Origin of the sequence: Acinetobacter sp. ANC 4910 (assembly GCF_004331035.1) — a bacterium.
GTDB lineage: Bacteria > Pseudomonadota > Gammaproteobacteria > Pseudomonadales > Moraxellaceae > Acinetobacter.
On record NZ_SJNT01000003.1, the window covers coordinates 1 to 115,343 of the forward strand.

113 protein-coding genes (1 of these 113 running past the window's edge) are annotated in these 115,343 nt (G+C 39.2%); 47 read left to right on the top strand and 66 right to left on the bottom strand.

All coding sequences use genetic code 11. The annotated features are described in order from the left end of the window. The 3 genes from E0H82_RS03220 to E0H82_RS03230 form a co-directional block, all read right to left on the bottom strand. A partial coding sequence (locus E0H82_RS03220; protein WP_265937186.1) for an amidase family protein occupies positions 1-536 on the bottom strand: 536 nt, incomplete at its 3' end. 340 nt (positions 537-876) lie between these two features. Further along, positions 877-2,058, bottom strand: a complete 1,182-nt coding sequence (locus E0H82_RS03225) for an OmpP1/FadL family transporter (RefSeq protein ID WP_131262980.1) — start codon at positions 2,056-2,058, stop codon at positions 877-879. Positions 2,059-2,174: 116 nt separating this feature from the next. Continuing rightward, a complete protein-coding gene (locus E0H82_RS03230) occupies positions 2,175-3,809 on the bottom strand; it encodes an arylsulfatase (RefSeq protein WP_213073953.1) in 1,635 nt (544 codons plus the stop codon). An 849-nt stretch (positions 3,810-4,658) separates the two neighbouring features. Between E0H82_RS03230 and E0H82_RS03235 the strand changes: the two genes are divergently transcribed. The 7 genes from E0H82_RS03235 to folE all read left to right on the top strand — a co-directional run bounded on the left by E0H82_RS03235 (position 4,659) and on the right by folE (position 9,873). Beyond that, complete coding sequence (locus E0H82_RS03235) at positions 4,659-5,243, top strand: NAD(P)H-dependent oxidoreductase (protein WP_131262982.1); 585 nt, start codon at positions 4,659-4,661, stop codon at positions 5,241-5,243. Between the two features lie 10 nt (positions 5,244-5,253). Further along, entirely contained in the window at positions 5,254-5,577 is a 324-nt protein-coding gene (locus E0H82_RS03240) for a putative quinol monooxygenase (protein ID WP_131262984.1), read from the top strand. A gap of 189 nt (positions 5,578-5,766) precedes the next feature. Further along, entirely contained in the window at positions 5,767-6,351 is a 585-nt protein-coding gene (locus tag E0H82_RS03245) for an anthranilate synthase component II (protein ID WP_131262986.1), read from the top strand. Beyond that, positions 6,352-7,398 (top strand): anthranilate phosphoribosyltransferase, encoded by a 1,047-nt coding sequence (gene trpD, locus E0H82_RS03250; RefSeq protein ID WP_131262988.1) that lies wholly within the window; start codon positions 6,352-6,354, stop codon positions 7,396-7,398. It abuts the gene before it with no gap. A 14-nt stretch (positions 7,399-7,412) separates the two neighbouring features. Beyond that, complete coding sequence (trpC, locus tag E0H82_RS03255) at positions 7,413-8,219, top strand: indole-3-glycerol phosphate synthase TrpC (RefSeq protein ID WP_131262990.1); 807 nt, start codon at positions 7,413-7,415, stop codon at positions 8,217-8,219. Positions 8,220-8,544: 325 nt separating this feature from the next. After that, entirely contained in the window at positions 8,545-9,231 is a 687-nt protein-coding gene (locus E0H82_RS03260) for a Smr/MutS family protein (RefSeq protein WP_131262992.1), read from the top strand. Positions 9,232-9,324: 93 nt separating this feature from the next. Continuing rightward, positions 9,325-9,873: a GTP cyclohydrolase I FolE gene (gene folE, locus E0H82_RS03265; RefSeq protein ID WP_171458256.1), complete on the top strand. Its 549-nt coding sequence runs from the start codon at positions 9,325-9,327 to the stop codon at positions 9,871-9,873. 56 nt (positions 9,874-9,929) lie between these two features. Here the strand turns inward: folE and arsH are convergent, their stop codons facing one another. From arsH to E0H82_RS03280, 3 genes are all read right to left on the bottom strand, one after another. Further along, positions 9,930-10,634 carry an arsenical resistance protein ArsH gene (gene arsH, locus E0H82_RS03270; RefSeq protein WP_131262996.1) on the bottom strand — a complete coding sequence of 235 codons (705 nt, stop codon included), beginning with the start codon at positions 10,632-10,634 and terminating at the stop codon, positions 9,930-9,932. Further along, complete coding sequence (gene arsB / locus E0H82_RS03275; RefSeq protein ID WP_131262998.1) at positions 10,631-11,680, bottom strand: ACR3 family arsenite efflux transporter; 1,050 nt, start codon at positions 11,678-11,680, stop codon at positions 10,631-10,633. The genes arsH and arsB overlap by 4 nt, the downstream gene beginning before the upstream one ends. A 201-nt stretch (positions 11,681-11,881) precedes the next feature. Further along, complete coding sequence (locus E0H82_RS03280; protein WP_131263000.1) at positions 11,882-12,205, bottom strand: ArsR/SmtB family transcription factor; 324 nt, start codon at positions 12,203-12,205, stop codon at positions 11,882-11,884. 90 nt (positions 12,206-12,295) lie between these two features. On the opposite strand from E0H82_RS03280, the gene arsC reads away from it, so the two are divergent. Then, on the top strand, positions 12,296-12,718 hold the full coding sequence (gene arsC, locus E0H82_RS03285; protein WP_131263002.1) for an arsenate reductase (glutaredoxin): 423 nt from the start codon (positions 12,296-12,298) through the stop codon (positions 12,716-12,718). Positions 12,719-12,771: 53 nt separating this feature from the next. Here arsC and E0H82_RS03290 read toward each other — a convergent pair whose 3' ends face one another. From E0H82_RS03290 to hemE, 4 genes are all read right to left on the bottom strand, one after another. Next, complete coding sequence (locus E0H82_RS03290) at positions 12,772-14,655, bottom strand: DUF4105 domain-containing protein (RefSeq protein WP_131263004.1); 1,884 nt, start codon at positions 14,653-14,655, stop codon at positions 12,772-12,774. Between the two features lie 62 nt (positions 14,656-14,717). Further along, entirely contained in the window at positions 14,718-15,188 is a 471-nt protein-coding gene (locus E0H82_RS03295; RefSeq protein WP_131263006.1) for a DUF3015 family protein, read from the bottom strand. Between the two features lie 133 nt (positions 15,189-15,321). Then, positions 15,322-16,134, bottom strand: a complete 813-nt coding sequence (locus E0H82_RS03300; protein WP_131263008.1) for a DUF817 family protein — start codon at positions 16,132-16,134, stop codon at positions 15,322-15,324. A gap of 21 nt (positions 16,135-16,155) precedes the next feature. Then, the gene (hemE, locus tag E0H82_RS03305; protein ID WP_131263010.1) at positions 16,156-17,226 is read right to left on the bottom strand and encodes a uroporphyrinogen decarboxylase; all 1,071 of its coding nucleotides are present in this window, start codon (positions 17,224-17,226) and stop codon (positions 16,156-16,158) included. Positions 17,227-17,428: 202 nt separating this feature from the next. Here hemE and E0H82_RS03310 point away from each other — a divergent pair, with 202 nt between their 5' ends. Together E0H82_RS03310 and E0H82_RS03315 are read left to right on the top strand one after the other, a co-directional pair. Then, positions 17,429-18,667: a L,D-transpeptidase family protein gene (locus tag E0H82_RS03310; RefSeq protein WP_131263012.1), complete on the top strand. Its 1,239-nt coding sequence runs from the start codon at positions 17,429-17,431 to the stop codon at positions 18,665-18,667. 173 nt (positions 18,668-18,840) lie between these two features. After that, positions 18,841-19,530 carry a pirin family protein gene (locus tag E0H82_RS03315; protein WP_131263013.1) on the top strand — a complete coding sequence of 230 codons (690 nt, stop codon included), beginning with the start codon at positions 18,841-18,843 and terminating at the stop codon, positions 19,528-19,530. A gap of 135 nt (positions 19,531-19,665) precedes the next feature. On the opposite strand, the gene E0H82_RS03320 is transcribed toward E0H82_RS03315, so the two are convergent. The 3 genes from E0H82_RS03320 to E0H82_RS03330 all read right to left on the bottom strand — a co-directional run bounded on the left by E0H82_RS03320 (position 19,666) and on the right by E0H82_RS03330 (position 23,345). Continuing rightward, a complete protein-coding gene (locus tag E0H82_RS03320; protein ID WP_131263015.1) occupies positions 19,666-21,108 on the bottom strand; it encodes a capsule assembly Wzi family protein in 1,443 nt (480 codons plus the stop codon). 141 nt (positions 21,109-21,249) lie between these two features. Next, on the bottom strand, positions 21,250-22,776 hold the full coding sequence (lysS, locus tag E0H82_RS03325) for a lysine--tRNA ligase (RefSeq protein ID WP_131263017.1): 1,527 nt from the start codon (positions 22,774-22,776) through the stop codon (positions 21,250-21,252). A gap of 128 nt (positions 22,777-22,904) precedes the next feature. Next, entirely contained in the window at positions 22,905-23,345 is a 441-nt protein-coding gene (locus E0H82_RS03330) for an SRPBCC domain-containing protein (RefSeq protein ID WP_131263019.1), read from the bottom strand. A 287-nt stretch (positions 23,346-23,632) separates the two neighbouring features. Here E0H82_RS03330 and E0H82_RS03335 point away from each other — a divergent pair, with 287 nt between their 5' ends. Continuing rightward, a complete protein-coding gene (locus E0H82_RS03335) occupies positions 23,633-24,151 on the top strand; it encodes a YqiA/YcfP family alpha/beta fold hydrolase (RefSeq protein ID WP_131263021.1) in 519 nt (172 codons plus the stop codon). A 57-nt stretch (positions 24,152-24,208) separates the two neighbouring features. Here E0H82_RS03335 and E0H82_RS03340 read toward each other — a convergent pair whose 3' ends face one another. Next, complete coding sequence (locus tag E0H82_RS03340) at positions 24,209-24,754, bottom strand: adenine phosphoribosyltransferase (RefSeq protein ID WP_131263023.1); 546 nt, start codon at positions 24,752-24,754, stop codon at positions 24,209-24,211. A gap of 482 nt (positions 24,755-25,236) precedes the next feature. Here E0H82_RS03340 and rubA point away from each other — a divergent pair, with 482 nt between their 5' ends. From rubA to pgaD, 7 genes are all read left to right on the top strand, one after another. Further along, the gene (rubA, locus tag E0H82_RS03345; protein WP_016166951.1) at positions 25,237-25,401 is read left to right on the top strand and encodes a rubredoxin RubA; all 165 of its coding nucleotides are present in this window, start codon (positions 25,237-25,239) and stop codon (positions 25,399-25,401) included. A gap of 59 nt (positions 25,402-25,460) precedes the next feature. Beyond that, entirely contained in the window at positions 25,461-26,639 is a 1,179-nt protein-coding gene (locus tag E0H82_RS03350; RefSeq protein WP_131263025.1) for an FAD-dependent oxidoreductase, read from the top strand. 60 nt (positions 26,640-26,699) lie between these two features. Continuing rightward, positions 26,700-27,638: an esterase EstB gene (estB, locus tag E0H82_RS03355; RefSeq protein ID WP_131263026.1), complete on the top strand. Its 939-nt coding sequence runs from the start codon at positions 26,700-26,702 to the stop codon at positions 27,636-27,638. A 13-nt stretch (positions 27,639-27,651) separates the two neighbouring features. Continuing rightward, positions 27,652-28,545 (top strand): LysR family transcriptional regulator OxyR, encoded by an 894-nt coding sequence (oxyR, locus tag E0H82_RS03360; RefSeq protein WP_116761840.1) that lies wholly within the window; start codon positions 27,652-27,654, stop codon positions 28,543-28,545. Positions 28,546-28,846: 301 nt separating this feature from the next. Then, complete coding sequence (pgaB, locus tag E0H82_RS03365; protein ID WP_131263028.1) at positions 28,847-30,841, top strand: poly-beta-1,6-N-acetyl-D-glucosamine N-deacetylase PgaB; 1,995 nt, start codon at positions 28,847-28,849, stop codon at positions 30,839-30,841. Positions 30,842-30,853: 12 nt separating this feature from the next. Then, positions 30,854-32,116, top strand: coding sequence for a poly-beta-1,6-N-acetyl-D-glucosamine synthase (pgaC, locus tag E0H82_RS03370; protein ID WP_131263030.1), 1,263 nt, complete (start codon positions 30,854-30,856; stop codon positions 32,114-32,116). Between the two features lie 27 nt (positions 32,117-32,143). Then, positions 32,144-32,566 carry a poly-beta-1,6-N-acetyl-D-glucosamine biosynthesis protein PgaD gene (pgaD, locus tag E0H82_RS03375; protein ID WP_131263032.1) on the top strand — a complete coding sequence of 141 codons (423 nt, stop codon included), beginning with the start codon at positions 32,144-32,146 and terminating at the stop codon, positions 32,564-32,566. Positions 32,567-32,918: 352 nt separating this feature from the next. Here pgaD and E0H82_RS03380 read toward each other — a convergent pair whose 3' ends face one another. After that, positions 32,919-34,541 carry an inorganic phosphate transporter gene (locus E0H82_RS03380; protein ID WP_131263034.1) on the bottom strand — a complete coding sequence of 541 codons (1,623 nt, stop codon included), beginning with the start codon at positions 34,539-34,541 and terminating at the stop codon, positions 32,919-32,921. Positions 34,542-34,981: 440 nt separating this feature from the next. On the opposite strand from E0H82_RS03380, the gene metH reads away from it, so the two are divergent. After that, positions 34,982-38,668, top strand: coding sequence for a methionine synthase (gene metH, locus E0H82_RS03385; protein ID WP_131263036.1), 3,687 nt, complete (start codon positions 34,982-34,984; stop codon positions 38,666-38,668). Positions 38,669-39,046: 378 nt separating this feature from the next. Then, positions 39,047-39,442, top strand: a complete 396-nt coding sequence (locus tag E0H82_RS03390) for a hypothetical protein (protein WP_131263038.1) — start codon at positions 39,047-39,049, stop codon at positions 39,440-39,442. Positions 39,443-39,528: 86 nt separating this feature from the next. On the opposite strand, the gene E0H82_RS03395 is transcribed toward E0H82_RS03390, so the two are convergent. Next, complete coding sequence (locus E0H82_RS03395; RefSeq protein ID WP_131263576.1) at positions 39,529-39,909, bottom strand: endonuclease domain-containing protein; 381 nt, start codon at positions 39,907-39,909, stop codon at positions 39,529-39,531. Positions 39,910-39,991: 82 nt separating this feature from the next. On the opposite strand from E0H82_RS03395, the gene E0H82_RS03400 reads away from it, so the two are divergent. Further along, positions 39,992-40,195: an amino acid transport protein gene (locus tag E0H82_RS03400; RefSeq protein ID WP_131263040.1), complete on the top strand. Its 204-nt coding sequence runs from the start codon at positions 39,992-39,994 to the stop codon at positions 40,193-40,195. 1 nt (position 40,196) lies between these two features. Here E0H82_RS03400 and E0H82_RS03405 read toward each other — a convergent pair whose 3' ends face one another. Both E0H82_RS03405 and E0H82_RS03410 read right to left on the bottom strand, forming a co-directional pair. Continuing rightward, on the bottom strand, positions 40,197-40,658 hold the full coding sequence (locus E0H82_RS03405) for a hypothetical protein (RefSeq protein WP_131263042.1): 462 nt from the start codon (positions 40,656-40,658) through the stop codon (positions 40,197-40,199). 138 nt (positions 40,659-40,796) lie between these two features. After that, positions 40,797-42,017, bottom strand: coding sequence for an MFS transporter (locus E0H82_RS03410; protein WP_131263044.1), 1,221 nt, complete (start codon positions 42,015-42,017; stop codon positions 40,797-40,799). Between the two features lie 102 nt (positions 42,018-42,119). Here E0H82_RS03410 and E0H82_RS03415 point away from each other — a divergent pair, with 102 nt between their 5' ends. Then, positions 42,120-42,902 (top strand): AraC family transcriptional regulator, encoded by a 783-nt coding sequence (locus E0H82_RS03415; RefSeq protein ID WP_131263578.1) that lies wholly within the window; start codon positions 42,120-42,122, stop codon positions 42,900-42,902. Between the two features lie 19 nt (positions 42,903-42,921). Here the strand turns inward: E0H82_RS03415 and def are convergent, their stop codons facing one another. The 5 genes from def to E0H82_RS03440 all read right to left on the bottom strand — a co-directional run bounded on the left by def (position 42,922) and on the right by E0H82_RS03440 (position 50,811). Further along, positions 42,922-43,407 carry a peptide deformylase gene (gene def, locus E0H82_RS03420; RefSeq protein WP_131263046.1) on the bottom strand — a complete coding sequence of 162 codons (486 nt, stop codon included), beginning with the start codon at positions 43,405-43,407 and terminating at the stop codon, positions 42,922-42,924. Between the two features lie 381 nt (positions 43,408-43,788). Then, entirely contained in the window at positions 43,789-45,318 is a 1,530-nt protein-coding gene (gene hutH, locus E0H82_RS03425) for a histidine ammonia-lyase (RefSeq protein ID WP_131263048.1), read from the bottom strand. A gap of 87 nt (positions 45,319-45,405) precedes the next feature. Next, entirely contained in the window at positions 45,406-47,082 is a 1,677-nt protein-coding gene (gene hutU / locus E0H82_RS03430) for a urocanate hydratase (protein ID WP_131263050.1), read from the bottom strand. A gap of 415 nt (positions 47,083-47,497) precedes the next feature. Further along, positions 47,498-48,253, bottom strand: coding sequence for a histidine utilization repressor (gene hutC / locus E0H82_RS03435; protein WP_131263052.1), 756 nt, complete (start codon positions 48,251-48,253; stop codon positions 47,498-47,500). Between the two features lie 350 nt (positions 48,254-48,603). After that, the gene (locus E0H82_RS03440; RefSeq protein WP_131263054.1) at positions 48,604-50,811 is read right to left on the bottom strand and encodes a TonB-dependent siderophore receptor; all 2,208 of its coding nucleotides are present in this window, start codon (positions 50,809-50,811) and stop codon (positions 48,604-48,606) included. A 507-nt stretch (positions 50,812-51,318) separates the two neighbouring features. On the opposite strand from E0H82_RS03440, the gene E0H82_RS16605 reads away from it, so the two are divergent. The 4 genes from E0H82_RS16605 to E0H82_RS03455 all read left to right on the top strand — a co-directional run bounded on the left by E0H82_RS16605 (position 51,319) and on the right by E0H82_RS03455 (position 53,215). After that, positions 51,319-51,513: a hypothetical protein gene (locus E0H82_RS16605; RefSeq protein ID WP_213073954.1), complete on the top strand. Its 195-nt coding sequence runs from the start codon at positions 51,319-51,321 to the stop codon at positions 51,511-51,513. Positions 51,514-51,530: 17 nt separating this feature from the next. Continuing rightward, positions 51,531-51,737 carry a DUF1398 family protein gene (locus E0H82_RS03445; protein WP_228258622.1) on the top strand — a complete coding sequence of 69 codons (207 nt, stop codon included), beginning with the start codon at positions 51,531-51,533 and terminating at the stop codon, positions 51,735-51,737. Between the two features lie 464 nt (positions 51,738-52,201). Continuing rightward, positions 52,202-52,801, top strand: coding sequence for a TetR/AcrR family transcriptional regulator (locus tag E0H82_RS03450; protein ID WP_131263056.1), 600 nt, complete (start codon positions 52,202-52,204; stop codon positions 52,799-52,801). Positions 52,802-52,912: 111 nt separating this feature from the next. Continuing rightward, positions 52,913-53,215 carry a monooxygenase gene (locus tag E0H82_RS03455; protein WP_131263058.1) on the top strand — a complete coding sequence of 101 codons (303 nt, stop codon included), beginning with the start codon at positions 52,913-52,915 and terminating at the stop codon, positions 53,213-53,215. Between the two features lie 20 nt (positions 53,216-53,235). Here the strand turns inward: E0H82_RS03455 and E0H82_RS03460 are convergent, their stop codons facing one another. Next, a complete protein-coding gene (locus E0H82_RS03460) occupies positions 53,236-53,478 on the bottom strand; it encodes a hypothetical protein (RefSeq protein WP_131263060.1) in 243 nt (80 codons plus the stop codon). A 302-nt stretch (positions 53,479-53,780) separates the two neighbouring features. Here E0H82_RS03460 and E0H82_RS03465 point away from each other — a divergent pair, with 302 nt between their 5' ends. Beyond that, complete coding sequence (locus tag E0H82_RS03465; protein WP_131263061.1) at positions 53,781-53,972, top strand: hypothetical protein; 192 nt, start codon at positions 53,781-53,783, stop codon at positions 53,970-53,972. On the opposite strand, the gene E0H82_RS03470 is transcribed toward E0H82_RS03465, so the two are convergent. Both E0H82_RS03470 and E0H82_RS03475 read right to left on the bottom strand, forming a co-directional pair. Further along, positions 53,956-54,588: a LysE family transporter gene (locus E0H82_RS03470; protein ID WP_131263063.1), complete on the bottom strand. Its 633-nt coding sequence runs from the start codon at positions 54,586-54,588 to the stop codon at positions 53,956-53,958. The two genes, E0H82_RS03465 and E0H82_RS03470, sit on opposite strands and share 17 nt — an antisense overlap. A gap of 141 nt (positions 54,589-54,729) precedes the next feature. Next, complete coding sequence (locus E0H82_RS03475) at positions 54,730-55,308, bottom strand: FxsA family protein (protein ID WP_131263065.1); 579 nt, start codon at positions 55,306-55,308, stop codon at positions 54,730-54,732. A 354-nt stretch (positions 55,309-55,662) separates the two neighbouring features. On the opposite strand from E0H82_RS03475, the gene E0H82_RS03480 reads away from it, so the two are divergent. Continuing rightward, positions 55,663-57,756: a TonB-dependent siderophore receptor gene (locus E0H82_RS03480; protein ID WP_131263067.1), complete on the top strand. Its 2,094-nt coding sequence runs from the start codon at positions 55,663-55,665 to the stop codon at positions 57,754-57,756. A gap of 238 nt (positions 57,757-57,994) precedes the next feature. Next, on the top strand, positions 57,995-58,540 hold the full coding sequence (ruvC, locus tag E0H82_RS03485) for a crossover junction endodeoxyribonuclease RuvC (RefSeq protein ID WP_116763599.1): 546 nt from the start codon (positions 57,995-57,997) through the stop codon (positions 58,538-58,540). Between the two features lie 13 nt (positions 58,541-58,553). On the opposite strand, the gene E0H82_RS03490 is transcribed toward ruvC, so the two are convergent. Further along, a complete protein-coding gene (locus E0H82_RS03490) occupies positions 58,554-58,832 on the bottom strand; it encodes an acylphosphatase (RefSeq protein WP_131263069.1) in 279 nt (92 codons plus the stop codon). 1 nt (position 58,833) lies between these two features. Continuing rightward, the gene (locus tag E0H82_RS03495) at positions 58,834-60,324 is read right to left on the bottom strand and encodes an NAD(P)H-hydrate dehydratase (RefSeq protein ID WP_131263071.1); all 1,491 of its coding nucleotides are present in this window, start codon (positions 60,322-60,324) and stop codon (positions 58,834-58,836) included. A gap of 21 nt (positions 60,325-60,345) precedes the next feature. On the opposite strand from E0H82_RS03495, the gene queG reads away from it, so the two are divergent. Together queG and bioB are read left to right on the top strand one after the other, a co-directional pair. Further along, positions 60,346-61,446 (top strand): tRNA epoxyqueuosine(34) reductase QueG, encoded by a 1,101-nt coding sequence (gene queG, locus E0H82_RS03500; RefSeq protein WP_131263073.1) that lies wholly within the window; start codon positions 60,346-60,348, stop codon positions 61,444-61,446. A gap of 298 nt (positions 61,447-61,744) precedes the next feature. Beyond that, on the top strand, positions 61,745-62,734 hold the full coding sequence (gene bioB / locus E0H82_RS03505) for a biotin synthase BioB (RefSeq protein ID WP_131263075.1): 990 nt from the start codon (positions 61,745-61,747) through the stop codon (positions 62,732-62,734). A gap of 105 nt (positions 62,735-62,839) precedes the next feature. Here bioB and E0H82_RS03510 read toward each other — a convergent pair whose 3' ends face one another. The 6 genes from E0H82_RS03510 to E0H82_RS03535 form a co-directional block, all read right to left on the bottom strand. Beyond that, complete coding sequence (locus tag E0H82_RS03510; RefSeq protein ID WP_131263077.1) at positions 62,840-63,064, bottom strand: hypothetical protein; 225 nt, start codon at positions 63,062-63,064, stop codon at positions 62,840-62,842. A gap of 451 nt (positions 63,065-63,515) precedes the next feature. Continuing rightward, positions 63,516-64,217 carry a VIT1/CCC1 transporter family protein gene (locus tag E0H82_RS03515; RefSeq protein ID WP_131263079.1) on the bottom strand — a complete coding sequence of 234 codons (702 nt, stop codon included), beginning with the start codon at positions 64,215-64,217 and terminating at the stop codon, positions 63,516-63,518. Positions 64,218-64,415: 198 nt separating this feature from the next. Further along, complete coding sequence (locus E0H82_RS03520; RefSeq protein WP_131263081.1) at positions 64,416-65,876, bottom strand: OmpA family protein; 1,461 nt, start codon at positions 65,874-65,876, stop codon at positions 64,416-64,418. 161 nt (positions 65,877-66,037) lie between these two features. After that, positions 66,038-67,273 (bottom strand): dihydroorotase, encoded by a 1,236-nt coding sequence (locus E0H82_RS03525; RefSeq protein ID WP_131263083.1) that lies wholly within the window; start codon positions 67,271-67,273, stop codon positions 66,038-66,040. A gap of 9 nt (positions 67,274-67,282) precedes the next feature. Next, complete coding sequence (locus E0H82_RS03530; RefSeq protein ID WP_131263084.1) at positions 67,283-68,299, bottom strand: aspartate carbamoyltransferase catalytic subunit; 1,017 nt, start codon at positions 68,297-68,299, stop codon at positions 67,283-67,285. A gap of 249 nt (positions 68,300-68,548) precedes the next feature. Next, positions 68,549-68,902, bottom strand: a complete 354-nt coding sequence (locus E0H82_RS03535) for a hypothetical protein (protein WP_416224488.1) — start codon at positions 68,900-68,902, stop codon at positions 68,549-68,551. Positions 68,903-69,155: 253 nt separating this feature from the next. Here E0H82_RS03535 and rlmKL point away from each other — a divergent pair, with 253 nt between their 5' ends. Further along, the gene (rlmKL, locus tag E0H82_RS03540) at positions 69,156-71,360 is read left to right on the top strand and encodes a bifunctional 23S rRNA (guanine(2069)-N(7))-methyltransferase RlmK/23S rRNA (guanine(2445)-N(2))-methyltransferase RlmL (RefSeq protein WP_116763620.1); all 2,205 of its coding nucleotides are present in this window, start codon (positions 69,156-69,158) and stop codon (positions 71,358-71,360) included. Positions 71,361-71,415: 55 nt separating this feature from the next. On the opposite strand, the gene E0H82_RS03545 is transcribed toward rlmKL, so the two are convergent. Then, positions 71,416-72,699 (bottom strand): dicarboxylate/amino acid:cation symporter, encoded by a 1,284-nt coding sequence (locus E0H82_RS03545; RefSeq protein WP_131263088.1) that lies wholly within the window; start codon positions 72,697-72,699, stop codon positions 71,416-71,418. A gap of 533 nt (positions 72,700-73,232) precedes the next feature. Between E0H82_RS03545 and E0H82_RS03550 the strand changes: the two genes are divergently transcribed. Both E0H82_RS03550 and E0H82_RS03555 read left to right on the top strand, forming a co-directional pair. After that, positions 73,233-74,135, top strand: coding sequence for a TauD/TfdA family dioxygenase (locus tag E0H82_RS03550; RefSeq protein ID WP_131263090.1), 903 nt, complete (start codon positions 73,233-73,235; stop codon positions 74,133-74,135). 11 nt (positions 74,136-74,146) lie between these two features. After that, complete coding sequence (locus E0H82_RS03555) at positions 74,147-75,052, top strand: AEC family transporter (RefSeq protein ID WP_131263093.1); 906 nt, start codon at positions 74,147-74,149, stop codon at positions 75,050-75,052. Positions 75,053-75,266: 214 nt separating this feature from the next. Here the strand turns inward: E0H82_RS03555 and E0H82_RS03560 are convergent, their stop codons facing one another. The 3 genes from E0H82_RS03560 to E0H82_RS03570 all read right to left on the bottom strand — a co-directional run bounded on the left by E0H82_RS03560 (position 75,267) and on the right by E0H82_RS03570 (position 80,064). Next, positions 75,267-76,556: a DUF945 family protein gene (locus tag E0H82_RS03560; RefSeq protein ID WP_131263095.1), complete on the bottom strand. Its 1,290-nt coding sequence runs from the start codon at positions 76,554-76,556 to the stop codon at positions 75,267-75,269. 210 nt (positions 76,557-76,766) lie between these two features. Then, entirely contained in the window at positions 76,767-79,346 is a 2,580-nt protein-coding gene (gene clpB, locus E0H82_RS03565) for an ATP-dependent chaperone ClpB (RefSeq protein ID WP_131263097.1), read from the bottom strand. Between the two features lie 295 nt (positions 79,347-79,641). Further along, positions 79,642-80,064, bottom strand: a complete 423-nt coding sequence (locus E0H82_RS03570) for an OsmC family protein (RefSeq protein WP_116763217.1) — start codon at positions 80,062-80,064, stop codon at positions 79,642-79,644. Positions 80,065-80,212: 148 nt separating this feature from the next. Here E0H82_RS03570 and crp point away from each other — a divergent pair, with 148 nt between their 5' ends. Together crp and E0H82_RS03580 are read left to right on the top strand one after the other, a co-directional pair. Next, complete coding sequence (crp, locus tag E0H82_RS03575; protein WP_116763219.1) at positions 80,213-80,920, top strand: cAMP-activated global transcriptional regulator CRP; 708 nt, start codon at positions 80,213-80,215, stop codon at positions 80,918-80,920. Between the two features lie 159 nt (positions 80,921-81,079). Further along, on the top strand, positions 81,080-82,129 hold the full coding sequence (locus tag E0H82_RS03580; protein WP_131263099.1) for an NADP(H)-dependent aldo-keto reductase: 1,050 nt from the start codon (positions 81,080-81,082) through the stop codon (positions 82,127-82,129). A gap of 184 nt (positions 82,130-82,313) precedes the next feature. Here the strand turns inward: E0H82_RS03580 and E0H82_RS03585 are convergent, their stop codons facing one another. The 5 genes from E0H82_RS03585 to E0H82_RS03605 form a co-directional block, all read right to left on the bottom strand. After that, positions 82,314-83,090 carry a M48 family metallopeptidase gene (locus E0H82_RS03585; protein WP_131263101.1) on the bottom strand — a complete coding sequence of 259 codons (777 nt, stop codon included), beginning with the start codon at positions 83,088-83,090 and terminating at the stop codon, positions 82,314-82,316. 112 nt (positions 83,091-83,202) lie between these two features. Beyond that, positions 83,203-83,511 (bottom strand): hypothetical protein, encoded by a 309-nt coding sequence (locus tag E0H82_RS03590; RefSeq protein WP_131263102.1) that lies wholly within the window; start codon positions 83,509-83,511, stop codon positions 83,203-83,205. A gap of 166 nt (positions 83,512-83,677) precedes the next feature. Beyond that, positions 83,678-84,997 carry an adenylosuccinate synthase gene (locus E0H82_RS03595; RefSeq protein WP_131263104.1) on the bottom strand — a complete coding sequence of 440 codons (1,320 nt, stop codon included), beginning with the start codon at positions 84,995-84,997 and terminating at the stop codon, positions 83,678-83,680. A 69-nt stretch (positions 84,998-85,066) separates the two neighbouring features. Next, a complete protein-coding gene (locus E0H82_RS03600; protein WP_131263106.1) occupies positions 85,067-86,233 on the bottom strand; it encodes an ATP phosphoribosyltransferase regulatory subunit in 1,167 nt (388 codons plus the stop codon). A gap of 213 nt (positions 86,234-86,446) precedes the next feature. After that, positions 86,447-86,899 (bottom strand): Lrp/AsnC family transcriptional regulator, encoded by a 453-nt coding sequence (locus E0H82_RS03605; protein ID WP_131263108.1) that lies wholly within the window; start codon positions 86,897-86,899, stop codon positions 86,447-86,449. 142 nt (positions 86,900-87,041) lie between these two features. Here E0H82_RS03605 and E0H82_RS03610 point away from each other — a divergent pair, with 142 nt between their 5' ends. Beyond that, a complete protein-coding gene (locus tag E0H82_RS03610) occupies positions 87,042-87,794 on the top strand; it encodes an AzlC family ABC transporter permease (RefSeq protein ID WP_131263110.1) in 753 nt (250 codons plus the stop codon). Then, positions 87,791-88,090: an AzlD family protein gene (locus tag E0H82_RS03615; protein ID WP_116763231.1), complete on the top strand. Its 300-nt coding sequence runs from the start codon at positions 87,791-87,793 to the stop codon at positions 88,088-88,090. The genes E0H82_RS03610 and E0H82_RS03615 overlap by 4 nt, the downstream gene beginning before the upstream one ends. Before the next feature lie 17 nt (positions 88,091-88,107). Here the strand turns inward: E0H82_RS03615 and E0H82_RS03620 are convergent, their stop codons facing one another. Continuing rightward, a complete protein-coding gene (locus E0H82_RS03620) occupies positions 88,108-88,419 on the bottom strand; it encodes a hypothetical protein (RefSeq protein WP_131263580.1) in 312 nt (103 codons plus the stop codon). Positions 88,420-88,680: 261 nt separating this feature from the next. Here E0H82_RS03620 and E0H82_RS03625 point away from each other — a divergent pair, with 261 nt between their 5' ends. Next, positions 88,681-89,199 carry a hypothetical protein gene (locus E0H82_RS03625; RefSeq protein WP_131263112.1) on the top strand — a complete coding sequence of 173 codons (519 nt, stop codon included), beginning with the start codon at positions 88,681-88,683 and terminating at the stop codon, positions 89,197-89,199. Between the two features lie 46 nt (positions 89,200-89,245). On the opposite strand, the gene E0H82_RS03630 is transcribed toward E0H82_RS03625, so the two are convergent. After that, positions 89,246-90,268, bottom strand: coding sequence for a type I glyceraldehyde-3-phosphate dehydrogenase (locus tag E0H82_RS03630; protein WP_131263114.1), 1,023 nt, complete (start codon positions 90,266-90,268; stop codon positions 89,246-89,248). 400 nt (positions 90,269-90,668) lie between these two features. On the opposite strand from E0H82_RS03630, the gene alaS reads away from it, so the two are divergent. The 3 genes from alaS (at position 90,669) to csrA (ending at position 95,206) form a co-directional block, all read left to right on the top strand. Further along, positions 90,669-93,362 (top strand): alanine--tRNA ligase, encoded by a 2,694-nt coding sequence (alaS, locus tag E0H82_RS03635; protein WP_171458253.1) that lies wholly within the window; start codon positions 90,669-90,671, stop codon positions 93,360-93,362. A gap of 65 nt (positions 93,363-93,427) precedes the next feature. Continuing rightward, the gene (locus tag E0H82_RS03640) at positions 93,428-94,708 is read left to right on the top strand and encodes an aspartate kinase (RefSeq protein WP_131263116.1); all 1,281 of its coding nucleotides are present in this window, start codon (positions 93,428-93,430) and stop codon (positions 94,706-94,708) included. Between the two features lie 243 nt (positions 94,709-94,951). Further along, positions 94,952-95,206: a carbon storage regulator CsrA gene (gene csrA / locus E0H82_RS03645; protein WP_116763239.1), complete on the top strand. Its 255-nt coding sequence runs from the start codon at positions 94,952-94,954 to the stop codon at positions 95,204-95,206. 55 nt (positions 95,207-95,261) lie between these two features. Here the strand turns inward: csrA and rnhB are convergent, their stop codons facing one another. The 3 genes from rnhB to E0H82_RS03660 all read right to left on the bottom strand — a co-directional run bounded on the left by rnhB (position 95,262) and on the right by E0H82_RS03660 (position 96,758). Then, complete coding sequence (gene rnhB, locus E0H82_RS03650) at positions 95,262-95,834, bottom strand: ribonuclease HII (RefSeq protein ID WP_131263118.1); 573 nt, start codon at positions 95,832-95,834, stop codon at positions 95,262-95,264. A 67-nt stretch (positions 95,835-95,901) separates the two neighbouring features. Continuing rightward, entirely contained in the window at positions 95,902-96,264 is a 363-nt protein-coding gene (locus E0H82_RS03655; protein WP_131263120.1) for a hypothetical protein, read from the bottom strand. Positions 96,265-96,392: 128 nt separating this feature from the next. Then, positions 96,393-96,758 (bottom strand): hypothetical protein, encoded by a 366-nt coding sequence (locus E0H82_RS03660; protein ID WP_131263122.1) that lies wholly within the window; start codon positions 96,756-96,758, stop codon positions 96,393-96,395. 231 nt (positions 96,759-96,989) lie between these two features. On the opposite strand from E0H82_RS03660, the gene E0H82_RS03665 reads away from it, so the two are divergent. Continuing rightward, complete coding sequence (locus tag E0H82_RS03665) at positions 96,990-97,544, top strand: cytochrome b (RefSeq protein WP_131263124.1); 555 nt, start codon at positions 96,990-96,992, stop codon at positions 97,542-97,544. Positions 97,545-97,608: 64 nt separating this feature from the next. On the opposite strand, the gene E0H82_RS03670 is transcribed toward E0H82_RS03665, so the two are convergent. Continuing rightward, the gene (locus E0H82_RS03670; protein ID WP_131263126.1) at positions 97,609-98,607 is read right to left on the bottom strand and encodes an adenosine deaminase; all 999 of its coding nucleotides are present in this window, start codon (positions 98,605-98,607) and stop codon (positions 97,609-97,611) included. Positions 98,608-98,671: 64 nt separating this feature from the next. Continuing rightward, complete coding sequence (locus E0H82_RS03675; RefSeq protein WP_131263128.1) at positions 98,672-99,994, bottom strand: NCS2 family permease; 1,323 nt, start codon at positions 99,992-99,994, stop codon at positions 98,672-98,674. Between the two features lie 1,293 nt (positions 99,995-101,287). On the opposite strand from E0H82_RS03675, the gene E0H82_RS03680 reads away from it, so the two are divergent. Then, a complete protein-coding gene (locus tag E0H82_RS03680; protein WP_131263130.1) occupies positions 101,288-101,998 on the top strand; it encodes a transglutaminase-like domain-containing protein in 711 nt (236 codons plus the stop codon). A 703-nt stretch (positions 101,999-102,701) separates the two neighbouring features. On the opposite strand, the gene E0H82_RS03685 is transcribed toward E0H82_RS03680, so the two are convergent. From E0H82_RS03685 to E0H82_RS03695, 3 genes are all read right to left on the bottom strand, one after another. Continuing rightward, positions 102,702-102,959, bottom strand: a complete 258-nt coding sequence (locus E0H82_RS03685) for a hypothetical protein (protein WP_131263132.1) — start codon at positions 102,957-102,959, stop codon at positions 102,702-102,704. 685 nt (positions 102,960-103,644) lie between these two features. After that, complete coding sequence (locus tag E0H82_RS03690) at positions 103,645-103,884, bottom strand: hypothetical protein (protein ID WP_228258618.1); 240 nt, start codon at positions 103,882-103,884, stop codon at positions 103,645-103,647. A 378-nt stretch (positions 103,885-104,262) separates the two neighbouring features. After that, positions 104,263-104,541 (bottom strand): holin, encoded by a 279-nt coding sequence (locus tag E0H82_RS03695; protein ID WP_131263136.1) that lies wholly within the window; start codon positions 104,539-104,541, stop codon positions 104,263-104,265. Between the two features lie 347 nt (positions 104,542-104,888). On the opposite strand from E0H82_RS03695, the gene E0H82_RS03700 reads away from it, so the two are divergent. Further along, entirely contained in the window at positions 104,889-105,986 is a 1,098-nt protein-coding gene (locus E0H82_RS03700) for a hypothetical protein (RefSeq protein WP_131263139.1), read from the top strand. Between the two features lie 284 nt (positions 105,987-106,270). Here the strand turns inward: E0H82_RS03700 and E0H82_RS03705 are convergent, their stop codons facing one another. Together E0H82_RS03705 and E0H82_RS03715 are read right to left on the bottom strand one after the other, a co-directional pair. Next, positions 106,271-106,609 carry a hypothetical protein gene (locus E0H82_RS03705; RefSeq protein WP_131263141.1) on the bottom strand — a complete coding sequence of 113 codons (339 nt, stop codon included), beginning with the start codon at positions 106,607-106,609 and terminating at the stop codon, positions 106,271-106,273. Positions 106,610-107,537: 928 nt separating this feature from the next. Next, a complete protein-coding gene (locus tag E0H82_RS03715) occupies positions 107,538-108,335 on the bottom strand; it encodes a Bro-N domain-containing protein (RefSeq protein WP_131263145.1) in 798 nt (265 codons plus the stop codon). A gap of 156 nt (positions 108,336-108,491) precedes the next feature. On the opposite strand from E0H82_RS03715, the gene E0H82_RS03720 reads away from it, so the two are divergent. Further along, the gene (locus E0H82_RS03720; protein ID WP_131263147.1) at positions 108,492-108,884 is read left to right on the top strand and encodes a hypothetical protein; all 393 of its coding nucleotides are present in this window, start codon (positions 108,492-108,494) and stop codon (positions 108,882-108,884) included. Between the two features lie 18 nt (positions 108,885-108,902). On the opposite strand, the gene E0H82_RS03725 is transcribed toward E0H82_RS03720, so the two are convergent. The 5 genes from E0H82_RS03725 to E0H82_RS03745 form a co-directional block, all read right to left on the bottom strand. Beyond that, positions 108,903-109,325, bottom strand: coding sequence for a hypothetical protein (locus E0H82_RS03725; RefSeq protein WP_131263149.1), 423 nt, complete (start codon positions 109,323-109,325; stop codon positions 108,903-108,905). 12 nt (positions 109,326-109,337) lie between these two features. After that, positions 109,338-109,988 (bottom strand): hypothetical protein, encoded by a 651-nt coding sequence (locus E0H82_RS03730; RefSeq protein ID WP_131263151.1) that lies wholly within the window; start codon positions 109,986-109,988, stop codon positions 109,338-109,340. A gap of 2 nt (positions 109,989-109,990) precedes the next feature. After that, positions 109,991-110,257, bottom strand: a complete 267-nt coding sequence (locus E0H82_RS03735) for a hypothetical protein (RefSeq protein WP_131263153.1) — start codon at positions 110,255-110,257, stop codon at positions 109,991-109,993. A gap of 117 nt (positions 110,258-110,374) precedes the next feature. Then, entirely contained in the window at positions 110,375-111,460 is a 1,086-nt protein-coding gene (locus E0H82_RS03740; protein WP_131263155.1) for an XRE family transcriptional regulator, read from the bottom strand. 20 nt (positions 111,461-111,480) lie between these two features. Then, positions 111,481-112,101: a hypothetical protein gene (locus tag E0H82_RS03745; protein WP_131263157.1), complete on the bottom strand. Its 621-nt coding sequence runs from the start codon at positions 112,099-112,101 to the stop codon at positions 111,481-111,483. Positions 112,102-112,301: 200 nt separating this feature from the next. On the opposite strand from E0H82_RS03745, the gene E0H82_RS03750 reads away from it, so the two are divergent. Beyond that, positions 112,302-112,523 carry a hypothetical protein gene (locus E0H82_RS03750; RefSeq protein ID WP_131263159.1) on the top strand — a complete coding sequence of 74 codons (222 nt, stop codon included), beginning with the start codon at positions 112,302-112,304 and terminating at the stop codon, positions 112,521-112,523. Positions 112,524-112,543: 20 nt separating this feature from the next. Here E0H82_RS03750 and E0H82_RS03755 read toward each other — a convergent pair whose 3' ends face one another. The 6 genes in view from E0H82_RS03755 to E0H82_RS03780 are tightly spaced (at most 53 nt apart) and all read right to left on the bottom strand, a layout consistent with a single transcriptional unit that may run on beyond the window. Further along, positions 112,544-112,828, bottom strand: a complete 285-nt coding sequence (locus E0H82_RS03755) for a HigA family addiction module antitoxin (protein WP_086209417.1) — start codon at positions 112,826-112,828, stop codon at positions 112,544-112,546. Between the two features lie 24 nt (positions 112,829-112,852). Further along, positions 112,853-113,134 carry a type II toxin-antitoxin system RelE/ParE family toxin gene (locus E0H82_RS03760; protein WP_044738568.1) on the bottom strand — a complete coding sequence of 94 codons (282 nt, stop codon included), beginning with the start codon at positions 113,132-113,134 and terminating at the stop codon, positions 112,853-112,855. Between the two features lie 53 nt (positions 113,135-113,187). Next, complete coding sequence (locus E0H82_RS03765) at positions 113,188-114,171, bottom strand: phage late control D family protein (protein ID WP_131263163.1); 984 nt, start codon at positions 114,169-114,171, stop codon at positions 113,188-113,190. Further along, positions 114,162-114,377, bottom strand: a complete 216-nt coding sequence (locus E0H82_RS03770) for a tail protein X (RefSeq protein ID WP_131263165.1) — start codon at positions 114,375-114,377, stop codon at positions 114,162-114,164. The genes E0H82_RS03765 and E0H82_RS03770 overlap by 10 nt, the downstream gene beginning before the upstream one ends. 2 nt (positions 114,378-114,379) lie before the next feature. Continuing rightward, the gene (locus E0H82_RS03775) at positions 114,380-114,838 is read right to left on the bottom strand and encodes a phage tail protein (RefSeq protein ID WP_131263167.1); all 459 of its coding nucleotides are present in this window, start codon (positions 114,836-114,838) and stop codon (positions 114,380-114,382) included. Beyond that, positions 114,838-115,343: the 3' portion of a phage tail tape measure protein gene (locus tag E0H82_RS03780; RefSeq protein ID WP_131263169.1), read on the bottom strand. Its footprint extends 2,386 nt past the window's final position; the window shows 506 of its 2,892 coding nt (coding positions 2,387-2,892); its start codon lies beyond the right edge, outside the window — the gene reads right to left on this strand; the stop codon is at positions 114,838-114,840. The genes E0H82_RS03775 and E0H82_RS03780 overlap by 1 nt, the downstream gene beginning before the upstream one ends.

Sequence of the window (115,343 nt, forward strand, 5' to 3'; positions counted from 1 at the left end):
CCTGCGGTATCTGTGCCTAATGAAAATGGTACCAAACCTCGTGCCACCACACTGGCAGAACCTGAACTTGAACCGCCACTGACATAGTCAGGGTTAAAACTATTTGGGACTGCACCAAATGGGGAGCGCGTACCAACCAAGCCTGTTGCAAATTGATCAAGATTGGTTTTGCCCACCACTATTGCACCTGCCTGTTTCAGCAATCGAATTGTTTCCGCATCTTCAGTGACAATATCTTTTAAAAGCATACAACCTGCTGTTGATGCAAAACCGACAACATCAATATTGTCTTTGACCGCAAATGGAATGCCATACAGGGGGAACTGTTCGAATAATGCTGTGCTTTCTGCACTATGTTTTTCTAATTCATCAATCTGTTGTTGCAGAATATTCGGCGTTGCTATTGAAATCCATGCTGTATCTTCTGTATCAAAAGCCTGAACCCAAGCGATTATATCCGTTAATTCAATTTGTTGTGTTTTGTAGGCATTTTGCCATTCTACGATGGTCCAGCCGAGAGATTGAAGTATGCTCACTTTTGCATCCTATCTTGTATACAAGTTAAGATTCATATAGCGAATTTTATGCCAATATTTATTTATTATTAAAAATCAATTAATTAATTAAATTAAAATGCTTATTTTGATTAAAATAGAGGACTAAAAATGCTGACATGCATTTTTTTAGTACAGTAAAATAGACAGATGCACTAAAAAAGTTGTTGTATTTTCAATTATGAAAAAAGAAATATAAAGTTCAAATAAAAGAGAATCAAAAGTCTTTTGGACGTGACTTTTCAAGACAATAAAATAAAAAATTCCCTTCCCCCATTTTCAGGGAGAAGGAAGGACCTAAACTGGTAAATGTTTTTATTACTTATTTAGATGCATAAGAAAGTTTCATCCCCACGATATAACCATTGTTGTCTTTAAAGTTACCAACGATACGACCATCCGATACTTCACCCTCTACATCACCAAACCACATGTAGCGACCGCCCAAACTAAATGCAACATTTTGATTGAAGTTATATTTAGCCGCTAAACCTACGCCCCAATACCCTTCAACAGGACCCAAGGTTGGTGCAGGTGCGCCTGCACCTGAATCCCATAAACCTGAAACAGACATTGCAAGTTTTGGCGATAACCGCTTACCAACACCCAGTTCAACAGCAGTTTGGTCGCCATGATAATTTAATAAAGGTAGACCTTTACCACCTGCTGCTCCAAGTTGAGCAGTCACCCCTTTTAACACTGGTGGATAGTAAGCAAAATCACCCCATGGTACCCAACGGACTTTGGCAAATAATGCGGTTGTCTGGTTCAAGCCAGTTTGTAGGTTTAAGTTCACAGACTCTGGCGTTGTAATGCTGCCTTTATTGCTATGTGAATAGTCAAATCCCACAAGGTCTGCCAAAGGCACATCTTCTTTAATCGTGGTTTTATGCTCGATTTCCGAACGATATGTTAATGATGCAAGAACCCCAAGCTCAGGCTTAGCATAGCTCATCCCTGCAACCCAACCGACTGCCATATCATCAAAACTATTGTTGTAACCACTAGAAGCTTGATACGTTAAACCACGTAAATGTACATCTACGTCCAGTTCTTGTAATGCTGGACCACCATAAAGCATAAAGTTTTTATTCAGGTTATAACCCAATAAAGTCGTGAGGTTTTTTGACTTTACCTCAACACGTGTATGGGCATCAGAAGCAGGTAAATTTGTTGCAATAAAATTATTCTCGCCTTCAAATTTTACTTTCGCACCATAAGGTTCATCATAAATGACAGCTAAACGTAAACTTGGGCTTAAGTCTGTTTTTACTGCATACCCCATTGTCTGAAAGTCTTCAGCAAAATCTGAAACATGATTACCACTCGCATCTGTACCTTGTACGTCAGGAGAAATGTGGGCATAACTCATTTCTGCATACGTCCCAGATTCAAACAGTGCGTCAATTTGCTGTGGTGAACGCTCTAAACCAGCAGCAAAAGTTTGACCCGCAAATACTGATAGTATTGCAACGCTCAGGTACTTTTTTTTATTGAATTTCATCTCTATTCCTTTAGTTAATTTAAACAAGTGAATGTGTTTCGATCCTATAAAGACATTCACTTATTAAAGATTAAATAGTTCACTACTTAATCTTGGTCGTTTGCCCAGATGAGCAATTAAGGTACGTTTAATCCAATATCTTTTACTGGATATTTTTTAAAGGTACTCATGTGATAACGCACCAGATTCAAGGCACGTGGATAGCCCCATTCAAAACCATGATGGCTTGGAATTTGTTCTTTCGGATCGATATACAAGTTGTAAGCCCATGGCGCTGGGTTAGCAGTAGACAGTACTGTGCTATCAATGTTTTTACGCGGTGACGTAGTTTCCATGACTCTGAAATGCACCTTAAATTCATTCCAACGCAATGCAGCAAACTGATTGCCTGAATAGAAAAACGATGTCTCACGGTTCGACTCACCATCATCTGCAAGCAAGAAACTGGTTTGGTCAATACCATCGTAATAACGGTCTTTTGGAATTTGATTGCTTTGTCCGCCTAGTGCAACGGATGTATTAAATAAGTCAAGAATGTCAAAAATACCGTCACTGACACGCCCTCCTTTAATCATTCCTGGCCAATATGCAATACCAGGTACACGAATTCCCCCTTCCCATGTGGTGCCTTTACCACCTTTCCAAGGTTGGAAACCTGAATCTGGCCACACATCTTCATTTGCACCATTATCCGACGTGAAGAACACCAAGGTATTTTCTAACTGCCCTGTATCTTTAAGGGTTTTCATCAGACGACCAACAATGTCATCGACTTCAACTACCCCATCTTTATAGGGATATTTTGCTGGGCTTTTTCCGGCATAACCCGGTGCTGGGTAGTTGTCATTATGTACTCGTGAAAATGAATGTACGAGATAGAACGGTTCGTTCTTTTTCCCTGCATGACGGATAAAACCATCTGAGTAGTCTGCAAATTTTTGGTCCATTTTGCTAATGTCATCAATGGTTTTAATCGACTGTTCTACTTTTAATGGTCCACCTTTTACACCACTGGTAATTTCAGGGGGTTGAATTGAACGCATCGCTTGCAAACGCTCAGGATCATTTACCAAGTTTGGATATAAACGTTCATCCGTCATTTCACTTATGTTAGACACTACTTGTAAAAAGCCAAAATATTCGTCATAGCCATTTTGGTGTGGATAAGCACCGTCAATTTCACCGAGATGCCATTTACCAATCATGCCCGTATGATAGCCTGCTTTTTGTAGTAATCCCGCAGCAGTCACCTCGCCATCCCATGGATTTCCTTTCAGCTTTTCACCCGTTAAGATTGGTCGAACCAAGCCTGTACGGGTTGGAAGACGACCTGTCATCATCGCAGCACGTGAAGGCGTACTCAGAGGCTGTGCGTAGAAAGAGGTAAAACGTAGTCCTTCTCGAGCCAATTTGTCTATGTTTGGTGTTGGTGCACCAACAGTTTCACCGCCGCCATTCGCGCCGATATCCCCCCAGCCCAAATCATCGACAATAAAAATCAAAATGTTAGGATTGCGTCCCGTTTTTTGTTTATACGCATCGAGTTTTTTCTGGGCAGCTGCATTTTGCGTTGGATGAATAATTGCAGGTTCCATATTGTCAGAAGTAATGACAGCCTTTAAAAATGGGTCATCTGCAACTGTTTTGCCTTTTTGGTAAGTTTGCTGGGGGGCAGCATGTGTTGTAGTGAGAACCGCAGATAATACCGTTGTCCCAATCGACAAACACAGCTTTGACTTCTTGATACCCATGATATCTTCCTTAACTTTTTTTAAGGTGTAATTATCCTTTCCGACTTACATCAGAATTTTTATACTCGTCTAAATGATTGATTTATTTCATGACTTACCATTTCGGTATTTTCATGAATACATCTTGGTCTTTTACTATTTAGCTATAAAACTTTTAAACTCAGCACACAGATCATTTAATTACTCTACGCACTGCTTGTTTTAACCATAAAATGGAATTGATATTACTCATTTGACTGTACCAGCCTCAATTGTGGTGAAGCTGGAATATTTTCCACAGAAATTCTATCTTTATAATTAACCATCATGGTTCTAAATCCTTTTTAACAACATGCTCTTACTGTCCTGCAAGAGTGGATATCTTTGTTATTTTCGAATTCAATACAGACTATTTTCATTCGATTTCACATCGATACTTCCAAATAAGTTAAATGCTTTTAAGGAGTCCATAGTCTTCCCTTCTTATGGTTACCTCAAAAACATTACTTACAGCTCCCTCTCATTACTGAGAATCTGTTTGCTCTCGCAGATTAACAGCCTTCTAGCATGGAAAAACCATTCAAAAGAATGGTTACTGAATGGTTTTGTTCGTGAGAAGTTTAAAAACAGACTTTATAGATCACAGCAGATACTTCTTTTTTATTCATAACGCGAATTATTCGAATTAAAATCATTTAAAGACTTTTTGCTCTACCGTTTTATAAGCAACCATAAATTTTCAATATCTAACTAAGCTCGCACCAATTCTTGATTTTTAGTCAATAATATTTTGCATATTCATCGATTTTTCATACCCAATAACTTACCTATACTCTGGCCCTATTAGGAACATATAGTCTGGGTAATTCAATGAAAAACATCCTCATTGTGAATGGTGCCAAACAATTCGCGCATTCAAATGGTGAACTTAACGATACATTAACCGATTTTGCCAATGCCCATTTAAGCCAATTGGGATGTCACGTTCGAATCACAAGAACAGACGCTGAATATGACATTCAGCAAGAAATTGAAAACTATGTTTGGGCAGATGTGATTATTTATCAAATGCCGGGTTGGTGGATGGGCGCACCATGGACCATGAAAAAATATATCGATGATGTATTTACCATAGGACATGGCACTTTATACGCCAATGATGGTCGTTCTCGGAGTGATGCCAGCAAAAAATATGGCTCGGGTGGGTTAATTCACGACAAAAAATATATGCTCTCTCTGACTTGGAATGCCCCAATTGATGCATTTGAAGACCAAAAACAGTTCTTTGAAGGTGTTGGTGTGGATGGAGTTTATTTACCCTTTCACAAAGCAAATCAATTTTTAGGTATGCAAGGTTTAGAAACTTTTATAGTGAATGATGTGATTAAAGCACCAGATATCCCGCAATATTTAGAAGCTTATCGCAGCCACTTAAATAACATTTTTAATGGTTAAAGGAATCGGTATGCTAACTGTTATTGCAGAAATTCAAATGCACCAAGGTGCAACACATTTTGAAACTGTCTTAAATGCATTTAAAGAAGTGACCCCTTTGGTGCTACAGGAAATAGGGTGTTTCAGTTATGAGCTTTATATTGATCAAGACACCCATGCCAGTTTCCAGTCCACACCGTCAAATTCGATTATTATGTTTGAAAAATGGCAATCTTTAGCGCATTTGGAGCAGCATTTAAACACGGCGCATATGCAGGATTTTCAAAAGAAAGTGAAAGATGCGGTGAAAGAAACAAAAATTCGGATTATGCACTTGGGTTTGAACAGCAATTAAATCCCTCGTAGCATGATGATTGTGTATGAAATTATCACAAGACTGTTAAAAAACTGATAAAGTAGCCTGCGCTTAGCAGGCTTTTTTATGCCCCCTCACCATAGTACTCATTTTTAAATGGGTAACTAGATGGGTAGGAATAAAAGCACAAAGCGATAAAATTATGCAACTCAAGAGGTTACATCTGAAATGCTTCTCATGATCGACAATTATGACTCCTTTACTTATAACATCGTGCAATATTTTGGCGAGTTGAACCAAGAAGTGAACGTAGTCCGTAATGATGCCGTGACTTTGGAAGACATTGAACGATGGCAACCGAAGTATTTGGTCATTGGTCCGGGACCTTGCTCCCCTACTGAAGCTGGCATTTCTATTCCAGCCATTCAACATTTTGCTGGAAAAATTCCATTGTTGGGTGTGTGCTTAGGTCATCAAAGTATCGGACAAGCTTTTGGCGGCAATATCGTTCGCGCCAAAACCGTCATGCATGGTCGTTTATCGGACATGTATCACAGTGACACGGGCATTTTTAGCAATCTACCTTCACCATTCTCTGCAACCCGCTATCACTCTTTGGTGATTGATCAAGCGAGCTTGCCAGATTGCCTAGAAGTCACTTGCTGGACCCAAGAAGCGGATGGCTCAATGGAAGAAATTATGGGCGTAAAACATAAGACACTGCCTGTCGAAGGTGTGCAGTTCCACCCAGAATCGATCCTCAGCCAACACGGTCACCAAATCTTCAAAAACTTTTTAGAGATTTATGCATAAATGAATATTCAACAAGCTTTAAATCATATTACCAAAAATATCCACCTGACTCAGCCACAAATGGAAGAAGTCATGCGAACCATCATGAGTGGTGAAGCCACAGATGCGCAGATTGGTGCATTAATGATGGGACTCCGCTTAAAGGGCGAAAGCATTGATGAAATCACAGCTGCTGCACGTGTGATGCGTGAGTTCGCCACAAAAATTGATGTGAGTGATGTACCGAATCTAATTGATATTGTCGGTACAGGTGGTGATGGACAAAACTTATTTAACGTTTCTACCGCTTCAGCCTTTGTCATCGCTGCGGCTGGTGCCACCATTGCCAAACATGGTAACCGCGGTGTATCAACCAAGTCTGGCTCATCTGACTTATTAGAACAAGCAGGCATTAATCTTGATTTGAACATGCAACAAACTGAGCGTTGCATTCGTGAAGTTGGCGTCGGTTTCCTGTTTGCACCCAACCATCATAAAGCCATGAAATATGCAGTCGGTCCACGTAAGGAACTCGGTATCCGTAGCATCTTCAACTTACTCGGCCCGCTTACGAATCCGGCTGGAGTAAAGCGTCTGGTGATTGGTGTGTTCTCGAATGAATTGTGTCGCCCAATTGCAGAAGTGATGAAGCAACTTGGCGCTGAACACGTGATGGTGGTGCATTCTAAAGATGGACTAGATGAAATTAGCCTCGCATCATCAACTTACGTTGCCGAACTGAAAGATGGTGAAGTCACTGAATGGATAATTAATCCTGAAGATGTTGGTATTGAATCACAAACGCTAACAGGTTTAATCATTGAGGATTCTGCTGAAAGTTTAGCCCTGATTAAAGATGCGCTTGGCCGAAAAAAATCTGACCGTGGTGCCAAAGCCGCAGACATGATTGCTTTAAATGCTGGTGCAGGCATTTATGTCTCAGGTTTAGCCAAAAGCTATAAACAAGGCGTAGCGTTAGCGCATGATATTATCTACGGTGGGCAGGCTTTAGAAAAAATGAGTGTGCTGTCTGAATTTACCAAAACACTCAAACAATACGAAGCTTAAGGAAGGATGCTCACATGGTTGATATCGCAAATACAATTTTAGGCAAAATTGTTGATCGTAAACATGAAGAACTGGCAGCACGCCTCAAGCAACGTAGCCTGCATGATGTGGAACAATGGGCGCAAGAAGCAACACCCGTGCGTGGTTTTGCTCAAGCCTTAAGCCACAAACGCCCAGGCGTGATTGCTGAAATCAAAAAAGCCTCTCCTTCAAAAGGGGTTATTCGTGAAAACTTTAATCCTGCGGAAATTGCAGCACAATATGAACAAGCGGGTGCGGCTTGCCTGTCTGTATTGACCGATGTCGATTTTTTCCAAGGTGCCGATGAGAATATTCAAATCGCGCGTACGCACTGTGCTTTGCCAGCACTGCGTAAAGATTTTCTAGTCGACCCATACAATGTCATTGAAGCACGTGCCTTACATGCTGACTGTATTTTACTGATTGTGGCTTGCTTGTCGGACCAACAATTAGAAGAAATGTCAAAAACAGCGTTTGAGCATCATTTGGATGTCTTGGTTGAAGTGCATGATGAGGAAGAACTTGAACGTGCATTACAACTTTCTGAGCGCTGCTTATTAGGGGTGAATAACCGTAATCTTAAAACCTTTGATGTGGACTTAAACACCTCAATTCGTTTGAAGAAACTCCTTAGCCCTTCTCGCCTACTCATTACAGAAAGTGGCATTGCAACTCCAGAAGATGTGAAGATGATACAAGATCATGATATTCACAGCTTCTTGGTCGGCGAAAGCTTTATGAAACAACCACGTCCAGACCATGCTTTTAGCGCATTATTTGGACAACCTGTAGAAATTTAAGCGGAATGCCATCAGAGTCAACGTTGTACTCTGATGGCAACTTACTCATATTCAACTCAAGCCTGTCCTTCCATAAGATAAATTAAAATAAAAATTCCCAAACTAGGCAATCCAGACTTAGCCGATTCCTCAGAAACTTAAACCATCAACATCAAACATTTCCTGAGCATAGGAATAAATGTTTAAATACGCGGATAAAGTAGCTAACCCATATTTTCTGTTCATATTCTATACAACAGCCTTTAGATGTAATTCAGTTCAATTTGCAGCAATTTCAGATTATAATTGCCGCTTAAACCTTATCTTGCAGTTATATCTGAACATTATGAGCAAACATGATTCATCGCTTTCTAAAGATCAGTACAACTTACTGAAAGCCTTTAAAAAGCAAATCAATCACCCCCATTCAACAGCGATTGAGCGACAGACTGAAACTCAAAAGCAAGCGGTGGTGGCTGAACCTGATGATGCCGAATTATTTCTAAAATCCATGCAAGGCGTACACAAAATGGATGTCGGCAATATCGCTCAGATTGCCAAAAGTCCGAAAAAGAAATTAGACGCTCAGGTTTTAGCAAAGCGAGCAGCGGCTATTGGTCCAACTGAATCTGAAATGACTGAACTTTCCGATACACAAGCCATGCTCAACCCAGTTGCCAGTCAAGCGAATTTGAGTTATCGCATTGCGACGTTGCAACATAAAGTTTTTGAAGATTTAAAAGCAGGTAAAATCCGTTGGTTTGAAGCGGTAGATTTACATGGCTGCACCGTAGAGCAAGCCCGTGCTGCCGTACTTCAAATTATTCAAATGGCAAAAGATGAAAATCAGAATGTCATTAAAATTGTACACGGCAAAGGTCCTGAAGCTATTTTAAAAACCTATGTGAATGGCTGGCTACGTCAGCATCGTGATGTACTGGCATTTGTAAGTGCACCTGAAAATCAGGGTGGTACGGGGGCTGTTTTAGTTTTACTAAAACGTTCAGAAAAAAATCCGAAACACAAACAGTAATCGGATTTTGATATTAAACACGGTATTTTTTCGGTTTTCTGGTACAATGCCGTCCTTGTTCAATATAAGAGTAAGTGAAAACGTCTTATGTCTATGCAGCAATCCTACGCAAACATTTTAACTGCCGTTGGTGAAGACCTGAATCGTCCAGGTTTACTTGATACACCTGTGCGTGCTGCTAAAGCGTTTTCGTATTTAACGTCTGGTTATAGTAAGACGCTAGAAGAAGTGACCAATAAAGCGGTGTTCCCATCGGACAACCGTGAAATGGTCTTGGTGAAAAATATTGAATTTTATTCGCTTTGCGAACACCATCTCCTCCCGTTCTATGGTCGTGTGCATATCGCTTATTTACCTGAAGGTCATGTGCTTGGCTTATCTAAATTTGCTCGCATTACTGAAATGTTCGCACGTCGTTTACAAATTCAAGAAAACTTGACTCAACAAATTGCCGAAGCTGTTGCTGAAGTAACGCAAGCGCGTGGTGTTGCCGTGGTCATTGATTCTGCACATATGTGCATGATGATGCGTGGTGTGGGCAAACAAGAATCGACGACACGTACAGTTTCATTTCTCGGTGAATTTAAAACAGATAAAGAATCACGTCGTGAATTCCTCAGTGCTGTACCCGAAAGTTACTGATTCATCTCAAATGAATTAGAAAATAAACCCCGAAATATTCGGGGTTTATTTTTATATTATAGTGAACGCTGATTCACACGCTTCGACAACTGTTCTGCGGTTTCAACACGTTCAGAGTAACGATCCGTTAAATAGGTTGCCTGTCCACGGGTTAACAAAGTAAATTTATACAATTCTTCCATCACATCCACAATACGGGTGTAGAAAGACGAATCTTTCATTGAGCCATCTTCTTCAAACTCCAAGAATGCTTTTGGAATTGAAGACTGATTTGGAATGGTGATCATACGCATCCAGCGTCCTAATATACGCATTTGGTTGAGTGCATTAAATGATTGCGAACCACCACACACTTGCATCAAAGCCAGTGTTTTGCCTTGTGTCGCTCGAATAGCTCCTGCTGCCAGCGGAATCCAGTCAATCTGTGCTTTAAAAATCGAACTCATGGAACCATGACGTTCTGGTGAACACCAAACCATACCTTCCGACCAAGCCAACAGCTCGTGCAACTCTTTGACTTTTGCATGATCCAGATCAGCATCTTCGGGTAAAGGTAAGCCTTTAGGGTGAAAAATTTTCACTTCAGCGCCGAAGTATCCCAGAATTCGACCCGCTTCCTGTACTGCCAAACGACTATAAGAACGTTCACGGTTTGAACCATACAACAGCAAAATGCGTGGCGGATGATCAATAGTTTTCGCTTGTACCTGCTCCAGAGTTGGCTTTGGTAATAACGCTAAATCAATATTTGCAAAACTCATCCCAACACCTCAGTTTTAAAATATTTTTTGCGTAACCACAAAGACACGCTGACTAGTGCAATTAACACAGGAACTTCCACCAATGGACCAATGACCGTGGTAAAGGCGACTGGAGAAGCCAAACCAAAGGTTGCAATCGCAACAGCCAATGCCAGTTCAAAGTTATTGCCCGCAGCCGTAAATGAAATGGCGGTGGTACGCGCGTAGTTATTGCCCATCCATTTGCTCATAAAGAAGCTGATAAAGAACATCACCACAAAATAAATAGTCAATGGAATCGCGATACGCAATACATCCATCGGCAGGCTGACCACTTCACCACCTTTGAGGCTAAACATCGCTACAATGGTGAAGAGCAATGCCATTAAACTGAGTGGTCCAATTTTTGGCAGGAAATGGGCTTGATACCATGCCAAACCTTTTTGTTTGACTAAAATCAGACGGGTGAAAAAACCCAATAAAAATGGAATGCCCAAATAGATCAGTACCGCTTGGGTAATCATCCAAAAACTGACTTGAATGACTTGCGCCTCAACCCCGAAATATGGTGGCAAGAAACTCAGGAATAGCCATGCATAACTGCTGAAGAATAAAATCTGGAAAATACTATTAAATGCCACTAATGCTGCAACATATTGATTATCACCACATGCCAGATCATTCCAAACCAAAACCATGGCAATACAACGTGCCAGCCCAATTAAGATGAGTCCGGTCATGTATTCGGGATAAGACTGTAGAAATACAATCGCCAAGACAAACATCAGACATGGTGCAATTAACCAGTTTTGTACCAGTGACAGCGTCAAAGTTCGCTTATCTTTAAAAACTTCTGGTAAGGCGGCATAGTCGACCTTCGCCAACGGTGGATACATCATCACAATAAGACCAATGGCAATTGGAATATTGACACTGCCGACATGCATTTGATTTAAAGCAACCGAAGCTTGAGGGATAAATACCCCGATCGCCACTCCAAGCGCCATGGCAATAAAAATCCACAAGGTTAAATTGCGGTCTAAAAAAGAAAGTCTAGAAGTCGACATGTATTTTCTCAAGCAGGGAGATTTCATTCACCGAATGGATGAGATTCGATACGTTTTCTGATCAACTTAAAACAAACAAGCATCTAATCTTCTAAATACAAGATAGATTCGATTCTGACTTTATTTATTCAGGACCCCATCTGGGTATTAAATTCATTCAAACATCAGTTATCGGACAATAGACCAACTGAATAAAGTGAATCAATCACAATGGATATTGGTCGAAGTATTCAAATAAAGAGTTTCTCTGTCTGTTTGCGCTGACTGAGCAATGATCTTTAACACCGCATTCGCCCATTCAGGTAAGTCTGGATTTACGCGGTAATATACCCACTGCCCTTTGCGCTGATCTAATAAAACCGACAAATTTCTTAACAATGCCAAATGTCGTGAAATCTTAGGCTGACTCAATTGCAATAATTCCGTCAGTTCACACACACATACATTTTCTCTCACGAGTACCCATTTAATAATCTCCAAGCGAGTGGGGTCAGAGAGACATTTAAAGAAATCAGTTTGATCCATTTTACAGCCCAAAAATTAATAATTGCAAATATACGTATATCCATATATAAATGCAATAAAGTTTATTTAACAAAAGATGATGTCTAAAAAATGATTAAGATTTATCATAATCCTGCTTGTGGTACGTCCAGAAATACCCTGGGTCTGATACAAAATACAGGTCAAGAACCAGAAATTATTGAATATCTTAAAACTCCGCCTACTAAAGAGGAACTGATTGATTTAATCAAGCGCTCAGGATTATCTGTACGGGACGTTTTACGCAAGAATGTTCCATCTTATGAAGAATTACAACTAGAAAAGTCAACGCATAGTGATGAGCAACTTATTGATTTTATGCTGCAATATCCAATTTTAATCAATAGACCTTTTGTGGTAACAGAACTAGGCGTGAGATTATGTCGCCCCTCTGAAGTCGTTCTTGAAATTCTTGCAGAACCACAACGTGGTAGTTTTAGCAAAGAAGATGGCGAGCTATTAATCGATGCAAATGGGAAATTGATTAGAAAGTAAAATGTACTTAAGAAAAAAGGTGCTTTTGATGCACCTTTTTTCTAGCGTTAAGTTCAGAAAAATCGAACATAACCAAAGCTCAGCTTATTCCAATCTTTTTCATCTTGATATTGATACTCCCACCCTACGCGTAATGCATTCTGAGCGCTAATGGCATATTGTAATTGCGAATTCAATCTGACTTGCCATTGATGCGAATCTTCCCAATATGGCAATTCAACTTGTACAATTGAATTAATATGGTCTGTCCAAATATTCTGACAACCTACTGTTGGCCCCATTCCCAATCGCCAACCTTTCTCCAACGATTTTCCACCCTGAAGATAGGTTTGTATTTGTGCATAACACAGATTCTCTCGTTTTGAGTCCGCATAGCTGTAGCCCATCTGCGTTTTTAAACTGGCAACACCATGTTGATCCTGCTCGCTAAAATTCCCTGAAGAATCAGTCGCTTCTTGTTGCCAACCCAGATTAAATCCCCATGTCAACGGCGTTTTAAACGCTGTAATCGGGTTATAAGAATTTACTGTCAGAAAGTCGAAATGTTCTAACTTCAACTCATCCTCACGGAATTGAATAGCCCCATCCCAAAACAACAATTGTGTTCCAAGACGGTATCCACCTTGAGGATCAATCAAATCATGATAGGCTTGACGATGTCCCAACTCAATAAATTCATTGCCTTGAACAGTTCCTGCTTTTACAGAGAAATTTCGAGCATCATGTGATTGTGTCGGGTCAATACGTGGGCGCTCAGGCGCTTGACGCTGCTTATCTAAATCGATCGCACTGCGTAAAATAAGTAATTCACGAAGATTAGGCTGTGCAAAAGCAACATCCACTTTACGTGCGACCAATTGCAAATACAAATCGTCATAGGCCATTTCTAAAATTTTGGCACGATCTTCCGCAGAATAAGCCACCAAAATTTCCAGTCTTTGTTTTTGCTCGGCAAAGGCAACCTGATGTGCTGTTTTGGCCAAATTTTGCCCATGCTGTTTGGCTTGTGCCAATAATTGGGTTTCTAAAGCCGGACGATAAACTGTTTCACGAACAATCCCTTGTTGATCAATGGCTTTAATGGTCTGCATTGGAATGGCAGCCACTTTAAACTGTTGACTTAAATTGAGTTCAGGACGGACTAAATCAATTAATCCTAATAGGCGATAAGCACAGTTATCACTGACAAAATAATAGGGAAAAGTCACATGTTGCATTTCCCAGATATGCTGGACCAAAAAGCGAGTTTCTTCTGGGTTTAAATTGAGTTCATATTCCCACAAATCACGACTTTCTAAATCACCATATTCTTTTACTTTGCGATAATACGGCATTAAAGAGTATTCGCCAGGATATTGTCCTGTTAAACCTTTCCAAGCAAAAGACCAACCATCAGCGCTTGCGACCGTGGCTGCATAGTTCACCGCATAGGAAACCAAGTTTAATTGCTTCTGATCTTTGGGGTCTAAACGCAATAGAGTATGCCCAAACATCGAACTCGGATTCCCCATAAAGTCAGTTGCATAAATTAAAGTGGCTTTATAGGGTTTGATTTCACCAAGCCATTTGTCTAATTCAGGACATTCAACGTGGGGCAAATCTGTCGTGGCAATATTCAGTTGCTGAATTAACCATTGGCTACGTGCTGGAAATCGGCAGCGAACGGATTGATTCGGAGCTGCGGATAAGAACAATGCTTCGATATTGGCATTTAATTCATTTTGTAAGTGTGTACGTCCTTCGGGGCTAAGAAAATAGCCTGTATAGTGAACTGCACTCTGCCCTTTGGAGTCGGCATACATTAATCTTTGCCAAGTTGTCTCTTGCACGAGGTGTTTCTGGGTCGCCATTTGAACATAGTGCATAGACGATGTGGGTTCAACGGCATACGCCAGACTAGAACCCAATAAAGCTGTAAATAATGCAATCTTTTTCATTAAATTTAATATTTTTAGATATAAAAAACCCTGTCGTATTGACAGGGTTTTACAACAATCAATTAGACGTAAGCTTTAAGGACTGCATCTTTTGCCATTACCGCTTGTAGAGAAGTTAAAACTTTGTAAGAATCTTTATTCTCTGTAGAATAAATTTCAGCAAAATTTTGCTTAGATACGGCAAAGAAACGTGCTTTATCTTGCGCTTTAATATTGAGTAATTCAGCCAATACATTCAAGCTTTCGCCCTGACCCACCGCCATATCACGCGCCAATGCTTCTGCATTTTCATTGGTGAATGTGACTGCTTGTGCAGTGACTGTACCCGAACCACTACAACCGAGAGTACCAAATGTGATACCAAATAATTGGTTGGCAAATAGACCATTTGTTGTAGCGGCAAGTAATTTTGCCACTTTACCAGATTGACCCGCCCAAATCTCAGAACCAATACCGCAACCCGCATCGCTATCTGCAAATGCTGCTGTAGAACCTATTGCCAATACTGCTGCTAACGCTACTTTTTTTAACATCGCACTTCTCCAGAATTATTCTCTGAGTGTTCTAATTATTTACATGTAATGATGGATTACACAAACTTAGATTATCCGCATATCTTTAATAACGCAAAACAATTTATACTAAAGTTAAAAAACTTAAACTAAGCTATTCATATTCATCATTATTTAACTGCCAATTTCCCTGTGAATTGCGTATTCCGAGTATTTTCAAGACTAAAACTAAACTTAATAATAACAACAAATACCACGAACCTAACTTTCCCCAACCGACCATATGCCAAGCATCAACCTGACTTGGATAAAGCCAGATTTTGTAAAAAGTACTCACGTTTTCTGCAAGCCAAATAATAAAAGCCAAGACCCACAGAATAGGTAACATCGGCAGTTGAATGCTGTGATGTTGTAATTCAAAACTAATCTTGGTTTTCCAGAACAGGACGATACTCCAGCAAAACAGTACATATCGAATATCTGGAATAAAGAATTTGCTCATAAAATTCAAATAAGACAACACTGCCAAAGTCAACATATGACTAAATTTAGGCAAGGCCTTAAAAGATACGGTATAAAGCCTTAAAGAACGCGCAAAAAAACTTCCGACGGCTGAATACATAAACCCAGCAAATAAAGGCACTGTCCACAGTTTAAAGATTGCAGGTTGTGGATATTGCCATGACGCAATCGCAGGATGCGTAAGGAAAATTTCCATCCCCATTGCCATGATGTGAAACAGCGCGATAACTCTTGCTTCTGTCCAAGATTCTAATTTTAAACACAATAAACAGCATTGAATAACTAAGGCATAAAACAACAGGTAGTCATAACGGTAAAAACCATAATGAGGTTCATAACCTAAAGGCGCAGTAAAAACAAAAGCCAATAACAAGAGTATTCCAAATAAGGCAGCCGAAGCTGCCTTATAAGAAAACTCAACACAAGATTGAGCAACACGTAACACAGTAAATACTCAGCCTTAAATTTATAGATACTTTGCGCTGTATTCATGTACGGTATCAATGAACACTTTTGGATGATCCGGATTCACCCATTGCGTAATACCATGACCTAAATTCGCAATATATCCTGTTTTTTCGCCATTGGCATAAGCATCATCCAACATAGCTTGAGTGGCTTTTTGAATGGTTTGTGAAGAACCATATAAAGTTGCCGGATCTAAATTGCCTTGTAACGCTGCACGACCATTCACGATTTTACGTGCTACAGACAATGGCGTCGTCCAGTCCAAGCCTAGTGCATCTGCACCTGTTGCGACCATTGGCTCTAACCATTGACCACCACCCTTGGTGAATAAAATCACTGGAATTTTGCGACCATCTTTCTCACGATTTAAACCACAGATAATTTTCTGCATGTAATTTAATGAAAATTCGATATATTCACGATGTGCTAATGCCCCACCCCAACTGTCAAAAATTTGAACTGCTTGGGCACCCGCATCAATTTGTGCATTTAAATAGTCAATGACGGCAATGGCTAAACGATCCAGCAAAGCATGTAAAACTTCTGGCTGTGCATACATCATGTGCTTGGTATAGCGGAAGTCTTTACTGGAACCACCCTCAACCATATAAGTTGCTAAAGTCCAAGGACTTCCAGAAAAGCCTATCAGTGGCACTTGACCACCTAAAGCGGAACGAATGGTCGATACCGCATTCATGACATAATCTAAATCAGACTTTGCGTTGAATTTCGGTAAATTCATGACATCTTGTTCAGTCCGTACAGTTTTATGAAACTTTGGACCTTCGCCTGCCTCAAAATACAGACCTAAACCTAAGGCATCTGGAACGGTCAAAATGTCCGAAAATAAAATTGCGGCATCTAAGTCATAACGACGTAAAGGTTGTAAGGTCACTTCACATGCAAACTCAGTATTTTTACATAAAGAAAGGAAATCACCTGCCTTTGCACGTGTTTCACGATACTCAGGTAAATAGCGCCCTGCCTGACGCATCATCCATACAGGCGTAGTATCAACAGGCTCACGCAATAAAGCACGCAGAAAACGATCATTTTTTAAGGTCGCCATTGACTTTCCTAACTTAATTTAATCTTTGCAGCATCATAACAAAAAGGACTAAATTTTAATAACTTCTAACACGATTAAAATTTAATGTTCTTGTTCGACAAATGTCTATTTACACAAAACAAATACTGCATCTGCCATTTTTTTCTGCAATACTTGTGTCGTTTGTCACTTAGTAAATGAATAATTCTTAAGGTTGAATTACATGTTCGTTCGCACAATACTCGCAATGAGTTTAGGCTGCCTTTTTGCTGGCACAGCTTTTGCCACAGCTACTACTGCTGAACAACCATTAAAGCCCAAAGTCGTTACCAATACTGCCGTAGAAGACCCAATTAATCCTCTTGCAATAGGCTCTGCATCTTCAGCGCAAGATACACAAATTACGCCTCAAGAACAGCAAGACTTAAATAAGGCGTCGCAAACTTTACAAAATCTTCAACAAACTGAAGATAACACAGCAGATATTGGAACCGCTCCAGCCAGCTCAGCTGTAGCAACAAGTGCGGCAACAGCACCTACTTCTCCTGCTGCAAAAGCCTCTTGGACACTTGATGGTCTAAATAATGCATCGTGGTTTGACAATATTGGTAAAGGCCAATTCCCTGTTTATGCACGAACGCAAGTCATGTTGAATAACTCACATGCTTCACCAGGTGCAATTGATGGTGCTAGTGGTAAAAATACCTTAAAAGCGCTTGCTACCTTTCAGCAGATGAATGGTTTACAGCCAACAGGGACTTTAACCAAAGAAACTTGGGATGCTTTAGTCGCTAAGCAAGGGAATCGTCCAGCATTTGTAGAATACACCATTACTGATGCAGATCTGCAAGGGCCATATGCACCTTCTATTCCACACGACTATGCATTACAAGCCAAAATGAAAGGTCTGTACTACACCCGTGTAACTGAAATGTTGGGTGAAAAATTCCACATGGATGAAGATTTCTTAAAGAAACTTAATCCAAAAGCAACATTCAAGAAAGCTGGTGAAAAGATTATTGTGACGAATATTCGCAATGAACTGCCAGAAGACATTCATTTAATTGTTGCACATAAAGGTGCCAAACAACTGTATCTATTTAATAGCCGCAACCAAATGATTGCTTCTTTCCCTGCGACCATTGGTAGCGCGGATACTCCATCCCCTGAAGGGACGTATAAAGTCACTGGTGTAGCGCAAAATCCTTGGTATAGCTACTCACCAAGCAACTTTATTCAAGGTAAAAATTTAAAGCCACTTTCTTTGCCACCTGGTCCAAACGCTCCAGTCGGTAACATTTGGATTGGTTTAAGCAAAAAATCATTTGGTATTCACGGTACACCTAACCCATCTGCAATTTCAAAAACTGCATCGCATGGTTGTATCCGTTTAACCAACTGGGATGCCAACGACCTAGGTAAAAAAGTTCGTTCTGGTGTGACTGTAAAATTCCTTAATTAATTCTAGCAATTAGCCCTAAATAGCCTGCACTTGCAGGCTATTTTTTTAAGTTAAATTTCTGATTGTATTTTCTGTTTCAAAAATAGAATGAATTGTCGCTTTTATAAGGTTTAAACCACATAATCGAAACACTATGATGAGTCCATGAACAAATTAAAAATAGGATAACGATCATGCAAAGTTATTTACATCGTAGTGAAAATCGCGGTCATGTCAAAGCAGGATGGCTCGAATCAAAACATAGTTTTTCTTTTGGTAGTTGGTACGATCCAAAATATATGGGTGTAAGCGTGTTACGTGTCATTAATGATGACTTAATTGCAGCCCATAATGGCTTCGGCACACACCCACACGACAATATGGAAATTTTGACCTGTGTACTTGAAGGGACAATTTCTCATAAAGACAGTATGGGCAATGAACGTCATATCTCTGCGGGTGAATGGCAGCTCATGAGTGCGGGTACAGGTGTACAACATAGCGAAATTAATCAGGGCGATATTCCTGTACACATGCTACAAATTTGGATCCATCCTGATATCCGTGATGCTGAACCTAATTACCAACAGATTCAATATGATCCAAAATTACAGCCGAATCAATGGCATGTCATTGCAGGTCCGAATAGTGATGCTGCTATGCAAATCCGTCAGCAGGCTGAGGTTAAAACTGCCTTTATACAAGCAACGCACCATTTAGTGGTCAAAGCAACGCAGAAACTCAATTATGTTCATGTGATTTCTGGCGAGCTTGAAATTGCGGGTGAGACCTTAAAAGCTGGTGATGCTTTAGCATTTGCCGAAGAAACAGAAATTAAAGCTTTGACAGACAGCCAATTAATTTGGTTTGATTTACCTGTTTAATCAGTACATGCTTTTCAAGGCATGGGATTGATTTACTAATGTCTTTGCATGCTATCTCCTTATCTAAGCTAACTTATATTGGCAGCTCCAGAATAAAAAACCTCACAATTGTGAGGTTTCTATTCTATTCAGAAATTAATAGCCCCATGCTTTTGGGTCTAATGGCAAATCAACCGCGACTGAAAGCCCTGTATCATTACCATGCACATCTGAATCACTCACCCATCCATTCAATTTCAAAGGAATATCTGGGCGAAGATAATGCGACCATGTTAAATCGAGTGCTTTCACTTCATCTTTTTCTGGGAATGCCTGATTAATATCCAGATTAGACTGATTCACTTTCGCCATTAAAACACGTCCAAAAACGCGGTTCATAGGGTTCAAACGAATATTACCGCCGACTGAATACATTTCACCATCTCCCCCCATTGCATGACCTAATGGGAAGCCATGTTGGTAGTAACCATCTTTATATACATAATGATTATATGAAATCCCCTTCACATCACCATTGGTACGGGTATCCGTCCATTCTGTATACAACTGAAATGGCATGTTTTTAAAACTTGAAGAATAATCCACGCCAGCTAAATACATTTTTTTAGATGGAAGCAGCCCTGCTTCATCTTCACCCACATACTGACCATAAACGCTCAGTGGTGTATTCAACCATTGGTTTAAATTTAAACGTGCATCAAAACCCGCAAGTTGGTTTGATTTATCATCATCTGAGTTATAGAAATTATCATTCCCTTTAATCGCATTCCACAATGAATCCCAACTCTCCGAGCGCCCATCCCCACCCCATTGAATCATACGCGAGGCACCCAATTCCAAATACGGCAAAGGCTGAGCAGTTAAACGTAAGCCAATGAGTTTTGTGTCTGGAATAGCATCGTAATCCGCGAGTTGTCCTGCAAAGGCTTGATATTGCCAAGGTCCAATCCATGATAACCATTTAGTTTCGAATGCACTTTGATCCGCACGTTGCATGGTCAAACCATAAACAGGACGGCTTGCATCTCCACGGATTAAGCTACCATCATGTCCTGGCCCCCAATACGTTGGCATTTGACCAGCAATGAGCCACTGGTTCCATAGCTTGCCCGCCAAATATGAACCTTCAACATTGACATATTCCCCATTATCAATCATCGGGTCATGTTCAACGTTTACTTTTAATTTGGCATCCCAATTTTCGCTACCCGCGTTTAACTCTAATGCACCCACATATTGAGATTTGTTGCTTTCAGCGAAGGCCTGTGGAAATTGCTTTTCGTCTGTTGCCGCATAAAGACTCACTTTTGCCAAATGATTGTCCGCTTTTAGACTGGCTAGAACAGAGTCAATTACTTTTTGTTGTTCCGGTTGACTAATACGTGCTTGGGATAATGCACGTTGAATTTCATCCCCACTCATTGGCCATGTTGAGGTACTAATTTGAATGACGCCTTGTTGATTTAACCAGTTCAAATCCGAACGTAAATCTTGATTATTCACGACAATCCCTTGCGCAAAACCAGATGACGCTGACACCACCAACAACGCCGAAACTAAAGATTTTTTTAAAAACATTATCGTGACTTTCTCGTTACTTAATTCTGCCGACTACCATATTTTCTTTGATTAAAGATTGCAACCTGAGTATTGATTTTTGTTGTAAATGTGAAAATAAAAAAACTCGCATAAAGCGAGTTTTTTTATGAGATACAGAGCTTAGTCTTTGCGGCGCATATGTGGGAATAAAATCACATCACGGATACTTGGTGCATCTGCAAATAACATGACTAAACGGTCAATACCGATACCTTCACCCGCAGTTGGAGGTAAACCATATTCAAGTGCTTCAACAAATTCAGCATCGTAGTGCATCGCTTCGTCATCACCCGCATCTTTTTCCTGAACTTGTGCTTGGAAACGTTCTGCTTGATCAATTGGATCATTCAACTCAGAGAAACCATTTGCTAATTCACGACCACCGATAAAGAACTCAAAACGGTCGGTAATATGCGGATTATCATCATTACGACGTGCTAAAGGTGAAGTTTCAGCTGGATATTCAGTGATAAAAGTTGGTTGACGTAATTTTGTTTCAACCGTTTCTTCAAACACGATGGTTTGTAATTTACCCAAACCAAAACCAGGCTTCACTTCTGCTTTCAACACTTCTTTGGTGAATTTGGCCAAGAACTCACGGTCATTAACATTTTCAGGGGTAAAGTCTGGATTGTTTTCCAAGATTGCATCAAACATTGAAATTTTCTTGAATGGCCCTTTAAAGCTGAAGACTTCACCTTGATATGGCACATCAGTGCTGCCCAAAATATCCAAAGCCAACTTTTCCAGCATATTTTCAGTCAATGCCATCAAGTCTTTGTAATCTGCATAGGCTTGGTAGAATTCAATCATGGTAAATTCAGGGTTATGACGTGTTGACACCCCTTCATTACGGAAGTTACGGTTAATTTCAAACACGCGCTCAAAACCACCAACCACCAAACGCTTTAAATAAAGTTCTGGTGCAATACGCAAGAACAAAGGCATATCCAAAGCATTATGATGCGTTTCAAATGGACGCGCAGATGCGCCACCAGGAATTACATGCATCATTGGTGTTTCAACTTCCATGAAACGTTCGTTGTTCAAGAATGCACGGATTCCTGCAACAACTTTGGCACGAATTTCAAAAGTTTTACGTGTTTCTTCATTCACAATCAGATCAAGATAACGCTTACGGTATTTAACTTCCGTATCATTTAGACCGTGGAACTTATCTGGTAATGGACGTAATGATTTCGTCAATAATTCAAAATGTTGAATATGAACATATAAATCGCCTTTGCCTGAACGACCAATATAGCCTTCTACCGCAATAATATCACCAAGGTCTAAACCTTTAATGGTCGCTAAAGTGGCTTCATCTAACTCTTTGCGTGCAACATAAAGCTGAATACGACCTGTCATATCTTGAATCACAATGAATGATCCACGATTTAACATGACACGACCTGCAACTTTTACATAAACATGTTCAGCTGCTTCAATCTGCTCTTTCGATTGATCTTGAAATTGATCTTGTAAATCTTGTGCATAATGTTCGCGCTTGAACGAGTTCGGCCAAGGGCTTGCACCCGTTTGTTTGGCTTGCTCTTCAATTTGCTTCAACTTGGCATGACGCTGTGCAATTAAATCGTTTTCGGAAATAGGTTGTTCAGAAGTCGATTGAGCGTTGTTTTGCGTCATCTCTGCCTCGTAAAAATACTAAAAAATGAAGTGCTATAGCATAGCAGATTCATTCATGATTTCGTATGATTTCTCTTAAACAAAATAATGACCGTGAATTTAGCTTTCTTTGCTCTCCCTCAATGATTCTATTGTTCTGCTAATTCTCGAACACGCTGCAATCCTTGTTCAAAAGCTTGCTCCATCATGTATTTATAATCTTCCATCGTTTCCAATTCGACACTCAGTTCAGTTTTTCCATTAATTTCCGCCAGAGAATATTGTTCGAGTAATCCTTGCCATTGCTGAACTTCAGGGCTAGTAAAATCCTCCACCCCACCTTGCAACAGACCTTGATATTGAAAAATAACTGAACAATGCGGTAGATAAACTAAAATGGTGGCAATCAAACCATCGCCATGACTGTCTATAAATAAAGTTCTCCCACCCACTGTCCAATCGGACTGTATTTTTGATCCTTCCATAAAGAACTTGGTCCATTCAGTATAAGTATCTGAAGACCAAAGAATATTCCATATTTTTTCAGGGCTTGCTTCTATACAGATACGAAAGCGTAGATGTTCCAGCATTTTATTTTTCTCAAGCGAGTTCCTTCCTTCCAAACTACTGAATAATTACAATACGCAGTAAAATAAATCGTTAAAAAATATTTATCAAATTGACTAATTCCCAAAGAAAGACAATATATCTCTCTGTTTTATCTATTATTAAAAACTACATCACCCTATCGCATACCACTCCCTTAGACCAAATGCTAAGATCAATGCCAACTGAAGATTCGTAAAATAAAAACAATTTAAAAAAGTTGAAAAGTGAACGTTTATTAATCCGTTCTATCTTTGCAAAAAGAGAGCCTATGAATGCGATAACCATCAATATAGACCAATCGAAAATTCTTTTTTTTCATGGATTAGACTCTTCTAAAGAATCGACCAAATTCCATGCTATTCACTCTGCAAAAAAATATTGTATAGATGTCGATTACAGAAATTTAAACTATTCCACTGTTGCCGAATTTTATAAAAATGCTTTAGTGACTATTAAACCAGACTTATTAATAGGCCACAGTTTAGGCGGATATTGGGCGCTCAAAATGTCCTTACAACACCGAATTCCTTGTATTATAGCGAATCCCAATTTAACTCCAGATTTCCGCTCTGATTATCCTGCAATTACTGAATTAGATTTAGAACATGATATCCCTCAAATTGCCTACATTGAGCTTGGTGATGAGGTTTTAGACATGTATGCGACTACAGCCTTTTTAGAACCTTATATGCAAGTCGAAACGGTTGAAGGTGGACATCATCGACTGGTTACGCCAGAACGCATCAACCATCTTATTCATTATATGGAACAAACTTTTATTTTTTAACGCAATAAAAAAGCCAATCAAATGCATTTGATTGGCTTTTTTGCAGCTATTACGTGCTTAAGCGACAGCAGCTTCTAGTGTTTTTGAGTTTTCTTCCAACACTGTCCAAACTTTAAAGCCTAAATCTTGATGCAAAGTCGGTAAGTCTAAGAAAATGCTCGCACCCAATACTTGATGATGACATTTATCCATCAATTGTTTTACAGCTTTTAATGTGCCACCTGTAGCAAGCACATCATCTACAATAATCACTTTTTGTGGCTGAATATTCGCTGCAATTTCTAAACGATCTACACCATATTCAAGACTATACCCCACACCAACTACTGGAGGCGGTAATTTCCCTGCTTTACGAACCAATAAAAGACCTTTATTTAAGCGTTGAGCCAATAGGCTAGCAAGTACAAAACCACGTGCTTCAACCGCTACAAAACTCTCTACTTCTGCCAACTGTTCTGCTGGAATACTTGCAATAAGAGCATCGGCTAATGGCGTAATATTACTCATAAACAATGGGGTCAAATCATAGAAACAAATTCCCGGTTTTGGGAAATCTTGGACAGTACGAATGTGTGACCACAATACAGCAGACAAATTTTTCATGGGAGAGAATTTAAAACGAAAAGAGAATAGATGAATTTTAACGCTTATTCGACATTCAGGATAGATAATAGCCAACTTTTCAGGCGAGAATGTTTTTTATTAATTTCTGCAAGAACTTGAATTATATAAATAATTTTTATAATAAATATTAACTATAGACTTGTATGATTATAATATAACAATATTTACGGTTTTAAATCTGCTCGACCTTAGTCTGATAACCTCCCAATAAAGCCCGTTGTAATGAATTTTCTCTAAATTGTCTAACAAAAATACATGACTACGTTTGAATTGATAAGTTTTGTCCTACTCAGCCATTCAGATCTGTGATTCTCTAATTAAAATCCGATATTTGCTTTACATTCGTCCTAGAACTGCGTAAAAATTTAGGCGAAAATAGCGCTAGCAATTAGATCATTAGAGCCATGCGGTATATGAGTTATTGCTGATCTAACATATCTCGATCAGAATTGGAGAATCAGATGAAAAAGTATCAATGCATCGTTTGTGGATGGATTTACGACGAGGCAGAAGGCTGGCCGCAAGACGGTATCGTTGCGGGCACCAAATGGGACGATATTCCAGATGACTGGACTTGCCCAGATTGTGGTGTTTCTAAAGCCGACTTTGAAATGATTGAAATTTAATAATAACGAAAAGGCCCTTCTCAGTGGTCTTTTTTTACACCTTATTTTTGGAGAAAAAAATGCAGCCTATCGTTATCATTGGTTCAGGCATGGCTGGCTATACCGTGGCACGTGAGTTTCGCAAACTCAATGCGGAACAAGAACTGATTATGATTACCGCAGATGATGCCAGCAATTATGCGAAGCCAACCTTATCTAATGCATTAGCAGGCAAAAAATCTCCTGAACAAATCGCCTTGGGCGATGCAGAAAAAATGAGTACTCAGCTCAATATGCGTATTGAAACCCATACTTGGGTCAAAGAAATCCGTAGCGAGCAACATCAACTTGTCTTAGAAAAAAATGGGCAATCGAGTACCTTGGACTATGCAAAACTAATTCTAGCTGTGGGTGCAAATCCAATCCGTCTTGCAATTGCTGGAGACGGTAGTAACGATATTCACGTGGTCAACTCTCTCAATGACTATAAAGAATTTCGTACAAACCTTGATCAATGCCAAGATAAACGTGTGGTGATTTTAGGCGCAGGATTAATTGGCTGCGAGTTTGCCAATGATCTACAAAATACCGGGCATCATGCTACGGTCATTGATTTAGCTGCACAACCTTTAGGTCGTCTACTGCCTGCACATATTGCTTCAGCTTTCCAAGAAAATCTTGAAGAAACAGGCATCCATTTTGTTTTAGGTACGACTGTTGAAAAAGTATCTAAAATCGAAAATGGTGACTATCTTGTCACTTTAGCCAATGGACAATCTGTAATCGCTGATATAGTGCTTTCAGCAATTGGTTTACAGCCCAATATTAGCTTGGCTAAAACAGGCCATATTCAGACTAGCCGTGGCATTTTGACCAACAGCCATCTAGAAACAAATTTATCCAATATTTATGCAGTAGGTGACTGTGCGGAAGTGAATGGAACTTTATTGCCTTATGTGATGCCTATCATGCAGCAAGCTCGAGCACTGGCAAAAACCTTAAATGGTGAGCATACCGCAGTACACTATCCTGCCATGCCTGTTGCAGTAAAAACCCCAGCTGCACCACTCACCGTTCTACCTGCACCTATTGATGCTGACGTGAATTGGGAAACTGAAGAATTTGATGATGGCATGCTAGCCAAAGCATTTGACAGTACAGGGACTTTACGTGGTTTTGTATTGTTAGGTGCAACAGCAGCGAAACAACGATTAGCACTAACCAAGTTAGTTCCAGACTTGATTCCTGTATCAATTTAAGTTCAAAATAGAGAGGACGTTCACATTTTTGAATGTCCTCTTATTAGGGGAGAAAGAAGAATGAATAGCGCATTACAATTCAAAAATTCACCTTACACCCCGTTTATGCATGAAACCAAGGTAAACTTGGGGAATGGAATTGAATTACACGTCGAAGTTGGCGGTCAACCTGAACATCCAACCATCTTACTCATTATGGGGTTAGGTGCTCAATTATTATTCTGGCCCGATTTCTTTTGTAAAACACTGATTGATCATGGCTATCGTGTTGTTCGTTACGATAATCGTGATATTGGTTTATCTTCTAAAATACGCCATCAGGGACCACGTCTAAATACCATTAAATTAATGGGGCGTTTTGCACTGGGTTTAGAAAACCAAGGTGCGCCTTATAATTTACATGATATGGCCGATGATGCTGCGCTCTTGATTGAACGCATGGGACTGGAAAATGTCTTTGTTTTGGGGGCATCCATGGGCGGAATGATCGCACAAATTCTAGCTGCAAAAAATCCAGATAAAGTCAGCAAATTAGGATTGGTGTTTACCAGCAACAATCAACCTTTACTCCCTCCTCCTTTTCCAAAGCAATTGTTCAGCCTTATTGGTCGACCAGAATCGAATGATGAGGAAGGGATTATTAACCACAGCTTAAAAGTCTTTAATATTATTGGTTCACCTGGTTATATCAATCAACTTGAAACCATGCAAACCGCTCGTAAATTATATCAACGAAGTTATTACCCAGCGGGTGTACTTCAACAGTTTTTAGCAATATTATGTACAGGCTCCTTGTTACAACTGGACAAGCAGATTCAACAACCGACCCTTGTGGTACATGGTTCACGTGATCGCTTGCTCCCACCTAGTCATGGTAAAGCTGTTGCAAAAGCAATTACAGGCGCTAAATTTGAATTAATTGATGGAATGGGGCATGATATCCCTCCGCATTTCATTCCTCATCTTAGCGGATTATTTGCTCATCATTTTAAATCTTAAACATTAGGACACTATGGCTGCATTACCATCCCTGAGACAGCTGTCATACCTTGTAACACTGTCTGAAACGCTGCACTTCACTGAAGCGGCGCGTCGTTCGTTCGTGACCCAATCTACTCTTTCGGGTGGGATCATGGAACTTGAACGCTTACTGGGTGGCGTCCTCGTTGAACGCGATCGCCAAAATGTACGTTTAACCCCGCTTGGCGAACAAGTTGTCGCTCGAGCCCGTGTTCTACTTGCTGATGCTCAAGACTTAATGCGCTTAAGTCGTGAAATGAGTGAGCCTTTGACTGGTGATCTACATTTAGGTGTTATTCCAACGATTGCGCCTTTTATTTTGTCGCAACTACTTGACGAAGTGCATAAGCAACTTCCTAAAATCCAGTTGCATTTACATGAAGCACAAAGCGAAAAAATTGTTGAAAAACTTGAACATGGTAACTTAGATATGGTGTTGTTGGCACTGCCATTTGACACGCGTGGACTTAAAGTTGCTGAAATTGCAAAAGAAGACTTGTTCTTGGTGTGTCATAAATCTGACCAACGTTCGGCACAAGCGGTAACGCTGGAAGATTTAGATTTATCACGTTTAACATTGTTGGAAGAAGGACATTGCTTACGTGATCATGCCTTAAGTGCCTGCCCAATTGGGGAACGTAAAAATGATCACCGCTTAAAGGCAAGTTCATTACCGACTTTAATTGAAATGGTCTCTGCAAACTTGGGCTTTACTTTATTGCCTGAAATTGCTTTGCACACCAATATGATTAAAGCCAACCCAGACTTAATTGTAAAACCGATTCAAGATGCACCAAGTCGCACATTGGCATTAATTACGCGTAAGAGCACACCATTGCAAAGCGAATTTGATGTGCTATTGCAAATCTTACAGAAAATTACCTAAGAACGAACTTTTAGGTTCGATCATAAAAACCCAGTGTCAGCACTGGGTTTTTCATTTTTACAATGGTGACATTCTTAAAATTACTCTGCATCCCCCATCCCAAATGCAATACATCTGCAATAAATTGTTTTTATTCTGTATCACCTCTTTAAAAATTGCATTTTTTAAGAAAACGTTCAGGTTCAGAATTTATAAATGCGCAATGAACAAAAGACCTTAGTCGACTCCCAGAAATAAGAACAATTTTGAGTTTTTGTGGTCACTAATCTCCCGCACTAAAAGTTTTTTAGAAGATATCGCTATGCTTGCTCGCTTTGCATCTCCTTGGTTTCCCCTTTCGCTAGGATTATTGTGTTCGCTCAGCGCGTCATTCAGTATGGCAGCCGAGCCTCCCAAAGCTGACTCATCTACCCTAACCATTATTGGTTATCATGAAATTACCGATCAAAAAAATGCCCTGATCCCTGACTATGCAGTAACACCACAACAGTTTAGTCAGCACCTTGACTGGCTACAAAACAATGGTTTTCACTTTGTGAATGTCAACCAATTGATTCAAGCCCACCAAGGCAAATACCGCTTGCCAAGTAAACCCGTATTATTGACTATAGATGATGGCTATCAATCATTTTATACCCATGCCTACCCAATTCTTAAAGCCAAACATATTCCTGTAGTACTTGCTGTGGTCGGTTCATGGCTCACCCCGAAAGCCAATCAACCAGTTCATTTTGGTGACGATGTTATTTCACGTGACAAAATTCTGACTTGGTCAGAACTGAAAGAAATGCAAGACAGTGGTTTAGTCGAAATTGGGAATCATAGTTTTAATTTACATCGTGGCATTAATGCCAATCCGCAAGGTAATTCTGAACCTGCGGCCATTACACGTGAATATGATGCAAAACAGCAACGCTATGAAAATGATCAGCAATATACCACCCGCATCACTCAAGATTTAAAACATAACAACGAATTACTCCAAGCTCATGGTTTAAAAGCACCACGTGTCATGGTTTGGCCATATGGTCGCTATAACATGCAAGATGTGAATATTGCCAAGCAGTTAGGTATGCCAATTACCATTACCCTAGATGATGGCCCCGATCATGTGCATGGTTCTTTGCAAACGCTGAACCGTATTTTGGTTGAAGGCAATATGAGTACCGCCGATCTGGCACAAGAAATCAAAAATCGTGAAATGAATTTGGGCGATAACAACCGCCCACAAAAAATCATGCATATCGATTTGGATTATGTTTATGACCCTAATCCTAAGCAACAAGAACATAATCTTGGCATTTTGCTAGATCGCATTCGTGCTATGGGGGTCAATACTGTTTATTTACAAGCTTTCTCAGATTCCGATGGTGACGGTTCTGCCAATATGGTGTATTTCCCAAATCGTCATTTACCTATGCGTGCTGATCTATTTAATCATGTGGCTTGGCAAATTCAGACCCGTACCCAAGTCAGCCGTATCTATGCTTGGATGCCTTTATTGGCATGGGAACTTCCCCAAACGGATCCAGTAAGCAAAGATGTAGTTGAAACACAACAAGTTAGTCAAGATCATTTAAATATGGGCTATCTACGCTTATCGCCTTATTCTGCCCGTGCACGTCAAACCATCAGTGAGATCTATCAGGATTTAGCAAAATCTACGCCATTTAACGGCATTCTATTCCATGACGATACCACTCTATCTGATTATGAAGATGCCAGCCCAAATGCTTTAACGGCCTATGCAGCACAAGGTTTACCGACTGATTTAGCGAAAATTCGTGCCGATGATGCCTTATTGCAAAAATGGACTGCATATAAAACCAAAACCATTGATGATTTTGCCATGCAGCTTGCCAGCCAAGTCCGTCAGTACGAACCCTTCCTGCTCACTGCACGTAATTTATATGCACAAGTCGCATTAAAACCTTATGCAGAAAACTGGTATTCACAGTCACTTGAAGAGTCCTTAAAACGTTACGACTTTACTGCAATTATGGCAATGCCCTATATGGAGCAAGCACCTGACGCCGATCAGTTTTATCGTGACATCGTTCAACGGGTCAAATCTTTCCCGAATGGTATGAAAAAAACAGTCTTTGAATTGCAAGCGACCAACTGGCGTAACAATCAGAAAATTCCGTCACAGGAACTGGCAAGCACGATTCAGTCCTTATACAGCCAAGGGGTTATACATGTTGCCTATTACCCTGACGACCCAATTCAAGGACATCCAGACCCAAAAGTCATGCATGATGTCTTTGCAACCAAATCTTCTCAATTAATTCCATAAAGGCAGTTGAGTATGTTCCCTCATTTCAATCTTTGGTTGCATCACGCACTCAACTTTGTGTTTTATTACCCGTTATTCATGTCTTACCTGTGGATGTTAGGTGCACTAATTTTCTATCGTAAAGAGCGTAAACAACCTGCCTATCAACAACCCAAGACATTACCGCACTACCCTCTGGTTGCGGTATTAATCCCTTGTTTTAATGAGGGTGATAATGCAGAAGAAACCATTAGTCATGCTTTAAAACTGGACTATCCGAATTTTGAAGTCATTGCAATTAATGATGGTAGTTCGGACAACACTGCTGAAGTATTGAACCAATTGGCACAGCAGCATGAACGTTTACGTGTGGTGCATCTTGCGAAAAACCAAGGTAAAGCCATGGCATTACAAGCGGGTAGCCTTGTGACTGAAGCCGAATTCCTATTGGGAATAGATGGAGATGCCCTACTCGACCCACATGCAGCAACATGGATGATGCAACATTTCATTGCCAATCCTAAGATTGCAGCGGTGACAGGCAATCCGCGTATTCGGACCCGTTCAACACTCTTGGGACGCATTCAAGTTGGTGAGTTTTCTTCGATTGTGGGTATGATTAAACGCGCACAGCGTACCTTTGGACGATTGTTTACGGTATCAGGCGTGATTACGGCGTTCCGTAAAAGTGCCGTGCATCAGGTGGGATATTGGTCGCCCAACATGCTCACTGAAGACATTGACATCACTTGGAAATTGCAGCGTGCGGGTTGGGACATTCAGTTTGAACCGAATGCACTGGTGTGGATTTTAATGCCTGAAACGCTTTCTGGACTTTGGAAACAACGTCTACGTTGGGCAATGGGTGGTGCTCAAGTCTTAATCAAAAATTTGGATGTATTCACTCAACCAAAATTAAACTTCTTATGGCCACTGATGTTAGAACTTTGTCTAACGCTAGTTTGGTCCTATTTAATGTTATTATTGGCCATTTTGTGGCTTGTACATTTTATTTTCCCAATAGCCGCATTGAGTAGTATTAGCTCTCCATTCTTACCTTATGGCAGTGGTGTATTACTGGGAGCGACCTGTCTTATTCAGTTTGCTTTAAGCAAATGGATGGATAGTAGATATGAACCGAATTTAGGCAAAAACTACTTCTGGATGATTTGGTATCCGTTTGTATTCTGGCTCATTACCATTGGGGCCACCATTATGGCTTTTCCAAAAGTGTTGTTACGTGGTGAAGATAAACGCGCGCGCTGGGTAAGCCCAGACCGCGGTGTTCGTTTATAACACTCAACACGATTAGAGTATCTCAAAATGAAATCTCAACATGATTTAGTGATTGATTTGCGTCATTTACTGCCTTGGCATAAACGCTATATGTCCAACACCACTACGGCATTAATGTGGGGTGCATGGTTCATGCTTTGGCGTCCTTTCTTGCTGGTCTGGATTCTCATACAATTACAGAAAAGCGTAGCGGTACACCATTTGTTAAGTGCACTGAGTATAAGCCTTGAATATGGTGGCTTAGAACTACTACTCTGTAGTGTGGGTTTATTGCTCTGGAGCAAATTTATGCCGTCTGCAAGTGTTAACATAGAGCAAGAACAGTCTTTAACTACACAACAATATGCTGATTATTTCGAGCTTAGCAACCAAAAAATTGAACAATCTCGACAGTATAAAATCACCGTGGTTCATCATAATGATCAAGGACAAATCATTGATCTAGAATAATAGAATATAGATCACCCCACCCGTCTAAAAACAATTGACCTCAAGATCTCTTGAGGTCTTTTTTATTCAAGTCATTTTTCAAAACCAAAGTGTAGTCGCATCTAAATCCTTCGCAAAATAAAAACAAAACTGCCTACCTCTTGTTTTCATCATGATTACCGCTTTTGCCTTTAAAATATCTATGGAAATAGGCGTGAATCTGATTGAACCCTAGCAATTCATCTGCTTCTAATCGCAATAAATATCTGTGAGAAAGCAGCCGTTCTTCGCATCAAAACGATGGATTTTTTAATCAAACAGACATAAAAAAAGCGCTGACCATGCAGCGCTTTTATTCCGTCTCTTAAGAACTTTAAGAAACGAACTGGAGGAAAATCCAGTATAAACCACCAGATAAACAAATGGTGGCAGGAAGTGTAAAAATCCATGCCGAAAGAATTGTTTTTACAGTGGCAAAATTCAAACCTGACTTGTTGGCTACCATCGTACCCGCAACCGCACTGTTTAATACGTGAGTTGTAGAAACTGGCATACCAAAACCATCCGCCGCTGCAATGGTCGACATTGCCACAAGTTCAGCAGACATACCCTGACCATAAGTCATGTGATGTTTACCAATACGCTCACCAACAGTCACTACAATACGCTTCCAGCCCACCATTGTGCCTAGACCCAAAGCCAAAGCTACTGCAACTTTTACCCACGTTGGAATGTACTGTAAGAAGCTATCCAAATTGCTACGGTACTCTTTCACCACCTTTTGCTGAGCTTCAGGCATCGCAGGTAACTGGTCTGCTTTATCCAAACGTTTGAACGCTGTTGTGCTCAAATACATATCATTACGGATAGATGAAATTGCATCTTCAGGAATATTTTTCAAGTCGCCATATTGAGCAATACGGTCACCCAAATGATCAGTCAAACTTGCCAAAGCAGGCACCACTTCTGGAGTCAATTCTTTGGTTTGAACATACGCAGTAATGGTTTGACGCGCTTTTTCATCTGGAATATCTGCATGTGCAGGATACATCGCAACCGCAGCTTGAGATGACAATTTCTCAAATGACTGGATATGTGCTGAGTCTAAATTCTTGTTGAGTGAATAAGCCAACGGCACCAAACCAATCAAAATTAACATGATTAAGCCCATGCCTTTTTGACCGTCGTTTGAACCATGTGCAAAGCTTACCCCTGTACAGGTAAAAATTAGAATGGCACGAATCAGTGGCGGTGGTGGTTTATTGCCTTCAGGTGGTTGGAATAATTCGAGCTGACGCTTGAAGACTTTTTTCACCAATAAGAAAACAACAGCAGCAAATGCAAAACCAATTAAAGGAGAAAACAATAATGCTTTACCCACTTTCATCACTTGGTCCATATCAACACCACTGGCACCACTACCCGAATGTAATAGGTAGTTCATAATGCCTACACCCAGAATAGAACCAATCAGAGTGTGCGAACTCGATGCAGGAATACCCAAGAACCAAGTGCCTAAATTCCACAGAATTGCAGCAATCAGCATGGCAAAGACCATCGCGAAGCCTGCCCCTGAACTCACATTCATAATCAGTTCAACTGGCAGTAAAGCAATAATGCCATAAGCAACCGCGCCGCTAGCGACCATAACCCCAAGGAAATTACAAAAACCAGCCCACATCACCGCAACAGGCGCAGACAGAGCATTGGTATAAATGACAGTTGCAACTGCATTGGCTGTGTCATGGAAACCATTCACAAACTCAAAGCCTAGTGCAATCAATAATGCCGTCGCTAAAAGAATAACAGAATACAAACTTAATGGTGGTACATGCGACAAGTCCGCAGATACCTGAAACCCAATATAAATGAGGGTTGCAATAATGACCGTAAAAAACACCGGCATAAAAAACTTCGGTGTTGGAACATGCACATTCGTCGACTTGTTCGATGCTGAATGCATACGATCTTGGACGGGAGGAGTTTTTGAATTCATGCAGACGGTTAAGAGGATAATAAAATCCCCTTATTGTTCAATTAAATTATGACAATTATATGACAAACAGGTGTCATATAAAGCCAAATTTTTAACAATTGACCTGTTTTAAATCACTCCGCGCTACTATGGGGAGAATTTTCGACTGTAAATCTGTTTTTTTCAAATACTTATAACAAAAAAATATTTCATGCAAAAAAGTAGTTGATTTTCAGAAATGTAAAAAAATTTATCATTCTCTGATGCGCTTTCACCTTGAAATCGAAACGGATCCATCATGCCTATGTAATATTGCATTTCAATGAAATCGCCAAATAACTCTTCTTTTTTGCATGAATACTACTAACTTGACAGTCAAAAAGCTGAATTAAAATAAAATTAAGCCTGAGTTCTGTTAAAATATGCTCCATTTCAAGACTTGTCGTGTATTGGGGTTATTTATGTCCACGCTTACCACCCTTAAAAAGCTTCTCGCTGAGCGTATATTGATCATTGATGGCGCAATGGGCACCATGATTCAGCGCCATAAGCTCGAAGAAGAAGATTATCGTGGTGAACGCTTTGTAGATTGGGCATCTGACCTTAAAGGCAACAATGACTTATTGGTCTTGACGCAACCGCAGATTATTCAAGGCATTCATGAAGCCTATCTAGATGCGGGCGCAGACATTATTGAAACCAACAGCTTTAACGGCACGCGTGTTTCTATGTCGGACTACCACATGGAAGATTTGGTTCCCGAAATTAACCGTGAAGCAGCGCGTTTAGCCAAAGCTGCCTGTGAAAAATATTCAACTCCAGACAAACCGCGTTTTGTGGCAGGTGTACTTGGGCCAACATCACGTACTTGTTCAATTTCACCCAATGTAAACGATCCTGCATTTCGTAACATTACTTTTGATGAACTCAAAGAAAACTATATTGAAGCAACACATGCCTTAATCGAAGGTGGTTCAGACATCATCTTGATTGAAACTGTGTTCGATACATTGAACTGTAAAGCGGCAATCTTTGCAGTCAAGGAAGTATTCAAACAACTTGGTCGTGAACTGCCGTTGATGATTTCAGGCACCATTACCGATGCTTCAGGTCGTACCCTTACAGGTCAAACTGCGGAGGCGTTCTGGAACTCGGTGCGTCACGGGGATTTACTGTCGATTGGTTTTAACTGTGCCTTGGGTGCAGATGCCATGCGCCCTCACGTCAAAACCATTGCCGATGTTGCAGATACCTTTGTTTCAGCGCATCCCAATGCAGGCTTGCCGAATGCTTTTGGTGAATATGATGAAACCCCAGAGCAAACAGCTGCATTCATCAAAGAATTTGCAGAAAGTGGTTTGATCAATATTACAGGCGGTTGCTGTGGTACAACGCCAGATCATATTCGTGCCATTTACAATGCGGTTAAAGACATTCAGCCACGCCAGATTCCTGAAACGAAGCCTGCTTGCCGTTTAAGTGGTTTAGAACCATTTAACATTTATGATGATTCTTTGTTCGTTAACGTGGGTGAACGTACCAACGTGACAGGTTCAAAAAAGTTCCTACGCTTAATCCGTGAAGAAAAATTTGCAGAAGCTTTGGAAGTTGCACAACAACAAGTGGAAGCTGGCGCGCAAATTATCGACATCAACATGGATGAAGGGATGCTCGATTCGCAAAATGCGATGGTACATTTCCTCAATCTCGTTGCATCTGAGCCTGATATTTCTCGCGTACCGATCATGATTGACTCATCGAAATGGGAAATCATTGAAGCAGGCTTAAAATGCGTACAAGGTAAACCTGTCGTAAACTCGATTTCCTTAAAAGAAGGTTGTGACGAGTTTGTCGAAAAAGCACGTTTATGCCGTCAGTATGGTGCTGCGATTATTGTGATGGCCTTTGATGAAACAGGTCAGGCAGATACGGCTGCACGCAAACGTGAAATCTGTAAACGTTCTTATGACGTTTTGGTTAATGAGGTGGGCTTCCCTGCTGAAGATATTATTTTTGACCCGAACGTATTTGCGGTCGCAACAGGGATTGAAGAACACAATAACTATGGCGTCGATTTTATTGAAGCCACAGGTTGGATTAAACAAAACCTACCGCATGCCATGATTTCAGGTGGTGTATCCAACGTATCCTTCTCATTCCGTGGTAATGAACCTGTACGTGAAGCGATTCACTCTGTGTTCCTTTACTATGCAATTAAACAAGGCATGACTATGGGCATCGTCAACGCTGGTCAAATGGCGATTTATGACGATATTCCAAAAGAACTGAAAGATGCGGTTGAAGATGTTGTACTGAATCAGAACCAAGGTGATTCAGGTCAAAACGCGACAGAAAAATTGCTTGAAGTGGCGGAAAAATTCCGTGGTCATACTGGCGCTCAACGTGAAGCCGAAAACCTTGAATGGCGTAACGAACCTGTAGAAAAACGTCTTGAATATGCTCTAGTCAAAGGTATTACCACATACATTGACGAAGATACTGAAGAAGCGCGTCTGAAAGCTAAACGTCCACTCGATGTGATTGAAGGCGCTTTGATGGACGGCATGAACGTGGTTGGTGACCTGTTCGGTTCAGGCAAAATGTTCCTCCCTCAAGTGGTTAAATCGGCACGCGTGATGAAACAAGCTGTGGCATGGTTAAACCCATACATCGAAGCCGAAAAAGGCAATGCACAATCCAAAGGTCGTGTATTGATGGCAACCGTGAAAGGCGACGTACACGATATTGGTAAAAATATCGTGGGCGTGGTCTTGGGTTGTAACGGCTATGACATTGTTGATCTTGGTGTGATGGTGCCTGCGGAAAAAATCCTGCAAACCGCAATTGATGAGAAATGTGACATCATCGGGTTATCTGGTTTGATCACGCCATCTTTGGATGAAATGGTGTTTGTTGCCAAAGAAATGCAACGTAAAGGTTTTGACATTCCTTTATTGATTGGTGGTGCAACCACATCCAAAGCACATACCGCAGTGAAGATTGATCCGCAATATTCAAATGATGCAGTAATTTATGTTGCCGATGCTTCTCGTGCGGTGGGCGTCGCAACCACCCTACTCTCGAAAGAAATGCGCGGTAATTTTATTGCTGAACATCGTGCTGAATATACCAAGATTCGTGAACGTTTAGCCAATAAGCAGCCGAAAGCAGCAAAACTCAGTTATGCCGAATCGGTTGAAAATGGTTTTAAAGTCGATGCGAACTATGTACCACCGATTCCAAATACAATAGGTACACATGTACTGACCAATTACCCACTTGCAACCTTGGTGGAATATTTTGACTGGACGCCATTCTTTATTTCTTGGAGCTTGGCGGGTAAATTCCCGAAAATCTTAGAAGATGAAGTGGTCGGTGAAGCTGCAACTGATTTATACAATCAAGCGCAAGCCATGCTCAAAGATGTGATCGAGAATCATCGTTTCGATGCCCGTGCCGTGTTTGGTCTATACCCTGCACAACGTACAGGTGCCGATACAGTTAGCGTGTTTGATGAAGCTGGTCAAAATGTTACGCATACTTTTGAGCACTTACGTCAGCAATCTGACAAAGTCACAGGTAAACCAAACTTGTCTTTGGCAGATTACATTCGCGCTGACCGTGAGCAACAGGATTACTTAGGCGGATTCACTGTATCGATTTTTGGTGCAGAAGAATTGGCAAACGAATACAAAGCTAAAGGTGATGACTACTCTGCAATTTTAGTTCAGTCACTAGCCGACCGTTTTGCTGAAGCCTTTGCAGAACACTTGCATGAGCGTATCCGTAAAGAGTTCTGGGGCTATAAAGCGGATGAGACTTTGAGCAATGCAGAATTGATCAAAGAGAAATATGTCGGTATTCGTCCTGCGCCAGGCTACCCTGCTTGCCCTGAGCACTCTGAAAAGGCAGTGTTATTTGATTGGTTAGGTTCTACCGACAAAATCGGCACCAAACTGACTGAACATTTTGCAATGATGCCACCATCTTCAGTCAGTGGTTTCTATTATTCGCACCCTCAAAGTGAATACTTTAACGTGGGCAAAATCTCTCAAGACCAACTTGAAGATTATGCAAAACGTAAAGGTTGGACACTTGATGAGGCAAAACGCTGGTTAGGTCCGAATTTAGATGATTCGATTGTTTAACTTAGTTTTTTAATCTCCCCTAACCCCTCTTTAAAAAGAGGGGAATATCATGTGAGTAAATGAATTACGTGACAGCTCCTCCCTTTTTGAAAGGGAGGTTGGGAGGGATTAAAATTTGACAAATAATTGTAGATCAGATACTTTCAAAAAAATTCAGACACTACAGACTCAAGAGAGCTGAATATTGATGAATATTAAATTAGATATATTCTATTTAATAAGGGTTTGGTAACCGATATCAATTGGGCATTTTCCATAGGAAATGCAGTAGTGCCTCTTAAATAAAAGCATGGTTTTATTAAGAGCTATATTACATCCATGTATCCGTGAATCGATAGCCAAAACGACTTACGGCATTAAAAGCTTTAAGGAGTTTTTATGCCTGTTCGTCAGACTGCGCTTAAAGAACAAACCCTATCTCAATACAAAAATCATTCTTATGAATATTTACTACTCTCTTGGCTCTTAAGTGATGGCTGGGATGCAAGTATGCCTAGTTTGGATGTATATGCCAAAACTGATATTCAAATTTTAGATGGCCGTACTGTATATCGTATCCAAGTCAAAAGCTTATATTCTGCAGATGATAATATTGTTGTTGAAAATAAATGGGAAGATGCTGATATTGACTATGTCATATATTTCTCTAGAAATGCAGAATGGGGCTATATTGTTCCAGCATTCAAGGAAAAAAAGCGAAATTTAAAATCCAAAAATCATATTCGCTTCCATCAACATCCTACTAATTTTTTGAAAAATTTCAATAAAATCTAATTTACACTTCCTTTAAAAGGAGGAACCCCGCGAATTCAAAACCTCAACAAAATTCACGTAAAGTCCCCCTTTTAAAAGGTGAGAAACTAGGTTTCGCAAGAGGGGGATTCCAATCTATGCTTAACAACACTATAAATCTGCTCCACCACAGCATCAGTTTCAGTCAAAATCTGCCGATTACTAAACCTCAGTACCACTAGTCCTAGCTCACTTAAAGCCTGATCTCGGATTTGATCAGCCAAACGACCATCTTCGGTGTAATGCTGCCCTCCATCACACTCAATAACGAGGTTCGCAGAGGAACAATAAAAATCCACGATAAAGTTAAGAATTGGCTTTTGTCGATAAAACTGTAATCCTAAAATTTGCTTACGACGTAATCTTTGCCATAGCCATTGTTCTTCATCGGTCATATTATTACGTAAATCACGCGATGGAAGTTTTAAGTGCTTGTTATAAGGTTGCATCACGACGCTCTTTTTTTTAAATATTCTTTTAAGAATCTTGGCATAATATCCACCAGAAAATAACAATGCACGAAACATCATCATGAACGCAACCCAACTTTTTCTCGGTGTGATCTTTAGCTCAATTGGTTTAGGCTATTTTCTGTATGGCAAAAAACAAAAACTGACTGTGCCCTTTGTTGTCGGTCTAGTTCTAATGGTTTTCCCATATTTTATAGAAAGTAATGTTTTGCTTGGTGGCATTGGTATTGTATTGTCGGTTATTCCCTATTTTTTACGTTTTTAAGCTATTCAATGGTTCCAAAAGATTCAAATTTGATGTCCACGACATTCCAGTGATGCATCATCTCGCGTAAAAATACAAAGTAAACCAGACTGAATACACCCTGCTCCGCTACTTTACACACATAATATTCGCGATGCTCGATAAACTCGTTAAAGCCACTTTCAAGCTGCACTCGATCTATATTGTGCTGATTCGGAAAAAATAAGCTCAATACTTGTTGAAATAAAGCATCCTCAGTGATTGCATTTTTGGGCGGAGCATATTGAATGGGAAGCGATTCTAATATTTCTTCAATCACATAGATCATCAATTCAATGGCGAGTTCGTCTAGTAGACCATGACGCATACTATTCGACTTGATGAATTGTAAGCCTTTATCACTCTGAAAGTGCTGCCCCTCGAGTTCAAAGCTGAGCTGCTCCAAGCCTAAGGAAAATTTTATTGCAGTATCGGGAGTAGTCATGACATTCATCCTCCAGAATCAAAACGGTTCATCCATCGTTGTATTGGTTTTTGGATATAACAAATATGCAAAAAAATGCGCCATCTTATTCTTTTTACAAGATAGCGCGTTTAAACCTAAAGTTCTGCGGTATTCAGTTTAGTTTGCTTGGGTCTTCGGTAAAAATGCGGTGGCAAATCCCAATAATGGTAACAATGAACACACACCAAACACCCACTCAATGCCCTTTAAATCTGCCAAATAACCCAAACCTGCTGCAGCGATACCACTCACACCAAACATTAAGCCGAACATTAAGCCTGCAATCATGCCCACTCGCCCAGGCACAGCCTCTTGTGCGTAGACCACCATAGCAGCAAAGGCAGAAGACAATACCAAGCCTGTCATGACTGACAATACTGTGGTCCAGAACAGATTGGCAAAAGGCATCATTAAAGCAAACGGTGCCATGCCAACAAACGACACCCAAATCACCGCTTTACGTCCAATTTTGTCGCCAATTGGGCCGCCTGCAAAGGTTCCCAATGCCACCGCAGCTAAGAACGCAAACAAATGTAACTGTGCCGATTGCAAGCTAATCTGGAATTTATGCATCAAGTAAAAAGTAAAGTAATTACTAATACTGGCAATATAAGTAAATTTGGCAAACATCAGCACGCAGATGGTCGAAAGTGCGATCACTAACTGGCGCCCGTGCAATTTACTTTGTACTTGTTGTGCCTTGGCTGCCAGTTGTTTTTTACTATGGCTAATACTCCAACGGCTCACGCCAAATAATACCCAAATGGCAAGTAATGCAAATACAATCAACAATGCCACTGCATGTTGTCCAAAGGGCACAATAATCAGTGCAGCCAATAAAGGTCCAATGGCTGTGCCGGTATTACCTCCCACTTGAAAGCTCGATTGTGCTGTGCCAAAACGTCCACCCGATGCCATACGCGCCACACGTGAAGCTTCCGGATGAAAGGTCGATGACCCCACCCCAATCAGAGCAGAGCCAATAAGCAATATGGTAAAACTAGGTGAAAATGCCAACAATAAAATACCACTCAAGGTCACCAACATACCCAGTGGCAACAAATATGGTTTAGGATTTTTGTCAGTATAAAGACCAATCCAAGGTTGCAGCAATGATCCAGTAATTTGATACACCAATGAAATGAGTCCAACTTGAGCAAAGTTCAGTGAAAAGTTGGTTTTCAGCATCGGATAAATTGCAGGAAGAACGGCTTGAATCAAGTCATTCAATAAATGCGCCAGAGCCACAGCACCCACAATTTTTACAATCATTCCTTGTGGCTGAAGATTTGCCACAGCTTCATCCACGCTTTCCTTCGCCTGTATTGAAGACGTCATAGCTGAAAAACTCCAATCATTGATATTTCAACTAATATTGTAAAATGTCATTCGTGGCGTTATCTTCCAATAATCCCTGTATAAGTGACAAATTTCATGAGAATGTCTAATTCACTGATTGAAACGGAAATGTCCGAACTGGTGATTGGACGTTCCTCTGAGCATACTTATAGAGAAATTACCCCTGCACATAGTCATTCACGAGCACAGTTTTTGTACGCCTCGACTGGAATTATTCAAGTGTTTACACCGAATCATGTTTGGTTGATTCCGCCCATGTGTGCGTTATGGATTCCTGCACATATTGAACATAGTGTAATTTCTTTAAGTCGGGTTAAAATGAATACTGCACTGGTCGAAGCTCAAGCAGCATCAGTATTGGGTCAACAGTGTTTTATTATTCGGGTCAGCAAGTTATTACATGAATTATTGATTCGTTTAAATGTGATTGAACATATTCCCGTATCTGAATTACTGAGTTCAGAAGAACTTTCCCGTGCAATACAAATTTTGATTTTTGATGAAATTCAGAAGGCCAATTCTTTCCCCATTCAAATTCCTTGGCCACAAGACAAACGCCTATTAAGTATTTGCCAGATGCTCTTACATGAACCGCAATATCCCAAAGACTTAAGCACATGGGCCGATGAAATTGGCACCAGTACCAGAACACTAATGCGGATGTTCCAAAAGGAAACTGGGCTGTCCTATCGGGCGTGGCTGCAACGAATGCATATTGCACAAGCCTTAAGTAAAATTGCCAGCGGTGAATCTGTTGCACAAATTTCTAGAGCACTGGGATACAATAATCCAAGCGCATTTAGTGCCATGTTTAAACGGCATTTAGGGCAAACACCGCAGCAATTTAAATATACAGATGAATAAAACCGTAGCCCAATATCGCTTAGGCAGTTAATCGGTCTACAAATAAAATACCGTTGAGGTGATCCACTTCATGTTGCACAATACGTGCTGGAAATCCTTCAAAAGTTGTTTCCATAACATCACCTTCTAATGTGTGATAAAGCACTCTAATGACTTGTGCACGTTCAACCTGTGCACGTTCATTTGGCACACTTAAACAACCTTCTTCGCCCAAACAAGTCACTTCAGAAAACTCTAAAATTTGTGGATTAATCATGACCACAGGCTGCATCTCAGACGCATCGGGATAACGTGGATTCGGACGCGAAGCAACAATAATCACCTGTTTAGAAATATACAATTGGGGCGCAGCAATGCCGACGCCATTACGCTCTAGCATAGTCGCGTGCATGGCTGAAGCCAATTGCATCAGCCATTCACTATTAAACTCTGCTTCGGCAACAGGCGCAGCTTTCAATTTTAAGATGTCTTCTCCACGTTGGGCAACGGGTAAAATCACGCTCATACACTGTTCCTAAGATCAAGACTCAACGATTGGTTTCCATCTATTCTGAACCAGTTATAGGCAAATTGAAATCGGTAGTTTAATGATGAATTTCTAGCCTTTATGTATTCTTGTGCAACGCTTGGCAGTTCAAATGAGTTTTTTACTCAACTGTTGAGTAAAAGTAAGGATACGATAAATATAAACTTAAAAATGTTTAGCGCCCACCCTTTTTAAGATGAGCGCTAAATCGAGACTCAAGTTACAGGAACTGTTTACTTGAGGTAATGTAGGATGCTTTCTATGACACGTCATCCATGCTGTCATGAAATTTTAATGTACGACCATTGCAATACGTCTCGGTAGTGGTCATAGCAACCATCCACTAATTCCCCTGTATATTTATAAACTTGGCAATAAATTCGGAAGCAGTAATTCATTTAAACAACCGCTTGCCAATAGTTCACTTGCTTGTTCAATATCAGGGGCAAAGAAACGGTCTTCACTGTAGTACGGAACTTGGTCGCGCAAGATTTTACGGGCTTGTTCCAATTTAGGCGAGCTTTTTAAGCCTTCACGGAAGTCTAGACCCTGACAAGCGCCTAACCATTCAACCGCTAAAATGCCACGAACGTTATCGGCCATTGGCCAAAGTCGTTTTCCTGCATTCGGTGCCATTGATACATGGTCTTCCTGATTGGCTGAAGTTGGTAAACTGTCAACACTGGCTGGATGTGCAAGTGCTTTGTTATCACTCGCAAGAGCTGCTGCGGTCACTTGGGCAATCATGAAACCTGAGTTAACCCCACCATTGGCCACCAAGAACGGTGGAAGCTGTGACATGTGACGATCCATCATCATCGAAATACGACGTTCTGAAAGTGAACCAATTTCTGCGATTGCCAATGCTAAGTTATCTGCCGCCATTGCTACTGGTTCTGCATGGAAGTTACCACCAGAAATCACATCACCTTGTTCTGCAAAAACAAGTGGGTTATCCGATACCGCATTGGCTTCAATTTCTAATACTTCAGCAGCCTGACGGATTTGGGTTAAACAGGCACCCATCACCTGTGGTTGGCAACGTAAAGAATACGGATCTTGAACTTTGCTACAGTCTTCGTGTGAATGTGCAATTTCACTCGAATCAGTCAATAAGTCACGATAAGCCGCCGCCACATCAATTTGACCACGTTGACCACGCACTTCATGAATACGAGCATCAAACGGTGAACGTGAACCCAGCATTGCTTCAACACTTAAGCCACCACACACTGTCGCAGCAGCAAATAAATCTTCAGCTTCAAACAAGCCACGTAAAGCGTAAGCAGTCGAAACTTGAGTACCGTTTAGAAGTGCCAAGCCTTCTTTCGCTGCTAAAGAAATGGGTTCTAAGCCTGCAATTTTTAAAGCTTCAACTGCTGGCAACCATTCACCTTTATAACGCGCCTTACTTTCACCTAGTAAAATCAATGACATATGGGCAAGTGGTGCCAAGTCACCTGAAGCGCCTACTGAACCTTTAAGAGGAATATGCGGATAAACTTCAGCATTAATTAAAGCCAACAACGCATCAATGACTTTACAGCGAATACCTGAGAAGCCACGTGCCAAGCTATTTGCTTTCAATAGAATAATCAAACGAACCATTGCATCATCCAGTGGCTCTCCTACACCTGCGGCATGTGAAAGAACTAACGAACGCTGTAATTGTTCTAAATCTTCAGGAGCAATCTTGGTTGAAGCAAGTAAACCAAAACCTGTGTTAATGCCATAAGCTGTACGCCCTTCATTCACGATCTGTTCTACACAAGCCACGCTTGCATTGATACCCGCTGAAGCACTTTCATCTAATTTAACTTTAATTGGGTTGAGGTAAGCTTGACGTAAATCAGCTAAGGTTAATTTTCCCGGTTGGATCAGTAATTCCATGTTGGCTTCCTAATTTTCTGCACTATATTCTGCTGAGACAGTGCTTTTCACAATTGCAAAAAGCACCGCCAGTTCTTCCATGTATTTTTATTGCGTGATCATTGGCAGATTTAAGCCCTGCTCTTTGGCACAATCAATGGCAATGTCATAGCCCGCATCGGCATGACGCATAACACCTGTTGCAGGGTCATTGGTCAGTACACGAGCAATACGTGCAGCAGCTTCATCTGTACCGTCACACACAATCACAACACCCGAGTGTTGAGAGAAGCCCATACCTACACCACCACCGTGATGTAGAGACACCCAAGTTGCGCCGCCTGCTGTATTTAGCAATGCGTTTAATAATGGCCAGTCAGATACTGCATCTGAACCATCTTGCATTGCTTCTGTTTCACGGTTAGGACTTGATACCGAACCAGAGTCTAAATGGTCGCGGCCAATTACGATCGGTGCAGACAATTCACCTGTGCGAACCATTTCATTGAATGCTAGACCTAGTTTTGCACGTAAGCCTAAACCCACCCAACAAATACGCGCTGGTAAACCTTGGAAGCTAATGCGTTCACGCGCCATATCTAACCAACGATGTAAGTGCTCATCATCTGGAATTAACTCTTTAACTTTGGCATCTGTTTTATAAATATCTTCTGGATCACCTGAAAGTGCCACCCATCGGAATGGGCCAACGCCACGACAGAACAATGGGCGGATGTAAGCAGGCACAAAACCTGGGAAGTCAAAAGCATTCTCAACGCCTTCATCTTGCGCCATTTGACGAATGTTATTGCCATAGTCAAAAGTTGGTACGCCCATTTTTTGGAAATCGAGCATGGCTTGTACGTGTTTCGCCATCGACTGTTTTGCAGCTTTTACAACAACTTCTGGTTCTGTTTTCGCACGTTCACGGTATTCATCCCAAGTCCAACCAATAGGTAAATAACCATTCAGTGGATCGTGTGCACTTGTTTGGTCTGTCACCATGTCTGGATGAATACCACGGCGAACCAATTCTGGTAAAATCTCTGCAGCGTTGCCATGAAGTGCAATTGAAATCGCTTTACCTTCTTTGGTGTATTTCTCTATACGCGCTAACGCATCATCTAAATCAGTTGCTTGTTCGTCTACATAACGAGTACGCAAACGGAAATCAATACTGGCTTGTTGGCATTCAATATTTAAAGAACACGCACCCGCAAGTGTTGCAGCTAAAGGCTGAGCACCACCCATACCACCTAAACCAGCAGTAAGAACCCAACGACCTTTTAAATCACCGCTATAGTGTTGGCGGCCTGCTTCAACGAAAGTTTCGTAAGTCCCTTGCACAATGCCTTGGCTACCAATATAGATCCAAGAGCCAGCGGTCATCTGACCATACATGGCCAAACCTTTGGCATCTAGCTCATTGAAATGTTCCCAATTTGCCCAGTGTGGCACCAAGTTTGAATTGGCAATTAACACACGTGGTGCATCTTTATGAGTTTTAAACACTCCGACTGGCTTGCCTGATTGCACCAAGAGTGTTTCATCTTCTTCAAGTTTTTTTAATGTTTCTACAATTTTATCAAAGCATTCCCAGTCACGCGCTGCACGGCCAATACCACCATACACAACAAGTTCTTTGGGATTTTCAGCCACATCAGGGTCAAGGTTATTCATTAACATACGCAACGGCGCTTCTGTTAACCAGCTTTTTGTATTTAAAGTTGTCCCTCTAGGTGCACGAATTTCAATGTCACGATAACGTGGATTATTTGCTTTCACAAACAGACTCCTTTCCTATTCAAAAAATAATGTCCACAAGAAACCTCTTATGGGAAATCACATGTTCATACTTGTATATACATATATATACTATAGATTTTTTCATTTATACAATATTTTTTTTAATTTTCAAGCAAACCATTAATTTAAATACAAAAAAAATGCATAAGAAGACTTATGCATTTCCGAAATATACTTAAAATTTCAATCATAAAGTTAAAAACTTGTATAGTTTTACGCTGTTCAAGCATCTTTTATGATGAACAAACTAGAATAAAAAGTTGTAGGTTATGCTAGATGAGCACTCAAAATTAAATGATTCATATCTGCAAATTTGAACTTTTATCTGGTCTCGACAAAGCTGCATACTGAAATATAAGCAACTTTATATACCTATTTTCATCCATCCATTATTTTACGGATTAAACTTGCCTTCCAAATGATAACGATTTCCCGGATAAATTAAACGTGCACTAGAAATAAGGTTTTTATTTGACCATGTTCTGCGCTGAATAAATAAACAAGGTTCTGCCTTATTGATTTTGAGCCATTTACATTCTTGGGCAGATGCCAAAACCGCTTTTACAATATGCTCTCCCTCGGTCATGGGCGAATTTTGCATTAAGTAAGCATTAGGCGTTATTTGAGAAAAATCTTGTTTTAAATAATTCGGCACCAAATACGAATTGACCAATCTATCTTCAATTTGCACAGGAATATCATTTTCATAATGAATAATAATCGAATGATAAAGTAGCAGACCTTCCTGTACTTGCATTTGCAGGCTTTGCAAAGCATTCGCATAAATACTTTCCAGAACAATAACTTCGGCACGATGCTCATGCTTTCGCGCTTGAATTTCATCCGCAATATTATTGATTTGAAACAACGAAGTTTGTCCTTGCTCCTCTGCAACAAAAGAACCAACCCCTTGAACTCGGACCAATACGCCTTCTGCCGTTAGCTCCCGTAGTGCACGATTAATGGTCATACGACTACAACCCAACTGGTTCACCAATTCACTTTCAGACGGAATTTTTTGATTGGTCGACCATAATCCTTGATTAATTTTAGTGGTAATTAATTGCTTAACACGCATGTAAATCGGGATTGGACTATCTGCATCAATGGTCAAATTTAGGTCTTGTTTAGGCTCTTTTTTTATTGCCATGTAATTACTCGATACAGATTAACTTAATTATTCGCAGTTTACCCTGTACCCCTCAAAAGGTATATACAGATATAGTCAAGTTATCTATAAGTTCCACACCCATAATTCTAGGCCGGCAGAATTTGATGGGAAAAACTGAAAAGAACCTTCTTTTACAACTCCCATCCATCCCCGTAAACCAGATTCACTTTAAAGTTTCGCTATGGCTGTTCAAAATTTATAAAACTGAAACAGAGTAAATCGGCTTATAAAAAGGTGCTTCAACCTTAAAATAAATAAGGGACATTCGCCATCTGACAAATGTCCCTCAACCAAGCAATTAAGCAATTAAGCAGCTAGAAAATATTAAACTAGAAATTCACTGTCCATGAGAATTGTGCTGAACGCGGTGCACCTAAGAATAAGTAATCATCCCCAAAGAAACTCCCTGCATCACGCCAATATTTCTTGTTAAACAAATTATCAATATTTAAACGCAGCGTATTGTCATACCCATAAGCGCGGAAGTTATAAGCTAAACCAATATCGAACACAGTAAAACTTGGAACTTTGACCGTACCTGCTTTGTTGGCATATTTGTCACTACTGTATTGCATACCTGCCAACAATCTCAAGCCATCCATTTGTGGCACAGCATATGAAATATGACTGGCAAAACGTAATTTTGGTACATTTTGTGTTTGATGCCCACTATATTCAGACGTATCAATACCTTTAAGTTGTGAATCAATAAAAGCCATGGTCGATGAAATATCAAGGTTTTGGCTTAAACGCCCTTGTACACCCAGCTCTAAACCCAGATTATGCTGTTCACCATCTGTGACATACACATTGTCTAAGTTCGTATATTGATTGTCCTGTTTAAGATCGAACAAGGCTACGGTGAATAAAAATGCCTGCCACTGTTGCTTAATTCCCAGTTCATATTGAGTTGAATGCACAGGAGCTAAAGTCGCATAAGCATTACCTTCGATGCCTTTATCAGGATTACCAAACGCCATCCACGGTGCCTGTCCACCGTCACTTAAGCCTTTGGCATAAGAGGCATACACATGCGTTTGCTCCCACGGTTGATACATCACGGCAAATTGTGGCAAGAAGCGATTTAAATTGGTTTCTCGAATATTACTTCCATCTGCGGCGTAAGCATTTTCATCTAAATGTAATAACTTACCACCTAATAAAATTGACCATTCAGGATTAAAGTCAATCTGATCCAATACGTTTAAGGCTGTTTGCTGACTATCAAGAGATTTATAGTGATCACCTAAAGGAATATTTGAAGGATTATAGGTTTCGTTATCAGTATAAATATTGCCTGAACCAACTGCTGCATTGATCGCATCGTACTGCGCGTGGCGTTTATAGGTCTGTGATAATTCTAAACTTAGCTTATGTTGCCATATACCTGTGTGGAACTTCCCGTTTAGGCCCGTTTTAAACTGATTGGTGAGGTAACTGTCATTTGGACTACGAAAATCATAAATATCGTAATTACCATTTTGATCAAAGGTATTGCCTAAACCGGTATACTGACACACAGTGCTGTAAGCACAGCCATATGGAAATGCCGAATAATCATCGACCACTACACGACTTTGTGAAGCAGCTAAGTTCGCTGTCCAATTGTCATTAAATTGGTAGGTATATTTTAAGCCAGCATTTAAACTTTCATTGGTAACAGGTTTGCCCCAGCTTTGATAACCTAGTAACCGATCCCATTCCCCCCCAGTCGGTACGGTTGTGCCATCAAGTAATTGATAGCCTGGTACTGAACGTTGGCGCTGACGTTGTGACTCAACATCAAACTCCAATTTTGAACGATCTGATACTTTCCAGTCCAAAGCCAAAGAACCAAATACACGCTGACCATCCGCATGATCCACATAAGGGTGGATTTCTTCTTTTGCAAGATTAATACGATAACCAAACTGCTGATGTTCCCCGAATAACCTACCAAGATCAGTCGCTACACGATTGCCTCCATGACTATCTCCTTCAACCGTTAAAGAACGGATATTTTCAGGGCGTTTCGTGACATAGTTGACTACACCGCCAGGCGTAGACATGCCACTTTGAATGGCGCTAATTCCCTTTAAAATTTCAACTTGTGCTTTATTTTCGAGGGCTACATTTTGTTGACCACGAAGTAAATTACCATTCAGTAAATAGCTTGACCCCGCATTGAGCATAAAGCCACGCATCATAAAATTTGGGTAGTAACCAATTGGGGCATAGCTATCCCCGACTGCTGCATCATTTTTAACGACATCCGTGAGTGTTTTAGCATGTTGGTCTGCAATCAGTTGCGCTGTGATGGTCGTCAGTGAAGCCGGAATTTCTGCCTGAGTTTGCTGTGTAAACCCCGTCAAATTCACTTGAGGCTGGTAATACGCAGCCTGCGCTTGTTCTGCCGTTACAGTGATTGTCGCAAGTTGTGCGGTTTCATTATCATCTGCTGCATAAGCCATTCCTGAACTCAGTCCTAGACATGAAAATGAACCAACCGCCAGTAATGCTTTTTGTAAATGAGAAAATGAAAATGGATACGTATTCACAGTCGTTGCCTAACCCCAAAAGATAATCATACAGCATGAATTTTTCGGGCATGAGTATTCACAATTTTCACGTATAGAACAATGCTTTTCTCTGACTTATTTCTGGTTTTATACGAAATAATCTTATTGAAGTGTTTGAGCGAATAAAAACCTAAAACCATTCATCTGAAGATCCATTTTTAAAGACTTCAATACAGGAGAAATGTCATAGTGTTCGAGCCAATAAAGTTAAAAAAGCACAGAATAAGTCTTATTATTTTGTTTATATTTTTATGAAGCAGTGAACTATATAACCACTGAATTACATTCACATGTCCTGTCAGATCTCGTTTTAATCCTTGCCTTTTCTGTTTTTTTACAAACATTAGCCTCAATTTTTTATGTATCTTTTAGTGATGATTGATCACAGCTTTAATCACCATATACAGAAAATCTAATGAAAAAATCAATGAATATTCCCCCTACCCCCTGTCATCATCAAACCGATAGAATAATGAAGTAAAAAATATGCGTACAACTATAGAAATCATTGAACAAGCACTACAAAGAGGCATGAATCATCGTCCTCAAATTGGTGGATTCCCTTATTTAGCCGAAGCTTTACGTGAAGTAGGCGTGCCACAAATGAATGAACTCTTCCAAGTTGCCAAAGTATTTACCAGACCAATAAAGGATCTGTCATCTTTCCCAACTCAGCACTAATCACAATCGCTACGGACATTCCTGCATTTAATCAAGACTTACTTATCCGTGCATTACGAGCAGACCAATCGGGTCAAACTACATTCCCAGAATTTTTACAGGCTATTTGGTCTGCTGGAATAATCCGCTACGTGGTCAACTTAGTTGCACGTCATATCATTTACTATGGTTGTTCAGGTGAAAGCTACACTGAAGAATACCCTGCTGTCACGCTACCAATTTAATTTCCATTTCCAGTATTTATTTTTTATTTTCGAAAAAATTTTAAGGTTACACAGTTAAATTTATTAGAGTCAAAAACAGAAAAGTTGTTGTTCCTACAAATGTTAAAAAAAATCCCATAATGGATGATGTACTTTTTAAAATTTAATACAAAACCAAAATTTTCAAAATAATTACCTGATTTAATTAGGAAAAAAATTCATGATCATAATTTCTTTCAATTTGCTTTCTGCTTAAACTTTACAAAACCTTTTTAAATCATTATTTTGACTCAATTAAAGATGGGTATCCAATTTTTAGATATCTCCTTCTACAAGTTATAGCATGACTGTTTCAAGCTTAATCAAACTAGGTTAATTGTTGTTTTTATCGGCATTTCTTCTACAATAGTTTAATTCTGTTTAAGAAAAAATTGCTATAGTCTTCTCACAAGTTCTTTTATAGTGATCTTATACGGAACATATGCATGAATTCAGAACGCCAACAAAATTTTCTTTTACGTAAAGAAAAAATCTTAGCAATGGCCGAGAAACTATTACTCGATAATAATCAGGACATTACTCTTGAAGAACTTGCTTCTGAGTTAGATATCGCCAAAGGTACGATTTACAAGCATTTCGACAGTAAAAATCAACTTTATTTAGAACTTATTATTCTAAACGAAAAACGTTTACTCGATATTTCACACAAATTCAACATAGACATCAATTCTTACGTTTCAGAATACATGCTCTACAACATGTTAAATTCCAACCGTACAATTCTGCTGCATGTGATTGAGGAACGTCTGACCAACAACGAACGTAAGCTGAATAACTTATTTGATGAACTCTACAAAATCCGTGAAGCGCGTATTTTAAGTATTAAAGAAATCACTGAAAAATATTTAAAAGAAAGCAATAGTGCAATGTCGATTCGAGACTATCAGTCTTATGTTTGGACTGTCACTTATGGTGCTTGCTTATTGCTCAATTCAACGCATTACCAAAAAGCTATCGGATCACGTGACCGCTTAATAAAATTGTATATTAATCAAGTATTAATGACGCCAGATAAAGTTGTATAAATAGAATTTAAAGGAGATCTGATGAGGTCTCCTTTTTATTTCTGCTATCCATTTTTCAAACAAAGTTCAGCAAAAAATCCTAAAATAATTGAAGCTTTCGGAATTATTAACATGACAGTCTTATTACAAATCGATTTTCCCAGTACTGGACCTTTTGCAGCAGAAATGACTCAAGCATTTGCGCCACTTGCAGAAAGTATTAATCAGGAAACTGGTCTTATTTGGAAAATTTGGACAGAAAATAAAGATACTCAAGAAGCAGGTGGGGTCTATCTATTTGATTCTACAGAAAATGCTACCAATTATTTAACTATGCACTGCACACGTTTAGAAAGTTTCGGTATTAGCAATATTCGCAGCAAAATTTTTCAAGTGAATAGAGATCTTTCAAAAATCAACCATGCACCACTTTAAAATCATAAGTCCTGAATCTCTCAGGACTTATCATTACTTAAAGGCAATGTTTCAAGTAAAGTTGGCTGCACAGGTGCTTCAGCCTGATTATGAAGATAAACTTGCACAACTTTAAAGACAATCACGACGGCTAAACACGTCGCTATACAAAAAATCCAGAAACCAAATGGACTCCGAATATTATGTGAGCCGCAATTCGGACACTCTTTAACATCGGAATCGACCACTAAATCACAGCAAGCACAATGGTATTGATACAGCATAGGTATACTCCTATTTCACTGTAGTGGTTGTATTTATTTTCACATTCCCAACTACATGACAATGTAATCTTTCTTCATGTTATGTGAGTATTTGTAAATGCACAAGTGAAGTCACCAACAAAAGCCGACTGGAGCGTTCAAAATTAATCAGCACACCACTACTCTATTGTTTTGTTTTTTCTTTTATGAAAATTATGACTTTGATGAATATGTAACGAGGTTTAAGTTTCATAAAATTCAACTCTTCCCCTAATTCAAGTAATATAGCTGTCTAGATTCAGTTTTTAGTGTGGATTTCAGCGATGATACAATTGATTAAAAAAGGCGGGTTAAGGGAACGCGCAAATCGTAGCCGTAAATATAAAGGCTCAGAGAATACTGAAACCACGCTCAAACCCAATAGTTATGCTGATACTACGAAAAATGCTGAAATCATCAACTCAACGTCAGCACAGATTCAAGAAACCAACATTCAATCTAAAACATCCGAATAGCGTCGTACCAAAGCCAGATGGCAAACACTAGAAATAAAGCCCCCGAGAGAATATCAATAGAGTGACCTGCTCGTTGATACAAGGCTTTAATTTTTGGTGTAGACATGATGAACATGAATAAACTAAACACCAAAAACGTTTGAAGTGGGATGATGAATGCCAATTGTGTTTTTAAATTGGCATTTGCAGATGAACCTAGCGCTAAGGAAAAGACACTACTGAAATAAATTAAAGTCTTTGGATTAGACAAATTGGTAAATAATCCCAATAAAAAATACTGTTGCTGACCATTTGGCAGAGTTAAAGTGCCTTCAAGTTGAGGACTTTGTTCAGAAGTGAGCCCTTCTTTCAGCATTCCCCACCCCATACGGGCCAAGAAGAATCCCCCAATGAGCATCAAAATTTGCTGAATCCAAGGGAATTGTTCAACCAGTACCGTAAAGCCCAATAAGGTCAACACCACCCAAACAACAATCCCTGCCGATATTCCTAAAATAATTTTTAAGGTATTTAAGCGTGTGGTAGAAGCTGAGCTTTTTGCAATCAATAAAACATCAGGCCCTGGAGTTAATTGTGCGACAAAATGTAAAGCACTGATGGTCAGTAATAGAGACATATTTTTATAAATTAACCATTTTTTCAATGGGTGAATTATAACGCCTGTTTAAATTTTTACTGCATTAATCACGTATTAAGAATAAAAAAACCGAAGTACTTTTGAGGGACTTCGGTTTAGATCTAACGATAATCGGCTTGATTATTTATTTACATCTTTCATTTCAAGTTTCTTGGCATCTGGTGTTACTTCATGTGCCTCACCATCAATAATGCTTGAATCACGGTATTGACCACCACCTTGCTGATTTTGCATGTCTTGCATTTGACGCATTAAATCTGCAAATGGATTCTGCCCTTGTGCACCTGTTGCTCCACCCATATCGCCCATCATGCCACCCATCATTTTGTTCATCATGGCTTGCTGACGCTTCATCATGGTTTTCATAAATGCAGCTTGCAACGCTTTTTGAACAGCAGGAATTAACAATAAAACGGCGAATACATCACTGATCAAACCTGGAATCAGTAATAGAAAACCAGCGAAGACTTTAGGTAAATTTCCTGTAAATGCAGGGTCTGAACTTACCTGACCTGATTGCATTTGTTGCATCTGCGGCATAATCCCCGCCGAATATTTACGGATAATATTTAATCCAATAAAGAAGGCAGCCACAAACCAGAAAAACACGTACCACATACTACCAACGAGGTCACCCACGCCAATCCAGACGAATACTTCTAGAATTAAGCCAGCAAGTACAATCAGAAATAATTTCATGAAAATTAATCAAATCTCTAAAATAAAAAAATTGACCATATTTTATAGCTGTCAAAGTGTTCAGCATTTTTCTATGGTTAAGAATATCTATAAGGGCAGTTTTTTATTTTTAAAGCCCTTGGTCAAAAAATTGTACAAACTATTCAAATCTAGTGACGATCTTGCTGCTGTTGTTACAATTTTATTGTTTAAACGTACTTTAGAATTTTACGCCTCTCAGTTAGTACACCTTGAATTGAAGGAATCATGAGAATTACTCATTTTTGTTATTTGTATTTCAAATAGAAATTACGCTAGCATTCTAATCATAAAAATATAGAATGTTATAACATTACATTAATGTTTTTATGACGTATGAAACAACCATTTCAGATATTTTATTCTAGCCTCAGCTTATCTCTCTTTACTCCATTCTGTTGGGCTGAAAGTACACCCGAAGTCCTTAAAACCATACAATTACAGGCCGAAACGTTAACTGAAAGTTCAAGGCAAACCACAGCGTTAACTAAATTTTCACATGATATTCTCGACATCCCTTTTAGTCGCAGCCTACTGTCCAAAGACTTTATCCAGCAACAAGATGTACAACGTATAGACGATGCACTGGCTCAGGTCAGTGGTGTATATCATCAAACCAACTATGGAGGTGGCTTTTGGGACAACTATTCTTTTCGTGGTTTTAGTACCGACCCCAATATTGGGGCTCAAATGATTAGAAATGGGCTTAGTGTCAATCGTGGACTCAGCGCCCCGCGGGATATGGTCAATATCGAATCACTTGACTTTTTAAAGGGTCCTATGGCTGCACTCTATGGTCGTGGTGAAACAGGTGGACTTTTGAATATCAACACCAAGCAACCCAAATGGGAGTCCCAAAGTGAAATTAACCTGCGCGCCAATAGCCTAGAAAAATATCGTGCGAGCTTTGAGCATACAGGCCCTCTCAATAATGACATTGCCTATCGATTTGCGATTGCACATGAAGATAATCAAAGTTTCCGTGACTATGTATCCAGTGAGCGTTGGTTTTTTTCACCTCAATTGACCTGGAAAATTTCTGATCAAACTCAATTCGATTTTGATAGCGAGTTTACGAAACAAAGGGGGACTTTTGACCGTGGAATCAGCAGTTATCAAAAACAATTTGTCATGCAACCTGAAACTTTTTCAGGCGAACCCAATGATGGTCAGCATCTTCAAAAGGACAATTTTTATCAGCTTCGTCTAGCACACAAATATAATGACGCTTGGAAAATAAATAATGCCTTGAGCTTTAAAGATGCTCAATTAAAAGGGTTTTCTAGTGAACCACGTAAAATTCAAAGTGATGGTCAGACTTTAGAACGACAACGTCGTTATCGTGACAATAAAAGCGATGATGCACTTTTTCAAACGGAATTACTGGGCATGATTCAACAAGATTGGGCCAGACACGAAGTTCTGGTCAGCAGTGAGATGGGACGCTTGAATTATCGCCAACTTCAATTGCGGCGTAATCATAGTACGAGCATCCCCAATATGATCGACATCTATAACCCCGTGTATGGACAGTATCTTCCTGAACTTCCGTTGTTCATTAATACTGAAGAACAACAACGCTATTTTGCTTTGAATCTTCAAGATCAAGTTTTTCTAAATGATCAGTGGAGCGTCCTACTTGGCGCACGTTTTGACCATATCACGCAAGATTTTCAAAATAAACTGATTGATAGCTCGAGTAAAAGAGACTTACAACAAACCAGCCCACGATTAGGCGTAAATTATCGGCTGAATGATGATTGGTCGTGGTATGCAAATTATGGACATTCTTTCGCACTGAACAGCGGTGTAGACAGTCATGACCAAGTTTTTGATCCAGAAAAAGGCATAAGTTACGAGTTTGGGAGCAAATATCAGATCAATCCACAAAGTCTGTTTAGCCTCGCCTTATTTAAAATGAAGAAAGAAAATGTCTTAACCACCGATCCCACAGACAGTAATTATCAAGTCGCGGCAGGTGAAGTCTCTAGTCAAGGCATTGAACTTGATTTAGAAATGCAACTGAATGATCAATTCTCAGCACGAGCCAATTATAGCTACACTGATGCAAAAGTTGAAAAAGACCAAACTCTTGTCAAAGGTTCCAGATTAAGTAATGTGCCGAAACACAGTGGCTCAATCAATGTAAATTACGAATGGTCATTGGCAAATGCCAATAAAATGGGCATCGGTGCAACCGCGATTTATGTCGGAGATCGTAGTGGGCATAGCAGTGATAATGGATTTACGCTCCCCGCATACACTTTAGTCAATTTACACGCCTATTATGCGCCATCGGAGCAACTCCGTTATCAATTCAATATCAATAATTTATTGGATGAAACCTACTATGTTGCAAGTTATAGCGAGCTTTGGATTCAACCCGGCGATCCATTAAATGCATCGCTTGCATTGCAATGGAAATTCTAAATCCTTGTTCGAACCCGTTAATTGTAAAATTTTCGGGTTTTCCTTTTGGTGATTATGCTCTTTGCTGTCACTCAAAATCTTAACCATAACAAATACGAGTGTAAAAAGTTTAGACAGATCGCTCAACAACACCTTGATTAAAGCGAAATAACTGTTCTTCCATGTCTATAAAATCATATACTTCACAGATCGGTTGCAATCTCTGCATCATTTTTTCAGATCTTACCAAGTTTTTATTATGTCATTAATTATTGGGATTGACCCAGGTTCACGCCTTACAGGCTATGGAATTATAGAAAAAGACGGTCAAAAATTACGCTTTGTCGATGCTGGCACCATCCGTACCGAAAGCAAAGATATGCCAGAACGCCTAAAACGTATTTTTGCTGGTGTTGAACGGATTGTGAAATTTCATGGTCCGACTGAAGCCGCGGTTGAACAAGTGTTTATGGCTCAAAATCCTGATTCTGCATTAAAATTAGGACAAGCTCGTGGTGCAGCCATTGCCGCGCTTGTAAATCTGGATTTGCAAGTTGCTGAATATACTGCCCGTCAAATTAAACAGTCAGTAGTTGGCTATGGCGCTGCGGATAAAGAACAAGTACAAATGATGGTGGTGAAATTACTGAATTTAAGTGTAACCCCCCAAGCCGATGCTGCCGATGCACTGGCTGCTGCCATTTGTCATGCACATGCTTCAGGAACCATGAGTAAACTGGCTGTACTTAATGCTTTAGGAGGCATGGCTCGTGGACGGAGTCGTTCTAGCAGCCGACGTCGTTAATGATTAAGCAATTTCATTCGCGAATATTTTGAAAATCATTCACAGCGATATCTTGTGAAACTTCACAACTGCTCACCTGATGCACTTCGGCATGAGGTGGCCCTAAATAAGCCAGTTCGATCACACGTGACAGATTTGCTGCATCAGTGATCACTAGAGCCTCGACTTCGCCTGTTGCTAAATTTTTGACATAGCCTTTTAATGCTAAAGCTTGGGCTTGTTGTTGAAACCATCTCCGATAGCCAACGCCCTGAACCTGTCCTGAAATAATGAGCCGAAATGCTTTTTGCATCTTAATCTCCATTCACAACAGAATAAATTGCTCGTCCCATATCATGTGCCTGTAAACCACGCATCCCCGACTCAGCCAATACATCACCAGCTTGAGCATGTAAACTGACAATTTCGTGCAGAGCAATTCGCTCATGAAATTGTGCTTTTAAACTTGCTAGCATTCCCGCAAGCACGTCACCCATGCCGCCAGTTCCCATGCCCGCATTACCCTGAGTACAAATATACAATTTATCCTCCAAGACCAAGCTACCTGAACCTTTCAATACCCATTGCCCCGAAAAGGTATCTTGTAATTGATGAATCGCGGCAATACGGTCTTGTTCTATATCCGCTGCTGTACAGCTCAACAAAGTTGCAGCCTCACCCGAATGCGGTGTTGCATAAATATGATCATTCAACTTTTGATTTTCTTTCGCAAGAAACCAAAGTCCATCTGCATCCAACACCACTTCTAAATGTGTACTTTGATTGAGTAGTTCGAACCATTGCTGAAAAATCTGCTCAGCCCAATCATCACGCCCCAACCCCATACCAAAACAAACTGCATCGACATGGCTTAATAACTGTTGAATTGCCTCAGAATTTAAAGCATTAATATCGCGTAGCATCATATTTGGCGCACGTGCTAAAATTGATTGGTGGTGCTTGGCATGACAGACCACGCTGACTTTACCCGCCCCCGCATGAAAAGCGGCTTCTGCTGCCATGATGACTGCCCCCCCCATATCGGCATGACCGCCCACCACCAGTACGTGACCATAACTCCCTTTATGTCCGAAGGCTTGTCGTTGCGGCAAAGTAATCTTTTTTGGCGATAACTGCGCGATGGGGTTTAATTCATCATCTTGAGGAATAAGGCTAACTAAATGTAACTGACTGACAAATTGTTTGCCTTGCCCTGTAAATAAGCCTGCTTTATAGCCCAGTAAAGTAAAGGTTTGATCAGCCTGAATGCTACAAGGTAAAGCCTGACCTGTATTCGCCTGCAAGCCACTCGGAATATCGACGGCTATTTTTAATCCAGTTTGTACATTGAATAAGTGAATAATCCTTTGCCAATCTTGACCTAACTCACGGTTCAGTCCTATTCCAAATAAGGCATCTACATGACATTCATAACTTGATAATTGTTGTTGCAACTCAGGCTGTGTTAGAAACGTTTCGATAGCGATAAAAGTCACATTCTGCGACTGAGCAAATAAATATGCCTGACGTAAATCTGGTGATGGTCCACGTTCAGTGGTTAATACAGTGACTTGAAAACCTGCCTGTTTTAAGTAGCCTGCAATAAAATAACCATCCCCCGCATTGTTACCCTGCCCACACCACACCGCTATTTTTTTAATCTGCTTTTGTTCAAATTGTGGTAATAACTGTTGCACAATTGTCCAAGCGGCTTGCTGCATCAAACCCAATGATGAATTTTTATGAGCAAACCAACGTTGCTCCCATGCTTGAATTTCGCTGCTATGGTAAACTGAACGTTGCATGATTTCCCCTATTATTGGTTTATGGCTTCGACCTCTTCTTCCTCAAATATCTCACTGCAACAGCTTGATCTTCAAGAGCTAAAAGCATGGATCAAAGCGCAGGCTTTAGACTTGGGTTTTGCTGATTGTGTCATTGCCAAACCAGATGCTCAAGCAGAATTAGAACGTTTTAAAGAATATTTAAAGCGTGGTTATCATGCAGATATGACTTATCTTGAAGAAAACTTGGACAAACGTGCCGACCCAACACTACTGGTTCCAGGTACACGTAGCATTATTTGTGTCCGTATGAATTATTTGGTAGAAACCCCTAAACCTCGTTATGTTCCAAACGAACCCAATGCCGCAATTATTGCACGTTATGCACGTGGACGGGACTATCATAAAATTATGCGCGGGCGTCTAAAAACACTATCAACACGGATTCGTGAGCGCGTGGGAGATTTCGAATCTCGTCCATTTGCAGACTCCGCTCCCATTTTTGAAAAGTCTTTGGCTGAAAATGCAGGTATGGGCTGGACTGGAAAACATACTTTACTCATTCATAAAAAATCAGGCTCCTTTTTTGTTTTAGGGGAATTATTTACTTCTCTTGATTTACCTTTTGATGGGCCAACCACGAAGCATTGTGGCTCCTGTACAGCTTGTATTGATATCTGTCCGACACAAGCCATTGTCGAACCTTATATGCTCGATGCACGTAAATGTATTGCTTATTTAACGATTGAATACAAAGGGATTATTCCAGAAGAACTCAGACGTGGAATCGGCAATCGGGTTTTTGGCTGTGATGATTGCCAACTGATTTGCCCTTGGAACAGTTTCGCGCAAAAAGCCAGTATCGAAGATTTTAATCCACGTCATGATCTGGATCGGGTCACTTTATTAGATTTATGGCACTGGGATGAAGCAACGTTTTTAAGTAATACCGAAGGCAGCCCAATACGGCGCACAGGCTACCAAAGCTTTATGCGTAATATTGCAATTGGTTTAGGAAATGCACCATTTTCTAGCTTAATTCTACAAACTTTGCACGAAACTCGTCACTTGTATGATGATATTGTGCAAGTCCATATTGATTGGGCTATTCAAGAACAATTGATTAAATCTCAAACAGTTTAAAATCATTAGTCCGTTATTAATAAATAAACTTTGCATGTCCAGTTCGTTGCAAAGTTATTGTTTTATAAAAAGGATAGTTACGTGTTTGGCACAAAATTTATTGAATCAAATAAAAACTTTGCATGGAATACTCACTAAAAATAGCCGACTTTGTGACTAAAACTTGCATCTAATCGCTCATTACATTGACCTTTTTTAATCGTCAGATACTATAAGTTTTGGTTTTTTTTGCCTTTGGTTTTGGCACGAAATCTGTATGATAAAAGGGAATAAAGAATACAGATGATGGACTTCTAGAATGACTGTACGTAATGATTGGACGCGTGAAGAAATTCAAGCTTTATATGAACAACCTTTTTTAGACTTGGTCTTCCAAGCGCAAAAAGTTCATCGTGAGCATTTCGATGCCAATACCATTCAAGTCAGCACTTTATTATCAATTAAAACAGGGAAATGCCCTGAAGATTGCAAATATTGCTCTCAATCTGCACGTTATGATTCAAAACTAGAAGCAGAAAAACGCATTGCTGTAGACAAAGTCATTAATGAAGCCAAAGAAGCATTAGAATCTGGTTCTTCACGCTTCTGCATGGGGGCTGCATGGCGCAACCCGCATGAACGTGATATGCCTTATGTACTAGAAATGGTTCGTGAAGTAAAAGCTTTAGGTTTAGAAACTTGCATGACTTTAGGCATGTTAAATCAGTCACAAGCTGAACGTTTAAAAGATGCTGGACTCGATTACTACAATCACAACCTTGACACTTCGCGTGAGTATTATTCAAATATCATCAGTACCCGTACTTTTGATGATCGCTTAAATACGCTTGAATATGTACGCGGTGCAGGCATGAAAGTGTGTAGTGGTGGTATTGTTGGTTTAGGTGAAGACACTGCTGATCGTATTGGTCTATTACTTGAACTTGCGACTTTACCTATTCACCCAGAATCCGTGCCAATTAACATGCTGGTTCCAATTGAAGGCACCCCATTGGCAGATGTTGAAAAACTTGATGTGACTGAATGGATTCGTACCATTGCTGTTGCACGTATTATTATGCCAAAAAGCTATATTCGACTTTCTGCGGGGCGTGAATCTTTGACTGATTCAGACCAAGCCTTGGCATTCATGGCAGGTGCAAACTCCCTATTCTCAGGCGAAAAGTTACTCACAACGCCAAATGCAGGCGAAGGTCGAGACAAACAATTATTTAATAAATTAGGTTTGGTTGCTGAAAAAGCGAAACCTACTGTCACTGAACTTTCTGTAGATGCAATGGCAGGCTAATTGACTTATTTTAAGTTGTGAATCTGAATCAAATGCCAATTCTATGAATTGGCATTTTTATTTGTGCTTAAGCCATCAATCATTCACTGATTGAATAATCACAGCTTAACCCGCAAAGTTATGTGCCGTAATCAAAATACCGTATTGTGCATTCAGATAATCACCTTTTCGAATAATATCTGCACCGTTGGCATGATAAACGGTTAACTGCTCACTCACAGCATCATATTCAAAGCGTTCATAACAATCTTGATGATGACATAGCCATGTGAGCGTATCTACCAACTGCTCATCGACAATATAGCTTTCTTTTTGAAAATCTTTAGACATGTTTGGTCGAAAAAATAAAGTTAATGCTTTGTATTGTATCGGGCTTTAATAAAATACGAGAAGCAATACAAAAATTTATCTAAAAAAATAGCTGTCCTAGAATGTATAAAATCCGAAATGATTGACTCACTTCGGATTTAACTAGAGCAATTCTAAGACTAAGAGGTCTTATTCTCGCCACATTTTCTGCATTCCAGATGTTCACCTATTTCCTCCATTCGTTCATATTCATAAATGTGGAAACAAAGTAACTTTCTGAGTAATTGAAACATTTTAAACTCCTTGTTTAATTTTTTTGTCTCATGCTTGTTTCTGTCCTGAAACATCGATGCATCCAAGTGATCAGATGCATTGCATTATAATTATCACATTTTTATCGAATGGCAAATAATTAACACAAGCTTGAATTGCATTTCGTCGGAAAGTAAATTCATAGCATAGACTTTAGTCGTTACGCGACATTCACATTAAACATTGAACCGATCGCACTAGTAATGAGCATGGCAAAGCATCCCCAAAACAAGACTCTTAGTGCCCCTTTCCAAACGGATGATCCTGCGGTATAGCTTGCCAATCCACCCAAACTCACTAAAGCAAAAATTGAAACGATCACAATCGCACTGGCTAAATAATCTTGTGGTGCCATAAGCACAGCCAACAGAGGAATGGTGGCCCCAACTGAAAATGATAAAGCCGAAGACAAAGCGGCTTGCACTGGTTTGGCTGCAGTCATTTCAATAATGCCAATTTCATCGCGGGCATGTGCTGCCAAAGAATCATGTGCTGTTAACTGAATTGCCACTTCATGCGCCAACTTTTCATCTAAACCACGATGGATATAAATTTGGGTTAGTTCCCTTAATTCTTGTTCAGGATTATTTTCTAATTCACGTCGTTCAAGTGCTAAATCTGCCTCTTCAATATCGGCTTGCGACTTGACCGAAATATATTCCCCCGCAGCCATGGAGATGGCACCTGAAATCAAACCTGCTAAACACGTAATCAGAATGGTTTGTTGCCCTGCACCACTTGCCACAATACCAATTACCAGACTAGTGACTGAAATAATGCCATCATTCGCTCCCAAAACTGCCGCACGTAACCAACCCGTTTTTTCTAAATTATGTTTCTCTAAATGTATAGACCTTCTCATCAACACTCTCAACTTGATTTTTATTCATGCCTCATCAATACCGATATTAAACCAATATTATTAATCTGGACTTAACCCAAGCATTGGATTTACAAAAACTTTTTTGAACCAGCTTTTCTAGTGAGCACTACGTACTCAAAATTAAGCGCATAACCATCAACGGGACTATGTGCCCTCTATGCAAATTAGGTTCTTATTTTAATAACTTCCAGTACTCACACCTTGGTCATTCACTTGGCGTGCTTTACCCGTTTCAGTATTCACTACAGTAAATTCAATTCTACGATTTTTAAACTGTCCCTCTGGCGTACTATTATCAGCAATAGGTTTTTCAGCCCCCATCCCTATAGCTTGCAATTTAGCTGGATCAACCCCTTTTTTAATTAAATAATCCATAACTGCTTGAGCACGTTTCACTGAAAGTTCTTTATTGTCTTGTGCAGTACCTACGTTATCCGTATGCCCTTCTATCACCAAATTGACTTGTGGTGCACGTCGAATTAACGCTGCTGCTTGATCCAGAATAGATTGATTAATTTTAGGAATCTCGCTTGAGTGAGGTTCAAAATTGATGATTTGTAAATTTAAAGCCGTTGCTACATCTAAGGCACGTACATGTTCTGGATTCAAACTCGCCAGTGCTTTTTCAGCACTACTAACGCTACTTCCTACAGCTTGATTTACATCTAAAGGCTGCTGCGTCACTATTTGCATATTTTTAACTAACGGTTGGATTTTTTGAGCAAGCTCGGTCGCAACTGCATTACTTTTAGCTTGAATCGACAATTGATCACCCATCCAAGTCATTGAAACATTCGGTGTTCCTTTTATTATTTTCAACACACTGGGAATTGCCTCTTGATCAATCAAGGTTTTATGAAATTGGCTATTATCATCGACCCCACATCCGACAGGATGAGTAAATATCTGTTTCACTTCCGTTTGTAAAATATCAATATAAGACTTGTTAGATGTGAAGATTTGACAGGTGACCAACATCCCATCCTGTCCAGTAGTTAACTGGAATTTAGCTGGCTTACTGGCAATATTCGTATTCTCTACCACCGAGTTTGGTTGTTCATCACGGCTACACATTTTAAAAAGTAAGGCACAAATCAACCCCAATACAATGATAAATAAAACTGGCACCCACCACCGGCTTTGCTTCTTTGCACCAATATAAGAAGCACTACTTGGGCTTTGATGTAGAATTTCACCCACTAGTGTATTCACACCTAATGCTGCAAGTAATGGTTTAGCCCACAAAGGTAAAGCCACAGCTATATCAGTGCTGTGATTCAGCAAAAAATGCTCTATAGTTTGTTGATTACTCGAACCGGCTTGTGTCTCTAAAACCCCCAAAGTTGGTGCAATTGCATTGTTCAAGGTTTCTTCAATTTCAGATGGCGGCGCTGTCGCACCAATTGCCTCAATAAATTTTTCTTTAAGTGATTGATGTGTTGTAAAAATATCGCTCAATCTTGGATTTAAATGATTCTGTAACTCAGTAATATAATCTGGTTTTTGTTTTAATAAACTGAGTAAAATTGGATAAAAATTATCTAATGCATGCTTCTTTTCCAGCAAATGCTCTATCTCAGATTGTAAAACGATAGGTGTGACCTGTTGCTGTAGTAATTCGATGATATTTGTCAGCATTTCCTGCCCTCTTATTTTCTTTTGTTGTTTTATTAAATTAGTTTATATGTTCAATTTTCATACAATGTAAATTATTGTATTTGCAGCAACACCTTCGCTCCATCTCAAATTTTATGCATAAAAAAGCCAGCAATTGCTGGCTTTTTTCTAACACTCAAAAATTAAGCATGAAAAGTTTGCAGAACTTTTCCTGTTAAAGTTTGGTTCATTAATGGTGTATTTTTACCTTGTGAAAGAATGCTCTCTTTGGTTAAAGTCCACTCAAGTTCTGGGTCAACCAATACCCATCCAGCTTCTTGTACCCAACGCTCTTGCATATTGGCAACTTTGGCTGGTGCTAAAGTCACTTTCTCCACCCATTCCAAAGGCGTAAATAAACCTTCTTTCACCAATTGCACCCCTAAAGACACATAGGTATCGAATGCAGTAAAACCAGGTTCAGTTTCTGCAAATGGGGCCATTTTTGCCGAGCTGCTTAATGGTTCATGATGAGTACAAATTGCATCAATCACACCATCTTTTACACCTTGGCGTAAACGCTCTTGATCTTTTTCAGAACGTAATGGTGGGCGCACGTGCGCTAATGCATTGAAACCATCAATCAAGCGATCTGTTAAATGTAATTGATGCATTGCCACATCAGCGGTTACTGGTAAACCTTTTTCTTTGGCAATCTTGATTAACTCCACCGAAGCACCACATGACAGTAAGCTAAAGTGTGCATTTACACCCGTTGCTTCAATCATGAGTAAATACTTAGCAATGGCAACGGTTTCTGCAAGCACAGGAATCATTGGTAAACCCTGACGTGACGCAATAAAACCTTCGTGTACACAACCATCTTTGGCAATTTGTGGTTCTTCCGCGTAGAACACAACGGTTAAACCCAGACCTGCTGCATATTCCAAGGTACGAATGACCACATCATCATTCGCAAAAGATGCATTGGCATTTGAAACTGCGGTACAACCACCTTTTTTCAAAGCCGCCATGTTCGCAGGTTGTTGACCCTTTAAACCTTGGGTTTGTGCACCAATCACCTGAAGGTAAATACCCCCATCTAACATGGCTTTTTCAACTAAACCATGAATCAAAGCGCCATTGTCTTGTACAATTGGCTTTGAATCTGGTGGCGTAAACACATGCAGAATACCATTCTCACGTGCAGCCTTACCTTCAGACTTGAGCGTACCATGCTGCTGCTGACCTGGCTCACGTAAACGCGCACACAAATCGACCATGGTTGGCATTAACCATTTGCCTTGCCCATCTAATGTAACTTCAACTTCATCCGTAGCAGCAACCAATTTACCTTGCTCTAAATAAACAGTTTGCACCAAATCGGTTTGCTGAATTGGGTCTAAGACACGGACATTTTCAATTTTTACAATACTCATGGCTTTCCCTTATCCCGCAATCGCTTCTAATAGACCTTGTTCTTGTAATTGACCTTGCATTGATAAGGCTAAAACTGCCATACGTACCGCAATACCATTGGTGACCTGATTTAAAATTACCGATTGCGGACCATCTGCAATGCTGGAATCGATTTCCACACCACGGTTCATCGGCCCCGGATGCATCACGATACAATCAGGTTTCGCCAATGCTAAACGCTCTTTATTCAAGCCAAACATTTTGTAAAACTCCGCCTGTGATGACAATGCAGGCGAATCAATCCGCTCATTTTGAATACGCAAGGTAATGATCACATCACAATCCTTCACGCCTTCATCCATTTTGTTAAATAGACGAACGCCTGCACCATATTCTTCAAAGCCATACGGTAATAATGTATTCGGAGCAATCACACGAATATCTTTACAACCTAAAGTTTGTAAAGCAGCAACATCTGAACGTGCCACTCGCGAATGTTTAATATCACCAATAATCGCCACGCTCATGTCTTCAAATGGCTTTTTGGTTTCACGGCGAATGGTCAACATGTCCAGCATGGCTTGTGTAGGATGTGCATGACGTCCGTCACCTGCATTGATGATTGCGACATGGGGACAAACCGTCTGAGCAATAAAATGTGCAGCGCCAGAAGATGAATGACGAACCACAAAAATATCCGCCGCCATTGCCTCTAAATTCCACAGCGTATCGCGTAAAGTTTCACCTTTAGACGTACTTGAACGTGCAATATCAATATTTAGGACATTCGCTGATAGTCGTTTTGCTGCTGCTTCAAATGTAGTACGAGTCCGCGTGGAATTTTCAAAAAACAGGTTCATCACCGTACGACCTTCGAGTAGGTTGTTGGTAATAAGCTGATTTTGGTCATTAAAAAAGGACTGTGCAGTGTCCAATATTTTAGTGAGTGTGGCTTTCGATAGCCCTTCGATGGTCAGGAAATGTTTTAAATTTCCATCTTTATTGAGTTGAATCTGACTCGGAGTATGCAATGCCGCCAAGTGCATGAGAGATTCCTTATACGTTAAGTTAACGTATTATACAGAGATTCCCCCGATTTGGCAGATGAAGTTTTCGGCACTCAACAGAAAATATGACGATATTTAAAATGACTTCTTATTTTCCTATGCGTTATTTCAATAAGATAATTTAAACAAAATTTAGCGCTGTAAATGAGAACACCAATCATCATCAATTTAGCATTGTAAGATGATTGGCTTGAATTACATGATCAGCAAGCTATTTTGCGACATGATTTAACGTAATGCACCAATATAGTGATGGTGAACCTGAGCACGATAAATTTCGTCCTCAGTCACCTCTTCTTCACGATAATGAGTATTTTCAAGTGCTTTTTCAGGGACGACTTCTGGTTCAATTTCAGTATCTAAATCCATAAAACTGCGTAAACGCTCTGCTTGACGCACCAACTCTGCATCGCCCGTAGCGACTGCCAAATCAACCACATGTTTTGCATACGCCTTATTTTCCGCAAGATACATAGCATCAATGACACGCCCAGAAACCCGGCGTAATCGCGTATAAATCAAAGTCGCAGCAGAAAAAGCCTCAGGATGAGCAACAAATCCATGATTAGACATCTCTTTCAATCCCCCAGTTTTATTTAATTTAATACGAATAATGACTTCAAAGCAGATTGTGCAAATAAAGTGAAATTTCAAATGCACATTGCCATTTAATGTACTTAACTTAGCAAAATACATACCAATTTTTGAGAACCAAGTCGTTAAAAGTGTATTTTTTTATGATCTGATTATTCAAACAAGCAATTTAAAAAGCTTTCAAAGCCAAAATCAGTTAAACTTTGCAAAGTATTTTTTAAAATCTTGGTCTATCTAATTTATGAATAGCTCTTCACGTTTAAGCAACTATTGGGTCACATGTGCAGATGGGCTTGAAACCTTACTCCAAGAAGAATTACAAGGTCTAGGCATTGCACAAATTGAACGCTTTCCAGGGCGTTTAATTTTTAAAGGTACATTAGAACAAGCCTATCGTATTTGCATGTGGTCACGTTTGGCTTCACGTGTTCTACTCCCTATTCATACCCATGAACTAGAACGCAGTCATGATGCACGTGATGTCGCTGAAGAACTTTATGAAGGTGCGATTAGCTTTGACTGGTCACTCATTTTTGCACCACAAAGTACTTTCGCCATTCGTTTACACATTGAACGTGACATTATGGTCAATTCACAATTCGCAACTTTACGTGTTAAAGATGGCGTTGTGGATTCATTCATGGAAGCAGTTGGACGTCGACCAAGCATTGATACCAAGCAACCCGAAATTACCCTGTATGTCCTTGCAGGTAAAACTGAACATACCTATTGCTTAGACTTATCGGGTGATTCTTTACATAAACGTGGATATCGTCGTTATATGACGGATGCCCCGATTAAAGAAAACTTGGCTGCTGCAATTTTGCAAAAAGCGAAACTGCAACAACTGAATCCAGACATTATTTTAGACCCAATGTGTGGTTCAGGTACCTTCATTATTGAATCTTTAATGTTGTTAACTGACCGTGCTCCTGGTTTAGTCCGCCGTTTTGGTTTTAATGGCTGGAATGGTCATAACAACGAATTATGGATGTCGATTAAGGCTGAAGCAGCGGAACGTCATCAGCAGGCAATGTCACAACCCTTACCGAAGTTTTATGCTTTTGATGCAGACTGGGAAGCGGTTAAAGCGACCAAGCAAAATATTATTGCAGCAGGCTTTGAAAACCTGCTCGATCAAATTCAAATTGAAGAACGTACCCTTTCCGATTGGCCCGATTTTGAGCTCGGCAACAAAACCGCCTTTATTGTGACCAACCCGCCTTATGGTGAACGTTTAGGGGAAAAAGCATCGAATCGTGCTTTATATTTGGGTTTATCTGCATTGCTCCAAAAACACTTTCCTAATCAAACAGCAGCAGTTATTGCAGCAGCAGTAGAACAAGCCGATGTCATGGCATTTAGTGACCCACAGACTATGCGTTTAATGAATGGTAAATTACCAATCTATATTCGCTTAGGCAAAATTAAACCTGCAACAGTCGTGAAACCATTCTTGGAAACATGGCAACCGCTACAATTCGAACCGATTGAAGGTGCCGAAGATTTTGCCAATCGCTTGCAAAAGAATATGCAAACCTTAAAGAAATGGGCTGTGAAAGACGGTGTGTTCTGCTTACGTTTGTATGATGCAGATTTACCTGATTTTAACCTTGCGATCGACTTATATGGCGATCGTTTGCATGTGCAAGAATATGCGCCACCAAAAACAATTGATCCCGAAAAAGCTAAAAAACGTTTTAACTTGGGTTTAGCCGCAATTCGTGCAGTCACAGGTTTAGGTCGAGATGCGATTTTTATTAAAACCCGTGCACGTCAAGAAGGTAAAAATCAGTACGCCAAACAAAGTACAGCTTCAAAACGCTTTATCGTGCAAGAAGGTCAAGCAAAAATTTTGGTCAATATGACTGACTATCTTGATACAGGATTGTTCCTTGATCACCGTCAAATACGTTTACGTATTGCCAAAGAAGCACGTGGTAAGCATTTCCTTAACCTATACAGCTATACATCAACTGCCAGCTTACATGCGGCTTTAGGTGGCGCTGCAAGTACCACCAGTGTGGACTTGTCAAACACTTACCTAAACTGGTCAAAAGAAAACTTCGTATTAAACGGTTTAACTGTTGATCATGCCGATGAACAACATCAGTTCTTTGCTAGCGACTGTTTTGAATGGCTTAAAGAAGGTCATGAACAATATGATCTGATCTTCATCGATCCACCAACTTTCTCTAACTCGAAAAAGTTCCACGGTACTTTTGATGTACAACGTGACCATTTATCACTACTTAAACGTGCGATGAACCGTCTAACCACAGAAGGGACTTTATACTTCTCAAACAACTACCGTGGTTTTGAAATGGATGAAGAAATTTTGGCATTCTTTGATGTCGAAGAAATTACTAGTGAAACCATTGGGCCAGATTTCAAACGTAACCAAAAAATCCACCGTGCGTGGAAAATTAGTCATCCAAAAAATTAATCCCGACATTAAAAAAGACCGCTAAAGCGGTCTTTTTTTTGATGAGAAGCCCATACTAAACTTTTTCATTTTGTGGTGCGTCTACAGCAATAAGGCTTGGAGCCTCCTCCTCATCCAACTTCGTTGTCTTCGCAATAACAGCTGTCGCGACACTATTACCAATAATATTGGTTGCTGTACGCCCCATATCAAGGAAGTGATCAACTGCAAGGATAAGCAATAGTCCTGCTTCTGGAAGTTTAAACATTGACAATGTCGCAGCAATAACAACCAGTGACGCACGAGAAACGCCAGCAATGCCCTTACTGGTGATCATTAGCGTTAAAAGCATTAATAATTGCTGAGAAAGGCTAAGGTCGATGTTATATGCATGTGCAATAAACAAGACTGCAAATGTCATGTAGATCATCGAACCATCAAGGTTGAACGAATAACCCAATGGTAAAACAAAGCTGGTAATACGCTTAGGAACTCCAAACTTTTCTAAAGATTCCATCAGTTTTGGATATGCAGATTCACTACTCGCTGTAGCAAAACCCAAAACAACAGGTTCACGGATTGTTTTTAACAGTCTGAACACATCCTTTTTCAAAAAGATAAATCCAGCTGAGATGATGACTGCCCAAAGAATAAATAAGCTGGCATAAAACTCAGCCATGAACGAGCCATAATCAAGAATAATCTTTGGTCCTTTTACTGTAATTGCTCCTGCAACAGCAGCAAAAACGGCAATTGGGGCAAACGTCATTACGTAATCGGTGATCTTGAACATCACTAGGCTTAATTCATCAATCATCTTACCGATAATGGAGCCATCTTTTTGGAGATGATTAACGTAAGCTAAAGCAGAACCGAAAAATATAGAGAAGATAAGAATCTGAAGAATCTCATTATTCGCCATCGCTTCAGCAAAGCTTTTTGGGAATATATGAGTAATAAAAGTTTGTAAACTCAGGTTTGTTGCACTAACCCCTACTTCTACGGGTGCGGTAGGAATCGGTAGGTTCATTCCAACGCCTGTTTGGAAGAAGTTCGCGAGTCCTAAACCCAACAACAGAGAGATGAAAGATGCACCAATAAACCAACTCATTGCCTTTAAGGTAATTTTACCTAAAGCAGAGGATTTACCCATTGAGATAATGCCTGAAACGATTGTTGCAAACACCAATGGGGCGATAATCATTTTAATTAATCTTAAAAATATATCGGTTAAAATTTTAAAATATGACGCAATATTTTCTGCTTGAACAGGAGTTAAATAATAGTGGAAGATGCAACCAATAACTATGCCTAAAACCATGGCAATAAGGATAAACTTCAACAGTTTTTTTTGATTCATATCAAATGTCCTTTTACAATCCCAAAAACGACAAAAGCAACTTATTGAAAAATTTAGCTTTAATCTAGTTTCATCAAAATCAAATCCAATTTGATTTAGAAACAATGTGGATGGAATTTAAACAAATTAAAAGAAAATTAATAATGAAAAAAAGTATAAAACCATGCAAATAATGCATAGCTAATTACAGTATTTTAAATAATTCGCCAATGACTTGATTGATTAATAAATCTTAAATATACATCCTGAATTGTATTTATCATTTCAGTTATCAGTAATATTTTACTAACTGGTAAAATAACCCCATTTTTTACATATTATTTGAGCACTGGCCTTTATAACTCTATGTAACTGAAAATTCTGATGAATACATTAATTCATTTCCAAGAAGGAAGATGTTTAAAATTGCATTGTAATTATCTTTTTAACCTTTAAGGGAGAATCAAAATAATAGATATTAAGAGTCTGCTCAGTTATTTAAATGGTAAATCTCTAAAGACTTTATAAAAAATAAATTCAGAAATAGGTAAAACATGCAAATTAAGCTTGATAAGTATTGCGCTAATGCTTGGAAAAATGAATTGAAATTATTGCAAAAAACGAATAAATGTCTTTCGACAGGACTTATTGAGCAAAGTGCAAAATTAGCACAAAAATATCTAAATTTGAGAAATGTTCATTTTAATGAATTAAAAGTAGGCGGAGGGTTGCTTGAATTCGCCAACCTACCAATTGACGATCAGATTTATCAACCTCGATCTAACACTTCAAGCCCCCACCCTAAAGGATATATATCAGAATTAGTGTTGCTAGGGGTTACAAAAGCCTGTGGTTTAAACCCCTTTGCTTATAAAGAAGAAAAAAATGGAGCATTAGTACATCAGATCACGCCTAAAGACTTAAAAGATAATACTGGCATTTCTAATCAGGGCTTAGCTAAGTTTGACTTTCATACTGATGGAGCCTATTTGTCGAGAAATATTAGACCACATACTTTGTCGTTAATGTGCCTAGTAGATGAGAAACAGACTGCTACTAATTTAGTAAAGATTTCTGATGTAATTAATAAATTAAGCCATAAATCAAAAAATGTGTTGGCTGAGTCAAGGTTTGTTCATACAGCCCCTGAAACCTTTAAAGTGCAAAATAAGCGAATAAAGAGTTCCATTTTTGACTTGGTCGATGGGAATTATGAAATTAAAGCGGCATTACACAACATTAATGCGACAGATGAAGACAGTGAATCCGCGTTGCATGAACTGAAATCAATTGTTTCAGAGAATCAAATTCAGAAATCTTGGAATGCTGGAGATCTCATTATTTTTAATAATCTGCGTTGTTTGCACGGACTTGGTGAAATAAAAGGTGACCGATGGTTACAGCGGTGTTATGGCACATATACATTCTCATCAACCACAGTTTTGGACATTGAATAGTTGGTTATCAGATGATTTTTGAAGTTGTACTACGGGTTTTTTTGTTAATCGCAATCTCTATCATTGGGTGGGGTGTGGGTAAGAAATTTAAACTAGATTCCAAAGATATTTCAACTTTGCTTGTTTATATTATTTCCCCATTTGTGATTTTTTACTCAATTGTCGAATCACCAGCAAATTGGACTTATCTTAAGTTTTCATTGGGTGCATTCTTATTGGCATCCTTCATGGCTGTACTAGGGTTATGCTTTGCAAGGTGCTTTTGGAAAGACAGTCGAGTTAATCTATTTGGCTTTGCCGCGGGTACAGGTAACACTGGATATTTTGCATTACCATTGGTACTTGCAATCTTCGATAAGACGCAAATAGCCATCGCTATTTTTATTATTATCGGTATTAACCTATACGAATTTACAGTGGGTTATTTCATTACAGCTAAAGGCTCATTGAACATTAAGGAAAGTATTTTAAAAGTCATAAAAATGCCGATTCTTTATGCTGCATTTTTAGGGATGATTTTTAAATATCTCGATATTCAATTCAATGAAGTATTCCTTTCATTCTTGGCAAATTTTAAAGGTGCCTATAGTGTTTTAGGAATGATGACTATCGGGATTACAATTGCAAAATTTTCAAAAATTGAGATCGATTGGCTTTTCTCAGCATTGGCTTTGACATGGAAACATTTGATTTATCCTATCGTTGGTATTTTGATTTTTATGGTTATTATTCCCGTAGATAAACAAATACTTCAAATTGTGGCGCTAATGGTTGCGACACCTATGGCAGGTAATGTCGTTGTTATCTCCAATACATTAGGACTTCATCCTGAAAAAGCAGCGACATCCGTGATGTTGAGTACAATGCTAGCTTTAATCACGGTACCCATCGCATTATATTTTGTAATGAATTTCTAAATCTATTCGACCTCCTTCATCTATTGTAGCGGGAGGCTTAAGCTTCTCATTAAGTCATAGTCAATCAACCTGCTAAAATATTTCATTCAGGAATTTACTTGTTCTAGAAAAGTTACTGCTCGTTCATATCTGTAAATAAAAATAAATTAAACTCTATCTCACTTAATACACACCAAAGTTAGATAGAGCTTTAGTTTTAAAATATTTTATAAAATCATTCCGTTAAAAATTTCTTCTCACCATATTTATATTCCATCGACATTTTCAGCACATCACCATCACGTTTCAATTGCCCCGATTGCTGCATACTGCTGAGCATCGTTTCAATATCCTGATCCGACATAGCCTGTGACCCCTTACCAGGAAGACTATTCATGATGGAAGCAACCATGTTCTTATCAAATTGCATATCAGCTTTATATTCAACTAGACTTGGTACCATGGCCACCATGCCTTTTAAGGTCTTTTGATGGCTTGGCATAAAACGGCCCGCTAGACTAGCTTTGGCCTCACCAGCTCCAATCTTGATTTGATTGTCGCTAGAATCGAACTTAAAACCTTCATTGATAACCGCAAGTAAAGCAGGTTCTAAATCTTGTAATAATTTCTCTTGCGCTAAACAACTGTTCTCACTCTTCTCTACAATATCGAAAAAAGCCTGTAGTTTGGCACGATTCACATCCTGCAAATTGAAATTGAACTGAATATTTTGCATAACGGGTGAATAAGGTACTTTCATTTCATCCGCTTGAATCGAAAATTTCGTATTCAATACCCGTTCTGTCAAATCACTTTCAGTTTCAATACGGTAGTTCTTTACCTCTGCACTCATCGGGTTGTTTAAACCTCGATCCGACATTTTTAGCAAATCCATATGAACTTTAGTTTTTCCAGCTTCCAGATAATTACCATTCAACCCTTGATTGGTTTCTAAGGTTAATCCTGTCATTTGGAAATGTGTGTCCGCATCGATCACTGTTAAATTTGGAATTTTCAGGGTTAAATCCTGCACCTGAAGCTGATCATCAACCGATTTGGTTCGATATTCTAAAGTTATAGGGTCTAAACGTGTCTGCATTTTCGCTTCATTACGCACAATCTCAGGCGTAGTCAAGGTTGAGTCCATTGTCCCCAGCCAATTGACATGCGTTTGTAGCTTTAAAGGTTGATTCAATAAAGGCTTGAATGTGCTATCAGCTTGTACAACTTTAATATCTGACTGAATTTGATAACCATTCCAACTGCGTTGAATATGATCACGCCCAGACATTTTAATCACATCTTTTGGCTTACATGGATCAAGTACCAGATCTGCTGTCCAATCTGCCTGTCCTTGGAATGCACCCATCTGGAAGTTTTTATAGTTCAAGCTTAGATTTTTACTTGGTTGTTTCGCTTCTTGCTGATAATAAGTTTGCAAACTTTTATCTGCATATAAATTCCCGCCAACAGCCAATGTTGCAACCGCGATGACGCCACCAACACCCCACTTTATTTTCGACATGAATATATCTCATATTATGTGTTTTTTATGTTTCCGCAGTATAATTAAAAATAACATATAAAGATAATTGTTTTACATATAAGTGGCTTACAAGTGACCACCATCACACTATTATGCATTTAATTGTCAGTTTATGACCCAAAATATCAAATTAAAATAGACCTTGTGACATAAAAAAACCAGCCGAAGCTGGTTTTTTTATGTTTAAAATTAACTTAGTTTCAATTTATCAAACAGCAAATGCCCATGATCCGATTTAACTAAAATGGTATCTCCAGCTTGAAACTCTCCAGCCAGAATTTTCTGAGCCAATGGATTTTCAATCTGTTGCTGAATGGCACGTTTCAATGGGCGCGCACCATAGATTGGATCAAAACCTGCATCGATCAATAGGTCGAATGCTGTGTCTTCCACAGTTAAACTCAAGTCACGTTCAGCTAAACGGCTGCGTAAACGATCTAATTGAATATCCGCAATACCGCGAATCTGTGTTTTCTTCAATGAATGGAAAATCACGACTTCATCAATACGGTTAATAAACTCTGGACGGAAGTGTTGAGATACTGCACTCATCACCACTGCTCGCACTTCATCATCCGCAGCTCCCTCACCCAATTCACGTACATCTTGTGAACCAAGGTTAGAGGTCATCACAATCACCGTATTCTTAAAGTCGACCACGCGACCTTGTGAATCCGTAAGACGACCATCATCCAATACCTGTAGCAATATATTGAATACATCTGGATGTGCTTTCTCAACTTCATCGAACAGCACCACGCTATACGGTTTACGGCGTACAGCTTCAGTCAATACACCACCTTCTTCGTAGCCAACATAACCCGGAGGAGCACCAACTAAACGGCTGACCGAGTGTTTCTCCATGAATTCACTCATATCAATACGAATCATGGCATCATCATTATCAAATAAGAAGTTTGCCAATGCTTTGGTAAGTTCAGTTTTACCAACACCTGTTGGTCCAAGGAACAAGAACGAACCACTTGGACGATTTGGATCAGACAAACCTGCTCGCGAACGACGTACTGCATTTGACACCGCTACAACTGCTTCATTTTGCCCAACTACACGGTTATGTAAAAACTCTTCCATTTGTAGGAGTTTTTCACGTTCGCCCTGTAGCATTTTAGCGACTGGAATACCTGTTGCTGCACTTACCACTTCAGCAATTTCATTATCCGTAACTTTGTTACGTAGTAGTTTTGGTGCTTCGTTCTCTTCAGCAACCTCAATACGCTCTAATTGCTTCTGTAGCTCAGGAATCACACCATACTGCAAACGACCAGCCTCAGCCAAATCACCTTCACGCTGCGCCTTTTCTAAAGCAATACGCGCCTGATCCAACTTGATTTGAATATCTTTGTTGCCTTCCACCAAAGCTTTATCAGCACGCCAGATTTCTTCAAGGTCGTTATATTCTTTCTCTACTGTTGTAATCTGCTCTTCAAGATGTTTAATCTCACCTTTCGTACCTGCATCCTCATCTTTCTTCACGGCTTCAAGCTGCATTTTCAACTGAATGAGACGACGGTCGAGTTTATCCAACGCTTCAGGCTTAGAGTCCAACTCCATTTTAATGCGAGATGCCGCCTCATCAATCAGGTCAATCGCTTTATCTGGCAATTGACGGTCTGTGATATAACGATGCGACATTTTTGCAGCAGCAATAATGGCAGAGTCCAAAATCTGCACACCGTGATGCGTTGCATATTTCTCTTTTAAACCACGTAAAATTGCAATGGTGTCTTCTACGCTAGGTTCATCCACCAAAACTTTTTGGAAACGACGTTCTAGCGCAGCATCTTTTTCAATGTATTGGCGATATTCATCTAGTGTAGTCGCACCAACACAGCGTAATTCACCACGTGCCAAAGCAGGTTTCAACATATTCCCTGCATCCATTGCCCCATCACCTTTCCCTGCCCCTACAAGGGTATGCAGCTCGTCAATAAATAGGATAATGTCACCTTCGTGTTTGGCTAAATCTTTAAGAACGGCTTTTAAACGTTCCTCAAATTCACCACGATATTTTGCACCCGCAAGTAACGAGCCTAAATCTAAAGACAAGACACGTTTGCCTTTCAAGCTTTCAGGCACTTCACCATTGACGATACGCTGTGCTAAACCTTCAACAATGGCTGTTTTACCTACCCCCGGTTCACCAATCAGTACAGGGTTGTTTTTAGTACGACGAGACAACACCTGAATCGTGCGTCGTATTTCATCATCGCGCCCAATAACAGGGTCAAGTTTGCCTGCTAAGGCACGCTCAGTCAGGTCTATAGTGTATTTATTCAGTGAATCACGTTGATCTTCATGATTATTACTCATGACCTTTTCATCCCCTCGAATTTTATTAACCACTTTACGCAAGCTATCAGTGGTTACACCTGCACTATTTAATAAAGACTTGGTTGCACCGACTTCAGCAAGACTAAGCAATACCCAATCTGTAGAAAGAAACTCATCTCCAGCTTTTTGAGCGTAACTATCTGCCAAATTCAGTGCTTTAACTGCTTCTGGGCTAAGGTTAATCTCACCTGTCGGGTTTGCTAGCGTAGGTGCATCTTTCAGTGCTTGCTGCAATTTGCTTTGCAATTCACGTAAATTTGCACCTGCCTGTTGCAAAAGACTGGCATTCGAAGCTTCTTCCAATAAAGTCGATAGCACATGAATCCCGTCAATTGAGGTATGATCTTTCCCCATTGCCAAGGATTGAGCATCAGAAAGGGCTTGCTGTAGACGGTTTGTAAATTTTTCAAAACGCATTCTTGTTATTCCTCACAACAAATTTTTAACTTGTAAGATATATGGGAACTTATTTTTAGATTTCAAATTAATTTTCACATATTTTTCAATATCTTAAATTAAAAAATATAATAGAACTTAGTTATAATATTGGTCTTACTATTTTTATTTTCAAGAGTGTTGATGTAATTTTTCTCTATCCAAGAGATCCACTCGCTAAAAACCAAATTCTAAGGTTGTTTTATTACCATCCTCAGATATGAACTAGCATATTTTAAACCAAAAAAAAGCTGATGAATCACCAGCTTTTCCACGCTTATACCGCTTCTATAATTTCAAAATCGTGGGTAATTTCAACACCACCATCCGACAGCATTTTACTCGCTGAACAGTACTTTTCTGCAGAGAGTTCTACCGCCTTCGCAACCTGTTTTTCCTTCACTGCTTTACCTGTTACCACGAAATGAAGGTGGATTTTAGTAAACACTGCTGGAATGCTATCGGCACGTTCTGCCTTAAGCTGACATACAACATTTGTCACATCTTGACGAGATTTTTTCAATATTGTCACAATATCGAAGGAAGCACACCCACCAAGTCCCATTAATATAAGCTCCATGGGACGTGGTCCACGGTTTTCACCACCATACTCTGGGGATCCATCCATCACCACACTATGGCCACTTTCTGATTTCGCTTCAAAAGCAACATTCTCTAGCCAATGTACACTTGTTTGCATTGCAACTACCTAAAAAAAGCTATAAATTTACCGTGTGCCTGTACACTAACATAATTTGAGTTGATAAGGAATTTCACCTCTTCAGTGTGACAAGTTCATTTTAGGTCTTGTGCGATCTATTATTTATCCATTTTCGGAAACCAAAAGCATGACTTCAAATTTTTCACAGCTAAGCACTGATGCGCTATCGCCAGGTCAATTACCTGAATCAGTCAAGGCATTATTAAAACGAGCATATATAAACCGTTATCCTAAACGTACAACTATTGTTGATGCAGGGATGGAATCAAAATCACTTTATTTGATTTTAAAAGGGTCAGTATCTATTATTTTACGTGAAGATGATGAACGTGAAATTGTAGTTGCATATTTGAATCCGGGAGACTTCTTTGGGGAAATGGGGCTCTTCGAATCAAATCCACAGCGTACTGCAGAAGTGCGTACACGTGATGTTTGTGAAATTGCTGAAATTACCTATGAAAACTTCCACGAGTTAAGTAAACAATACCCAGACTTGAGCTATGCAGTATTTGCTCAGTTGGTTCGTCGTTTAAAAAACACAACACGTAAAGTAACCGACCTTGCATTCATTGATGTTTCTGGTCGTATTGCACGCTGCCTGATTGACTTGTCAGGACAACCAGAAGCCATGATTTTACCAAATGGCCGCCAAATCCGTATTACACGTCAAGAAATTGGTCGTATTGTCGGTTGCTCACGCGAAATGGTTGGTCGCGTACTCAAAACCCTCGAAGATCAGGGCATGATTCAAACTGATGGTAAAGCCATTCTTATTTTTGACGTCTCTTTAGAACAGTCAAACACTGATGACGACTACGAAGATGATGAAGAGTAAATCTTCCGATTGTCTAAAAAAAAGCAAATCAAATGATTTGCTTTTTTTATGCTAACTAATTCAATTTTTTCACAAAACAATATACAAGTATTCATTAACAAACTCGCATGTTTACGATAGCCTGAAGAAATTGTTCAGCCCTTATTCAGGATAGTCTTTATGCAATTCAAACCTTTAGGCGATAGTAGTATTCTTGTTCCAGAAATTTGCTTGGGCACCATGACTTTTGGTGAACAAAACACACAGCAAGAAGCCTTTCTACAGCTGAATTATGCTTTAGAGCATGGACTAAACTTCTGGGATACAGCAGAAATGTATCCTGTCCCGCCAAAACCTGAAACGCAAGGTCGTACGGAAACCATTATTGGGAATTGGATTGCACAACATGGTGCTCGTGACCAATTATTGATTGCCTCTAAAATTGCAGGCCCCTCACAAGGTGGAAGCCATATTCGTGATGGACAAACTCGTTTTACTGCGAATGAAATTGCTTCTGCCTTGGACGACTCACTCAAACGCTTACAAACAGACTATATTGATCTGTATCAACTCCACTGGCCGCAGCGTAACACCAATTTCTTTGGCAAACTGGGCTATGGTAATGCTGAAGCCTTAGACGAAAAACCTATCACTGCACTTGCCGATACATTACTCGCACTAGCTGATGAAGTTAAAAAAGGGCGCATTCGCCACATTGGACTATCCAATGAAACCCCATGGGGAACCATGAAATTTTTGCATCTTGCCGAGCAACTAGGTCTCGAAAAAATCGTCAGTGTGCAAAACCCATATAATTTACTAAATCGTAGTTATGAAATTGGGATGGCTGAAATTGCAAAATATGAAGGCGTCGGATTACTCGCTTATTCCCCACTCGCATTTGGTTATCTGACTGGGAAATTCCGTCACGGTGCCAGCCCGGCCAATGCTCGTATTACCTTATTTTCACGCTTTAGCCGTTATAGCAATCCAGAATGCGAATGGGCAACAGAACAGTATGCACTTCTTGCAGAACAACATGGTCTAAGTTTGACACAAATGGCACTCGCTTTTATTAAACAACAGTTCTTTGTGACCAGCACCATTATTGGAGCAACCAATCTAGATCAACTCAAAGAAAATATCGCTGCCTTTGAACTCGATCTATCTCCTGAAGTGATTCAAGGTATAGAAGCCATTCATCGCCAACAACCTAATCCAGCCCCCTAAGTAACAAAAACACGACTTTATTTGCTTGGGATGATAAATCTTTAGCCTACTTCTTTACGATATAGCTAAGTTCCAATCTTATAATTCGGATTGATCTACCACAAATGATCATCGCATTTTAAAACAGTGACTCCAAAATCAAAAAAGGATGCCGAAGCATCCTTTTTTCACACGAATTAAACGATTAACGCTTGTTATATACTGCTTGTGCTACAGGTAGGTTTTTACGCATTGCTTCAATACGCTGACTGTTTGAAGGGTGAGTCGACAAGAAAGCCGAACCGCCCGCGCCATCAAGCTTATTCATTTTTTCCCAAAGCGTAATTGCTGCTTGTGGGTTATAGCCTGCTTTCGCCATGAGCATCAGTCCACCTTGGTCAGCACGACTTTCTAGGCTACGTGAGTAAGGCAAGCCCACGCCCACTTGTGTACCTAACTGTGCGGCCGCAGCACCCAATTGACCAACATTTTCACCGGCATAACCCAAACCAATATTCAGTGCCAAATCAGTTAACGCTTGGGCACCAATTTTGTTTTTCGCATGCTCTTCCAAGGCATGAATCATTTCATGCCCCATCACTGCCGCAATTTCAGCATCAGTCAGGTTAAGTTTATTCACAATACCTGTGTAGAACACCACCTTTCCACCAGGGGCAACATAGGCATTAACTTGGTCAGATTTTAATACTGCAAGTTGCCAATCGAATTTAGTCCCTGTTTGGTTCATTTGATCAGCATAAGGTTTCAAACGCGTGAATACTGCATAAATTCGTTTATACGTCGAAGAAGAGGCATCTAGCGTATTGTTACCGCGAGCTTCCTGCACAGTTTTATTAAAGCCCTGAGTTGCAGCAACATTTAAAGATGCTGTATCTGCACCTGCCATGTCAGCAACTGTTGTACAACCAGAAAGTGTGACAGCTCCTGCCACACACAAACTTAACATCAGTTTGTTCTTCATTCTTTTAATCTCCACCATTCTTGGATCACGTCAATATATGTGCATTATAAGCAATCAATGTGGAGCTTTGAATGAATAACAACTTCATAAACATAGTATTTATGTAATTAACTTAATGCATAAACTGGTAACTTAACCAATAAATTAAACACACAACATTCAACACCATATAAACCTGCCCTACAGGTTTAATTTTTTCTGCTAATTTCTCATTATGACGTTTAAACCATAAATAGGCATTTTGAATCAAAACAATGGGCACCAAAACACAAGCAATAATCACAGACAATCCAATTAAAGCATTATAAATTACATTTGGATCCGTGGTTTGCCCTTCAATAATCATCATCGCAATAGTAGGCGCACCGCCCATAGCAAAAATTAAAGAATATAAAATGGTATTTGAAATATTTTTGTGCATCCTGCCTAAATCCAGATTTACTGTTAAGTTATTGTATCAAGGCTATTTTGAAAAATCCTGCAAGCAAATGCAACTTTAGTCTGGATTTTAAAGCCCTACAATTTTGCATTTCATTCGCATAATAAAAAGCCCCGCATCTGCGAGGCTTTTTAACATAAACTATCGATTAAGCATCAAACGGGTGACGCAATACAATAGTTTCTGCACGATCTGGACCCGTTGAAATAATATCAATTGGACACTCAATTAACTGCTCAATACGCTTGATGTAGTTAATTGCATTTTGTGGAAGCTGTTCTACAGTGGTCGCACCAACTGTTGATTCAGTCCAACCCGGCATAGTTTCATAGATTGGTTTTAGGTTTTCATATGCAAGCGCATCTGAAGAACCCACACAACCTGAATCTGTGTTTTCATAACCTACACAGATTTTCACTTCTTCTAAACCGTCTAATACGTCAAGTTTAGTTAAGCAAATACCAGAAAGTGAGTTTACATCTACCGAACGACGCAAAATTTCTGCATCAAACCAACCACAACGGCGTTGACGACCTGTTGATGCACCAAACTCGTGACCCACAGTGCCTAAGTGACGGCCAATTGCATCACCAGTATCTGCCGCAGCATCGTAGTGCAATTCAGTTGGGAATGGACCAGCACCTACACGCGTTGTGTACGCTTTAGTGATACCCAATACATAGTCTAAATGCAATGGACCCAAACCTGAACCAGAGCTTACGCCACCAGCTGTCGTGTTTGAAGAAGTCACAAATGGATAAGTACCATGATCAACGTCAAGTAGTGAACCTTGAGCGCCTTCAAACATAATGTTGTCACCGTTTTTACGGTAGTTGTGTAATTCTGTAGTTACATCAACCACTAACGGAGCAACAACTTCGCGCCATTGATCGCATAGTGCAATTACATCTTCCAATTTAACTGCTTCAACACCGTAGTATTGAGTTAATTGGAAGTTATGGTAATCCAATACTTCAGCCAATTGTGCTTTTAATGCTTCACCGCCACGTACCAAGTCCGCAACACGTACTGCACGACGCGCAACTTTGTCTTCATACGCTGGACCAATACCACGACCCGTTGTACCAATTTTTGCATTACCACGCTTTTTCTCACGTGCTTGGTCAAGTGCAATATGGTTTGGAAGAATTAATGGACAGTTTGGAGAAATACGCAAACGCTCTTTAACAGGTACGCCTTGCTCTTCAAGAATGGTCATCTCTTTGATTAAAGCTTCTGGTGAAAGCACAACACCATTACCAATTAAGCACAATACGTTTTCACGTAAAATACCTGATGGAATGAGGTGTAATACAGTTTTCTTACCACCAACCACGAGAGTATGACCTGCGTTATGTCCGCCTTGATAACGAACTACCGCAGCCGCTTGATCTGTGAGCAGGTCGACGATTTTACCTTTACCTTCGTCGCCCCATTGGGTACCAAGTACCACAACATTCTTGCCCATAATAGCCTCATTACATCATGCTGTTAAAATTAAAACTCCAAGTAGTGACATGAACACTACTCGCAGTGGTTAAATTGGTTTAACTTGCCACTCACCAGCAACATCAACCAGTTGATGTGTTGCATTTGGAATAGAGTTTAAATCATCATTACCCAATAACTGAATTACACTTAAGCCTTGTGCTCTCACAGATGCAATCGCTTGTTGTAAATCAGCGTTCATACCTTTAGGTGCGACAACTACAGAAATTGCGTTAAACTGCCCTGCACTGAGTGCATATAAGTCACAACTAAAACCTGTTGCAGGTCGTGCACGACCAAAATGTTCACCAATACCGTCATAACGACCACCCTGTGCCAAAGAGGCAGCTCGGTTTGGCGCATACACGGCATACATTAAACCTGTGTGGTAATGGTATGAACGTAACTCTACAACATCAACGCCAATCAATAAGTTTGGCCAACGCGCCTGAATTGCCGACTGTGTGGTTTTTAATTCATCCAAAGCATGTTTGAATGCTGTGTCTGCTAAAATTTCTGCACTCAGGTTGGATTGTAATGTCTCAAGATCACTTGCATAGCGACCTAATGCATAAAAGTCTGCACCGAAGTTTAAATCTTGGGTAAATTCCGCCAACTCAGGCAATGCTTTACGTTGATAAAGGTCAGACAGTTCATGCTCAGTGTTTTTGTTTAAACCCGCACGCTTAACTAAGCTACGGAATAAACCCACATGCCCTAAATCCAGATGGATACCATCTACCAAGCCTGCTTTATTAAGCAGACCCAGCATTACATCGACCATTTCAACATCAGCATCAATGCTGTCTGAACCAAACAACTCTGCACCTAATTGCAACGGTGCACGTGTGGTATTAAAGCCTTGCGGCTTAGTATGCAAAACAGTGCCTGCATAGCAATAACGCGCCACACCTTCTACGGGATGAACGTGTGCATCTATACGCGCCACCTGTGGCGTCATATCCGCACGCACCCCAAGTAAACGTCCTGATAATTGGTCGATTACTTTAAAAGTTGCAAGGTCTAAATCGTGATTTGATTCGGATAAAGAAGAAAGAGATTCTATGTATTCAATAAACGGCGTGTACACCAATTGATAACCTCGAGAAGCAAGGAAATCCAAGGCGCTACGGCGCAAGTTTTCAATTACTTGCGCTTGCTCTGGTAATACATCAGCTACACCATCAGGTAATAACCATGTCTCTGAAATGGGCATGTTGTAAACCTAAATTCTTGTCAGCGCGGAAGTAATCCGCATAAAAAAATCGGGAGCACACCCGATTTCTCCTAGTTTAGCACGATAGTTCACACCATGCACTGAGATTTTTACATTTAATAGCATTACTCTGCACAATCTCATTCTGACCGAATAATGCACTAAGTTAACGTTTATTATCAACAAATTAAGTCATGATCAGCGCCATTACCTTTACAACGGTAGTTCGGTCGTCTGTTTAACACTCTGGAGTGGAATTTCAGTTTTTACGTTCTGAATGCCCGTGATTTTATTTAAACGCTGAATTTGAAATTTACGATAGGCATCTAAATCAGACACCACAATTCTTAAAAAGAAGTCACAGTCACCCGCCATCAATTGGCATTCTACTATTTCAGGAATTTCTCGGACTGAATCAATAAAATGATTGACTGTTTTCGCATCTTGCCCTTTCAGCCAAATTCGTGCAAATACGGTCAAACCCAAATTGACTTTTTGTGGATTAATCAAAGCCACATACTTTTCAATAATGCCAGCATCTTCTAGTTGTTTGACCCTACGCAAACAGGGTGAAGCTGAAAGCCCCACTCGCTGTGCAAGCTCATTATTCGCCAACTTTCCATCTTGCTGCAACGTTTGTAAGATTCTTCTATCAATTTTATCCATATTCACGCTCTTGGCATTAAACACTCTTTATTTTAATTTTAGAGCAATTTTATGCTCAATTCTTCATAAATACCGCTTAATTTAGCGTCAAATATCACAACAATATTTTTAAAATGGCTAGCTACTTTGTGAGGTTTCTTCCATGTCCACTTTAAAAAGCAGCTCATCATATTCCTTGGGCTTGAACAGTCAGGAGCAAGCTGAATTTTTTCGTGGCATTAAAACAACACTACCGATGCTGCTTGGTTTTGTTCCTTTGGCATTGGTACTTGGCACTCAAGCCTCTCAAAAGGGTTTTTCCATTGTAGAAGTATCACTCTTAACGGGTTTAAATTTTGCGGGTGGGTCTGAGTTTGCCATTCTAGAAATGTGGACCAATCCTCCACAATTCCTGCTGCTGATGTTCATTACCTTTTTAATCAATAGCCGCCATTTGCTTATGGGGGCAAGCCTCGTTCCTTATTTAAAACATTTACCTGACCGTCAAGTTTACCCTGCTCTCTTTTTCCTTTGTGATGAAAGCTGGGCCTTGGGATTATCCAATGCACAAAAAAGGATTCATCAGGTTGGGCTAAGGCATGCTTTTAATATGCCTTACTATGCAGGGGTATGTTTAGCGTTATATTTGATGTGGGTATCAGTCACGACCTTAGGTGCTGTACTTGGTCCAGTCTTGGGGGATATTCATCCATATGGTTTTGATATGGCATTCCCAGCCATCATTTTGGTGCTACTACGTGGAATGTGGACTGGATTTTCTGCTGCACGACCATGGTTAGTGAGTTTAGTGGTCGCTGCAATTTCTTATTTATATTTGCCCGCAGGTTGGCACGTACCTTTAGGTGCAATCAGTGGTGTTGCATCTGCCTTTTTCTTGATAGGAGAAGACGAATGATTCATGGCAGCACTTTGATTGCGATTCTCTTCGTCGCCTTAACCACTTATTTAACCCGTTTATTGGGCTATGTTTTATTAAAAAATAAAACCTTGTCAGCTAAACACAAAAAGATTTTAGAAGTTGTACCAGGTTGTGTCCTGATTTCAGTCATTGCGCCTTATTTTGTCAAAGATAATCCAGCCGACTTAATTGCAATCGCAATTACTTTATTAGCAGCATCTCGACTACCGCTACTTTCAACTGTCATTATCAGTATGTTAAGCGCAGCATTATTACGCCAAATTTTAATTTAAAATTTGGCGTAATTCGCTCAGAATGGGCGGTCTGTTTGTCCGACTGACTTGCTTAACAAACTGACCAGTTCAGCATTTTGCAATTCCAACTGATGCGTTCTTTTTACAGTTTTATCAATTGCTTCTTGTTGAACATGCATTTTCTTGGCAAGGTCTTGCATAATTTCCAGCGTTTTCTTTAAGTTTTCTTCAAGGTGTACCACTTTCTGCTCCAGATGTTGCTGATACTCTGTATCCTCTGTGCTCTCACCTTGCTGTTTAAATTGAAACCACACCAGAAAAATAACTGCAACTGCCAATAGCAGGATAAACCCCCAGATTAACATCATCATATGTTTCTCATTGTCATTATGTCTTTCTTTTATAATATGCCAAGATGACTCTAATTTTTATAAAAAATAAAAGATAAACCCGATATTTTTCAATCGTTCACTCATCATGCCTATTATTTATATCAACCGAAGCAACCAAAGCCAAGCGAATGATATTTTGATACATGTTTTCTATTTCAGAAATACACATCAAACGATATATTCAATTCGCTAACAATTATTCAACTTTAGAAAAAACTGTTCATTTGGATCATCACTATGGAATTACATAGCAATCTTTACTATCACCATCCTGATAACACCATCATGGATCGACTTGATCATTTATTCCAACAACATCAAGACAACCCCGTGACTTTTGTGCAATTAGCTAGTGCGATCAATGCTGAATATGGTGCCGAACTTGCTCAAGAGCTCATCGATCAAGTGGATCAAATTGAGTACGATCTTGCACCAGAAACAGTCTATCGACTTGCAGGATTTAGTATTCTGCACTTTGTCCACGGTTCGGAGGGCGATGACATTATGGAAGCCATCCTGTTTTTCTTAAAAGCCTTAGTCCCTGCATTACATGTACAAGCATGGGGTTGTGGTGATGATGACCCGTGGGAGTTCTGGTTTAAATTTGAAGGTGATGAGCTCGTTCGTGAGGATGATGAACCATTTAATGATCCAGATGAAGATCTCAACATCAAAGCCGAAATCTACACTTGGTGGCATCAAGATATGCCTAAAGAAATTCAAGAAGGCTTTTTGAACGAGACTGAAGAAGAATAACAGTTCAAGCACCTTATTTGCAGAACCAAATAAGGTGCTTGATTACTTATACAAAAGATTCACACAAATCCAGTAAGCGGTTGGCATAGCCCCACTCATTATCATACCAAGCAAATACTTTCGCCTGATGTCCCACCACCATAGTCTGACTTAAGTCCACAATCAGTGAATAAGGTGAATGATTAAAATCACTAGACACCAAAGCTTCATCGGTCACTTGCATAATTTCAGCATAGTCACTTTCTGCTGCACCAATCAATACTTCATTCAGTCTGTGTACGGTAACTGGGGATTGCGACACAAAGGTCAAATCAATTGCAGCAACATTAATGGTTGGAACACGAATGGAATAACCATCAATACGGTTTTCCATTTTCGGCATCACTTGCTTTAATGCTCCTAATGCCGAAGATGTCGTGGGAATAATATTTTGCCCAGATGCACGGGCACGACGTAAATCTCGATGTGCATGATCTAAAACCGATTGATCGGCGGTCACCGCATGAATTTCAGTCATTAATGCCGTTTGAATCCCAAAAGCATCATCAATAATTTTGACTAATGGCACCAGTGCTTGCGTGGTACAAGACACACTGGAAATAATTTGATCTGAAGCTTTCACTTCATGATGATTTACACCATAAACGATCGCCGCATCGACCGTGTCAAAAGGCGCAGCGCCAATAATCACGCGCTTTGCACCTGCCTGAATATGACGAGTAGCCGCTTCACGTGAACGGAATAAGCCCGTACATTCCAATACCACATCAATATTTAACTGTTGCCAAGGCAAATGGGCAGGTTCAGCCTCACACAAAACTTGAACTTTTAGACTGGTAAGTCCTGCATGAATATGCAAATAGATTTGCTCATTTTCATGCTCAAGTTCAACTTTGCCTTTGAAACGACCATGTGTCGTGTCGTACTTAAACAAATGCATTAAGGTTTCAACATCGGCAATATCATTAATTGCCACAATCTCAAAATGGAAATCTTTAGGATTTTCGAACCATGCCCGCAAAACATTACGACCAATTCGACCAAATCCATTAATCGCCACCTTTTGCATGACTTTTCCTTTGTATGAAACCTTAATTTAAGCTGCCTTATGTTAATTGATTTTGCACTTTAGCCAAGATATTTTCTTGCAAATCCAACATAAAATTAAAAAAAATGATGGTCCTGATGAAAAAACTTCAGCTAAATTCAACTTGAACAGCACCATCAAATGGATTGACCTAAATTTAGAAAATTTTAAAAAGTTTATTTACGTAAAATAAATACAGACTAAAGGATGACTTACAATTCCATAGTTTTGTCATTAATTCATAGTAAAGTGATTGTGCATGGGGCTTTTTCCGTTATAATTTGGCGTTTTAAAAAATTAAGCCTGTATTTTATAGAATGTGCTAAAACCACCTATAAACAATACATTTAGCCAAATTCAAGATTTATGGAGTGACTTGGTTGTGAGTACTCGTTTTATGACATCAGCTGAAATTCGCGAAGCTTTTTTAAGCTATTTTGAATCGCAAGGGCATACACGTGTCGCGTCGAGTTCTCTAGTACCCGCCAACGACCCAACATTATTATTTACTAATGCTGGTATGAACCAGTTTAAAGACTGCTTTTTAGGTCTTGAAAAACGTGATTATGTACGTGCAACCTCATCACAAAAGTGTGTCCGTGCTGGCGGTAAACACAATGACTTAGACAACGTCGGTTATACTGCACGCCACCACACTTTCTTTGAAATGTTAGGTAATTTCTCTTTTGGTGACTACTTCAAACGTGATGCCATTAAATTTGCGTGGAAATTCCTGACTGGCGATAAATGGTTAGCACTACCAAAAGACAAACTCTACGCCACGGTTTATCACACTGATGACGAAGCATTTGACATCTGGAACAAAGAAATTGGTTTAGATGCATCGCGCATTATTCGTATTGGTGATAACAAAGGTGGTCAATACGCATCAGATAACTTCTGGGCAATGGGTGATACAGGTCCTTGTGGTCCGTGTTCTGAAATCTTCTTTGACCATGGCGACCATATTTGGGGTGGCTTACCAGGCACACCTGAAGAAGATGGCGACCGTTTCATTGAAATCTGGAATAACGTATTCATGCAGTTTAACCGTACTGCGGATGGCGTGCTTCACCCTCTTCCAGCGCCTTCTGTTGATACGGGTATGGGCTTGGAACGTATTTCTGCGGTTTTACAACACGTAAATTCAAACTACGAAATCGATTTATTCCAGCATCTATTAAAAGCTGCTGCTGAAATTATTGGTTTAGATACTGCTGTGCTTGAAGCTGAAGCCAAAGAAAAAGACACACCAGTTCAGTACCCAGCTTCACTTAAAGTCGTTGCAGATCATGCACGTTCATGCTGTTTCCTAATTGCAGACGGTGTAAACCCTTCTAATGAAGGTCGTGGTTATGTACTGCGTCGTATCATTCGTCGTGCAGTGCGTCATGGCAACAAGTTGGGCGCAACGGGTTCTTTCTTCCATAAAATGTTACAGCCTTTAATTGAAGTGATGGGTCAAGCTTACCCAGAACTTGAAGCACAGAAAGCGCGTATTGAAGCACAATTACTAAAAGAAGAAGAACAGTTTGCCAAAACCTTAGAGCAAGGTTTGAAATTGCTTGAAGGTGAATTGGCTCAACTGAAAGGTTCTGTGATCCCAGGTGAAGTCGTCTTCAAACTGTATGATACTTACGGCTTCCCTACTGACTTAACCGCTGATATCGCACGTGAACGTGATTTAACGATTGACGAAGCAGGTTTTGAAGTTGAAATGGCAGCACAGCGTCAACGTGCACGTGATGCTGGTAAATTCGCAATTGACTACAACAGCGTTGTAAAAGTTGAAGGCGAAACTCAGTTTGATGGTTACGATGCAACGGTTGGCGAAGGTCAAATCATTGCCTTGTATAAAGATGGCGAGCAAGTTGATGAAGTGGTCGAAGGTGACGAAGCCCTTATCGTACTGAACCAAACTCCGTTCTATGCAGAAAGCGGCGGTCAAATTGGTGACACAGGTATCTTCAAAAATGACACAGGTATTTTTGAAGTCCAAGACACCAAGAAATCGGGTGGCGCTTTTGTCCATCAAGGTATCGTGACTGTTGGTAGTCTGAAAGCATTACAAACTGTTGAAGCTACTGTAAAAGCAGACATCCGTGCTGCGACTGCGCGCAATCACTCTGCAACTCACCTTTTACATGCGGCATTACGTCAAATCTTAGGCTCACATGTACAGCAAAAAGGCTCACTAGTTGCTTCAGACATCTTACGTTTTGACTTTGCCAATGATCAGCCTGTTTCTTTTGAACAACTTCAAGAAATTGAGCGTTTAGTCAATGCTGAAGTTATTGCAAACAGCGCTGTAACTACAGAACTTCTTGACATCGAATCTGCAAAAGCCAAAGGCGCGATGATGTTGTTTGGCGAAAAGTATGGCGATGAAGTTCGAGTTCTTTCAATGGGTTCAATTATTGAAGAGAAAAACTTCTCGATTGAACTGTGTGGTGGTATTCACGTACAACGTACTGGTGACATTGGCCTATTTAAAATCACTTCTGAAGGTGGTGTAGCTGCGGGTGTACGTCGTATTGAAGCAGTGACAGGTACTAAAGCTTTAGAAATTGTACAAAAAGCTGAAGCGGATATTGTGCATATCAATGCCTTATTGAAAGCACAGAAAGATCAAACTGTAGAAAAAGTTGAAGCAATCGTTGAAACTTCATCTGCATTACAAAAACAGATTGAACAACTCAATCAAAAATTAGCAAGCTTACAAGCCACTGAACTTTTAAGCCAAGTTCAAACGCTTGCAGGTCGTACAACTTTAATCACGACTGTTCAGGGTATGGATGCAAAAGCACTTCGTAACCTACATGATGGCGTGAAATCAAAATTAGAAAATGCAGTAATCGTTCTTGCAGGTGTAGAGGGTGACAAGGTTAGCTTGATCGCATCTGTAGCCAAAGAATTTACTGCTTCTATAAAGGCGGGGGACATCATCAAACACTTGGCAACTGAGCTAGGTGGTAAAGGTGGTGGTAAACCTGACTTGGCACAAGGTGGCGCGCCACTAAACGAGAAGTTTGCACCAGTGATAGCAGATTTAACTGCTTGGCTTGAAGCAAAATAAAACTTCACCTTTTGTGTAACTGACCCTGATTGGCACTTCAGGGTCATGGCTTATATGGAACAACTATGGCATTAATCGTTCAAAAATATGGCGGTACTTCTATGGGTACCCCCGAGCGCATTTTAAATGTTGCTCGTCGTGTGAAGCGCTGGCATGACCACGGCCACAAGGTAGTGGTTGTAGTATCAGCAATGAGTGGTGAAACAAACCGCTTATTAGCTCTCGCGAAAGCCATTACGGACACCCCTGACCCACGCGAACTTGACCAAATGGTTTCAACGGGTGAACAGGTAACGATTTCCATGTTAGCGATGGCGCTCAATTCAATTGGCGTTGAAGCTAAGTCACTCACGGGTCGCCAAGTTGGTATTAAAACGGACAGTGCGTTTACCAAAGCTCGTATTGAATCGATTGATACCGACGTAATGACTAAGCACTTAGATGCAGGTCGTGTCATTGTCGTTGCTGGTTTCCAGGGCTTTGATGCCGATGGTAATACCACAACTTTAGGCCGTGGTGGCTCAGATACTTCTGGGGTAGCACTTGCGGCTGCGTTGAAAGCAGATGAATGCCAAATCTACACCGATGTAGATGGTGTTTATACTACTGACCCACGCGTTGCACCGAAAGCGAAAAAAGTTGACCGTATCTCTTTTGAAGAAATGCTAGAAATGGCATCTTTAGGCTCAAAAGTTTTACAAATCCGCTCTGTTGAATTCGCAGGTAAATATCAAGTTCCACTGCGCGTATTATCAAGTTTTGATAATGATGATGATGGTGCATTTGATGAAGATTTCAAACAAAACGTAGGCACACTAATTACGACTGAGGCAGAAGACGATATGGAACAACCAATCATTGCAGGTATTGCATTTAACCGTGACGAAGCAAAACTCACTATTTTGGGTGTTCCTGATGAACCAGGAATTGCATCTAAAATCTTATCGCCGATCAGCAATGCCAATATCGAAGTGGATATGATTATCCAAAACGTAGAAGAAGATGGTACAACAGATTTTACTTTTACCGTAAATCGTACTGACTTGGCAAAAGCAAAAGCTATTTTAGAGCAAACTGCGAGCAGCATTGAAGGCTGTGAAGTGGTTACTCGTGATGATATCGTTAAAGTCTCAATCGTTGGTGTAGGTATGCGTTCACATGCAGGTGTTGCGAGCAAAATGTTCACAGCATTGGCAGATGAAAGCATTAATATTTTAATGATTTCAACATCAGAAATTAAAATTTCTGTACTTATTGAAGAAAACTATTTAGAGCTTGCTGTTCGTTGTTTACACACAGCATTTGGCTTAGACCGTGAACACGGTGAGTCAAGCGCACGCGCTTAAAAGATAATTGTCTTTTGTAAGACAATTATCTTTAAAATTCCATAAAAATACAGAGCCACTATAGTTTTTTCTATAGTGGCTCTGTTATATTAGCCCAGAAGCGTTTTAGTAAATTTCAACAGAATTCTATAAATACCCACCTATTTGTCTTTATAAGTTCTGTTAAAATTTTCTTTATAACCAAGGTTGTGTTTTTTTAACTTTTTAATCAATGCAGGTTTAGCATTTTGCAAGGAGATAAACATGCTGATTCTGACCCGTCGTGTCGGAGAAACATTAATGATTGGGGATCAAGTCAGTGTTACTGTGCTTGGTGTTAAAGGCAATCAAGTTCGTATTGGCGTAAATGCTCCAAAAGAAGTATCAGTTCATCGCGAAGAAATTTATCAACGCATTCAACATGAACGTGCGATGCACGAACACCTTCAACATATCGATCAAGATTATCAACCTTCTTTTGAAGAAGATAATTACTCCCAGAATAACTTTAATCGTTAAAATTAAATGTTATCTCCTAAAGCGGCTTTTCTAAGCCGCTTTAAATTTTTCAGGGCTAGTCAAATTGTGCCAATGCTTTTTTTACTGGTGCATAACTACGACGATGTTCTGCAATCACCCCATGCATCGCAATTGCTTCAAAATGTGCTTTAGTTGGATAGCCTTTATGCTTGGCAAAACCGTACTGTGGGTATTTCTGGTCTAAAGCCACCATGTCGCGATCACGTGTGACTTTGGCCAAGATACTGGCCGCAGAAATTTCTGCATGTAATGCATCCCCTCCAACTACAGCCTCACAACTCGCACTCAAACCTTGCGGAATTTTATTCCCATCGACCAGAACATGCTCTGGATGTATCTGTAAAGCCTCTACTGCACGACGCATGGCCAAAAGTGAGGCCTGTAAAATATTGATTTGGTCAATTTCTTCGTGACTTGCTTCCGCAATTGCCCATGCCAATGCTTTTTCTTGAATCTCTACAAATAATTTCTCACGCTTTTTCTCTGTGAGTTTCTTTGAATCATTTAAACCTTCGATCGGGTTATTCGGGTCAAGAATTACCGCTGCAGCTACAACCGAACCAACTAAAGGACCGCGTCCCGCTTCATCTACACCTGCTATTCGCATGCCTTACTCTCATAAAAAAATGGCTGAAAAATCAGCCACTTTAAAATTAATCATATATTGAATAAATTTAGTTTAACATTTCAGAAGCGCATGTTGCAGAAGTTTTTGTTGCAGCCAATGCTGCATAAGCATCTTTGGCTTTTGAATCTACAGCAGCTAAAGCCAATTGCTCTTTAGAGAACATTTTTGGTGCATTATCTCCAACACATTTACATACTTCACGTTTTTTCTTTTGTTTTTGATCTTCAGATAAAAGTTTACTGCTTAAAATCCAGGTTGGATTATTTTCAATATCGTCCATACATTTCTGATTCGACGCCATTCGAATGACAGAAACTCCACTTGATTCCGAACTAGACAATGGTGATGATGCACATGCAGATAACATCAATCCTCCAACCAAACACATCAAAAGTTTATATTTTTTCATGATTATTCAACCTTAGTTTTGAGCAAATTGGTATTGGTTATTTATTGTTCTGATTAATATAAAATAAAATAAGATAAATCACAAAAAGTATTGCAATAAAAAAGCCAGGAAATCCCTGGCTTTTCAAATTATTTGTTTACTGCTTCACTCACACAACTTTGAATGGTTTTAGTCACTACATTGCTCACGATCGTCGCGCGTGCAGCAGGATCTAAGGCAGCAGTTGCCAAATCTACAGTGGTCACATTTTGTGGTGCCTTTTCACTGACACAACCACAAATATCCGTTTGAATATTTTGCTTTTGTTCCGCAGTCATCAACTGTGTAGCAGTTTTCCAAGCAGGTGTATTATTTAATTCTGTCACGCATTTTGAATTAATTGCAATTTTGATTGCCGCCATACCCACTTGCTGAGTGGTTGTTGCTGTTTCTGTGGTAGCACAAGCAGTAAGTACTAAAATAACAGGTGCCAATGCAGCTAATCTTTTTTTCACAATATTTTACCTTGATGATCAATTTAAAGTAGGGCTATTGTGCCGTAACACCCATAAATATAAAGCCCTGATTAAGCTGATGATCAATTATTTGTGCAATTTACCAACAAAAGCTCAGCAAATAAAATCAGCGTTGCAACAAATATACGCATCGTTGCAGAATCTACGTTTTCTTGTATTTTTAATTTCAGTAAGATAATAATTATTATTCGACCTATTTATTCATACTTTATGAAAAATACAACACCCTATTACACGCGCACAGCACAAGTCTTACACTGGCTGATGGCAATTATTTTTATTGTCGCTTGGATTATTGGTTTTTATAGTGGAAACTTTTTAAGCTATGAAACAGATGGCAGCTTCAAAGGTGACATCATCACCTTACACAAGAACATTGCCACCACTATTATCTTTTTGGTCATGATCCGGATTTTCTGGCGTTATACCCATCCAGCTCCCTCACTACCTGATAGTATGTCGCCAACAATGAAGGTATTGGCTCATCTTGGGCATTTAGCACTATACCTGATGTTACTTGCCTTACCAATCACGGGGTGCTTATTCAGTTGGAGTGCGGGACATCCTGCCCCTGTCCTTTATCTCTTTAATCTGCCAACACTAATTGAAGAAAATTACGACCTACTAGAAATTGTAAAACCACTACACATTTATCTTTCTTGGGCAGCGGGTTTCTTGGTTGTAGGGCATATTATTGCTGCATTAAAGCACCACTTTATTGATAAAGATAGCGTGCTCACTAGTATGACCCGTCAACCGAAATAAAACCTATAAACTCTTTATCCAAAAAAACCGCACGATATGGTGCGGTTTTTTATATTTAAACGAATTACAAACTCTGAATTTCTGCAATCCATTTTTGCTTTTCAGCATCGCTAATGAATGATGCTTCAAAGGAATTTTGAGCCAACTTTTTCAACTCATCATTTGATAAAGACAATGCTTCAGTAATCACAATAAAATTGTCATTCATATAACCACCAAAATAAGATGGATCATCTGAATTTACCGTGACATGCACGCCTTGTTGTAATAACCGACGGATATTGTGCTGTGCCATATCATCGACCACGCATAACTTTAAATTACTGAGTGGACAAACCGTTAACGGCATTTTTTCAGCAATTAAACGTTGCATTAAAGCAGGATCTTCTTCAGAACGTACACCATGATCAATACGATTCACTTTAAGTAAATCTAAAGCTTCCCACACGTATTCTGCTGGACCTTCCTCACCTGCATGAGCAACCACCAAGAAACCTGCTTCGCGTGCTTGTGCGAAAACACGTTCAAATTTTGAAGGTGGATGTCCAACTTCACTAGAGTCCAGCCCAACACCAATAATTTGATCTTTAAATGGCATGGCTTGCGCTAATGTTTCAAAAGCTGCTTCTTCGCTTAAATGGCGCAAGAAACACATAATTAAACGTGAACTAATACCATATTTTGTTTGTGCATCATCACAGGCACGCTGTAATCCATTGATTACGGTTTCAAATGCGACACCACGATCGGTATGTGTTTGCGGATCAAAGAACATTTCCGTATGCATGACACGATCTTCATGGCATTTTTCAAAATATGCCCAAGCCAAATCATAGAAATCCTGCTCATGCACCAGTACGTTTGCACCCGCATAATAAATATCTAGGAAGGATTGCAGGTTATGAAAATTATAGGCTTGCTTAACTTCTTCAACAGATTTGTAAGGAATTTCAATCTGATTACGTTGTGCAATTGCAAACATCAGTTCAGGCTCAAAAGTCCCTTCAATATGGACATGTAATTCCGCTTTTGGTAAAGCACGGATGAGCTCAAGTTGATTCATACCTTATCCTCAAAAAAGAAAAAAGGGTGTAAACAAGTTTACACCCTTAAAATTGGTGTGGATATTAACCACCAAAAAATGCAAATTTAATTGCCCACAGTACAGCAACAATCCAAACCATATATGGAACTGTTGATGCTTTACCTGTAAATAGTTTAATCAACGCATAGCTAATAAAGCCCATTGCAATACCATCTGCAATAGAATAAGCAAAAGGCATAAATACGATGGTTAAAAATGCAGGTACCGCTTCAGTAATATCTTCCCATTCGATATGGGTAATTCCCTGAATCATCAACACACCCACAAATAACAATGCAGGAGCTGTTGCAAAACTAGGTACTGATTGTGCCAATGGAGCTAAAAACAAACACAAAATAAATAAAACACCAACCACAACGGCAGTAAGACCTGTACGACCACCTGCTGCAACACCTGCTGAAGATTCAATATAAGGTGTTGTTGATGACGTACCTAATGCAGCACCCGCAACAATTGCTGTTGAGTCTGCAAAGAGGGCTTTTTTCAAACGAGGTAATTTACCGTCTTGGAGTAGACCTGCACGATGTGCAACGCCCACTAAAGTACCTGTTGAGTCAAATAAGTCCACTAAGAAGAAGACAAAAATGACACCCACCAAACTTGCGGTAAATAAACCTTTAAAGTCCATCTGTAAGAATGTTGGTGCGATTGAAGGAATTTGCCCGATAACACCTTTGAATTCACTTAGACCCATCATGGTAGAAATTGCAGTCAGCACCAAAATACTGATGATAATCGCACCACGTATTTTAAACTGGTGTAATACCACAATCATTAAGAAGCCAAACAACGTCAACAATACTGTCGGCTGCTTAAGATCACCTAAACCGACAAGAGTTGCAGGATTATCAACAATAATCCCTGAGTTCTTTAAAGCAATAAGTGCTAGGAACAAACCAATACCACCGCCAATCGCAAGCTTAAGTGACATTGGAATTGCATTGACAATCGCTTCGCGGATTTTAAACATGCTAATGGCAATAAAGATTAAACCAGAAACAAATACTGCTGCCAAAGCGGTTTGCCAAGGCACACCCATACCCATACATACTGAATAGGTGAAATAAGCATTCAAGCCCATTCCTGGTGCTAAAGCAATTGGATAATTCGCAATAATCCCCATCACTAAACAGCCAATCGCTGCAGCGAGACATGTTGCGACAAAGACAGCTCCATGATCCATCCCTGTTTCGGATAAAATCATTGGATTAACAATAATAATGTAACACATGGTTAAAAATGTGGTTACACCTGCAAGAACTTCAGTACGAAAAGTCGTCTTGTTTTCGCTTAGTTTAAATAAGCGTTCAAGTACGTTTTCTGAAGATGGATTAGGAGTCGTCATGACCTAGCCCCTGTAAAAAAACATTATGCCAAAATTCCGAATTGGGCTAAAAATTAAACTTTTTGCCATTTGATTCTCGAAATTTAAAGCAATGGGTATGCCAAATATCTGATGCTTTTTCCAAGCTAAATAAGGAAGCTGTTGTTGCATAACATAAGGCTCCCTCATACAAGTAAACGAAAAAAGCTGCATAAATTATGCAGCCCTAACACTTATACTTTTTAAATCAACAGCTTAAACAAAAAACATAAACATTTCTTTAAATTCGGCGTGGATTATAACATATTGATTTTCACGTTGTTTCTAGAATTTATGCACGCTATAGACTACGCCTCAAAAATCATGATACAAGTAAATTTAAATCTTTAATTACAAAAATGAATTCATGCCGCTATTGATCTTTTTTTATCAAAATATTTTTTGACTGAGCATCGGCTTCAATTTTCTGTAGCGAACTGTGCGCTTCATTTACCAAACGGTTAATTTCTTGTTTCTGCCTGATCTCAGATTCGTGATATACAGTCAAACCTAAGATACAGATCATCATTAGAAACATTGGTAGAAGTAACTTTTTCATTATAATGAAGTACAGTTTTTTAATTATTGGTAAAATATACACCATAATTTTTTATAGTTCACTTTGTTTAGGGAAAATAGAATTTATTTGGTGCAGATCTCGTTTTTTAATGACTTGATAATATATTTGTGAAATTTTCTGCATCCATACACAATTTTTGACCAATCAACGCCTTAATTTATCCTTTAAGATTTTGATAATTCATTATGATTGGAGATGATTTAACTGTAGTTTAAGGTCATGCAAGAATCTCTTCATATCTTATTTTATTTAATATCTTAGCTGATAAAAAAACTTCCAATGCTCTGTATTTAAAGCTCTCTCAAAGATTTGATCATAGTTATTCGCATATTGTTTACTAAAAATTCACTCAATGGATTGAGCTGGTATTACGTAATCTTCGAAAACTGAAGAAACATAATTCACTTTAGCAAATGCAAACTCTAAATGCTCTATTGAGTAATTATTCCAACAATAACGTAAGCTGATTATCATATTGTTCCTGACTTATCCACTCTCCATACTCCCAGATTTGCACAAAATCCTTGAAAAGTTTAAGTATATTCACATGTATCTTTGAGAACTTTAACCCCTTGAATAGTCTCATATTTGAATATATTTAAATGATCCGTCAATATTTTCTAGGTTAATCTTGACTTCAGTCTTACTCCATAGTTTTTAATTCAATCACTGACTTCAAATTGAAAATATAAATCATGGAAAAATATCTTAAAGAAACAGCACTACTCGATTATAACCACCCATCAATCAAGAATTTAATTCAAGAAAAAAAGTGGTGTAAGTTGAATAATATTGAAAAAGTGCAGCAAATTTATAACTTTGTTAGAGATGAGATTCAATTTGGCTATAATTTAAAGGACTCAATTCAAGCTTCCACTGTTTTAGATGATGGCTATGGTCAATGCAATACTAAAGCGACTTTATTGATGGCTTTATTAAGAGCCGTAGAAATTCCGACCCGTTTACATGGCTTCACTATCAATAAAAGCTTACAAAAGGGTGCAATAAAGGGCATTTGGTACATGTTATCGCCCCAAAATATTCTGCATAGTTGGGTGGAGGTCTATATAAATGAGAATTGGTTTGTTTTGGAAGGTGTAATTCTAGATAAACAGTACTTAACAAATCTGCAAAAAATGTATAAAAGCACTTCAAATACGTTCTGTGGATTTGGTGTCTTTACAGAGAATTTTGATAATCCACCGATAGACTGGAATTTAAGTAATACGTACATTCAGGACAAAGGAATTAATCAAGATTTCGGAATATTTGATAGCCCTGATGATTTTTATAGCCAGCATCAACAACAACTTAGTTTTATTCAAGGTATAATTTTCAGGAACATCGTAAGACATTTAATGAATAAAAATGTTGATAATATTAGGAATACTAAGATTGCCGAGTAGCTGAATTCAGTTAACATTTATGTATGTAGCTAGTCCCATGAAAATATGGCTATTGGAAAGTTAGTATTATTCTTATATATGTGACTCATATGGGTTAAATAATTTAAAGATACCACCAATATAGGTCTAGTTTGTCGAAGATATGCATTTCTAGACCAATGTTACGCAAGTGGCGGGGAAAATATTCTGCGTAAGGTCTTGATGGATTAATTATCCAGAGTGAATATTCTTTCAAATCTCCGAATACTCAAGTCAATGCGGAACTAAAAGTCTTAGTATTAGAAATGCGCTCGACTAGAAATCTTGATACTCGACGTTTAACAGCGTTGATGTGACTGTATCGAGTCCATTGCCCTTAGTGACTATCCATAAGGGCTATCCACTCGTCAAGTCCAATCGATTAAAAAACTCTCTCGTAAAGTAATTTTCATTTGTGATGAACGCTCACGATCAGGCGATAGAATTCAAATGGATCCTAATACCGTACAGATATATCGATGTCAGCACACGATATTATGCTTTAAGGATATATAAACTTCGAACAGCAGCGCATACTTTCGACTTAACTACGTGATTGAAGAAATGACCTTCTCAGATGAGGTTCAAATACAATACAACTCATCGAATGAGCGCATTCAACATACCAATTACAAGATGGATTTAGAAATCATCAAATTAAAACTATCTCTATGAATAATATAAATTATTCTGCATAAAACTCCTCATTAGACATTAATCCTAAGTAAGTAATACACGTTGCGAATATGTCCATAATTTGTGGATGCCCATTATTCTCTAGCCAATTTTTTCCCAGCATCGAAAAATGCTTCACCATGGCTGCATTCATGTTTTCATATTTCTCTTCCATTGGAAGGAACACGACATGGTTCTTAGGGATTGGATTGCTATCTTGTAAAAAATTCAAGTTAACCATGTACCAGTGTAATTTCTTAGTTGTCATTTTTTATTCTCGAATCATTAGCCAATAACTTTTTATATTATACGACGATCAATCAATTCTTGATCAGTTTGCTTGTAACTTCCCTTAAACTTTGCAAATTTTTAAATATCAATAACTGAATAGATAGATGCAAGTTGAACCGTCCAAACTCCAAGTAAAATATTAGGAAACTGTATATACGCTCAAATATGTAATTCCTTATTTTTAGCTAGTTTTCCATCATTGTGGCAGCTCTACATAAAGTAAAACTATATTTAGAAGTATGTTTGTCGCCATTAAGATTATTGCGATGGAAGTGAGATTCCAGAATATTTCACAAAACTTTCTGGTTGTAAGTTCCTAGCCTCCATTGTCGCTCCTAGAAACTTAACTAATATTTAGTATGGTTATGACTCATGTTTTTGATCATTACCTCATCTAAGAGCTAGAAATAAAACGCCAAGAACGACAATTCTTGGCGTTTTGCTTTCGTACTTTTGTACTTATTACTCAGCTTTCATCACTCAAATCATTCTTTGTGATTTGTTGCCCCCTCTTATAAAAGATTTTTTTCAGACTACTTATGAACATTTCATATGAGAAAGATTAAACCAATTCAGTGACGGTTTTTTTGGAATTCTTCTTTCAAAAAAATGCTCAGATAATTTTCATCATCTGAGCATTATGGGTAGTTTAAATAAGTAATTTAATTCAGTTTTGAAACATAAATTTCGTAATGCGGATTTGTATCTTTATTTGAAATCACTTCATCTATTACGTATTTTTCAACAATTCCATCGGGCAATGAATGGTGAAGAAAATCTCCCTCTTCAACTGGTATTTTTATGTCTTTACTAGTAATCATTATTGACTGAACGATACAATATTTTAAAACCAACTCCTCTCCTGTAGCATTTTTTATTAATTTTAAATCTATTCTATTCATCACTTTAGGTCTCCTTTAAGTGATTAACTTATTCTAGATAAATCATTATGATTATTAGCATTTTGACATTAGGCTGTAAAGAACAACTCCTTTCACTCTGAACAGATATTGTTTCATTTTGTTTATTAAATTTTACTATTCGGTCTAATTATAGGAATACTAGTTTCAAAGCATAATTTTGCCTTATATCTAGAACGACTGGTTTTTTTGATGATTTATTTATGTGACTTTTACTCAGTGTTCACTTCAAAGTATGCTTTGTGTTTTTGTAGCCCTCCTCTTACAAATCCAATTTATTTACTCATAACGTCGGACTTTCAATGATGCTCATGATTTGATCAGTAAATTTCAGAACGGTTAGTCACGGCATACTTTGTTTTATTCGACATTGCATTCACCATTAGCCTTACGTAATGCGATTCGATGCAGCTCAGCTTCGCGTTGATCAGCTTTGCTCTTGTAGTACCACGTGACAAAGAAACTAAAAATGCTGACCAATAAGCCGCCTAAACCAATAACAACACCCAACAGCGTCATCGGATCTAAACCAGAAGCCCAGCCTAAAAATGAAACTCCCCCACCTGCTAGAGTAGTTTTTGAAGAAGCACTTGTAACTGCTGCACTTGCTTCAATTGCTGTTTGTACATGATCTGCCATGCTTCCCCCCTTTTTTGGGTATTAAAAAACCCTGATCTAATTAAAGATCAGGGTTTATAGGGTTTTATTGTATAACTTCAGATTAAAGACAACAATTTAATGTTGCTATTTGCGTTCACTGCACTAAAATTCTAAAAAATTAACTTTGCTAGTCAGATATGCTTTTAAAAATCATTTCAATATTGTTACAACCATTCCTATCTGCTTGTTCTTCCACAAGCATCACCTCATCGACAAAGGTTAGCTTCAATGCTAAAAATTGATTCTGATTTAATAATTTTCAACATATCCAATGCAGAAAACAGCATAAATATTAATTTTGAAAAATTTAAGCAAGAAGATAGTAAATGAATCCACTACAAATAAAAACTCAAAATATCTTTGGGTGTATGTTAACCATTCAATTTTTTCTATATTTCTTTTATTTAAAAACTGATTTTTATATATTTTTAGGCTTGTATTTTGCAATGTCTATCCCATTATCTTTAAGCTTTACAGGTCAAAGATTCAACGTTAAAGCTGTTTTTCTGGTTATATTAACAATATTACTATTCTCTTTATTTAGTATTTCATCAAAAGAATACCCAACAATCGTTGGATTTTACAATATGCTTTATGGAGTTAGTGCATTTATATCAGCTTATGCGTTATATCGAATAAATAACCCTATAAAATATATTAAATTTGTATTTTGGACTTACACTATATTTATCGTTTATCACTTTGTAGTTCTAGGATTTTCAGATACTGATGCCTATAATAAAATTCTAGCTAATTCTAGTCGAAATTACCTCAGTGCAATCTTCATTTTAGTAATGGTTTTACTTGCCCTAACCTATGAAAAGGAGAAAGAAAATATTCCATTGATATATCCTGCTATAACGTTTTTATGTTGTGTTGGATTATTTGGTCGAAGTGGTATCGCTCTTTCTGCGCTTTTTCTCTTTTTCTGCTTATTCAAACAAAAAAATTATAAACTAATGTTTGCCAGTTTTATTATAATATTTTTGGCAATTATTTTAAATCTAAATACAATTGAAATTTTATTATCAGAAAAAACCAACTTTACAAATGGATTAAGTTCAGAAAGGACTATTTTTATTCATGAGTATTTAAATCATATTACCTATAATTTGACAGACTTATTTTTTGGCAGAAAACTTCAAGATTGTTGTGAATGGATTATTCTTTTTGGAAATCCGCACAACTCTTTTATTATGGGCCACTTGAGATATGGAATTATCCATACTATATTTTCATTATGTATTTTATTGTTCATAATTTTTTCAAGAAATATTAATCTTACAATTTTTGGTATTGTAATTCTGAGCCGTTTTTCTGTAGATCAACTAGGTTTATTTACTCCATTCGATCTCGTACTATATTATTTAATGTTTCTAATTTATGAATACAAATATAAAAGACAAAAATACTCCCTCACTTGAGGGGGTATTTTTTTAATTTCTTTCCGAATTTATATAAATATATTGAAAAGAACAAAAGAAACATTACGATCGTAAAAGTCCAACTGCCACTTAAAAGTCCATACAAATATATGAAATAATTGGCACTTTCTGATAGTCCAAGCATTGCGAAAAGTAGTGCTGCTATGATTGTTAATCCGAGTTGGTTAAAAAACCATTCAAATTAATTTCAAAATTTCTTTTAAAAATTTTTAGCCTTATGAATAGCTCGATTGAAAACAATGGGGCTATTAAATACTATTCGGCTACAACAGACCAGCATTTAGTAAATGCGGAATTATTGGGATTAAATTTCCCATCTGAGGATTAATAAACTGAATGCCTCCTCCATCACCGTTTACCAGATAGATCTGTTTGTCAGTCGCTATTTTAATATTTTTGAAAATCACATTGCTAAATGAGATCAGCGGTTTTTTAATTAGTCCTAGGAGCGCCGTATCATTAGTCGTGACGTATATTGAAAAGTTATCAAAAATTACGTTATAGAACCCTGTAGCGACCATATCTTCGAAATTAAAAACGTGGGCACCTTTTAGGACTTTGACAGCCCATTGGAATAGCCGGACTGCCTGAGCAGCGCCCAAACTTAAAAACACCTCCATCTAAACCACAATTATCAGCAACGAAACTATTTAATGTTGAGTAATCATATGGGATTGATGGAGCTGATAATACCCTCGCGCTTGTTGCTTGATAGCTAATCATATATGAACCTGTGCATTGAACAGCGTAAAGGTTACTATTGTTTATTGAAGTTTCGTATTGGCTAAATAGGTCATGGAACATCCTTACTCTCAGCGTTCTTCGTATATTCCAGATGAATAGATCCGAAAAAAAATGCTTTTTGCGGATCACAAGAATCTCACCATGAAGCATAGCAGTTTCGATGGCAAACAAGAAAGACCAAGCAACGTGCTGGCTGCTAATTTTTGGCTTCTGCCCAATCTCATATTTTAATTCAGCGGTATTTTTTCAATTTCTGACTGATGAATACATCTATTACGTGACTTCGGTTTGCTGAGTAACGCTTTCCATTGAACATTAATTCAATTCGATAAGCATCACCTCTTTTTCTTGGTTTTGGTATTTTCATCTTGTCGCAGATTTGTCGTAAATATTGCCATTTTCTGCCAGTTTTGCCAACTTTCCCAAGTTTAAACTGCGACAATTCCCCATTAAAAAAGGCTTATAAGCTACTGTTTTCGCTTATAAACCTTTAATAAATATTTGGTAGGCATATCCAGACTCGAACTGGAGACCTCTACGATGTCAATATCAAGCTATGACCTGATATAAGCTATTGGAATATAACAATTTCACAGGTTATTTTTGAGCTTTTTTTAGTCAAAAACTTACCCAACTAGACCCAATAAAATCAATGATTTAGAGCATCATTTCTCTACAACTTTTTAAGCCTTTTCCCTGAAATGCTTAATAGCAAATTTATCTTATATATCGCTTTGGCAGAGCCATAACTGAGCAATAAAAAACCGCCCTTTCAGGCGGTCATTTTCACTTGATTAGGCTGTACCTTTGATACGGTGAAGTCGCTAATTCGAACATGTGTTTATAGTCATAGTTAGGCAGTTCTACACCATACTTCTTGCACAGATCCGATATGGCATAGGTCATATAGAACATATTGTCATGCAGCATAGACACCAGTAGCGGATTCAGTTTTGCAAGTGTCGGGCTATGGGTATTCCACCATGCCTGAAATAGTTTGGCTTGCCCGCAGAGTATTTCTATAGATTGGTTTTCATCTATATGAATATCCCCTTTGGCTTTAATCTGCATGGTTTCTAGATAATCTACAGCGTCTTGAAAATGCATGGCCAAGAGTTCGCTATAACGTGGGATGCGAAAGTGCTTGTTATGTCTGGCCCAGAGTTCTGTGCGTTTCTTTGTGCTGCCCTCACAACGTCGGTCGACAATTTCCTTAAGTCTGGCTTGTTGCTCTGCGTTGATTTTCACTCGTGTGTCGATTTGTTGCTGAAGAACTTCTTTTTCTAGTACGTCGAGTACCCATTTACGGAATTCTTTGGCGACTGGTGTGCGGGCAAAGAATGTAATGAGATGGCAACCGCGTAATGAAAAAACCCGTACCGTCAAATTGACGGTCTGAGGATTAGCGACAACTTTTGTCATATCAGAAGTAAATTCATCTGACTTACGATCATAGATACGTGACACTGAATCTTCACGTGCATATCCTAAAGCACGTGCAAGTTCAGATGATGTAATCCAAATTTGATCATCATTTCGCTGGATTGGGTGAAATTGTATTGCATTAAATGTTAAAGTATTCATATCAATTCTTCTCAAAAAGATTGGTAACTCGCCCCGTGTTCCGCCAAGAATGTTCGGGGCGTTTTTATTCAAACTTAAATGACATGATTATCTTGTCATTGAGTTCAGTATTCCATAGTGTTATTATCATGTCAAATACATTTATGAGCACAGAAAATGGTGGAAAATAAAACAGGACGAGCTGTTTCCCAAGATGATTGGAAGCGTACACAAGTTCGTATGCCTCAAGAACAATATGAGGAATTAATGAGCTATGCTGAAAAAAATAACCTATCTTTAAATACAGCTATGCTTGAGCTAATGGACTTAGGTTTAAAATCTAAAAATGAGGGAAAATCTGGTCGTTCTATTTATTTTAATGATTTAAATTGTGTTGAAGACACTCGAAAAGTCCCTCTTGCAAAGCAACAAGAGGAAGTGACAGCCATGATTTCTGATTTATTTTATCGCCATTCACAATATCAGCTCATCAATATTGAAACTTTGAATGAAGGGAAAAAGATTCGCTACTGGTACTCTATTCCTAGACGTGAAAGTTTTAGGGATTAAAAAAGCACCGTGAGGTGCTTATTTATAAGACTTTAGCTCATGATGTTCAATAATATTATCAATTATTGCTTGAAATATAATTTGTCTTAATGAGGAATCATTATAACAATTATTCTTAAAAAAAAGACTGTGATGTGGAAAACTATCAACAATTATTTCAAGATAATTACTTTCTAAATTTACATCTTCTACAGCTTGTTGTAAATCAACTTCAAGCATAGAGCTTGATTTACTACATGTATAATTACCTTTTTCAAACTCAGATATTATATTGGGTACTTTATGCTCCCTTGATATCTCAGTAGGATTATTAGAGCGATACGAGCTTTGCATTGAAGTTAATTCACTGTCTTTAAGCTTAAAAGCATCAATATATCGCGGAGCTGTTTTTGCACAAGTATTATTAATATGTCGCCAGAGCGGATAATTTATTACAGTCACGACTAACTCTTATTAAAAAATTTTAAATAACTCATCTATTCTATAAAAAGAATTTTGATCTTTCATAATCAAATACCCATTCATCCTAGTTAGTCCTTTCTTCCTATCAACTATATTAAAATTTATTCTTTTTTCACCACTAAAAGATATAGTTAGTGATTTATTATGTATCTTACTTTGTTCTTTATAATAAAGAATACATTTCCCATCTACAGGATCAATAAAAAATTCACTTTTTTGTATTTCTTGAGAATTTAAGAACATTAAGCATTGAATTAAAGAATTATGATTTACCTCATTATCCTTTATTAACTGAGAAATATTATCTAGCTGTTTTTTAATTTCTTTACTACTAATTTTATTTTTCAGCTTGAATAGTAATTCATTTATAGTTTCAGTACAGATCATACTCTCATTCAAAACATTACTATAAATTTTCCAAGATAGAGCACTATTAATTCCTAGCATTTCTTTTATTTCAATAAAAAAATTTTTCTTATTATCATTAATCAATCTATCGTTAATTATTTTTTCTCTTTCAAATGCATTAGTATTAGCATAATTTTTTGTGCTAATAGTATTAGTATAATTTTTAAAACTATTAGTATTAGTGTAAGCTATAAAATCATTTTCTTTACCCATTTCCATTTTAAAATAAGACATTTTCACTCTCTCTCACAATTTATATTTTGGCTTTGGAAATGCTCTTCAATTGCCTGTTTTAAAGTTAATGCAACATCATTAGGTAGTACATGTGAGGAAATTAGAGCATTTTCATCATGATTATTAATACCATCGAGAAAATTTACTATTAAAAAATCTTCAGCACCTTTTACGGTTAGGCCAGTAACCAAAACAGGAGGAGAAACAGTAGTATTACGTCTATATAGTGGCGGTTTTTGCTTTTTTAAATGCGTTGGTATTTTTGCCATAATTACATCTCTATATACCTAATTTTGTTAGGCAACAATAACCTAAACTTCTTTAAAAATCAAACTTTAGGTTTTATTTCCTATATTAAGCCTTTTCAATAACTTAAAAAAGCGCCCTTAGGCGCTTTCTTCTACAACTCTTAAAACTCTAGGTTTTCTTGGAATTTCCATTCCAACCAAATTTTGAAGAAAACCAACATTCACATCCAAAGCTTTAGCTATATCTTCTGCAAAAATTTTCTTTTTTGTGAGCATAGCAAAGCAGGCTTGGAGGAGTTCAGGCTTTTCCTTAGGAATTAAATGATCTTCTTTTTCAGTAATGGATTCACTATTTTTTCTCAAAGCAATTACACCACTGGTGTATTGTTCTTGAGTCAATAAACCTAAAGACTTCGCTCTATATAGAATCGCAGCCTTACTTACCTTCCAAGTTTGTTTAAACTCACTCAATTTAGACCAGTTGTAACGACCGCCTCTAAACCATGTAGGAAAATGAGTTCGCATCATTGTTTGAGGAATCAATAGTGCAGATGCAAACTGATTTGCCTCAGACTCAGTGATACGATCACCAGTCACCATGCCATCGTGAAGTACTAAATGGCCAAGCTCGTGAGCAAGGTCAAAACGCTGACGGCATTCACTTTCTTTTGCTTCATTACGAACAAATATTGGACGTGCCGTTGCCAAAGAAAGCGCATCCACTTCACTTGATAATGAGCGGAAAGTTGTAACAACTACACCATGTGACTCACATAGGCGAATCATATTACTAATTGGACCTAAACCAAGCCCCCAATCAGCACGGCATTGCTCAGCTATAGCTTCTATAGAGCTAGAACGATCAGAGCCTTGAATATCATATTTAGGCAATCTAAGTTTAGAATCCAGATATTCAGTCAAACGCCTAATGTATTCTCCACGTGCAATCACAACTTGTTTTGTTGCAACCTTTGTAGATCTCAAACTTCTAAAGTGGATTTGGTCTTCCTGCAATACAGGTTTTACATGAGTAAATAACTCTTCAGGAACATTAAAGTAAGTGGCAGCTTGTTGAATAAATTGAGGACTTGGTATGGTCTGACCTGTCTCAACTTTGTGAACATACTGCCGTGTGCACTCAAGGTGCTGACCTAACTCTTCCAAAGACAGTTGATTAAACTGTCTCAGAAGCTTTAGTTCTAATCCATTAAAAGGCGTGTTCATAATGACATTGCTTGTTACTACTATTTAAATTTGGTATCCAAATCTTCATCTTGAAGATCGTCTTCATCAGGATCTCCAATCAATGGAGCATCTAAATGAATAGACTCAGGAGTAATTGGATCTACTAAATGTAACTTATTACCATCTAGATTGTCATTAGATCCCCAATAAGCTACAGGCACAGTGGCTAGATTAAAGCCTACAAATTCAACAAAAGCCTCTTCTTCTTCTGACTTAGGTTCATTCAAGATGAACTTCCAAATGACAGGTTGATTATCATCTACCTGAAATAGGTCATAATTCGTTGGCGTATATTTTCTTAATTTTAATGATTTAGGATCTGTAAAGTCACCTTTACAGAAGCCTATCTGAGCATAACCAATTTGAAAAACGAATCTAAACGTCCCATCTTTTAAATGAACGTCTACAGGACAGTCCTGTGATGCGATTAATTTTTTAAATTGTTCATACGTACGACCAAATATTGCTGTACCGCGAGTATAGTTATTATCATTTTCACTATTTAAAATTTCGTGAACATCATAATAAATTTCAAGCATTGGTGTAGCGAAGTATTCGAGCACTTCATTGGTTAACTGGGGTTCGAATACGGAGGGAGGGTGTAACTTTGTTTCTTTCATTAAAATTAGTCCAAAATAAATTTGAGATGTGGGTTAAAATCAAAATAGGACTAATTAATTATTTTGTCAACCAAATTTTAGGACTAAAACTTAGATTTGTCAACTAAACGCTTATTCATACGACTTTCTAACTAGATTCATTGAGCAAACAAGCTGAGAGTTGTTAGACTTCGGCTAATGTTTTGACTTTAAAATAATTTATGAAATTTTTACTTATTTTAGTTTTTGGGTTCACTTCCATCCAAGTTTATGCAAAAAAATGCGCTGACTTTTCTACTCAGCAGCAAGCACAGAAATGGTATGAACAACGTAAAAACTCAGGACAAACAGGCTGGAAAAGTTTAGACCGCCACGGTGATGGTCAAGCATGTGACTGCTTGCCAGGTGGAAGTGGTAAGAAGTGCCCGAAAAAGAAAAGATAAAGCGCCTCACGGCGCTCTACTTATGCAAAATCCTGAACCAGTTTCTTTATAACTGGTCGCTGACGCTGACTCGCATTCCATAAGTCATGTTGCATCTGTAAATTCAACCAAAACTCTGGAGAAGTTTCCAAAGCTTCACTTAAACGAATTGCCATATCTGCTGAAATACCTGTATGACCATTCAAAATACGAGAAAGATTTGCACGAGTAACGCCTAGTGCTTGAGCTGCCTCCGTCACAGGAGTTTCACCAATGTATTCCCGTAACATTTCACCAGGATGTGGTGCATTGAACATCATATTCATTTTAGTACTCCTGCGCTGAAAGGCTTAGTGATAGTCCAGATAATCCACAATGTAGACATCACCATCTTCAAATTTAAAAATTACCCGCCAATTACCATTTACAGTTAGTGACCATTGATCTTGTAGATTTCCACTCAATTTGTGCAAACGCCAATTTGGTGGAGTTCTTAAATCATTCACTGTGGAAGCAGCATGTAATGCCGCAAGGATTAAACGTAATTTGGCAGAATGCGCTGCTTGAATACCTGCTGTTGTACCAGTTTGGAAAAAAGCCTGAAGACCTTTATGTTTAAAACTCTTAATCAAGCTTTAGCATCCATTCGTATAGCGTATATATACAATATACAGTAATAGAAAAATTATTCAATCTCTTTTACAGCCTCTATCCCACAGCTATACCCAAGTGACTTATCAATCGAATGAGTCACTTGCTCAATGATCCAGTTCCCGTTTATGCCCTCTCGTACTTCACTGATCTCCAAAGGCATTTCAGCAGAAAGTAATGGATTACCTGGTAATGTCAGACTTAATGTTTCCTCTCCACGTTTGGCGGTATCTAAAGCTGACTGAGCCGCAACTTGTGCACTTTTGGCATCGGCATAACCATGTTTTAAACGGCGTATAGGTTCACCCTCACCCACTTTTACTTCATGCCGTTTGGCATTCTTACGCTCATTCCAGTAGGCAATTACAGTGCCCGCACTATCTTTAGAAATTTGCGTCATACGCCAACTGCTTAAGTCCCAACGGGTTAGACTGATAGATGCTAAACCGCTTTCCCCACGTTTTAAAAAAAGTAATTTCCCACCCGCAGCTTTACAAATCACATCGTAACGTTTGGCGACTCGTAGTAAAAAGTTAATGTCCGACTCATCCGACTGATCGAGGTGCGGTAGTTTTACCGCCTTCAAACTATCGCTTACTTTGGATGCTAAGCCATGTTCATTGGCAATTTTTTTAACCACATCATCAATCGTGGTTTCTTTTGCCCATGATCGGGTTTTCTGCGACATAATGGAGGTCTTTCCATCTTTACTTTCAGTTTGGATACTTGCTCGGGCACGTATTGTCATTCGCTCTGGCGGTCCTTCAAGCTCAATCTCATCCACAATGAAAACACCCATTTTGATCAGGTCGGCATCGTAGCCCATATAAACATCAAGCACCGCGCCTTTGGGTGGTAAGGTAATGGGTTGCTTAGGATCATCTGCCAAAATAATTTCACATAGATCCGACTCATATCCAGTCTTATCTGTCACTTTCATAGACAACAAGAAATTAATAAGCACGGCGGTAATATCAGCACCATTTGCCACAACGCGAAAGCAAGGTTTTAATCCCATAATTTCACCTGCTTGTTAGAAATGACCGTAGACTGCTCTTGTTCAGGTAAAGTAATGAGTAAGCCTTCAGGCAACACAGCACCATAGTCTGCCAAGCCAATATTGATCTCCAAGATTGATTCCACAATACGGTTATTGGTATTGCCATAATACTGATAGGCAATCTGATCTAACACATCACCCTCTTTGGTTTGATACTGTGCCATGTTTAAAATCCTAGTGAGTTTTTAACTTTAGCAACCAATCCAAGTAACGATGCACTATTGGATTCCTTCCGCAGAGTAATCGTAAATTCCTGACGGCGCGGTACGCCAAATGCTGCAAATTTGGTCTGTCCTTCATCTATCTGCGTAATACACCAGTAGCCTTCTATACGGCCTGTACCCGTAGTCAATAACAATGGTTCACCCTTTGCAGCTAAAGCACGTAAGCTATGCAATTGCCCCGTACCACCTTTAAATTCTGGAAATACGATACCTGTTAATGTCTGTGTATCTTCACCTGGTCCTAAATATTGAAGATTGTCCCACCCGCCAAAAACTTCTTGAGCACCCCACTTATATTGAGTGCTTCGATTCAGCTCTTGATAGGCTGCGGTGTATATGCCGAACTTAAAGGTGCCTAATCGCATCATGGTTAGGAATGAACCGTAGATTTGACCATCCATTATTGACTGTACCCCCAATCTAAATTACTGCTGCGTTGGATCACTGCATTAACTCGGTTAATTTTTTGAGCAACCAAGTCCGCAAGTTGATTCACATCTTGCCCAGGTGCTGCATTAATCGTGAATGAATTAGTAATATTTTGCTGTGGTGCTACACGTTGAGCAGGTGCACGGGCAATTGTTGGAGGCACATGTGTAGGTCTTGCAACAGTTGGTGGGGATGATTGTGGCTCTGGTTTATTCAACCTAGTCTCACCAATTTGTGGAGTTGAAGGATTTCTCAACAACATATCACCAATTTTTTGTAAAGATGCTCGAGCAAATGATGGAGGTTCAGATCTTACAATTGCTGCTGCAGGTGGCTTTACACTTGGTGCTGTTGGTCGTTTTTCAAAAGTATCTAATACTTTGCCAAACTCTTGCTTCAATGCAGGCGTGCGACTTTGCATACCAACACCAATCCCATCAACAATAAACCCACCTAAGCCTGCCATTACACGTGATG

Excerpts from the sequence above, each read along its gene's own strand:
- E0H82_RS03335 (WP_131263021.1), top strand. The coding sequence starts at position 23,633 with ATGAATGCGATAACCATCAATATAGACCAATCGAAAATTCTTTTTTTT.
- pgaC (WP_131263030.1), top strand. The coding sequence starts at position 30,854 with ATGTTCCCTCATTTCAATCTTTGGTTGCATCACGCACTCAACTTTGTG.
- E0H82_RS03245 (WP_131262986.1), top strand. The coding sequence starts at position 5,767 with ATGCTTCTCATGATCGACAATTATGACTCCTTTACTTATAACATCGTG.
- E0H82_RS03625 (WP_131263112.1), top strand. The coding sequence starts at position 88,681 with ATGGAATTACATAGCAATCTTTACTATCACCATCCTGATAACACCATC.
- arsB (WP_131262998.1), bottom strand. The coding sequence starts at position 11,680 with ATGTCGACTTCTAGACTTTCTTTTTTAGACCGCAATTTAACCTTGTGG.
- clpB (WP_131263097.1), bottom strand. The coding sequence starts at position 79,346 with ATGCGTTTTGAAAAATTTACAAACCGTCTACAGCAAGCCCTTTCTGAT.
- E0H82_RS03640 (WP_131263116.1), top strand. The coding sequence starts at position 93,428 with ATGGCATTAATCGTTCAAAAATATGGCGGTACTTCTATGGGTACCCCC.
- E0H82_RS16605 (WP_213073954.1), top strand. The coding sequence starts at position 51,319 with ATGCGTACAACTATAGAAATCATTGAACAAGCACTACAAAGAGGCATG.
- E0H82_RS03320 (WP_131263015.1), bottom strand. The coding sequence starts at position 21,108 with ATGTTTTTAAAAAAATCTTTAGTTTCGGCGTTGTTGGTGGTGTCAGCG.
- E0H82_RS03765 (WP_131263163.1), bottom strand. The coding sequence starts at position 114,171 with ATGGGATTAAAACCTTGCTTTCGCGTTGTGGCAAATGGTGCTGATATT.
- hemE (WP_131263010.1), bottom strand. The coding sequence starts at position 17,226 with ATGGCGACCTTAAAAAATGATCGTTTTCTGCGTGCTTTATTGCGTGAG.
- E0H82_RS03665 (WP_131263124.1), top strand. The coding sequence starts at position 96,990 with ATGAAAAATACAACACCCTATTACACGCGCACAGCACAAGTCTTACAC.
- E0H82_RS03550 (WP_131263090.1), top strand. The coding sequence starts at position 73,233 with ATGCAAATTAAGCTTGATAAGTATTGCGCTAATGCTTGGAAAAATGAA.
- E0H82_RS03755 (WP_086209417.1), bottom strand. The coding sequence starts at position 112,828 with ATGAATATGATGTTCAATGCACCACATCCTGGTGAAATGTTACGGGAA.
- E0H82_RS03580 (WP_131263099.1), top strand. The coding sequence starts at position 81,080 with ATGCAATTCAAACCTTTAGGCGATAGTAGTATTCTTGTTCCAGAAATT.
- E0H82_RS03730 (WP_131263151.1), bottom strand. The coding sequence starts at position 109,988 with ATGTCTTATTTTAAAATGGAAATGGGTAAAGAAAATGATTTTATAGCT.
- crp (WP_116763219.1), top strand. The coding sequence starts at position 80,213 with ATGACTTCAAATTTTTCACAGCTAAGCACTGATGCGCTATCGCCAGGT.
- E0H82_RS03280 (WP_131263000.1), bottom strand. The coding sequence starts at position 12,205 with ATGGATCAAACTGATTTCTTTAAATGTCTCTCTGACCCCACTCGCTTG.
- E0H82_RS03745 (WP_131263157.1), bottom strand. The coding sequence starts at position 112,101 with ATGAAAGAAACAAAGTTACACCCTCCCTCCGTATTCGAACCCCAGTTA.
- E0H82_RS03690 (WP_228258618.1), bottom strand. The coding sequence starts at position 103,884 with ATGAATAGAATAGATTTAAAATTAATAAAAAATGCTACAGGAGAGGAG.
- E0H82_RS03230 (WP_213073953.1), bottom strand. The coding sequence starts at position 3,809 with ATGGGTATCAAGAAGTCAAAGCTGTGTTTGTCGATTGGGACAACGGTA.
- csrA (WP_116763239.1), top strand. The coding sequence starts at position 94,952 with ATGCTGATTCTGACCCGTCGTGTCGGAGAAACATTAATGATTGGGGAT.
- E0H82_RS03235 (WP_131262982.1), top strand. The coding sequence starts at position 4,659 with ATGAAAAACATCCTCATTGTGAATGGTGCCAAACAATTCGCGCATTCA.
- E0H82_RS03415 (WP_131263578.1), top strand. The coding sequence starts at position 42,120 with ATGTCTAATTCACTGATTGAAACGGAAATGTCCGAACTGGTGATTGGA.
- hutH (WP_131263048.1), bottom strand. The coding sequence starts at position 45,318 with ATGGAATTACTGATCCAACCGGGAAAATTAACCTTAGCTGATTTACGT.
- E0H82_RS03460 (WP_131263060.1), bottom strand. The coding sequence starts at position 53,478 with ATGCTGTATCAATACCATTGTGCTTGCTGTGATTTAGTGGTCGATTCC.
- E0H82_RS03680 (WP_131263130.1), top strand. The coding sequence starts at position 101,288 with ATGGAAAAATATCTTAAAGAAACAGCACTACTCGATTATAACCACCCA.
- E0H82_RS03750 (WP_131263159.1), top strand. The coding sequence starts at position 112,302 with ATGAAATTTTTACTTATTTTAGTTTTTGGGTTCACTTCCATCCAAGTT.
- metH (WP_131263036.1), top strand. The coding sequence starts at position 34,982 with ATGTCCACGCTTACCACCCTTAAAAAGCTTCTCGCTGAGCGTATATTG.
- trpC (WP_131262990.1), top strand. The coding sequence starts at position 7,413 with ATGGTTGATATCGCAAATACAATTTTAGGCAAAATTGTTGATCGTAAA.
- E0H82_RS03555 (WP_131263093.1), top strand. The coding sequence starts at position 74,147 with ATGATTTTTGAAGTTGTACTACGGGTTTTTTTGTTAATCGCAATCTCT.
- folE (WP_171458256.1), top strand. The coding sequence starts at position 9,325 with ATGCAGCAATCCTACGCAAACATTTTAACTGCCGTTGGTGAAGACCTG.
- E0H82_RS03585 (WP_131263101.1), bottom strand. The coding sequence starts at position 83,090 with ATGAAGAACAAACTGATGTTAAGTTTGTGTGTGGCAGGAGCTGTCACA.
- E0H82_RS03530 (WP_131263084.1), bottom strand. The coding sequence starts at position 68,299 with ATGCACTTGGCGGCATTGCATACTCCGAGTCAGATTCAACTCAATAAA.
- rubA (WP_016166951.1), top strand. The coding sequence starts at position 25,237 with ATGAAAAAGTATCAATGCATCGTTTGTGGATGGATTTACGACGAGGCA.
- bioB (WP_131263075.1), top strand. The coding sequence starts at position 61,745 with ATGACTGTACGTAATGATTGGACGCGTGAAGAAATTCAAGCTTTATAT.
- E0H82_RS03290 (WP_131263004.1), bottom strand. The coding sequence starts at position 14,655 with ATGAAAAAGATTGCATTATTTACAGCTTTATTGGGTTCTAGTCTGGCG.
- E0H82_RS03560 (WP_131263095.1), bottom strand. The coding sequence starts at position 76,556 with ATGTCGAAAATAAAGTGGGGTGTTGGTGGCGTCATCGCGGTTGCAACA.
- E0H82_RS03395 (WP_131263576.1), bottom strand. The coding sequence starts at position 39,909 with ATGCAACCTTATAACAAGCACTTAAAACTTCCATCGCGTGATTTACGT.
- E0H82_RS03480 (WP_131263067.1), top strand. The coding sequence starts at position 55,663 with ATGAAACAACCATTTCAGATATTTTATTCTAGCCTCAGCTTATCTCTC.
- estB (WP_131263026.1), top strand. The coding sequence starts at position 26,700 with ATGAATAGCGCATTACAATTCAAAAATTCACCTTACACCCCGTTTATG.
- E0H82_RS03700 (WP_131263139.1), top strand. The coding sequence starts at position 104,889 with ATGAATCCACTACAAATAAAAACTCAAAATATCTTTGGGTGTATGTTA.
- E0H82_RS03405 (WP_131263042.1), bottom strand. The coding sequence starts at position 40,658 with ATGACTACTCCCGATACTGCAATAAAATTTTCCTTAGGCTTGGAGCAG.
- E0H82_RS03570 (WP_116763217.1), bottom strand. The coding sequence starts at position 80,064 with ATGCAAACAAGTGTACATTGGCTAGAGAATGTTGCTTTTGAAGCGAAA.
- E0H82_RS03620 (WP_131263580.1), bottom strand. The coding sequence starts at position 88,419 with ATGATGTTAATCTGGGGGTTTATCCTGCTATTGGCAGTTGCAGTTATT.
- E0H82_RS03770 (WP_131263165.1), bottom strand. The coding sequence starts at position 114,377 with ATGGCACAGTATCAAACCAAAGAGGGTGATGTGTTAGATCAGATTGCC.
- E0H82_RS03630 (WP_131263114.1), bottom strand. The coding sequence starts at position 90,268 with ATGCAAAAGGTGGCGATTAATGGATTTGGTCGAATTGGTCGTAATGTT.
- E0H82_RS03670 (WP_131263126.1), bottom strand. The coding sequence starts at position 98,607 with ATGAATCAACTTGAGCTCATCCGTGCTTTACCAAAAGCGGAATTACAT.
- E0H82_RS03400 (WP_131263040.1), top strand. The coding sequence starts at position 39,992 with ATGAACGCAACCCAACTTTTTCTCGGTGTGATCTTTAGCTCAATTGGT.
- hutC (WP_131263052.1), bottom strand. The coding sequence starts at position 48,253 with ATGGCAATAAAAAAAGAGCCTAAACAAGACCTAAATTTGACCATTGAT.
- E0H82_RS03330 (WP_131263019.1), bottom strand. The coding sequence starts at position 23,345 with ATGCTGGAACATCTACGCTTTCGTATCTGTATAGAAGCAAGCCCTGAA.
- E0H82_RS03475 (WP_131263065.1), bottom strand. The coding sequence starts at position 55,308 with ATGAAATTATTTCTGATTGTACTTGCTGGCTTAATTCTAGAAGTATTC.
- trpD (WP_131262988.1), top strand. The coding sequence starts at position 6,352 with ATGAATATTCAACAAGCTTTAAATCATATTACCAAAAATATCCACCTG.
- E0H82_RS03515 (WP_131263079.1), bottom strand. The coding sequence starts at position 64,217 with ATGAGAAGGTCTATACATTTAGAGAAACATAATTTAGAAAAAACGGGT.
- E0H82_RS03775 (WP_131263167.1), bottom strand. The coding sequence starts at position 114,838 with ATGGATGGTCAAATCTACGGTTCATTCCTAACCATGATGCGATTAGGC.
- E0H82_RS03465 (WP_131263061.1), top strand. The coding sequence starts at position 53,781 with ATGATACAATTGATTAAAAAAGGCGGGTTAAGGGAACGCGCAAATCGT.
- E0H82_RS03610 (WP_131263110.1), top strand. The coding sequence starts at position 87,042 with ATGTCCACTTTAAAAAGCAGCTCATCATATTCCTTGGGCTTGAACAGT.
- E0H82_RS03390 (WP_131263038.1), top strand. The coding sequence starts at position 39,047 with ATGCCTGTTCGTCAGACTGCGCTTAAAGAACAAACCCTATCTCAATAC.
- pgaD (WP_131263032.1), top strand. The coding sequence starts at position 32,144 with ATGAAATCTCAACATGATTTAGTGATTGATTTGCGTCATTTACTGCCT.
- E0H82_RS03600 (WP_131263106.1), bottom strand. The coding sequence starts at position 86,233 with ATGCCCATTTCAGAGACATGGTTATTACCTGATGGTGTAGCTGATGTA.
- oxyR (WP_116761840.1), top strand. The coding sequence starts at position 27,652 with ATGGCTGCATTACCATCCCTGAGACAGCTGTCATACCTTGTAACACTG.
- E0H82_RS03315 (WP_131263013.1), top strand. The coding sequence starts at position 18,841 with ATGCAAAGTTATTTACATCGTAGTGAAAATCGCGGTCATGTCAAAGCA.
- E0H82_RS03720 (WP_131263147.1), top strand. The coding sequence starts at position 108,492 with ATGGTGGAAAATAAAACAGGACGAGCTGTTTCCCAAGATGATTGGAAG.
- arsH (WP_131262996.1), bottom strand. The coding sequence starts at position 10,634 with ATGAGTTTTGCAAATATTGATTTAGCGTTATTACCAAAGCCAACTCTG.
- E0H82_RS03260 (WP_131262992.1), top strand. The coding sequence starts at position 8,545 with ATGAGCAAACATGATTCATCGCTTTCTAAAGATCAGTACAACTTACTG.
- E0H82_RS03240 (WP_131262984.1), top strand. The coding sequence starts at position 5,254 with ATGCTAACTGTTATTGCAGAAATTCAAATGCACCAAGGTGCAACACAT.
- pgaB (WP_131263028.1), top strand. The coding sequence starts at position 28,847 with ATGCTTGCTCGCTTTGCATCTCCTTGGTTTCCCCTTTCGCTAGGATTA.
- E0H82_RS03605 (WP_131263108.1), bottom strand. The coding sequence starts at position 86,899 with ATGGATAAAATTGATAGAAGAATCTTACAAACGTTGCAGCAAGATGGA.
- E0H82_RS03740 (WP_131263155.1), bottom strand. The coding sequence starts at position 111,460 with ATGAACACGCCTTTTAATGGATTAGAACTAAAGCTTCTGAGACAGTTT.
- E0H82_RS03735 (WP_131263153.1), bottom strand. The coding sequence starts at position 110,257 with ATGGCAAAAATACCAACGCATTTAAAAAAGCAAAAACCGCCACTATAT.
- E0H82_RS03340 (WP_131263023.1), bottom strand. The coding sequence starts at position 24,754 with ATGAAAAATTTGTCTGCTGTATTGTGGTCACACATTCGTACTGTCCAA.
- ruvC (WP_116763599.1), top strand. The coding sequence starts at position 57,995 with ATGTCATTAATTATTGGGATTGACCCAGGTTCACGCCTTACAGGCTAT.
- arsC (WP_131263002.1), top strand. The coding sequence starts at position 12,296 with ATGATTAAGATTTATCATAATCCTGCTTGTGGTACGTCCAGAAATACC.
- E0H82_RS03525 (WP_131263083.1), bottom strand. The coding sequence starts at position 67,273 with ATGAGTATTGTAAAAATTGAAAATGTCCGTGTCTTAGACCCAATTCAG.
- E0H82_RS03615 (WP_116763231.1), top strand. The coding sequence starts at position 87,791 with ATGATTCATGGCAGCACTTTGATTGCGATTCTCTTCGTCGCCTTAACC.
- E0H82_RS03350 (WP_131263025.1), top strand. The coding sequence starts at position 25,461 with ATGCAGCCTATCGTTATCATTGGTTCAGGCATGGCTGGCTATACCGTG.
- E0H82_RS03590 (WP_131263102.1), bottom strand. The coding sequence starts at position 83,511 with ATGCACAAAAATATTTCAAATACCATTTTATATTCTTTAATTTTTGCT.
- def (WP_131263046.1), bottom strand. The coding sequence starts at position 43,407 with ATGAGCGTGATTTTACCCGTTGCCCAACGTGGAGAAGACATCTTAAAA.
- E0H82_RS03450 (WP_131263056.1), top strand. The coding sequence starts at position 52,202 with ATGAATTCAGAACGCCAACAAAATTTTCTTTTACGTAAAGAAAAAATC.
- queG (WP_131263073.1), top strand. The coding sequence starts at position 60,346 with ATGGCTTCGACCTCTTCTTCCTCAAATATCTCACTGCAACAGCTTGAT.
- E0H82_RS03495 (WP_131263071.1), bottom strand. The coding sequence starts at position 60,324 with ATGCAACGTTCAGTTTACCATAGCAGCGAAATTCAAGCATGGGAGCAA.
- E0H82_RS03595 (WP_131263104.1), bottom strand. The coding sequence starts at position 84,997 with ATGGGCAAGAATGTTGTGGTACTTGGTACCCAATGGGGCGACGAAGGT.
- E0H82_RS03490 (WP_131263069.1), bottom strand. The coding sequence starts at position 58,832 with ATGCAAAAAGCATTTCGGCTCATTATTTCAGGACAGGTTCAGGGCGTT.
- lysS (WP_131263017.1), bottom strand. The coding sequence starts at position 22,776 with ATGACGCAAAACAACGCTCAATCGACTTCTGAACAACCTATTTCCGAA.
- E0H82_RS03310 (WP_131263012.1), top strand. The coding sequence starts at position 17,429 with ATGTTCGTTCGCACAATACTCGCAATGAGTTTAGGCTGCCTTTTTGCT.
- E0H82_RS03410 (WP_131263044.1), bottom strand. The coding sequence starts at position 42,017 with ATGACGTCTTCAATACAGGCGAAGGAAAGCGTGGATGAAGCTGTGGCA.
- rlmKL (WP_116763620.1), top strand. The coding sequence starts at position 69,156 with ATGAATAGCTCTTCACGTTTAAGCAACTATTGGGTCACATGTGCAGAT.
- E0H82_RS03510 (WP_131263077.1), bottom strand. The coding sequence starts at position 63,064 with ATGTCTAAAGATTTTCAAAAAGAAAGCTATATTGTCGATGAGCAGTTG.
- E0H82_RS03675 (WP_131263128.1), bottom strand. The coding sequence starts at position 99,994 with ATGACGACTCCTAATCCATCTTCAGAAAACGTACTTGAACGCTTATTT.
- E0H82_RS03380 (WP_131263034.1), bottom strand. The coding sequence starts at position 34,541 with ATGAATTCAAAAACTCCTCCCGTCCAAGATCGTATGCATTCAGCATCG.
- E0H82_RS03695 (WP_131263136.1), bottom strand. The coding sequence starts at position 104,541 with ATGGCAGATCATGTACAAACAGCAATTGAAGCAAGTGCAGCAGTTACA.
- E0H82_RS03295 (WP_131263006.1), bottom strand. The coding sequence starts at position 15,188 with ATGTTAAAAAAAGTAGCGTTAGCAGCAGTATTGGCAATAGGTTCTACA.
- E0H82_RS03520 (WP_131263081.1), bottom strand. The coding sequence starts at position 65,876 with ATGCTGACAAATATCATCGAATTACTACAGCAACAGGTCACACCTATC.
- E0H82_RS03715 (WP_131263145.1), bottom strand. The coding sequence starts at position 108,335 with ATGAATACTTTAACATTTAATGCAATACAATTTCACCCAATCCAGCGA.
- E0H82_RS03655 (WP_131263120.1), bottom strand. The coding sequence starts at position 96,264 with ATGAAAAAATATAAACTTTTGATGTGTTTGGTTGGAGGATTGATGTTA.
- E0H82_RS03685 (WP_131263132.1), bottom strand. The coding sequence starts at position 102,959 with ATGACAACTAAGAAATTACACTGGTACATGGTTAACTTGAATTTTTTA.
- E0H82_RS03455 (WP_131263058.1), top strand. The coding sequence starts at position 52,913 with ATGACAGTCTTATTACAAATCGATTTTCCCAGTACTGGACCTTTTGCA.
- E0H82_RS03225 (WP_131262980.1), bottom strand. The coding sequence starts at position 2,058 with ATGAAATTCAATAAAAAAAAGTACCTGAGCGTTGCAATACTATCAGTA.
- E0H82_RS03545 (WP_131263088.1), bottom strand. The coding sequence starts at position 72,699 with ATGAATCAAAAAAAACTGTTGAAGTTTATCCTTATTGCCATGGTTTTA.
- E0H82_RS03470 (WP_131263063.1), bottom strand. The coding sequence starts at position 54,588 with ATGTCTCTATTACTGACCATCAGTGCTTTACATTTTGTCGCACAATTA.
- rnhB (WP_131263118.1), bottom strand. The coding sequence starts at position 95,834 with ATGCGAATAGCAGGTGTAGATGAAGCGGGACGCGGTCCTTTAGTTGGT.